The following is a 115,343-nucleotide window of genomic DNA, read 5'->3' as shown; positions in this document are numbered from 1 at the left end:
AGTTCCTTGAGCGCGTCCTCGGCCAGCGGCACGCCAGTGATCGTGGTCACCGTCTTGCCGCCGCGACCTTTGCTTTCACGGCGCACGCGAGCGATACCGTCACCTTCCGGGATGGTGGTCTGTTTGCAGATGCAGGCATCCACCGGCTGGCGGCAATCAGGGCAATGACGACCGGCGTCGGTAGAAAATACCAGGCCGCCCAAGGCGGCGAAGGATGCGGCTTTTTTGGCCACCGGCAATCCTCTTGGGAGGACAAAGACTGGCCGGGCAAAAGTAAGTGCCCCGACCGCGAAGCCCCACTCAGGCAGGGGCAGCGCTACTGGATCGCAGACAGCGATTCAGCTTGAAAAGTCGCGCAGTGTAACGGCAAAAAGCTAACTTGCTAAGGGCCAATCGGCGCCAATTTAGCGCTTCTTTGCGACATCATCGCCATGGGCTCGCAAATAGCGCTCCAGTGCCGCCAGAGAGTCCGGGCAGTAAGGCTTGTGCTGGATTTCATCGAGCACCTGGTCGACCGCCAGGAAACGCGCCTCGAGTACCTCTTCAGGTTGCAGAATCAGCGGCCCGTCCCACACGGCCGAGAACGCCGAGCACCACAGGCGACTGCCGCTGTCTTCGAAATAAAAATGGTCATGGGCCGTCAGTTCGACGCCGCTCACGCCCAACTCTTCCGCCAGCTCTCGAGCCGCCGACTCGGCGTAGGTCTCGTTGGCCTGCACCATCCCGCCGGCCGCCACGTCCCAGAAACCCGGATAGATCGCCTTGCTCAGGGTCCGCCGATGAACGCACAACTCACCGGCCGAGTTGAACAGCATGATGTAGGTGCCGCGTCCGATCAGACCGCGCTCACGCAGGTCCGCACGCACCAGGCTGCCAAGCAGGTTGTCGTTTTTATCGACCCAAGCGATGAGCTCGGCATCCGAGGCCACTCGATGAGCGACCTCCCGCGGACTTTCTTCCATCTGTCAGCCCTGGTTCAGCAGTTGCCGCAAGTCGATCACCGCCGCGTTGGCGCGGGAAATGTAGTTGGCCATCACCAGCGAATGGTTCGCCAATACACCGAAGCCGCTGCCATTGAGGATCATCGGGCTCCAGACCGGCTCCTGGGAGGCTTCGAGTTCACGAATGATCTGCCGCACGCTGACCGTGGCGTTTTTCTTTGCCAGCACATCGGCGAAATCCACTTCGATTGCGCGCAGCAAATGCGACAGCGCCCAGGCCTGGCCGCGAGCTTCGTAGAACACGTTGTCGATTTGCATCCACGGGGTTTCGACCACCTCCTCGTCCACTTGCGGTACCTGGCCCGGGGCCGTGACTTCGGTTTTCAGCGAGGTGTTGAGCTTGACCCGGCCCACGCTGGCCGACAGGCGCTGGGACAGCGAACCCAGACGAGTGCCGACATCGCCCAGCCAATTATTCAGGTTATCGGCGCGGGCATAGAACAGCGCGCTTTTCTGGTTCGGATCGGACAGGCGCGCCTGATAGCGGCTCAGCAGAGTGATGCCTTCCTGGTACTCCGACTCACTGGAGGGCAGCACCCAGCTGCGGTTATCGAAGTTGAAGCGCGGCTCGGCCTTGGCCAGGTCGGCGTCCTCGGCGGACTGGGACTGGGATCGGGCGAAGTCCTTGCGCAGAGCGCGGCTCAGGTCGCGTACCTGCACCAGCACGCCATATTCCCAGCTCGGCATGTTGTCCATCCACAGGCCCGGCGGGAACCGGTCGTTGGAAATGTAGCCACCTGGCTTGGTCAGCAGCGTTTCGGCCACGGTCTTGAGGGTCTCGACGGTGGTGTAGCCGATCACCATTTGCCGGCCTTCCTTCTCCGCGGCCGCCTGGGCGTTCTGCTGCACGGGGAACAGGGCGGGCTCCTGGCTCCAGTACCAGCCGACGGCAATGGTCACCAGCAAGTACAGGCCGACCAGGGTGGCCAGTGCCCGGCTGAAAAAAAGCCCACCCAGGTAGCTGCGGGTGGCCGATTTCGGCTCGGCGGCACGTTCAGGCGCGCTGCCCGCGCGGTTTTTCCAGTCCAGCATGGCGATGTCCCTTCAATCACTTGAGTTCACGGTTCGACCACAACCCTACGCCATCGTGCCTGATTTGAAACGCGATAATGCGGCGCAAATCATGCCGACCACGACAGGGCAATCGAACGGCCACTATAAAGGAAGCGCTGTCACCAGCCTACGAAACTGACCGGTCATAAACTGAATACCCTCCCAAGACAGATTATTGACGTATGACACTCATGCGAATGAAAAGAGGTGCTAGCATAGAGCCACCAGTCGATCTCAGCATGCACCCTAACTAGTAGTCAGGATATGACCGAGCCAGAAGACCCCAGCCGTGAGCGCCTCAAGCACCACTTTGCCCAGCGGGTAATTCACCAGGCTCGTCAGATCCTGGAGATCTGGCAGCGCCTGCAACGCAGTGAATGGTCAGGCGTCGACCTGTCGGAGCTCAGCGAAGCCAACCTGCGTTTGCTGCGCTTTGCCGAGCGCTTCGAGCAACCGGAGCATTGCCAGCTCGCCCAGGGCATCAGTCAATCGCTGCAAGCGGTGGAAGCCAATCGCGGGCGTCTGAGCAGCCACCTGATCACTGAAATCAATCGACTGATGCAGCGCCTGTCCCGCACCGGCCTGCGCCATGGCGATCAGCTCGAACAGACCTTCCTGCCGCCGCTGCGCAAACCCATCTACGTGATGTTGCAGGACCATGACCGCGCCGAGCGGCTGGCCAAGCAGTTGGAGTTCTTCGGCCTCAGCGCCCAGGCGCTCGACAGCGTGGCGGCGTTTCGGGCTTCGATGGTCGAGCGCCTGCCGGCCGCGATTGTCATGGACGTGGACTTCAGCGGCCCCGGCATCGGCCTGAAACTGGCCGCCGAAGCCCAGGAAGGCCTGGAGCAGCCGTTGCCGCTCTTGTTCTTCAGCCTGCTGGAAACCGACACGCCGACACGCCTGGCGGCGGTGCGCGCCGGCGGGCAGGAGTTCCTCACCGGCACCCTGGAAGCTTCGAGCCTGCTGGAAAAGATCGAAGTGCTGACCTGCGTTGCCCAGTACGAACCCTACAAAGTGCTGATCATTGATGACTCCCGTGCCCAGGCCCTGCACACCGAGCGCCTGCTCAACAGCGCCGGTATCGTCACCCGCACGCTGATCGAACCGATCCAGGCCATGGCCGAGCTGGCGGATTTCCAGCCTGATCTGATCATCCTCGACATGTACATGCCCGCCTGCACCGGCACGGAGCTGGCGAAGGTGATCCGCCACAATGACCGCTATGTCAGCGTGCCGATCATTTACCTGTCCGCCGAAGACGACCTGGACAAACAGCTCGACGCCATGAGTGAAGGCGGCGACGACTTCCTGACCAAACCGATCAAACCCCGGCACCTGATCACCACCGTGCGCAATCGCGCGGCCCGGGCGCGCAACCTCAAGGCGCGGATGGTCCGCGACAGCCTCACCGGTCTTTACAACCACACCCATATCCTGCAATTGCTCGAAGACTGCTGCTTCCGCGCTCGCCGCGAAGGCAAGCCGTTGAGCTTTGCCATGCTGGACATCGACCATTTCAAACGGGTCAACGACAGCCACGGCCACCCCATGGGCGACCGGGTGATCAAAAGCCTGGCGCTGTTTCTCAAGCAGCGTCTGCGCAAGACCGACTTCATCGGCCGTTACGGCGGTGAAGAGTTCGCCATCGTCATGCCAGACACGGATATCGATGCGGCCTACAAGGTACTGGATGAAATCCGCCAGCGTTTTGCCGAAATTCACTACCCGGCGCAGCCCCAGGACCTGTGGTGCACCTTCAGCGCGGGCGTGGTGCAGATGAGCGAAGAGTCCGACAGCCTGATGATGGCCAGCCAGGCGGACGAAGCGCTGTACCGCGCCAAGCACGCAGGGCGCAATCGGGTACAAAGCGCGCGGCAATCAAAGCAAAGTGCCACCTTTTCATCGGAATCCACCGATTCAGTCATAAACCTGTAACCCAAACGCAATAACTTCAAGCACTTACGATTCTGCCCTTGGTAGACCCTTGATGCGCCTGAAGCTGCTGACCAATCTCAATACCCTTCTTTTAGTTGCCGTGTGCCTTGGCCTGGCTTGCACCCTGTGGTGGTCGCAAATCGCCCTGGAGCGCCCCTATCTGTTGATGGAGCGCTACCTGAGCCTGTCGCGGCAGTTCCAGGGCGAGGTGGCGCGCAACATCGAAGATTACCTGGCCAGCGGCGACGCCTTGCGCCTCAGCGCAGCGACCCAGTCCATTGATACCTTGCAAAAGGACCTGGACCAATTTCCGCCCGAGTTGGCCAAGAGCTTGCGCCCAAGCCTGTCCAGCCTCGACGGCTTCAGCAAGACCGATCTGCTGGCCGCCGGTAAGCTGGCGGGCGATCCGCAAGCCCTGCTGTTGCAGGCCGAACGGGAACTGAGCGCGAGCCTGGACCGCCTTGCGCAATACGCCAATGGCGCCCCGGCCTACCTGCCGCCGTTGTTCGCCGCTTCGCAACATCTGGGCCGACTGTCCCTCGCCCGGGACAAACTGGTCAGCAGCGGACGCAGCGAATTGGCCGCCGATGTCGAACGGGAACTGCAGAGCATCCGCACACAAGCCGAGAGCCTCGACAGCCTGCCGCTGCTGGGCGTGACAGCCAGCAACGAAGCGCAGGGCGATGATTTCGCTGCGCTGATGGGCTTGCAGACCCAGGAAGAAACCGTCGCCGAAGACGCCGGCATCGCCCTCAAGCGCGAACTCAACAGCCTGCTCGGCCGCTACCCTGCCGAACTGGGGCGCACTCGCGCATTGATCCAGAAGCGCACAGAACTGAGCAGCGCCACGCACTTGAAAATCGCCGATGTGCAACAGGCGATCGATGCCATGGAGTCGGCGGTTCGCGCCCAACATGGCCAGATCCAGGGCGAAGTTCGGCTGATTCAGGGATTGATGATCGGCCTAATCCTGCTGATCGCATTGCTCATCGACACCTTGCAGCGGCGCCTGGCCCGGACTTTGACGAATCTGGCACCCGCCCTGTCGACTTGGGCCGAAGGGGATTTCAGCCGCGACATTCATGTGGGCGCCAGCAACCGCGAGTTACAAGACATCCAGGCCTCGCTCAATCGCTTGCGGGCGTATCTGGTGGATCTGGTCGGCACCATTCGCCTGAATGCCGAGCAGGTCGCTGGCAGCAGCCGGGCACTGGCCGAGCTGAGTGGAGAATTGCACAGCGGCGCCGAGCACCAGGCCGGTGACACGGCGCTGATTCGCGACTCTCTCAGCGAACTGGAAGCGACCATTCAACAAGTAGCCGGTGACGCCAGCCAGGCCGCCGACGCCAGCCGTAGCGCCGGGCATGCTGTGGAGCAAGGGCAGAAAGTCATCGGCCTGAGCCTCACCGGCCTGCATGCGCTGGTGGGCGAAGTGCAAGGCAACGCACAAATGATCGAACAACTGGCCGAGGAATCGGCCACCATCGGCGGCGTGCTGACAGTGATTCGCTCGATTGCCGATCAGACCAACCTGCTGGCCCTCAACGCCGCCATCGAAGCCGCACGCGCCGGAGACATGGGAAGAGGTTTCGCGGTGGTGGCCGAAGAAGTCCGCTCCCTGGCCCAACGCACGGCGGGCGCCACTGCCGAGATCCAGGAACTGATCGCCCGCCTGCAACTGGCCGCGCGCCAGTCGGTGGACGGCATGCGCGCCCAGGTCGAACACGCCGAAGCCACCGCCAACCAGGCACAAGCGGCGGACGGCGCACTGGATAAAATCGTCGGGGCCATCCAGACCATTTCCGAAACCGCAGTGCGCATCGCCGACGTCACCGCCCAACAAAGCGGCGCCGTCAGCGAAATCCGCGATCACAGTGAGCGGATTCATCAACTGGGTGGGGATAATCTGCTGCGCATTGGTCAGGGGCGGGAACAGGGCGACAACCTGCTGGTGCTCGGTGGGCGCTTGCACACGGCAGTTCAGGCATTTCGGGTTTAAGCAGCACAGATCCCCTGTGGGAGCGGGCTCGCTCGCGATTGCAGTGGGTCAGCTTGCAGAAATATTGAATCTATCGCCGCCATCGCGAGCAGGCTCGCTCCCACACGGGTTTCGGGTTATTCCCAACATTGATGTTCACCACAGATCCCTGTGGGAGCGGGCTTGCTCGCGATAGCGGTGGGTCAGCTTGCATCAGTGTTGAATGTGCCGCCGCCATCGCGAGCAAGCTCGCTCCCACGCGGGTTTCGGGTTATTCCCAACCTTGATGTTCACCACAGCCCCCCTGTGGGAGCGAGCTTGCTCGCGATTGCAGTGGGTCAGCTTGCAGAAATGTTGAATCTATCGCCGCCATCGCGAGCAGGCTCGCTCCCACAGGGTTTAGCGCAGGCATCCCAGGGGCCGGTGACCGGATCTTGGAGCATGGTCACAAATTTCGCGCAAACATCGGTCATCGTGCTGGCTATTGCAGAGAACTGGACAGTCATAAAGGCTTTGCGGCATAGTCGCCGGGTTCTGACACCTGCTCACAGATAACAAGGAACAGCAGATGGCGACCCTATTGGTCCTGCACGGACCCAACCTGAACCTGCTGGGCACCCGCGAACCGGGCGTCTACGGGGCCGTGACACTGGCCCAGATCAACCAGGACCTGGAACAGCGGGCCCGCAATGCCGGCCATCATTTGCTCTACCTGCAAAGCAACGCCGAATATGAATTGATCGACCGCATCCATGCCGCGCGTGGCGAAGGTGTGGACTTCATTTTGATCAATCCCGCTGCTTTTACGCACACAAGCGTCGCATTACGTGACGCGCTGCTGGCAGTGAGCATCCCATTCATCGAAGTGCATTTGTCCAACGTGCACAAACGCGAACCTTTCCGCCATCACTCCTACTTCTCCGATGTAGCGGTGGGAGTGATCTGCGGCCTTGGCGCCAGCGGTTACCGACTGGCTCTGGAGGCCGCCCTAGAGCAGCTTGAAAAACAGGCAACAGCTTGAACAACAAGCGTTAAACGCCCCTGACCGACCCTTGGGAGTTGATGATTCATGGATATCCGTAAAGTTAAGAAACTGATCGAATTGCTGGAAGAGTCCGGCATCGACGAGCTCGAGATCAAGGAAGGCGAAGAGTCCGTACGCATCAGCCGTCACAGCAAGACCCCGGCCCAGCAGTTCTACGCGCCAGCACCGATGCAGGCTCCAGCCGCCGCGCCTGCTCCGACAGCAGCGCCAGTTGCCGCCGCTCCAGCAGCACCTGCCGCGCCAACGCTCAACGGCACCGTGGCCCGTTCGCCAATGGTAGGCACGTTCTATCGCAAGTCTTCCCCGTCCTCGCCGTCCTTCGTTGAAGTCGGCCAGACCGTGAAGAAAGGCGACACCCTGTGCATCGTCGAAGCCATGAAGATGATGAACCACATCGAAGCTGAAACCAGCGGTGTGATCGAATCCATCCTCGTTGAAGACGGCCAGCCGGTTGAGTACGACCAACCGCTGTTCACCATCGTTTGAACCGCGGAGAGCCTTTGATGACTGCGAAGTTGGAAAAAGTTCTGATCGCTAACCGCGGTGAGATCGCCCTGCGGATTCTGCGTGCCTGCAAAGAGATGGGCATCAAGACCGTCGCCGTTTACTCCAAGGCCGACAAAGAACTGATGCACCTGGGCCTGGCGGACGAATCCGTCTGCATCGGTCCGGCGTCGGCTGCGCACTCTTACCTGCACATCCCGGCGATCATCGCCGCCGCTGAAGTGACCGGCGCCACCGCCATTCACCCTGGCTACGGTTTCCTGGCGGAAAACGCCGACTTCGCCGAACAGGTCGAAAACTCCGGTTTTGCCTTCATTGGTCCGAAAGCCGACACCATCCGCCTGATGGGCGACAAGGTATCGGCCAAGCACGCCATGATCGCCGCCGGCGTACCTACCGTTCCAGGTTCCGACGGCCCGCTGCCTGAAGACGAAGAAACCGCCCTGCGCATTGGCCGCGAAGTCGGCTATCCGGTGATCATCAAGGCTGCCGGTGGTGGCGGTGGTCGCGGCATGCGTGTGGTACACAAGGAAGAAGACCTGATTTCCTCGGCGAAACTGACCCGCTCCGAAGCGGGCGCGGCGTTCGGCAACCCGATGGTCTATCTGGAAAAGTTCCTGACCAACCCGCGTCACGTCGAAGTCCAGGTGCTGTCCGACGGCCAGGGCCAGGCCATCCATCTGGGCGACCGCGATTGCTCGCTGCAACGTCGTCACCAGAAGGTCCTCGAAGAAGCACCGGCACCGGGCATCGACGAGCAGGCTCGCGCGGAAGTCCTGGCACGCTGCGTCAAGGCCTGTATCGACATCGGCTACCGCGGCGCCGGCACCTTCGAGTTCCTCTACGAGAACGGTCGTTTCTACTTCATCGAAATGAACACCCGTGTTCAGGTGGAGCACCCGGTTTCGGAAATGGTCACTGGTATCGACATCGTCAAGGAGATGCTCAGCATCGCCGCCGGCAACAAACTGTCGTTCACCCAGGATGACGTGGTGATCCGCGGCCACTCGCTGGAATGCCGGATCAACGCCGAAGACCCGAAAACCTTCATGCCAAGCCCAGGCACGGTCAAGCATTTCCATGCTCCGGGCGGCAATGGCGTTCGCGTCGACTCGCACCTGTACAGCGGTTATGCGGTTCCGCCGAACTATGACTCGTTGATCGGCAAGCTGATCACCTACGGCGCAACCCGTGACGAAGCCATGGCGCGCATGCGCAATGCGCTGGACGAAATCGTGGTGGACGGGATCAAGACCAACATCCCGCTGCACCGCGACCTGGTCCGCGACGAAGGCTTCTGCAAAGGTGGCGTCAACATCCATTACCTGGAACACAAGCTGGCTGATCAGGCTTGATGTCCCGAGTGATGTAAAAAAGACCCCGGTCCATTGGCCGGGGTCTTTTTTTGCCTGTCTTTCACAATGGCGGCGAATGACTCAGCTCAGCGCTACCGTAGGGAGTGCCTGTGCTTCGATCTGCGCCCTCGTCGCCGCCCTGCCCTGCTGGGTGCGAACGCTACCGTTGGCATTGGCTACCAACGGCTCACTACGCAAGCGCGTCATGAACCCACGCGCACGCACCGACACCGGGTCGGAACTCTGTTTCGCCCTCGCCAGCACCGGTATGTAGTAGCGCTCAACCTGACTCTGTGATGTCTTGAACACCGACGTCACCCCAGTGCGCAGATCCAGCGACACACCATAGGTATTACCGAAGCAGGAAGAATACGACCAGTGATCCCAGGTTGGCTGCAGCCCCTGGCGCCTCATCACCGATCTGACCGGCTCGCCAATATCAGCGCCTGTCAGCCAATCGCCGCCCACCAGAATGGCGCGAATATCCTTCGCTGCCCCTCCCAAACGCTGCTTCACTTCGCGAACACTGCGCTCGATCAGTGCGCGGATGTTGTGATCAAAATGAATGACCGCCCCGACCTTGGTGGTCGGGTTGTACAAGGAAGCGATCACGCATGTCTGGGCGTTCAGGGAGAACAGATAGTTGTCTGCCGCCGTCTCGCTGAACCTGGCGACCACCGCCTCGCCCTGCAACGCGCCCCGCGCCACGTCCGGGAAGACATGCCCGGGAAACGCTTCGCGAAGATCGCTCACTCGCCCAAGGTTACGCACATCATCATTGCCGCCACTCATTCCAACGGGTTTACGCGCCCACTTGCCATCCGCCATCCTGTACACAGGCGGTTTGTAAAAGGCGCCGGGATAACGGGCATCCACCAGGCACAGACCATCGAAGTAGATATTCCCCCTCACCTGGTAGTACCTGCCCTTGTCGAGTATGTAGAAAGCATTTCGCGGCTGCGTAGCGCTGGACGGGCTGAGATAGGTGCCTTTGAAAGCCCCCTCGGTCACCTGCTGCAAATTCTTCGGCGTTTCCCTGACCGCCTGTTTCGGATCGAAACGGATAGGCTGGATCAGCGGCCCGCTCTCCCTGGCAGCGACTGATGTCACCTGCCTCAGGCGCTGAGCGGCCAAGGACATGGGCCTTACGGCGAGCTTCAGACTCCTGACAGCCTGACCGAGCAGCCGGGTCATGCTCATTGCCCCAAGCATGCCGAACAACGCGCCCCAGGTCGCTTGCAGCCAATGGCCGAGGGCGCGATCGGTATCGCCCTGCCCATGCGCCTCGATCGCCTGCCTGGAACTGAGGGCAATGAAGCCGGCATCCAGCAAAAGGGCAAAGGGCGGGTAAACCATGCACACCGGCGCGGAGGCGAAGAGCAGGCCCTTGAGCACCTGATCCCTGATCACCTCGCCGCGACTTTTCGTGACATCTTCCACGTCCGTGACAGCGCGCTCGATGTAGGCATCGAACTGCGACGAGATATCCATCACCCGATTGAGTTCGCGCAATACATCGAGGCCACGGGGCGTGGTCGCCAAAGCCGTCAGCGAGCGCCTTACCGCGGCACGAGCACCAACGGCCACCCGCTCCAGTACGTAATCACGCAGGCGTGCGGCGACCGCCCCGGGGAAGTCCTGGTATGGGCGAAACGTGACGCCGTCGGGAGCGTCGGGCGTGTACAGCCAATAGGCGCCTTTGGGATCAAAGTAGGCAAAGACATAGACGCCCAATACCACATGACCGCCGACGGTAAACCGGATCAGACCTTCGCGCTGCACCACCGCCTGCGAACTCACTGAGCCGATCACCGGCGTCGACTCACTCAGCAGCGTGATTTGCCGGGTGAGCCACCAGAACTCACGGGCGTTCAACAAGGACTTGCCCGTCGCGATCCGCAGGTCGCGATCCATCCGGGTCAGCAACAGGTTGCGGTAGGCATTACGCCGCTTGGTGTATTCGGCAGCGCTGGCATCGAGGAACCTGGCGCGGATCTGCCGCGCATACTGCTCGCCCACGTAGGCCCGCCGGATGTAGGCCGCCAGCTCCGCACTGCGAACCTGCCCCAGGTCCTGCCCGATCGATGAGCGCACGCCTTTTCTGGGGTTGTCGATGCCCGAGTTGTCGTCATACCCATGGATGGCCAGCTCCAGCAAGCTGGCAACCTGGGTCTTGCCACTCGCCAGACCGGGTGTGTAGTCGATGAGCACCGTGGCAGGATCGACCGGTTCCTGCACCCCCTTGCTACGCATGTACGGTGCGATGGCTTGGGTGACGGTACGTTTGGCGAAGTCCACAAAGACCTCATAGCCGGCGATCTGCTCGTTGAAGACCTGCTGATGAACCTGAAGCTCCTGGCTCAAACTGCTGATGATGCGTCGGGAGTCAAGCGGCAGGGCCGCGTACCACCGGGGCGATTCGTCCTGCTCAACCTGCGCCAGGTTGTTGGCCAGGCCCATTGCAACAGACGCCTCAAGGCAGGCTTTGAAGGCCATCGCAGTGCTCCTGAGGTCTTTGTTCAGATCCCATGCCGTCGGCTTGTCCGCCACGCCGGCAAAGTACTCCCGAGCCACATCACGCCCGGCTGCAGAGAGTTGTTGCAACAGGTATTCGCGACCCGCTTCGCTTTCAATCCAGGCGCCTATCTCTGCATTCACGGACCGAAGCGAGGGCAACTCGATCCACTCCTGCCCATCTGGCTTGCCGGGGGCGTACAACAACAGATCACTGACCTCGCCCGACCGGTCCTCGCGGTAGAACAACAGAAGATCGGAACACTTCAGTGCGTTTGGAAGCGCAAGGCAGGCCACACGCCAGGCACTGGCCGATTGCGCCGACGTCTCGTTTGCCCATAAGGTTTTGAGCGCCTCGTGATGGCTCACCTTCAAATGGCCCGCACAACGTGCCACGAACGCGCTTTGCTCCAGGCGCGCCACGAACCAATCGAGCATGGCGTCCTTCAGGTCTGCCCGGCCATATTGGCTGACCAATGCTGCCCCATACCCAGCGGGGGCATCCACGTCTGCCAGCAGTTGGGTAATGAACGCCGGCGAAAGAGGCTGGTTGCGCAGCATGGCGCCATTTTCCACCAGGAACACCGATATAGCGTCCGATCTTATCGGACCTGCCGCCAGCAATTCGCTCAGGCTATGGGTCTGCACCGGCTGGTCAATGATCCCTCGCCACTGCAACTGCACTCGAATGCCGTCAGGCTCGACTTCCATGTCCAGTTCACGCCTGACATAGTCCCTGGCCAGCCGCCGGGCAAACGCCTGCAGCGAGCCCAGGCCGTCGAGCAGCTCATCCACCAGCGCCTGCGCCTGCGAGGTCCGTGCCTCAAAAGCCTTCAACTGTTTACGCTCGACTTCACTCAGCGCCTTCAGCCAGCCAGGCAATTGCCCCCCAGCGATTGCCTGAAGACTCCGCCGTTCCTGAGCGGTTGCCAACGAGGTGATCTGGTTAGTGAGACGCCAGTGCGCCTGAAGGTTTTCAAGCTTCTCCCTCAGCTCATCGACGTCCACCCCCGCCAGTTGCTCCGGCTGGAAAATCCTATCGATCCGGGCCAGGTATTCAGCGAGCCTGTGCTTGATCACCTCCTCAAGAGAGGCGTCGCTCCCGGCCATGCGCCAGTGACGTTGCAGATAGTCTTTGTAGTGATGGGTAAAGCCCGCAGCGCTTGCTTCCACCACCTGCACGATGACTTCCCGACGCTCAGCCGCAAACCCCGGATCAGTCCCGCCGGGCCAGCGATAAGGAGCATCCTGTTCTTCATCAAAAGCCACCGGCGTCTGGTCGATCATCCGTTGCAGCACCGCATCGAGCAGGGTGCCGATGAAGTATGGATCGATGTTGCCCTGGTAATAATGGGTGCGCAGTTGGACCAGCAGGTACTCTTCCAGCACCTCCAGCAAGGGCATCTGAGCGTGTAATCGCTGGTCGATAGCCGCCTGCCAACGTGCCAACTTCTCCAGAATGACTTGTGCTGTTTCCGCCTGCGGGGAAGAGACCGTCCCCGCGCCGCTCGTGTTGCTGTGCCGTTCGGCAGTGTTGTCCATCACATTCCTCCCTGTTGTGTGGACCCGCACCTTATCCGTCCTGCATTGCCCCCATGTCATACATATATATATCGAAACACCACGCCGGCGGCACGAGACTCGCTTATCCACTTTGATGGCGACCTGGCGTACACTGCGCGCCTTTGCAGCCCTGCGCTGCCTCCTGTAGATTTTTTTCCAAAGGTGCCCGCCATGCCTTGGCTGCAAGTACGTCTGGCCATCAGCCCGGAACAAGCCGAAACCTACGAAGACGCGTTTCTTGAAGTAGGCGCCGTATCGGTAACCTTCATGGACGCCGAAGACCAGCCGATCTTCGAGCCGGAACTCAATACCACGCCGTTATGGTCCCACACTCACCTGCTGGCCCTTTTCGAAGGTGGCACCGAGCCGGCCAGCGTGCTGGCACATCTGGAGCTGCTCACCGGCAGCCCGTTGCCCGAGCATCACAGCGAAGTGATCGAAGACCAGGATTGGGAACGCAGCTGGATGGATAACTTCCAGCCGATGCGCTTCGGTCAGCGCCTGTGGATCGTGCCGAGCTGGCATGCCGCGCCGCAGCCGGATGCGGTGAACCTGCTGCTGGACCCAGGGCTGGCGTTCGGCACTGGCACTCACCCGACCACCGCGCTGTGCCTGGAATGGCTCGACGGCCAGGACCTTAAAGACTGTAACGTGCTCGACTTCGGCTGCGGCTCGGGGATCCTGGCCATTGCCGCGCTGCTGTTGGGCGCCAAGGAAGCGGTCGGCACCGACATCGACGTCCAGGCCCTGGAAGCCTCCCGCGACAACGCCGGGCGCAACAACATTGCCCCAGAGCTGTTCCCCCTGTACTTGCCGCAAGACCTGCCACAGGTTCAGGCCGACGTACTGGTGGCCAACATCCTGGCCGGTCCGCTGGTGTCCCTGGCGCCGCAGTTGTCGAGCCTGGTCAAGCCGGGCGGACGCCTGGCGCTGTCGGGCATCCTGGCCGAACAGGGTGAAGAAGTCGCTGCGGCCTATGCCGCGGACTTTGATCTGGACCCCATTGCCAATCGCGATGGCTGGGTGCGCATCACCGGTCGTCGGCGCTAGAATGGCCGCCTGTATCAACCGGATTGCCGCATGACTGACAGTTTCGTCACCCAGTGCCCGCATTGCCACACCAGTTTTCGCGTCAGCCATACTCAATTGAGCGTGGCCCGCGGGGTGGTTCGCTGTGGCTCGTGCCTGCAAGTGTTCAATGCCGCACGGCAATTGCTGGAACAGCATACTGCCAAGGAAACCGTCACGCCCCTGGCACCGCCAATCAAGACGCCCGCCGCCGAATCCCCGCCCCGTGCGATCAGCCAGAAACAATGGACCGCCGCCGAGCTGGACCTCGATGATCTGGACAAGGAACTGGCTCGACTGGAGCGCCGTGACAAGCGTGCGCCGGATACCTTCGGCCGCCGTCGTGAAGACAACCTGAGCGCGCAACGCGACCCGCTCTCGAACGATCAGGAGCCTTGGTCCGACAGCCTGTACAGCGAATCCGCCAGCGAGCGCGACGAAACGGCCCTACAAACCCCGGTCGAACCGTTCGAGCCCCATGAACCGGCCCGCCCACCGCGCACCGAACCGTCCTTGTCCTTGCCCCTGACCCTGGAACCGCTGGAACCGGACGACGAGCCGGTCACCCCGCTACGCCTGGAGCCGGACGACGAGCCCCACGAACACCTGGAAAGTCTGTCTGCCAGCGATGATCACGACGAAGCACCGTTGCAAGCGGTGCCGACGCGCAAGGCACGCGAGCGCCATGAACCCGGATTACGCGCCGAGGCCCTTCAGGACCTGGATGACGATCCGCTGCAACTGGACTGGCGCAAGCGTCGCTCGCCCTGGGGCCGGCGTTTGCTGTGGGGCCTGTTGATCCTGTTCGCCGCCGCGGCCCTGGCCGGCCAGTACATCGCCTACCACTTCGAAGAACTGGCCCGTCAGGATCAGTATCGCCCGTGGTTCCTGCAGATTTGCCCGACCATCGGCTGCGACGTGCCGTCCAAGGTCGACATCGGCAAAATCAAAAGCAGTAACCTGGTGGTGCGCAGCCATCCGGAGTTCAGCGGCGCCCTGGTGGTGGACGCAATCATCTACAACCGTGCGCCGTTCTCCCAGCCTTTCCCGCTGCTGGAGCTGCGTTTCGCCGACCTCAACGGGCATCTGATCGCCAGTCGCCGTTTCAAGCCCGGTGAATATCTGGGCGGCGATGTCGAAGGCCTGGGGGAAATGCCGCCGCAGACGCCCATTCATATTGCCCTGGATATCCTCGACCCGGGACCTAAAGCGGTGAACTACAGCCTGAGCTTTCATTCACCAGAGTGATGCACACCAGGGCCGGGCGATTGGCGACAGCTTTCTGACTCAGCGCACCCGAACCAAACCGCTGGCGATAACAAAATAGCTGTTCAGATTTTATCCAATTCGACCTTTATCCAGTCATCGAGAGCGGGTATCATGCCAACCCTTTTTCGAAGTCTCATGATCCGGCCCCACTTCAGGGAAGTCCTATGTCGGCGGTACGCATCGGCCCATATACATTACAGAACGGCCTGGTTCTCGCCCCAATGGCGGGCGTCACCGACCAGCCCTTTCGTCAGCTGTGCAAGCGACTGGGCGCCGGGCTTGTAGTTTCGGAAATGGTCAGCAGCGACATGAGTTTGTGGAACACCCGCAAATCGCGTCTGCGCATGATCCACGAAGGCGATCCCGAGCCCCGCTCGGTGCAGATCGCCGGTGGCGATGCCCAGATGCTGGCGCAGGCGGCCCGGGCCAATGTCGAGCTGGGGGCACAGATCATCGACATCAACATGGGCTGTCCGGCGAAGAAGGTCTGCAACAAGGCTGCAGGCTCGGCACTGTTGAAGGATGAAGCACTGGTCACCGAGATCCTGCAGGCGGTCGTCGCCGCAGTCGATGTGCCGGTGACCCTGAAGATCCGCACCGGCTGGGACCGGGAGAACAAGAACGGCCTGACGGTGGCGAAGATCGCCGAACAGGCAGGCATCACGGCGTTGGCGGTGCATGGCCGCACCCGTGCCGACCTGTACACCGGCGAGGCCGAGTACGACACCATTGCCGCGATCAAGCAGGCGGTGTCGATGCCGGTCTTTGCCAACGGCGATGTCGACTCGCCCGAAAAGGCCCGGTACGTGCTGGACGCGACGGGTGCCGACGGGTTGTTGATCGGCCGGGCTGCCCAGGGGCGGCCATGGATTTTTCGTGAAATCGAACACTTCCTGCGCACCAGCGAAAAGCTCGCTGCGCCGCAACTGTCCGAGGTGGAACGTATTCTGCTAGAGCATCTGGCCGCGCTGCATGCCTTCTACGGAGAAGTCATGGGTGTACGCATCGCTCGCAAGCATGTGGGCTGGTATCTCGCAACCCTGCCGGGCGCCAGGGAGTTTCGCGCCCGTTTCAATCGTTTGGATGGTACGCAAGCACAATGCGCCGACGTTCAGGCGTTCTTCGCTGAGCGTTACAAGAGCCTGACAGGGGACGAAGGGGTGGCCGCATGACGATGATGACCGAGACTTTAGTGAGTGGAATAACACCCGTGAGCGACAACGTAAATTTGAAACAGCACCTCAATACGCCCAGCGAAGAAGGTCAGACCCTTCGCGGGAGTGTCGAGAAGGCGCTGCACAATTATTTCGCCCACCTTGAGGGCGCTGCCGTCACGGATGTGTACAACCTGGTGCTTTCGGAAGTCGAGGCACCTCTGCTCGAGAGCGTGATGAACTACGTCAAGGGCAACCAGACCAAGGCCAGTGAGCTGCTGGGCCTGAACCGCGGCACCCTGCGCAAGAAACTCAAGCAGTACGATCTGCTGTAAGCATTCAATCAAACCAGAAAGGCGCCCGCGTAAAAAACGGTCGCCTTTTTTGCTGACTTCCCTTGCTTTTGATGGAAATTGAAATGACCGACCAGACCACCCGCCTGCCGATCCGCCGCGCCTTGATCAGCGTTTCCGACAAGACCGGGATCCTCGAATTCGCCCGCGAACTGCAACAGCTGGGCGTCGAGATCCTCTCCACCGGCGGGACCTTCAAGCTGCTGCAGGACAACGGCGTCGCCGCAGTGGAAGTCGCGGACTACACCGGTTTTGCGGAAATGATGGACGGTCGGGTCAAGACCCTGCACCCGAAGATCCACGGCGGGATCCTGGGTCGTCGCGGCATCGACGACGCCATCATGAACGAGCACGGCATCAAGCCGATCGACCTGGTGGCCGTCAACCTCTACCCGTTCGAAGCCACCATCAGCAAGCCAGGTTGCGACCTGCCGACCGCCATTGAAAACATCGACATCGGCGGCCCGACCATGGTCCGCTCGGCGGCCAAGAACCACAAAGACGTGGCCATCGTGGTCAACGCCAGTGACTACGCCAGCGTGCTGGAAAACCTCAAGGCCGGTGGCCTGACCTACGCCCAGCGTTTCGACCTGATGCTCAAGGCCTTTGAACACACCGCCGCCTACGACGGCATGATCGCCAACTACATGGGCACCGTGAACCAGGCCGCTGAAACCCTGTCGACCGAAGGCCGCAGCGAATTCCCACGCACCTTCAACACCCAGTTCATCAAGGCCCAGGAAATGCGCTACGGCGAGAACCCGCACCAGAGCGCGGCGTTCTACGTGGAAGCCAAGCCGGCCGAAGTCGGTATCGCCACCGCCACCCAGTTGCAAGGCAAGGAACTGTCATTCAACAACGTGGCCGACACCGATGCGGCGCTGGAATGCGTCAAGAGCTTCGTCAAGCCAGCCTGCGTGATCGTCAAGCACGCCAACCCGTGCGGCGTGGCCGTCAGCCCGGACGCCGAGGGCGGCATCCGCCAGGCCTACGAACTGGCCTACGCCACCGACACCGAATCGGCCTTCGGCGGCATCATCGCCTTCAACCGTGAACTGGACGCCGAAACCGCCAAGGCCATCGTCGAGCGTCAGTTCGTCGAAGTGATCATCGCCCCTTCGGTCAGCGAAGAAGCCCGTGCCATCGTCGCCGCCAAGGCCAACGTGCGCCTGCTGGCCTGCGGTCAATGGTCGGCCGACCGCGCGCCGGCCTGGGACTACAAGCGTGTCAACGGCGGCCTGCTGGTACAAAGTCGCGACATCGGCATGATCGGCAGCGAAGATTTGAAAGTGGTGACCAAGCGCGCCCCAAGCGAGCAGGAAATCAACGATTTGATCTTCGCCTGGAAAGTCGCCAAGTACGTCAAGTCCAACGCCATTGTCTACGCCAAGAACCGCCAGACCATCGGCGTCGGCGCCGGCCAGATGAGCCGCGTGAACTCGGCCCGCATCGCCGCGATCAAGGCTGAACACGCCGGTTTGCAGGTACAGGGCGCGGTCATGGCCTCCGATGCGTTCTTCCCGTTCCGCGACGGCATCGACAACGCGGCCAAGGTCGGCATCACTGCGGTGATCCAGCCGGGTGGTTCGATGCGTGACAGCGAAGTGATTGCCGCCGCTGATGAGGCAGGGATTGCGATGGTGTTCACGGGAATGCGTCATTTCAGGCACTGAGTGGCGGCAGCTAAAAGCCTCAAGCTGCAAGCGGCAAGAAAAGAGCAGATAGATGTCGTTCTTTTTACCGGTGCAGCCTTACTAATTCAAAGCCAAAAGCTGCAAACAAGAGCTACGCGTATTCGCTCTTACTTGCAGCTTGTAGCTTGCAGCTTCTCCGAAGGAGTCTTTCTTTGAACATTTTGATCATTGGCAGCGGTGGCCGTGAACACGCCCTGGCCTGGAAAGTGGCTCAGGATCCGCGTGTGCAGAAGGTTTTCGTGGCACCGGGCAATGCCGGTACCGCCATCGAAGCCAAATGCGAAAACGTCGCCATCGACGTGCTGGCCCTGGAACAACTGGCCGACTTCGCCGAGAAGAACGTCTCACTGACCATCGTCGGCCCGGAAGTGCCGCTGGTCGCCGGCGTGGTCGACCTGTTCCGTTCCCGTGGCCTGGACTGCTTCGGCCCGACGTCCGGAGCCGCACAGCTGGAAGGCTCGAAAGCCTTTACCAAGGATTTCCTGGCACGTCACAAGATTCCGACCGCCGACTACCAGAACTTCACCGAGATCGATCCGGCCCTGGCTTACCTGCGCGAAAAAGGCGCGCCGATCGTGATCAAGGCCGACGGCCTGGCCGCCGGTAAAGGCGTGATCGTAGCCATGACCCTGGCCGAAGCCGAAGACGCCGTGCGCGACATGCTGGCCGGCAATGCCTTCGGGGACGCCGGTTCCCGGGTGGTGATCGAAGAGTTCCTCGACGGCGAAGAAGCCAGCTTCATCGTCATGGTCGATGGCAAGAACGTCCTGCCAATGGCCACCAGCCAGGACCACAAACGTGTTGGCGATGGCGACAGCGGCCCGAACACCGGTGGCATGGGTGCCTACTCCCCTGCCCCGGTGGTCACTACCGAGGTCCATCAGCGGGTCATGGACCAGGTCATCTGGCCGACCGTGCGCGGCATGGCCGAGGAAGGCAACGTCTACACCGGCTTCCTGTATGCCGGCCTGATGATCGACAAGGCTGGTAACCCAAAAGTCATCGAATTCAACTGCCGTTTCGGCGATCCTGAGACCCAGCCGGTGATGCTGCGCCTGCAATCGAGCCTGGTGCTGCTGGTCGAAGCGGCCCTGGCCCAGGCTCTGGACAAGGTCGAAGCCCAGTGGGATCCGCGTCCGAGCGTCGGTGTGGTACTGGCAGCCGGGGGTTATCCGGGCGACTACGCTAAAGGTAATGCGATACAAGGCCTGGAGGCTGCAGCCGGGCTTGAAGGCAAGGTTTTCCATGCGGGGACCGCGCTGAAGGATGGCCAGGTGGTCACCGCCGGCGGTCGCGTACTTTGCGCCACCGCCATGGGGTCCAGTGTCGACGCGGCTCAGCAGCAGGCCTACAAGCTTGCCGCCGAGATCGACTGGGAAGGCTGTTTCTACCGCAAGGACATTGGCTACCGTGCCATTGCCCGCGAGCGTGGCGAAAATCTGGAATAACCCGGCCATTCAGACCGGCAAGCGCCCATGGCCCTTGCCTGTCTGCTCCGGCGCCGCGCATAGTTATAATCTGGCATCAACCTACGAAGGGATTTCGCCGTGCGCTGGCTCAGGATTGCCATAGGTTTAACCGTCACCCTGCTGACACTGCTCTGCACGCTCCCGGCTCAGGCCGCGCCAGGCAGTGGCTGGGCGGTATTGCTCGACGAACAGGGCGACCTGAAGCTGAGCGACATCCGTTCTGCCCGCTACACCAATCAATTCAGCCCCATCGACCTGGACCGCCTGAAGGCCGCCGAGCCGGGTGGGGCATTGTGGTTGCGTTTCCGGCTGGCCCCCGACCCACATGAACAAATACTGCGTATCTTTGCACCCGACCTGTCTCGCCTGAACCTCTATGTGCTGGACGGCGATACCCTGGTGGACCAACAGGTCGGCGGCGATGCCCTGCCCCGTATCGAACAACCCCTGCCCAGCAGCGATTACATGCTGGCCCTGCCGCGCAGCGACAAACAGCTGGACGTCTACCTGCGCCTGGCGTCCCGGCACGAACTGCGGCCCTATGTCACCCTGGAAACGGCGATTCAGGCGGCGGCCAACCAGAACCAGACGCTGATCTACGGGTTGCTGTTCGGCTGCATCGCGATGCTGATCCTGCACAACCTGACCCGCTACGCCTATACCCGCTCACGCAGTTGCCTGTGGCTGGCGGCCTGCGAAGGGTTGTTGATGCTCAGCCTGGTGCTGCTGTTGAACCTGGCTGGAGCCTGGCTGCCCGACTGGCCGGCCATTCAGACGCCGGGGGCCTATCTGGCCCTGCTGCTGACCGCGCCCTGCGGCCTGATGTTCGCCTACCGCTTCTTCGCCCCCCTGGGGCCGCACCCGTTGAACCGGCTGCTGCTGGGAGACATCGTGTTCATCACGCTCTGCAGCCTGCTGCTGTTGTTCGTGAACACACTGCCGCTCAATATCATGACCTATGCCCTGGTCGCGCTGGCCGGCCTGAGCATGCTGTTTGTCAGCGCCTGGCACTGGCAAAAGGGCTATCGCCCGGCACGGCTGTTTGTCGCCGCCATGGTGGTTTTCAACCTGGGCACGCTGATCATCCTGCCGGCCCTGCAAGGGCTGACGGAAGTCGCTCCCCAGGGCCTGATCATCACCCTGCTGGGGTTCATCTGCGTCAGCGGACTGCTGATGAGTGTCGCCCTGGGTGAGCGCCAGCGCTCGATCAACGAGAGCCGTTTCAGCATCAGCCGCGACCTGGCGGCGAGCAATGCCGAGATCAATGCCAAGGCCGAGTTCCTGGCCAAGATCAGCCACGAAATCCGTACGCCGATGAACGGCGTACTGGGCATGACCGAACTGCTGCTGGGCACGCCGCTGTCGGTCAAGCAGCGCGATTACGTGCAGACGATCCACAGCGCCGGCAACGAACTGCTGACCCTGATCAACGAGATCCTCGACATTTCCCGGCTGGAGTCCGGGCAGATCGAACTGGACGACGTGCAGTTCGACCTCAATGCGCTGATCGAGGACTGCCTGAGTATCTTCCGCGCCAAGGCCGAACAGCAGAATGTCGAACTGATCAGCTTTATCCAACCCCAGGTGCCGCGAGTGATCAGCGGTGACCCGACACGGTTGCGCCAGGCGCTACTGAGCCTGCTGGAAAACGCCCTGAAAAAAACCGACGAGGGCGAAGTGTTGATCGTCGTTGCGCTGGACGAGCGCAGCAATCAGCCGCGCCTGCGCATCGCGGTGCAGGACAGCGGAACACCCATGGACGCCGAAGAGCGCGACACGCTGATGCATGCCGAATTGCACAGCAAGAACTTCCTCTCGGCCACCCGCCTGGGCGGCAACCTAGGCCTGGTCATCGCCCGTCAATTGATCATGCTGATGCACGGCGAGTTCGGCATCAAAAGCGGCAGCAACCAGGGCAGTACCTTGTGGCTGACCTTGCCCCTGGACCCGGATCGCCTCGAACATCCGACTTCCGACCTCGACAGTCCGCTGCAAGGGGCGCGGGTGTTGATCGTCGACGACAATGACACTTGCCGCAAAGTGCTCGTGCAGCAATGCAGCGCCTGGGGCCTGAACGTCAGCGCCGTACCATCGGGCAAGGAAGCCCTGGCGCTGCTGCGCACCAAGGCGCACCTGCGGGACTACTTCGACGTGGTGCTGCTGGACCAGAACATGCCCGGCATGACCGGCATGCAACTGGCGGCCAAGATCAAGGAAGACCCGAGCCTGAATCACGACATCCTGTTGATCATGCTCACCGGCATCAGCAACGCGCCGAGCAAGGTCGTGGCTCGCAACAGCGGGGTCAAGCGCATCCTCGCCAAACCGGTGGCCGGCTATACCCTCAAGACTACCCTGGCGGACGAACTCAACCAGCGCAACAAAGGCCAGGCGCCGAGCATTCCGATGGGCGCCGGTCCTGTCGTTCCGGTAAAAGTGCCCAGCGACTTCCGCATCCTGGTGGCCGAAGACAACAGCATTTCCACCAAGGTCATCCGTGGCATGCTCGGCAAGCTCAACCTGCAACCCGATACCGCCAGCAACGGCGAGGAAGCCCTCAAGGCCATGAAGGAGCAGCGCTACGACCTGGTCTTGATGGACTGCGAAATGCCTATCCTCGACGGCTTTTCCGCCACCCAGCAACTGCGTGCCTGGGAAATGGGTAACCAGCGAACCCGCACCCCCGTGGTCGCGCTCACCGCGCACATCCTGGCCGAACACAAGGAGCGCGCCCGTCAGGCCGGGATGGACGGCCATATGGCCAAACCGGTGGAACTGTCGCAACTGCGCGAGCTGATCGAACACTGGGTGGCCCAGCGCGACCAGCAGAATCGTACAGCGCAGACGTCCTGACCCGACAGACACCAAAACGCCTGATAGACTCCCCGACGTCTTTCTCCGCCTTGAGCCTCGACCATGCTTCATGTGTTGTTCAGCGTTTATCTGAAGATGCTGGTGCTCTACAGCCCCTTCTTCGTGCTGTCGTGTTTTATCGGCCTGACTCGCGGCTACTCGCGCAAGGAACAACGGCGCCTGGCCTGGAAAGTCGCGATCGCGACGCTGGTGTCCAGCGTATTGCTGTATTTGTTCGGACGGGTGATTTTCAGCGTGTTCGGCATCACCGTGGATGCGTTCCGAATCGGCGCCGGCAGCGTGCTGTTCATTTCGGCGCTGGGCATGGCCCAAGGCAAATCAGCCGTACAGACAGATAATGTTCAGCAGGACGTGACCATTGTCCCGCTGACCATTCCGTTGACGGTCGGCCCCGGCACCATTGGCGCCCTGCTGGTGATGGGCGTGAGCCAGCCGCACTGGGACGACAAACTCATGGCCATCATCAGCATCGCCCTGGCCAGCTTTACCGTCGGCGTGGTGCTTTACCTGTCCAGCCGCATCGAGCGAATTCTCGGTGACCAGGGCTTACAGATTGTCAGCCGCCTGATGGGGTTGTTTGTCTGCGCGTTGGCCGCGCAGATCATCTTTACCGGGGTCAGAGGCTATCTGGTGCCCTGACACAGCAGCGGTCTGCTTGCGACGTAAGACCCCAGCGCGAATATCGGACCGTGGTCAACTCACCAGATTGCTTTCCTCCTCATACGATACGTACAACTCTTTGAGCGCGACACCGTTGCTGGCATTCTGCAAAGCACCCAACTGCTCAATCAGTGTCGAGACGGTGTAATGCCGGTTTCCTCCAAAGCTGAGCACGACTTCTCCGCGCAAGTTGACATCCGCCGCATACACTTCACGAAAAATCACACTGTGCCCACTGTTCGGGTCGATGATCACCAGATGTTCATGGATGGGGCTCAGCAACAACTGGTCAGGCTCATCGTGCTCCCAGATCAACTTACCGGGGATTGTCTGCGCGCTGCCCAGCGAGTGCCGGCAATCGAGAATGACCGACTTGACTCTCAACCAGGCCGCTTTCGACAACCTGTAACTCACCGCGCCTTGTCCCATGCGCAGGACCAGAGTCGTAACATCGTCCGGCATCAGCGCAAGAAGATCATCAACCTTCATCTGGCCCTCAATAGCCAGAACCTCGGCATCACGCCGGATGTAACTGAGTGGCCCAAGATGCTCCATACCCGGCAAGGTCAGCAGCTTTCCGTTCCTGCTTTCATGAAGCAGCACGTTGCTCCGCTGCTGGGTGCCCAATAGTTCAAAGGACTCTGGAATGACCGTCTTGGGAACCCGAATCACACGCTCGGTCTCGGCGACGAACCATTGCAGGTTACCGGGCTCCTCCACTGACAGCAGTGCGCTGCGAAATGGCTGGGCCGCCAGCTGTTTGAGGCCCTCGAGCTTCCGGCCACCTTGTGCGACGACCCATTCGTGAGTGACGCCGGTAATCAACGCCGGCTCCCGGTCTCGCAGCACAACCACCACGCCCTCGAATGTCACGCCACGCAGCCCCACTCCTTCGACCGTCAGTTCGACAAACTGCCAGGGCGCCCATGCACGCTCCGCGGCGGGTAATGCATCAGCCTGCAGCAACTGCGAACCCTGGCCAAAAGCGGACTCCAGTTTCTGCGGATCGATGAATGCCTGGCGATAGACTTCGCCACTCGATACATCGAACAGCCAGGCCGCTTCGCTATCCGGGGTAACGCCGAGCAGGCGCACTTGCTTTGCATGCCCCCATTCAGCCAGCAACAATCGGTTGCCGACGTACCAGGCACACAACCTCGCGTCACCGTTCAAGTGGGTCAAGCCGATCAGGGCAAAGCTGTCGGTTGCGTATTGCCGGGCCAAGGGCTCCAATGCGGACCACCAGTGCGCCCGATCCTTGAGCCACACTTCACTCAAACCGCCCAAGGCCAGTCTGCCCTGGCTCGTCAGGTTGAAGAACAGGCCCTCTGACGTCAGGGCGACGTAGCCGCCGTCAACCGCCATGACGTTTTCCAGCTTCTGCGGGCGCATCCATGTTTCGGACCAGTGTCCCTTTCCCGCCACCTCGGTACGTTGCTTGCGACACAGTTCCTGTCTGAGCCGGTCATAGATGACAAACACATCGCTGTCGCCCGCCGGTGTCAGCAACGTCAGGTCAGTCATGTGCTTGATCGAGTCGGCCCAGCCACGGTGATGGTTGCGGCGGGGTGAGGGACGGATGATCAAGTGATCGCTGCGGCGAACCCAGGCCATGTCCCGCCACTGCGCCTCGGGCTTCCAGCAAACCGAAACAAAGGGGGCAGGCCGCCAGTTGACGGTGATGAAGCTGTCCTTTTCGCTGGCGGATGGGGTAAAGGGGTAGCCGTTACCAAGGATCAGCGACCAGTCGGCCAGTGTTTCGCTGGCACTCAGGACCGACTCCAATGCCAAGTCCAGGTCCCGAGAGATCGAACTGAGCAGCAGTTGCCCCTCATGTATCACATAAACCAGAACATCGCGGGCCTGATCCTTGCGGGTGATTTGCTGAACGACATGAATCACCCCCTGTGCATCCACCTCGACGCGCTTGATGGTGCTTGCGACATTGCTTGCGCCCCACAGCCAATAACGATGGCTCAACAGCCCGGTCACCGCGTCGACTTGCCAGATGATCAGGTTCTGCGGGTCGTAGAAGTAACAGGAAGCACCCGCCACCGCTCCCAACACAGCGGCATCGACACCCGGCATATCGTCACGGATGTACAGGAAGCGGTCCTCCTTCGCGTCGTACCAGGCCGTAACGTAGCGGGGTTCGTCCGGTGCCTCGAACGGAATCAGATAATGGTGCACCGCCGTATACGGCATCACCAGGCGGTGCTTTTGAGCCAGAGTCTTGAGGTGCCCCTGCAACGCCTGTCGACTCATGCCCGGTGGCACATCCTGCTCGACGAGGGTGAGTTTGCATGCCTGCAGCTCAACCTGAAACACTTGATTGTCGGAGATCTTGAGCACAATTTCATGGCTCCCCGTTCCCGTTAGCGTCACCTGGAGCTCACCGATAAACAGTTTCCCTGAACCCTCGAAACGGATGTCGCTCTCGCCGACCCAAGGGGCGTCCAATACCCAACTGGACTTCTGCGCAGGCCCCGACTCAAGGATCAGGCCCACGCCGGGATTGAGTCCCAACGCGCAGCGTTTTCCGGCACCCCGAATCCGATAGGCTACCTTTGCGTGCCAGACGGCAGGGAGAACGGGCACCACCAGCGAGCGATCGACGGAATCGAGCCACACATCGATCACTGTTGGCCGATAGTCAGGCACCATGCGGTAGAGGATGTAGTCGCTGGGAAACGAATAGAACGAAAACAGGAACAGCCAGCCACCATCCGCTTTCCTTTTTTCCAGACGCCGGGCCGTGTCGAAACCGGTGTCATGGCGCAGGCTCGCGAAGGGCAGCGCCTTGTACTCGTAGCGATAACAGGTTTGCGGTGTGCAAGGCAGGACGACGACCTGGTCTGCCGGCGGCGTGAACTTGACCCGACCTGGCAGATTCAGCTCTCGACGGATATCGATTGCCCGGCGGTAATCGTCATCAAAGGTCGGCACGCCGAAATGATCACGTAGCGGATACAGCCTGGGGCTGTCCAGCACGAGCTCGGAGCGGGTCAGGTCCAGCGTCTGAACGATCAACGAAGAACGCGGCAGCCATGCCCCACTGCGGGCATCAAAGTGATAAGGCTGAAGATGAGCTTTTGTAGCCTCATCGAAGAAAAGCCCGACTTGCTTGGCTTCTTCAGCAATGGTGGCGAAACCCTGGGCCAGCGCGGCCACCCCCACCGCCAGCCCGCCCAGCATCACCGCGGCGCCGCCCAAAAACGCTCCGGCGGTGGTGGCACCGGCGGCGTAAGCGCCTACCGACAACGCCAGACCGGCCGAGTCGAACGCCAGTTGGGTGCCGAACTGCGCGCGTTCCACTTCGTTTCGGGCAGTCGACAACTGATAGATGTCGAAGCCGACATTCGCCAGTTGCAGCAGCCCCCCTGTCGCTTCGCTCACGCTGCTTCCCACCGCCGCCTTCACCACTGGCGCGACGGTACGGGCAATCAGTTTTTCTTCAGCCAGTGCCTGACGCACCAGCCCCACCAGGCCCGCGATATCCACCACGTTGCCGTGAACCAATTGCGCGTAATTGACATAGCCATGCAAGCGCACCGCCAGTGTCAGGGAGCGATCAGGCCCTTCCTGCCGTCTCAATGCATTCATCAATGCCTGTATGGCGAAACCGGCGTTCAGGGTATGGACGCTGCCCACTTCGGTGGGATCGCTGGGCACGGACGGTTTATTGGCCAAGGCTGAAAAACGTTCCGAGAGGTAGCTTTTTATACGCAAGAGTCGATGGTCGTCAGTGACGACCCGTACCAGGTGCTCGGGACTCTCAGGATCGATCAGGCTTATGCGGTACGATCCGTTCGACATGACCTCCAGGGTTTCGAACAACGGCACAAGGCCTGATGCCAATTGACCCGCCTGCTGAAGATGGGCCGTTGCCTGCGCGATCTGTTGCCCCCACCACTGGCCATCCAGCGCCAGCAGACAGTTGCCCAGTCGAGGATTACTCTGCAGCGACTGCCCCCGGGCATTGGCCAGGCGCTGCCTGACCGGGCGCAGCGCCTGCCCGGGCAGCGCGCCGGGTTGCAGCAGTTTGGAAACTTCAATTGCACCAGACAATGCCAGGCTCGCCACCTTGGCACCGTCCAGGTCGATGAGATCGAAGGTCGGGCGCGCCGCATCGCCATACGCGGCGTAATAACTGGCCATCTCGTGCTGAAGGAAGAACTGCTCCAAGGCTTGCCTGAAGCGTGTCGCCTGCTGGAACTCGAATACGCCAAAGTTCGGATCGTAGAAGTGATACGTACTGCGCTCCCCCTCTAGGGTCTTGGCCACCAGCATGGCGTGATTGTCGGAGTTGAGCATCAGCGTGCTGGTCGTTGTCCTGGCTTGCAGAATGTCCACCACCGCATTCAGATCCGAGCGCGCCAACCCACGGCCGACGTCGCCGATCTGCACGTCGCGCAACGACTCCACGCAGTTGAGGAACGTCTGCGAATCACTGGCCTGAGGCTCGATCACCCCCAGGTAGAACCGCTCACGCAAGGTGTTGACCGCAACCTTGTCCTGCGACAAGGCAGCTGCCATTGCCAGGGCCAAGGGATAACAACGTCCGCCCACCCTGTCGCCATCGCCCTGGAGCAGCAGATCCTGAGGTACAAGCTTGATTGTGTCGGCATCGAAATCGTCCAGGACAGTACCGAGGCGTTCAACGACCCGGACACGGTATTCAAGCTTCGCCACCTGGCGGATCCGCGCGACGTGCTGGCCCCATTGGCGCAATGTCAAAGGCTGCTCCAGGGCGTTTTTCTTCAGGGCCAGGGCGGTTTCCTCATGCCCTGGCGGATACTCGGCCGCACTGGCAAGCCCGGCCAGAAAAGCCGGCGCCTTACGTTGGTACAACGCATGCTCGATCGTTGCATAGCCGCCGGCGCTTCCCTGGTTCGCGACGTTGTTGGCCAGGTTATCCAACTGCGGGCGTACCGCATCGAAGCTGCGATTATCCAAGGCCGTCGCACCGGTCAAGCCCCCCAGCAGCAGACGTTGCAGGGGACTCAATTGAGCGACTTCAAAATCACCTTTGGCGAGGCGCTCCAGAAGCTCAACGACGGACAACCGGCGCGTTTGCTGATCGCTCAACGATGCTGGCGGCAACGCACTGGCGCTTTGGGCGAGGATCGACTGACGTTCATCAAAACCCAGCGGTATCGCCTTGTCGAAAATCACCGTCCCGTCATGGCCCAGACTCATCATCTGCATGAACGGCTTACCCAGCTCATCGGCAAGATGCTGCAAAAGCTCGGTGGACAACACATGTCGCCCCTCGATCACCGGCCAGCCTTCATCGAACTGGAGCGTACGGTATTTGAGCAGCTCGGCCATATCGCCGGCATAACGAGCCTTGAACCGGCCCTCTTGCCAGCGTTTTTTCTCGTTAACGAGCCATTGCCCGGTGTCACTTTCGTTTTCCTTCCAGGAGTGATCCAGCTCCTCCTCGGTGGCCCCATTGACGCTGCCGACGGCGGCGATGGCCGCCTCCGCGCGCCACTGCTCGGCGGTTCGCGGGGTGAAATGCGCCCGGTGGTAATCGGCCATCCCCTCGCGCATGGCGGCTGGGCCGGTCAGGTAGATCGTCACTTCGCTCTGGGGGCGGATACCGTCGCTGTAGTAAGTGGCGGCCGCCTCCACCAGAAACGCCGCGGCCATTTCCGCTTCCGGCGACAGTTCGTGAAACGCACCGAAAACCTGCGTTGCGGCCTGACGCGCAAGGCCGATCATGCTCTGGGCATCGGTAAGGGCAACGTTTTGCTCATCGGCCAGGCGCGCGGTGGCATCGACGATTTCATAGTTGAGCCTGAAACGCTCGAGCACGGTTTTGAGCATCGCCGCCCCAGGGTGGCCCATCAAAAAAGCGTTGCTCAACGAGTTTCGCGCGGCAACGGCGCGCAGCTCGTACGGACGCGCCAGACGCTCCACCGGCGGGCGAAAAACGCGGTTCAACTCGGGCTGGCTTTTAGCGAACCGCTCCAGCGCATCGCGATGCTGCGACGGGATCGCGTGGAGATAATCCGTGTACTGGCTGCGCAATGCCTGACGGCCGGGCATCCAATCCGGGTTTCGATCAAGCAACAACTGCAACACCCCCAGGCGCGCGTCGGTCTTGAACTCACGAATGTCCACCTCCCCCAGTTTCTCCAGCAAGGGCGGCAGGTGATCGATATCGACATAGCTGCCCCCTTCGGCGAACAGGGCTTCGACACGCACAATGTCGGAGCCCCCGGCAAACATGCCACGCAGACTGATCTCGCGCTCGTAGATATCCCGCAAGTGAAGGGGTGCTTGACCGGCGGCAACGTCGCGCAGGCTCAGGCAACCCTCAGCCAAGGCCGTGAGGCTGAGGCGGTTATCGTTCATCAGGGTATTGAGCCGCGCCTTATCCTGGCCGTAGGCGCGAACCAGCAGATCGATTCGAGCCTCATCGGCACTGCCGCCGTTCTTCACAACCTTGGTGATATGCGCATACATCTGCTGCTTCAGGACGATGGCGCGTTCTTCATAACGGTCGCCCAACTCCAACGGATCGACACTGGCCTGCCCGCCATTGAGCATGGCATCGGCCTTCGCGGCTTCGACAATGATCCGGTTGGTCTCATAGGCCAGCAGCGCGTCGCTGTCATACCAGAGACTGAGGCGATAGCCCTGCGGGCCCATCACCTTTTTCCAGATATTGATGTAATCACGCTGAATCGCCCCGACGCCGCCCCCAAGCCAGACAAAATGCAGGTTTTTCGGCACTTCGGTAGCGGGTAGTTTCAACTGCTCGAAGCTGTTGTGCAGGCGCGCTTCGAAACCCTCGATTTTGTTTTGTATCTGCGCCAGGTTCGCAGGCCCGGCGCCATCGGTGCTCAGCGGCTCCGGCGCACGACGGCGCCGGCTGTTTCCCTGCAAGGTTCCCACCGCCTGCTTGAGCAGCCCCAACGGTTCCAACATGCGCGCAGAATCCAACAGGGCAATACAACCAAAGTAATACCGAAGCACCGAATCATATTGTTCCGAACCCTTGTACGGTATTAAGGCCTGTTCAAGATCCTTTAGTTTCAACAAACTCACAAAATCGACGTAGTCATCCGCCGATGAACGCTCAGGTTCACTCATAAACAATACTTCCATTTATCGTATATAACAGGACAGCCTTGCACGATGACCGCCGACAAGCGCTTCCAAGCACTCGGGCAGCCTCTGCATCAAGTCATCCAAAGAAATACTCTTGTCAGGAGAAGTTGCGTGCTCTCTCCTGCAATAGATAAGTAGCAGCCATCCGCAGTGCGCCCCAACAACAGCGTTCACTCAGGCCGCAAACAGCACTTTACAGTCCCAATCAATTTCAAAGCGGAAGCAAACATAGCCCACACTTCGAACGCTGTTCAACTCACAAGGAATTCAATAAGTTTCCGAACACAATGACTTAGCGCTCGCGCGTCGAATATTTATTTCATTATTCAAACAAACAGGTATTCGCGACGTCTACAGCGTCAAACAGCGGGTCGTCTTGTACCCACGAAGTCTCGAACATGACGAAGTCAGATAGAGGCGGCCCAGGCGGGCCGCCGGGTTTTATCAGAGCGGTTTGCTGCCATACCAACGCGGCGTGTACACCCAGTCGCCCCCTTCGGCGCGCGGGAATACACACGTGGTGGAGGAACCGATCAGCACCATGGTGCGCATGTCCACCTGGTCCGGGGTCAACTGTCCCAATGTCGTGACCCGCAGGGTCTGGCCCGGACGACCGATATCACGCCCCAACACCACCGGCGTGTGCGGCGTGCGATGTTGCGCAACGATCTCCAGCGCTCGCCCCAGCTGCCACGGTCGGGAACGGGAAATCGGGTTGTAGAACGCCAGGGCCAGGTCTGCTTCAGCCGCCAGATCCAGGCGTTTCTCGATGATCGACCACGGTTTGAGATTGTCCGACAGAGACATCACGCAAAAATCATGACCCAGAGGCGCACCGGCCTGGGCGGCGGTGGCGAGGGAAGCCGAGACGCCCGGAAGGATTTGCAGGTCGACGCTATGCCAATGGGCATCCGTCGACTCGTGCAGCGCTTCGAGCACCGCGGCGGCCATGGCGAACACGCCTGGATCGCCGGACGACACCACCACCACGGAACGGCCCTGGGCCGCCAGTTCGAAGGCATGACGGGCACGCTGCATTTCTTCGCGGTTGTCGGTGCAGTGCTGCACCTGATCGGACCGGAAGGGACCGGCCATGCGCACGTAGGTTTCGTAGCCCAGCACATCGGTGGCACGGTCGAGTTCGGCGCGCACGGCCGGCACCATCAACTCGGCAGCGCCGGGGCCAAGGCCGATCACGGCAAGACGCCCGCGCGGGCGGCCGATCTGTTCGGGGTCAAGGGGCTGCTCAGTCACGGCGATGGCATGGCTGCCCATGACCTGTAGCGATGCCGGTTGGCCGAGGGCATCGCTCAACCCTGTTTCGAGGTTGCCATTGATTGCGGCAAAACGCAGCGGCACACCCAAGGCCGATGCCGTTTCGTGCAGCTCAGGACGGGCCATGTCGCTGTCCGCCGCCAACAGGCACGCCAGCGACTGCGGCGCGAGGCCGGCCTGCTCCAGTATCGCGCCGATGTCCGCCGACGCCCCTGCACTCAACGCCACCAGCACATTGCGCGGATAAATACGCAGCTCATCCGCCGCCGGTGTACCCGCAGCACTGTCGATACGGATCGCCAACCGTGCCCGTTCATCCTCGGGTAACTGCGCCTGAACCAGCCACGGCGCGGCGCCTTCGATGCGCACCGATTCACCTGCCAGCAGATCGGAGACAAAACGCTTACCTTGCTCCAGATCGCCGAGGCTGTAGCCACTCGGCGGATTGAGCAGGCAGGTGCCGAAACGCAATTCGCCGCTGGTGGTGATCGCCGGGGTGACTTGCAGTGCTGTGGCGATATCACGGGCCATGACATTGACCCCGCCCAGCCCGCCAAGCAGCGGCACCACCGCGCTGCCGTCCTCGGCCACCGCCAGCACCGGCGGCTCGACGCCTTTTTCCAGCAGCAGCGGCGCCAGCGTGCGGATGACGATGCCGGCCGCGCACAGGGCGATGATCGGCGTGTCCTGTTGATAGAGTTCGCGCAGCGTTGTGCCGAACTCGGTGTATTGACGATCCACACCCTCGACCCGTCCGCTCAGGCCATGAATCAGGGCGTCAGGGTAGCGCTGCTGGATCCGCCGAGCGGTGGCGAGACTGCCCGGGCCGAGGATGACAATGGCCGGCACTTTGGAAGTCATCAACCCTGCCACCGTTCGCCGGGCACGATGATCAGCGAGAAGTACGGCGAGGACATCGGCTCGACTTCATCCAGCGGCACGATCTTCTGGTTCGCCATGGTTGCCCGCTCGACGTACAACGCCCGACCGTCCAGGCCCAGTTCCTGGAGCACCTGCCGGACCTTGGGGAAGTTACGCCCCAGTTTCATGATGACCGCCGCATCGGCGTCGGCCAGGCGGCGCTTGAGTTCCTCAAAGGGCAGTACGCCGGAGAGCACCGACAGGCTCTGATTGCGATAGACCAGCGGCGCACCCAGCACCGAGGCGCCACCGAGCATCGAGCACACGCCAGGAATCACGTCGGCGTCATAGCGCTCGGCCAGGCGATCGTGCAGGTACATGTAAGAGCCGTAGAAGAACGGATCGCCCTCGCAGATCACCGCCACATCACGACCGGCATCCAGATGCACGGCCAACTGCTCGGCAGCGGTGTCGTAGAAGTCGGCGATGACCTGTTCATAGGACAGCGGTGCTGGCAGTGCTTCGGTGGTCACCGGATAAACCAGCGGCAGCAACGTCTGCGCCTCCTGCAAATGCGCCTCGATGATGCCGAAAGCGTTGCCCTTCTTGCCCTTGGCGACGAAGTACGCCACCACCGGCGATTCGCGCAGCAGGCGCAGGGCCTTGACCGTAATCAGTTCCGGGTCACCGGGGCCTACGCCGAGGCCGATCAGACGTCCAGGCTGCTGCATCATTCAATCTCCGTAGCGAGGGCGTTGACGGCGGCGGCGGCCATGGCGCTGCCGCCGAGCCGGCCTTGCATGATCACGAACGGCACGCCACGGCTGTTGGCCGCCAGCATCGCCTTGGACTCGGCGGCCCCGACGAAGCCCACCGGGAAGCCCAGGATCAGTGCCGGTTTCGGCGCGCCGGCATCGAGCATTTCCAACAGGTAGAACAGGGCGGTCGGCGCGTTGCCGATCACCACGACACTGCCTTCCAGATGCGGACGCCAAAGCTCCAGGGCGGCCGCCGAACGGGTGTTGCCCAATTCAAGGGCCAACGCCGGCACGCTCTCGTCGCGCAAGGTACAGATCACCGGATTGTTCGCTGGCAGGCGAGCCCGGGTCACGCCTTCGCTGACCATCCGCGCATCGCACAGGATCGGCGCACCGGCGGCCAGCGCCTGGCGTCCCGCCGTGCCGGCGCCCTCGGAAAACTGCAGGCCATCGACGGCCTCGACCATGCCGCAGGCATGAATCACCCGCACCGCGAGTTTTTCCAGGTCGGCCGGAATGCGCGCCAGGTTGGCTTCGGCGCGAATGATCGCGAAGGAGTTGCGATAGATCTCCTGACCGTCGCGGATGTAATCAAGCATCAAGGGGGCTCCGGGGGCGAGCGTCGAGCCAGTGGCCGAGCGCTTCAATAGTTAGATCGTGCGCCTGCAACGCGCCGAAACCCGGCAGCGTCGCATCGCGAAAATACAGGTCGTAACGACCGGGGGCGACCGCCAGCAAGGTGGCGGGCGCGACATGGGCCGCTGCGCAGGAACGCGGACAGCCCGACAGATGGATCTTCAGGGCACCGCCCTGGCATTGCAGCAGCTCGGCCAATTGACGAGCATCGGCCTTGGTGTCGGCCAGGGCTTTGCCGCAGCCACTGGAGCCGGTACACGCGATGAGTTGCGCCAGGGGTTGCTCGAGCGAGCACAACAGCCCCAGCTCCTCGAGCCGCGCCCGCACACCGGGCGCATCCTCGCGGCGCACGTTGGGCAGCAACAGGCTCTGCCAGGGGCTGAAACGCAGGCTGGCGTCGCCCTTGTCCCGCGCCAATTGCGCCGCTGCGCGCAGCATGACGGCGTCGAGCCGGCCCAGAGGCGCCGCCGCGCCAACGTAGACCCGGTCGTCGTGCTGGGAATGGATGCCGATGTGCAATCCGTCGATGGACTCGCCCCGCCGCCAATCCGGAGGGGGCTGCAACGCCACGCGGCGGGCCAACTGGACGAGGAACTCATCCCTCGGGATTTCGGCCAGCACGTGACGCATGCGCGTCTGGTCGGGACGGGCCAGGTCGAGAAACAACTCCAGCACCGCCACCACCAAATCATGTCCCTGGGCCAGGCGCACAGCGCCGTCCGGCTTATCCAGCGGGGTGCCGGCCAGCCCGAAGGCCAGCCACGGTTCGCCGTTGCGAACCAGCGCCGAGAGCCACAGGTCATGGTGATGTTCAAGCATCGCCAACCCTTCCCCGCCGTCCAATTGCACGGCGAACTTGGCCGACAGCTCATGGAAGCGTTCATGGGTTTGCAGGGTGAAAAGAATCCGCGCGGCCAACGGACGGGTATCGAGCAGCATCTGCCGGTCGATCCCGGCCGTGGGGCTGAGCATCAGGTTGCGCACGTCATCGCCGGCCAGTTTGCGGGGGCCAAGTCCGGCGTTCAGCAAGGGCTCGATCAACGCATCGTGCTGGGGCCCAATCCCACGGATTTGCAGGTTGGCGCGGTTGGTCGCCTCGATGACGCCACCGGCGAACCGCTCGGCCGCCAACGCCACGGCGTCGGCCTGATCCGCCTGGATGGAACCACCGTCGAGCTTGATCCGGCAGATCCCTCCGTCCAGCGCCTGGACGACACGCAGCAACCCCGGACAACCCGAGGGGCGTATGACGCTGGATGATGGACGTTCGTTCAAGGGCAAACCGGTCGATAAGGCACGCCGCAACGGCGAAGGCCCGCCATTATGCCTGCTTTGCCGGGGGGCATGAAAAGCTTGCTGGTCGGATTGCGGGCATCGCGCTGCGCCAGGGAGCCGATCACGGCCACAAAACGGGGGGAGCGAGCCTGTTCGCGATAGCGGTCCACCTGAAAGGGTGATGTTGAATGTGCCAGGGCCTTCGCGAGCAAGCCCGCCAAAGGGGTTCGGTGTCAGGCACGCTGACGTAAGTTTCCGGCGCCTTCCATGTAGGGATTTTTACCTTAAAAAACAGTCACATATCTTGGAACACATGCTCATTTGAACAAGCCGCAAAACCCCGCTTTATTCAAAGGGCAACCACTCACTTCACTTCATGGGAATCTTTGATAAGGACATCAGGATATGCCACACGCATCGAATTACGCCTACACCCCGGAACAGGTCACGACCGCATTCACCGGAATCACCGACACGCTGTTCAATGGCATTACGGTCGAGTCCGTCCCCAAAATGCTGATCGTCGCCGGATCGCAGGGATCGGGTAAAACCTATCTGCTGGAAAAAAGCCTCCTGCCCTCCCAACGCTACGACAATCATGTGCGCCTGTACCTGCCCGAGTACCGGGAAAAACACCCTCACTACGCCGAAATGATCAAACGCGGTGTGCTGCATGCTTATGAGCATACAGAGGCCTTTGTTCGAGAGGTTTGCTCGAAAATCTTCGCAGAGGCGTTCGGGAAAAAATACAACATCATCATGGAATGCGCGTTCGACAGCATCGATTTCGCGGCCTTCCCGGCGATGGCCGCGGCAGCGGGCTATCAGCTGGAAACCCACATCATCGCCTGCAAAAAAGAGTTCGCTCATCTATCGAGTATCAAAAGGGCCCTCAGAAGCCTGGAAAAACAGGAGCTTGAAAGGTTCGTCACGCTATCGGCGCTCAATGCCAGCCTGGGCAACGCCCAGCCGACCCTGCTGGCTATCGAGACGGCGGCCAAAGCAGTCAGCGGCTCGCAGATATACTTGTACGAGCGCGGGTTCGGCCCTTTGAAGGAACGGATCCTGCGCACCCAAAGCACCTATACCCTCGATCCGGACGGGACTTTGCTCATCGCGGGACCGAAGGTGGTTTATGCAAATGCCTTCGAGATCATCACCAATAACCGCCTCCACCTCATCGGCGACCGCGAAGAAATGGTAAAGGAGTGCCACCTGACACTGCTCAAGACCCAGCCCCATGCTGAACACGTACCCGACTCGGTCTACAACGATCTGTATGCCTATATCCTCAAATACGTCTACCGATGAATCGGCTGCCTGCTTGAGAAGGTGATGTTGAATGTGCCGGCGCCATCGCGAGCAAGCTCGCTCCCACAGGGGACCTGTGGCAAACACAGACCTTGTGCCTCCCCCAATCAAAACTGTGGGAGCGAGCCTGCTCGCGATAGCGGTCTGTCTGAATCGGCGCCGCACGCCGGCAGGCTCCCAACGGCCCACGCCATAACCGAAGGCGCACGGTATGATGGCGGCCCGGTTCGCGTGCGCAACAAGCCCGCCGATCAAACCTATCCATTCGAGGAACAGAGATGACCCCCTGGCTGACCGTAGTGGGCATCGGTGAAGACGGCTTCAAGGGCCTGGGCCGAGCGGCTCGCCACGCTTTGCTGCAGGCCTCGCGTATTCTGGGCAGTGAGCGCCAGTTGGCGCTATTGCCGCTGTGCATCCGCGGTGAACGGGAGCTGTGGCCCAGTCCATTTTCCCTCGAACCGCTGCTGGCACGGCGCGGAGACCCCGTGTGCGTGCTGGCCAGCGGCGATCCCATGTTCTATGGCGTAGGCGCCAGCCTCGCCAAACAGTTGCCTGGCGAGCAGATGCGGGTCATTCCAGCGCCATCGTCCTGTTCGCTGGCGGCGGCCCGCATGGGTTGGCCCTTACAGGAGGTGGTCACCCTGTCGCTGGTGGCACGGCCCCTGGCGGCACTCTGCGTTCACTTATCCACAGGCGTCCGGCTGTTGCTGCTGAGCAACGACCGCCACAGTCCTGCCGCCGTGGCGGCGCTACTTCGCGAGCGCGGCTTCGGCCCCAGCCCCATGACCGTGCTCGAACATCTGGGCGGCACCGCCGAACGGCGGATCGAAAGCTGTGCGGCACAATGGTCCGATCCCACCGTCGCGGACCTGAACCTGATCGCCATCGAATGCCGCGCCGAACCCTCGGCGTTGCGCCTGTCGCGCCTGGCCGGTTTGCCGGACACTGCGTTTGAACATGACGGCCAGCTCACCAAACGTGACGTGCGCGCCATTACCCTCGCCCGTCTGGCCCCGATGCCCGGTGAATTGCTCTGGGATGTGGGGGCGGGCAGCGGCTCCATCGGTATCGAATGGATGCGCGCCCACCCCAGTTGCCGAGCCCTGGCCATCGAGGCCGACGAAGGCCGCCAAGGGTTGATCGAACGAAACCGCGACACCCTTGGCGTGCCCGGCCTGCAACTGATCCGCGGGCGGGCACCGCAAGCCCTGGAAGGACTGGAGCCGCCGGACGCGGTATTCATCGGCGGCGGCGTAACCCGCGAGGGCGTGCTCGACGCTTGCTGGGCTCGACTCAAGCCCGGCGGACGGCTGGTGGCCAACGCCGTGACGCTGCAGAGCGAGATGACGCTGATGAACTGGCGCGAACTTCATGGCGGCGAACTGACCCGTATCCACATCGCCCAGGCCCAGCCATTGGGCGAGTTCGACACCTGGCGCCAGGCATTGCCCATCACCTTGCTCGACCTGGTCAAACCCTTCGATGCGTGACGAAACCGCCGAACAACCCGCGCCCCTGCGCAGCGGCCTGACCACCGGCAGTTGCGCCACCGCCACCAGTCTGGCGGCCGCCCGGCTGCTGCTTTGCGGCATCCAGGCCGATGCCGTGGAGATCGTGCTGCCCAAAGGCAAGCACGTGCAGATGCGCCTGGAATTCTGCCGCCTGACCGAGCAAGGCGCCGAAGCCGGGACGATCAAGGACGCCGGCGATGACCCGGACGTGACCCACGGCGCGCTGCTATTTTCCCAAGTGCGGCTGACAGCCGAGCCTGGGGTGCGCTTCATTGCCGGGCGTGGCGTGGGCACCGTGACGCGGCCAGGATTGGTATTGGACGTCGGTGAGCCGGCGATCAATCCGGTACCACGTAAAATGATCGGCGACCACCTGGGACGGCTGGCCGAGCAAGCCGGGTATGCCGGCGGCTTCGAGGTCACGGTCAACATTGAGGGCGGCGAAGCGCTGGCGCTGAAAACCATGAATCCCCGGCTGGGGATCCTCGGCGGCCTGTCGATCCTCGGCACCAGCGGCATCGTCCGACCATTCTCCTGCGCGGCCTACATTGCCTCGATCCACCAGGGCATCGACGTGGCGAAAACCAACGGTTACCTGCACATCGCCGCCTGCACCGGCAACGCCAGCGAAGACACCATGCGCCGGGTCTACAACCTGCCGGAAATCGCCCTGATCGAAATGGGCGATTTTGTCGGGGCGGTGCTCAAGCATGTGCGCAAGGTGCCCGTGGAGAAGCTCAGCCTCTGTGGCGGCTTTGGCAAAATCAGCAAATTGGCCGCCGGTCACATGGACCTGCACAGCCGTCATTCAAGTATCGACCTGCCACAACTGGCGCAATGGGCGGCCGCCATCGGTGCCGATGAGGCATTGCAACAGGGCATTCGCCAGGCCAACACCAGCCAGCAAGCCCTGGCGATGGCCAGCGCCGCTGGCATCGCCCTCGGCGACGCAGTCTGCGAACACGCCTTGGCCTTCGCTCGCGGCATCGTACCGGCCCAGGTCCAGGTCGAAGTCTTCGCCATCGACCGCCAGGGCGCCGTCGTCGGTCACGCCGGAGCTTTCAAATGAAACGCATCCTGCTGCTGGGGGGGGTCACCGAAGCCCTGGCCATCGCCCGCACCCTGGGCCCAACACACCTCTACAGCCTGGCGGGGATCGGCCGCGTTCCCACCGACCTGACCTGTCAGGTGCGCGTCGGCGGCTACGGCGGCGCCGAAGGGCTGACGCAATTCATTCGTGACCAAGGCATCGACCTGTTGCTGGATGCGACCCACCCCTACGCCGCACAAATCAGCCACAACGCCGCCCACGCAGCCCGCGCTTGCGGCATTCCCTGCTGGGCCCTGCGCCGTCCGGCATGGCAACCCCAGGCCGGGGATGACTGGCGCGAAGTGGCCGATTGGGCCGAACTGATCCAGGCCCTGCTGCCGTTCCACCGCCCCCTCTTCACCCTTGGCCGCGAGCCGCTGCAACACCTGCACGAAATCCCGCCCGAGCAATTCTGGACCCTGCGGGCCCTGGAGGTTTACCCCGGTAATGAGCGCTGCGAAGTCATAGGTGCCCGTGGGCCGTTTCATATTGACGGTGAGCGCGAACTGTTCGAACGGCGGCGGATCGATGTGCTGATCAGCAAGAACAGCGGCAGCACGGCCACCGAGCCGAAGCTGGAAGTGGCGCGGGAGCGGGGGCTGCCGGTGCTGGTGTTGAAGCGGCCGGTGTTGCCGGGGGTGGATCGGGAGTTTGGGACGGTGGATGAGGTGTTACAGGAACTGGCGAAGCCTGCGATCCTTTGATCTTTTCATGGTCGAAAATTCACGCGTTTCGACGCTGTCACCTATAGCAATACCAACTGATCAAAATCCAGCCATAAAAACACTCCCTTGAAGATCTGTTGCTACTGTTAACCCAAGCCCTGCGACCCTACACCGCACGTGCTCTTTTTACTTATCAACCCCGATCAGGCTAAATACCGCCACCTGATCGACCATCGAGCGGATTGCCCCATGTCCCGACAACGGCTTGCATTTGCCTGGATCGCCTGCTTCGCAGTGCTGTTCAACATGCTTGCCATGCCGCTTTCCGGCAGCGGTGGGGCGATGGCAAAGGCCCAGTCGCCAGCCGAGCAATTGCTGTGGGGCAGTTTCTGCTCTTCCAGCGGCACGAAACTGGTGGCGATTTCCCTGGGCAAGTTCGAGCAGAGCACGCCGCAGAACGACGATCACTCGACGATGCAGCATTGCTGGTGCTGTGCGGGGTCGCCGCCCTTGGTGGCGCTCACCGGGCACGAGCCGCAGTTGTACCTGAATGCTCAGCCGGCCCATCGCGGCGCGGCCCACCCACTGCTCGACAGCCCCACACCGCGCCAGCAATGGCCGAGCCTCAATCCCCGCGCCTCACCTCTGGCCTGATTCTTCTCGCATGACCCTGCGTCCTGAATCGTTCCGGAGAACTACCCATGCTGAACAGACTTATCCTGCTGGCCGCCCTGCTGCTTCCCGTCGGCTTCGCCCAAGCTCACCAGTACAAAGCGGGCGAGCTTGAAATCGCTCATCCATGGTCCCAGGAGTTGCCGCCCAATGCACCGACCGTGGCCGCGTACTTCGTGATTCACAACAAGGGCACAACCGCCGACAAACTGCTCAGCGTCGATTCGCCGATTGCCGACAAAGCCGAGCTCCACGAACACGTGATGCAAAACGACCTGATGAAAATGCAAGCGGTGCCCGTCGTTGATATCGCCCCCGGTGCGACTGTCACCTTCGCGCCGATGGCTTATCACGTGATGCTGCTGGGGCTGGAGGATCGCAGCCTGCTCAGCGACGGCAAACGCTTCCCTCTGACCCTGCATTTCGAAAAAGCGGGGGATGTCACGGTCGATGTCGCGGTGCAGAAAAAAGCCCCCGACAGCAGCAAAACCCAAACGCACGCCCACTGATCACCTTTGCCCATGCGAACGCCCCGCGCCAGGTCGGTCATGCCCCGCCGTCAGCTGATGAGCCTGACACGCGGCAGCTGGATCAGCCTGTTCGCCATGCTGATGATCTTTATCGGTCCGCTGATTTCTCAGTCGATGCCGATGGATCAGCGCATGTCTTCGTCCATGACCATGGACATGGAAATGGACATGTCGGCGGGCGTTCACGCCGAGCATGAAGCAGCGAAAGCCGAACATTGCCCGCCCCAGAGCGAGCATCACGTACTGTGGGAAAAGTGTGGTTATTGCAGCCTGCTGTTCAATTGCCCTGCGCTGACGGGGGGGCATAGCTTCGCCGTCTTCGATACCCCGCCACCCCACACCTACACCAGCCCCTCGCCACGCCTGGGCCATGCCCGGACGTCATTCTTCCCCGGTGCCCGCACCCGCGCACCGCCCCTCGACGCGTAGACCCCGACACTTACTTCACCCGGTCGCAAAAGACAGCCCCAGGTTGCCCGACCGTGTCGTTTACGTCTGTTCGATGGAATCATCATGTCCAGGTTTTCTGCCGACATCGCATTGGGCGCAGCCCAGGTTCGCTGCTCCCCGAACGAGCCACGGGTTCGTTTTCGCTACACCGCCACCGCACTGTGCGGCCTGCTGCTCACGCCCTGTGCGCTGGCCGACGAGCATGCTCACCACGAAGCTCAGATCGAAGAGCTGAGCCCGACGGTCATTACCGCCGTCGCTCCCAGCTCGCCCCTGACCGTGGTCACCAACCCCAAGGATCCGCGCCAACCGGTGCCGGCCAGCGACGGCGGCGATTATCTCAAGACCATTCCCGGCTTCGCCCTGGTGCGCAACGGCGGCACCAATGGCGACCCGGTACTGCGGGGCATGTTCGGCTCGCGGCTGAACATTCTCACCAATGGCAGCATGCTGCTGGGCGCTTGCCCGGGCCGGATGGACGCGCCGACGTCCTATATTTCGCCGGAAACCTACGACAAACTCACCGTTATCAAGGGCCCGCAAACCGTGCTCTGGGGCCCTGGTGCATCGGCCGGGACCGTGCTGTTCGAACGCGAGCCGGAGCAGTTCGGCGAACTGGGCACCCGGGTCAACGCCAGCGTACTGGCCGGTTCCAACGGGCGCTTCGACAAGGTCGTGGATGCGGCTGCCGGCGGATCTTTGGGTTACGTGCGGGTGATCGGCAACACCGCTCATTCAGACGATTATCGTGACGGCAACAACGACACGGTGCCGTCGCGCTACGACAAGTGGAACGGCGACGTGACGCTGGGCTGGACGCCGGATGCCGATACCCTGCTGGAACTGACCGCTGGCAAGGGCGACGGTGAAGCACGCTACGCCGGACGTGGCATGGATGGCTCGCAGTTCAAGCGTGAAAGCCTGGGCTTGCGTTTCGAGCGTTCGAACATGGGCGATGTGCTGGATACGCTCGAAGCGCAGGTCTACTACAACTACGCCGACCATGTGATGGACAACTACACGCTGCGCACGCCGTCCGGCACCGGGATGATGGCCGGCCCCATGGCGTCCAACGTCGACCGCCGCACCCTCGGCGCACGCATCAAGGCCACCTGGCGCTGGGCCGATGTGCAATTGATCAGTGGCCTGGACGCCCAGACCAACGAGCATCGCCAACGCAGTAGCATGGGCATCGACACCTACAAGGAACGGCCGCGCACCAAGGACGCCGACTTTCATAACTACGGCGTGTTCAGTGAGTTGACCTGGTACGCCGCCGACCGCGACCGGCTGGTCAGCGGCGCCCGCCTCGACCGCGCCTCGGCCAAGGATTACCGCCAAAGCATCGGCTCCGGCATGTCCGCCCGGCCCAATCCCACTGCCGACCAAACCCGCGCCGACACGCTGCCCAGTGGTTTCGTACGCTACGAACACGATCTGGCCGACAGCCCTACTACCCTCTATGCGGGCCTGGGCCACGCGCAACGTTTCCCGGATTACTGGGAGCTGTTTTCGGCCAACGCCGGCCCCGCCGGTTCGCTGAATGCTTTCGACTCGATCAAACCGGAGAAAACCACCCAACTCGACTTCGGCCTGCAGTACAAAACCGAAACCCTCGAAGCCTGGGCGTCGGGTTATGTCGGGCAGGTGCGCGACTACATCCTGTTCGATTACACGCCCGGCATGATGGGCACCACCTCCCGGGCCGAGAACATTGATGCACGGATCATGGGCGGTGAGCTGGGCGCGGCCTACAAGCTGACCGAGCGCTGGAAAGCCGATGCAACATTGGCCTACGCCTGGGGCAAAAACAGCAGCGATGGCAGCGCCCTGGCACAGATGCCGCCGCTCGACGCCCGTCTGGGCCTGACCTACAGCGAAGATCGCTGGAGCGCCGGTGCCCTGTGGCGCGTGGTGGCCGCGCAAAACCGTGTCGACGAAAACAAGGGCAACGTGGTGGGCAAGGACTACGGCAAGAGCTCCGGGTTCGGGGTGTTCTCCCTCAACGGTGCCTACCGCATCAATAAGCACTGGAAGGTCAGCAGCGGCGTCGACAACCTGTTCGGCAAAGCCTACGCCGAACATCTGAACCTGGCCGGCAACGCCGGGTTCGGCTACCCGGCGAGTGACCCGCAAGCCATCAACGAACCGGGGCGCACGCTCTGGACCAAGGTGGATATGAGCTTCTAACAACTGACCTGATTGATCGTTCCCACGCTCTGCGTGGGAATGCAGCACGGGACGCTTCGCGTCCTGCGGTGACGCAGAGCGTCACTGGATGCGTTCCCACGCGGGAGCGTGGGAACGATCAAAAGCGCCAAAAACATAACGATCACATTTGCCCTGCGGAGCGCTTCTAAAATGAGCCAACCGAAACCCAACTTCTACAACCTGGCCTGGCGCTGGCATTTTTATGCCGGGCTGTTCGTGGCGCCGTTCATGGTGATGCTGGCCCTGACCGGCATTATTTACCTGTTCAAGCCGCAACTCGACCCTCTGATGTACGGCAGCCTGCTGAACGTGCCGGCCGGCCATCACACGATGGCGGCGGACGACCTGCTCAAACAGGTCCGCCAGGCCTACCCTCAAGGCCAGGTCAAACAGTACCTGCCGCCGATCAATGCCGAGCGCAGTGCGCAATTCGTGGTGATCGACAAGAGCCGCGAGCTGAACGTGTTCATCGACCCGTACCATGGCGATGTCCTCGGTGAACAGGACGCCAAGGACAACCTGCAAGCCATCGCCCGGGCCATCCACGGTGAGTTGATGATCGGCACCGTGGGCGACCGACTGGTGGAAATGGCCGCCGGCTGGGGCGTGGTCCTGGTGGTGTCGGGCCTGTACCTGTGGTGGCCTCGAGGGCAGTCGTCGGCCGGAGTATTGTGGCCACGCTGGAGCGCTCGCGGTCGTTTGTTCTGGCGCGATCTGCATGGGGTCGTCGGCTTCTGGGGCGCGGCGTTTCTGCTGGTGATGCTACTCAGCGGCATGACCTGGACCGGCTTCTGGGGCAAGCAATATGCTGACCTCTGGAACCGCTTCCCGGCTGCCATGTGGAACGACATGCCCAAGTCCGACGTCGCGGCCGGCAGCCTCAACAATGCGCACCGCCAGACCGTACCCTGGGCCGTGGAAAATACCCCGATGCCGATGTCCGGCGACCATGCCGAACACATGGCCCACGGCGGCGCCCATGAAGGTCCCGCCGCGCCGACCGTAAGCCTGCAAGCAGTGCAGGACATCGCCACCGAACGCAAAGTGGAACCTGGCTACAGCATCACCCTGCCGACCACCGCCACCGGCGTATTCACCATCGCTGTATTCGCCGACGACCCGCGCAACGACGCGACCCTGCATGTGGACCAGTACACCGGCAAGGTCCTGGCGGATGTGCGTTGGGAACATTACGGCGTCGTCGCCCGCGCCACCGAAACCGGCGTGATGCTGCACGAAGGCAAGATGTTCGGCCCGCTGAACCAGATCATCGTGCTGCTGATTTGCCTGATGATCCTGCTCAGCGCCGTCAGCGGCGTGGTGATCTGGTGGAAGCGTCGGCCCCAGGGCAAGTTCGGCGTACCAGCACTGCGTCACGACTTGCCGACCTGGAAGACCGGGGTGTTCATCATGCTGGCCCTGGCAGTGGTGTTTCCGCTGGTGGGGGCGTCGCTGCTGGTGATGGGGTTGCTGGATCGGCTCGTCACCCGTTTCAATCGCCAGCCTGAGGTGGTTTCATCTTCAAGTTGAAGACAGCGCGTTAACGAAAGACGGCGCGAAACCTCTACAATCGCGCCCGCTTTCCAAACGGTGAACACCATCCCTTGTGGGAGCGAGCTTGCTCGCGATAGCGGTGGATCAGCCAACAGAGATGTGACTGACCTACCGCTATCGCGAGCAAGCTCGCTCCCACAGGGGCTTCGGATCGATCCAATCATTTGAGTGTATGCATGACCTCGCTAACCCTCTCCCACCTCGCCTGGACACCCCTGGGCCATGGCCACTGCCATCATCAGTTCCAGCTGCGTGACGCCACGTTGCAGGTGGGTGCCGGGGAGTTTGTCGGGTTGATCGGGCCCAATGGCAGCGGCAAGACCAGTCTGTTGCGCTGCGCCTATCGGTTCAGTCAGCCGGAGGCGGGAGAGGTCAAACTTGACCATCACAACGTCTGGAAACAGTCCTCGCGCTGGTGCGCCCAACGCATCGCTGTGGTGCTGCAAGAGTTTCCCGACGCCTTCGGCCTGACGGTCCAGGAAGTCGTCGCCATGGGGCGCACGCCCCACAAAGGCCTGTTCGATGGCGACAGTCACGAAGACCGCCGTCTGGTCATCGAGGCCCTCGAAGCGGTCGGGTTGCAAGGCTTCGGCGACCATGCTTTCGCCACACTCTCGGGCGGGGAAAAGCAACGGGTGATCCTGGCTCGCGCCCTGGCGCAGCAGCCGCAGGTGCTGATCCTCGATGAGCCGACCAATCACCTCGACCCGCGTTATCAACTCCAACTGCTGCAACTGATCAAACGCCTGGGGATCGGCACCCTCGCCAGCATCCACGACCTGAATCTGGCCGCTGCGTTCTGTGATCGGCTCTACGTCATCGACCACGGACACATCGTCGCCAGCGGCACGCCCAAGGAAGTGCTGACGGTCACGCTATTGCGCGACGTCTTTGGCGTGCAGGCGCTGATTGACGAACACCCCTTGGCCGCCCACCCCCGAATCACCTGGATAACCCAACCATGATCTTGCGTTCCCTGCTGCTTCTGCCGCTGCTGCTCGGCAGTGCACATGCTTTGGCCGAGGCCACCCGCTACCCATTGACGATCCAAAGCTGCAATCGCGAAGTCACCTTCAACCAGGCGCCGAAACACGCCGTCAGCCATGACATCAACATGACCCAGATGATGCTCGCCCTGGGGCTCAAGTCGCGCATGGTGGGCTACAGCGGCATCAGCGGCTGGAAGTCAGTGACGCCCGACATGGAGAAAATCCTCGATGGCCTGCCGGAGCTGGCGGCCAAATACCCGTCGGTGGAAACCCTGCTCAATGCCAACGTGGATTTCTTCTTTGCCGGCTGGGACTACGGCATGCGGGTGGGCGGCGACCTGACGCCGCAAACCCTGCAACCGCTGGGCATTAATGTGTACGAGTTGACCGAATCCTGCGCGTTCGTGATGAAACGCCCGCCGGCCACCCTGGAAGACACCTACAACGACCTGCGCAACCTGGGAAGGATTTTCGATGTGCAGGACCGCGCCAATGAGTTGATCGCCTCGATGCAGGCCCAGGTGGCGCAAGTGCGCAAGCAGTTGCCTGCTGATCAGCCCCGAGTGTTCCTGTACGACAGTGGCGAAGACCGCGCCATGACCTCCGGCCGTCTCGGCATGCCACAGGCCCTGATCGATGCGGCCGGCGGGCGCAACATTCTCGATGACGTGCAGACCAGTTGGACCCGGGTGAGCTGGGAGAACGTGGTCGAGCGCAACCCCGAAGTGATCGTGATTGTCGATTACGGCGAAGTCAGCGCCGAGCAGAAGCAGCAATTCCTGCTGAACAACCCGGCCCTGCAATCAGTGGATGCGATCAAGCACCGGCGCTTCATCGTGATCCCTTACGTTCAGGCCACGCCGGGTATCGATAACGTATTGGCGGTGCAAACCCTGGCAAAGGGTTTTCACCGTCCATGAGCAATCGTCGCTATGGCGCGTTGCTGGTGTGCCTCGGTGCACTGATGCTGGTGTCGTGCGTGGTGTCCCTGGGGTTCGGTCCGGCGCGGGTGCCGGTGGCTGTGGTCTGGGACATCCTGCTGAACAAGGCTTTCGGTGTGGGTGACGTGTATTGGTCGCCCGGCCAGGAACATATCGTTTGGCTGATCCGCGTACCGCGCCTGCTGCTCGGAGCCTTGGTGGGCGCAGGACTGGCGTTGATCGGTGCGGTCCTGCAAGCGGTGACGCGCAACCCCCTGGCCGACCCGCACCTGCTGGGCGTCACGTCCGGCGCGACCCTGGGTGCGGTCATTGTGGTGCTGCATGTCGGTGAGATCATTGGTCTGCTGACCCTGCCGCTGGCCGCATTTATCGGCGCATTGTTGAGCATGTTGCTGGTACTGGCCATCGCCAGCCGCCAAGGCCGTCTGGAAAGCGATCGCTTGTTGCTGTGCGGCGTGGCGGTGTCATTCGTGATGATGGCGGCGGCCAACCTCTTGCTGTTTCTGGGTGACCATCGCGCCAGTTCCGCAGTGATGTTCTGGATGCTCGGCGGCCTGGGCCTGGCGCGCTGGGAATTGCTGGCGGTGCCGGCGGCCAGTGTGTTGCTGGGGCTGGGATTGCTGCTGGGCATGGCCCGGCCGCTGAATGCACTGATGGCGGGCGAACAGACCGCCGTGACCCTGGGCCTGAACGCGGCGAAGGTGAGGTTGTGGATTTTCCTGATCGCCTCGCTGATGACCGGCGTGCTGGTGTCCATCAGCGGCTCGATCGGTTTTGTCGGGCTGATGGTGCCGCACATTGCCAGGCGCCTGGTGGGTGCCGAACACCGTCGGCTGCTGCCTGCGTGTGTTCTGCTGGGCAGCCTGTTCCTGGTGTGGGTGGATGTGGCGGCCCGGACCCTGATCGCACCGGAGGACTTGCCCATTGGCGTCGCCACTGCCGCTATCGGTGGCCTGTTCTTCATCGGCCTGATGCGCCGTCGCTGAATCCACCCCTGTTTCCCTGACTTGCAAATAACAGGGGAACTGCAAGCCTTCGCCCCAATGTGGCGCATCTGATCGCACCAGCGCCTAGGCCGCGGTCGCTAGTGGTGCATTCGCACTTTTACCCCAGCGCGCCAACCCCGCATTCTCAATGCCTTTGCTCAACCGGGCACACCCCTTGCAAAAGCCCCTTCAGCGTCCGCATCTGCCATCGAAAAAAACTCATAATTGCACGGAGATCGCACAATGAAGCGTCGTAGCTTGATCAAGGCTTTTACACTCTCGGCAAGCATTGCCGCGATGGGCATGGCCTGGACCGTCCAGGCCGCCGAAACCATCAAGGTCGGCATCTTGCATTCATTGTCCGGCACCATGGCGATCTCCGAGACGTCCCTCAAGGACATGGCGCTGATGACCATCGACGAGATCAACGCCAAAGGTGGTGTCAACGGCAAGCAGCTCGAAGCGGTGGTCGTGGACCCGGCCTCGAACTGGCCGCTGTTCGCCGAAAAAGGCCGTCAATTGCTGACCCAGGACAAGGTCGCGGTGGTGTTCGGCTGCTGGACGTCGGTGTCGCGCAAATCCGTGTTGCCGGTGTTCGAAGAGCTCAACGGCCTGCTGTTCTACCCGGTGCAATACGAAGGCGAAGAGATGTCGCCGAACGTCTTCTACACCGGCGCGGCGCCGAACCAGCAGGCCATTCCGGCGGTGGAATACCTGATGAGCGAAGAAGGCGGCAGTGCCAAGCGCTACTTCCTGCTGGGCACCGACTACGTCTACCCGCGCACCACCAACAAGATCCTGCGTTCGTTCCTGCATTCCAAAGGTGTGGCAGACAAGGACATCGAAGAGGTCTACACCCCGTTCGGCCACAGCGACTACCAGACCATCGTGGCCAACATCAAAAAGTTCTCGGCCGGCGGCAAGACCGCGGTCATCTCCACGGTCAACGGCGACTCCAACGTGCCGTTCTATAAAGAACTGGCGAACCAGGGCCTGAAAGCCACCGACGTACCAGTGGTGGCGTTCTCGGTGGGCGAAGAAGAGCTGCGCGGCATCGACACCAAGCCGCTGGTGGGTAACCTGGCGGCGTGGAACTACTTCGAGTCCGTGGATAACCCGGCGAACAAGAAATTCGTCGATTCCTGGAAGGCCTATGCCAAGGCCAAGAACCTGCCAGGCGCCGACAAAGCCGTGACCAACGACCCGATGGAAGCCACCTACGTCGGCATCCATATGTGGGCGCAAGCGGTTGAAAAAGCCAAGTCCACCGACGTCGACAAAGTCCGCGAAGCCCTGGCCGGCCAGACGTTCGACGCACCGTCGGGCTACACCCTGACCATGGACAAGACCAACCACCACCTGCACAAGCCGGTGATGATCGGCGAGATCCAGGCCGACGGTCAGTTCAACGTGGTCTGGCAGACCGAGGGCCCGATCCGCGCCCAGCCATGGAGCCCGTTCATCGAAGGCAACGACAAGAAGCCTGACTATGCGGTGAAGAGCAACTGAGCCCATGGGGGGTCGACCCGAGCACGACGCTCGGGCCGACACAAATCCCTGTGGGAGCGAGCTTGCTCGCGATAGCGGCCCCCTGTTCAACACTGATGTGACTGACCCACCGCCATCGCGAGCAAGCTCGCTCCCACATTGTCCGTGCAAGGCGACTCTCTATGCCCACCGCCCTCTACCGCCTCATCCTCGCCCTGGTGCTGCTATTGCCACTGGAGGCCCACGCCGGTGATGCCGAAGATTTCCTCGCCGCCAAGCCGCCCCAGCAAGCCACGCTGCTGGAAACCTGGGCCGCGCAACCGGAACCTGAGCGTGTCGAACTGATCAACGCCTTGCAACAAGGCCAGTTGACCGTCGACGGCCAGCCCAAGACCCTGCGCCTGAACAACCGCTTGCGAGGGTTGATTGAAACCGCCCTGGCCAGCCATCAACTATTGGCCGCTGACGCCAGCGTGCGCCTGAGCGCTGCCCAACAACTGCAAAAAAGCGCCCGCCCAGCCCAACTGGCGTTTCTCGATCGGCAACTGGCCGGCGAGCAGGACGAAGACGTGCATGCAGCCCTGAGCCTGGCGTTGGCGAACCTGCAACTGGTGGACCCCAACCCGTCGGTTCGCCTGGCTGCCGTGCGGCTATTGGGGGAAACCGGCGATCCGTTGGCTCGCACCCGCCTCGAAGGCCTGCTCGAACCCGGCGTTGAAACCGACGCCACGGTACGCACCGCCGCCGAAACCAGCCTCGGCCAGGTCAAACGCAAGCTGCTGATCGGTGAATTGCTGGGCCAGGCCTTCAGCGGCATGTCCCTGGGCTCGATCCTGCTCCTGGCCGCCCTGGGCCTGGCAATCACCTTCGGCCTGCTGGGGGTGATCAACATGGCCCACGGCGAGATGCTCATGTTGGGGGCCTATTCCACCTACGTGGTGCAGATGCTGTTCCAGCGCTTCGCCCCGAATGCCATCGAGTTCTACCCGTTGATCGCCCTGCCGGTGGCGTTTTTCATCACCGCCGCCATCGGTATGGCTTTGGAGCGCACGGTGATCCGTCACCTCTATGGGCGCCCCCTGGAGACTCTGCTCGCCACCTGGGGCATCAGCCTGATGCTGATCCAACTGGTGCGCCTGGTGTTCGGCGCGCAGAACGTTGAAGTCGCCAACCCGTCCTGGCTGTCCGGCGGCATCCAGGTGCTGCCGAATCTCGTACTGCCCTACAACCGCATCGTGATCATCGCCTTCGCCCTGTTCGTGGTGGCGCTGACCTGGCTGTTGCTGAACAAGACCCGCCTGGGCCTGAACGTGCGCGCGGTGACCCAGAACCGCAACATGGCCGCTTGCTGCGGCGTGCCCACCGGCCGCGTGGACATGCTCGCCTTCGGCCTCGGCTCGGGCATCGCCGGGCTCGGTGGCGTGGCCCTGAGCCAGATCGGCAACGTCGGCCCGGACCTGGGCCAGAGCTACATCATCGACTCGTTCCTGGTGGTGGTGCTCGGTGGCGTCGGTCAGTTGGCCGGCAGTGTGTTCGCCGCGTTCGGGCTGGGCATCGCCAACAAGATTCTTGAACCGCAGATCGGCGCCGTGCTCGGCAAGATCCTGATCCTCGCGCTGATCATTCTGTTCATCCAGAAGCGTCCGCAAGGCCTCTTCGCGCTCAAAGGACGGGTAATCGACTGATGAACCAGCCCCTGATGCTCACGGCCGCGCAAAAGGCCGGCCCGAAAGTCACCCTCGCCGTCGGCGTGGTGATCCTGGCAGTGCTGTTGAGCCTGCCGCTGCTGTCGCTGTTGGCAGTGGATAACCCGCTGCATGTCTCGGCTTACACCCTGACCCTGGTGGGCAAGATTCTCTGCTACGCCATCGTCGCCCTCGCCCTGGACCTGGTCTGGGGCTACGCCGGCCTGCTCTCCCTGGGCCACGGTCTGTTCTTCGCCCTCGGCGGCTATGCCATGGGCATGTACCTGATGCGCCAGGCCGCCGGTGACGGCTTGCCGGCGTTCATGACCTTTCTGTCGTGGAGCGAATTGCCCTGGTACTGGAGCGGCACCGACAGCTTTGTCTGGGCCATGTGCCTGGTGGTGCTGGCACCGGGGTTGCTGGCGCTGGTGTTCGGCTTCTTCGCCTTCCGCTCGCGGATCAAGGGCGTGTATTTCTCGATCATGACCCAGGCCCTGACGTTTGCCGGGATGCTGCTGTTTTTCCGCAACGAAACCGGGTTTGGCGGCAACAACGGCTTCACCAACTTTCGCTCGATCCTGGGCTTTGGCATCACCGAGCCGGGCACCCGAGCGGTGCTGTTCCTGGCCACGGTGCTGCTCTTGGTGGCGAGCCTGTTCATCGGCTGGCGCCTGGCCCGCAGCAAGTTCGGCCGAGTGCTGACCGCCCTGCGCGACGCGGAAAACCGCCTGATGTTCTGCGGCTACGATCCCCGTGGCTTCAAGCTGTTCGTCTGGGTATTGAGCGCGGTGTTGTGCGGCCTGGCCGGGGCGTTGTATGTGCCGCAGGTGGGCATTATCAACCCCAGCGAAATGTCGCCGACCAACTCCATCGAGGCCGCCGTGTGGGTGGCCCTCGGCGGGCGCGGCACGCTGATCGGGCCGCTGCTGGGGGCCGGTGTGGTCAACGGCATGAAGAGCTGGTTCACCGTGGCCTTTCCCGAGTACTGGCTGTTCTTCCTCGGCGCGCTGTTCATCGTTGTGACCCTGTATCTGCCCAAGGGTGTGATCGGGCTACTCAAGAAAAGGGGCGAATGATGCGAATCCCACCCACAGCCGATTTCATGCTCGAACCCATACTGGATCCCAACAAAGACCAAGGCAGCAGTCGCGACGCCATCGGCCTCGGTCAGGCCGCCGGCAAGGGCCTGAACACCCGTCACGGCACCATCCTGACCCTGGAGGACATCAGCGTCAGTTTCGACGGTTTCAAGGCCCTGAACGCTCTGAACCTGTACATCGGCGTCGGCGAATTGCGCTGCATCATCGGCCCCAACGGCGCGGGCAAGACCACGCTGATGGACGTGATCACCGGCAAGACCCGGCCCAGCCACGGCAAGGCCTGGTTCGGTGAAACCCTGGACCTGACGAGCATGAGCGAAGTGCAGATCGCCCAGGCCGGCATCGGTCGCAAATTCCAGAAACCCACGGTGTTCGAAGCCTTGAGCGTGTTCGAGAACCTGGAGCTGGCGCTGAAAACCGACAAATCGGTGTGGGCCAGCCTGCGGGCCAAACTCACTGGCGAGCAACACGAGCGCATCAGCGAAGTGCTGGAGACCATCCGCCTCACGACGTCGGTCAATCGCGCCGCTGGGTTGCTGTCCCACGGGCAGAAACAGTTTCTGGAGATCGGCATGCTGCTGGTGCAGGACCCACAACTCTTGCTGCTCGACGAACCCGTGGCGGGCATGACCGACGCCGAAACCGAGTTCACTGCCGAGCTGTTCAAATCACTGGCGGGCAAGCATTCGCTGATGGTGGTGGAACACGACATGGGCTTCGTCGGCGCGATTGCCGACCACGTCACCGTGCTGCACCAGGGCAGCGTGCTGGCCGAAGGGTCGCTGGCGCAGGTGCAGGACAATGAGCGGGTGATCGAGGTGTATCTCGGGCGCTGAGGCGCAAAATTGCTTTTTATGTGGGAGCGAGCCTGCTCGCGATGGCGGTGTGTCAGTCAGCATCCATTCTGAATGTTCTGACGCTATCGCGAGCAGGCTCGCTCCCACAGGGGTTCGAGGAGAATCTGGAAAATGCTGCAAGTCGACAAGCTGCACCAATACTACGGCGGTAGCCACATCCTGCGCGGCCTGTCATTCGACGTGAAGGTCGGCGAGGTGACGTGCCTGCTGGGCCGCAACGGCGTGGGCAAGACCACCCTGCTCAAATGCCTGATGGGCCTGTTGCCGGCCAAGGAAGGGGCGGTGAGCTGGGAAGGCAAACCCATCACCACCTTCAAACCGCACCAACGGGTGCACGCCGGTATTGCCTACGTGCCTCAGGGCCGGGAGATTTTCGGACGGCTGACGGTGGAAGAAAACCTGCTGATGGGCCTGTCGCGTTTTCCCGCCGCCGAGGCCAAGGAGGTGCCGACGTTCATTTACGAATTGTTCCCGGTGCTGCTGCAAATGAAACAACGCCGTGGCGGTGACCTGTCCGGTGGCCAGCAACAGCAACTTGCCATTGGCCGGGCCCTGGCCAGCCGTCCGCGCCTGCTGATTCTCGACGAGCCCACCGAAGGCATTCAACCGTCGGTGATCAAGGAGATCGGCGTGGTCATCAAGAAACTGGCGGCCCGGGGCGACATGGCGATTTTGCTGGTGGAGCAGTTCTACGACTTCGCCGCCGAACTGGCCGATCAATACCTGGTGATGTCCCGGGGCGAGATCGTGCAGCAGGGGCGCGGAGAAAATATGGAAGCCGAGGGTGTGCGCGGGCTGGTTACGATCTAGTCTGTAGCGCTCTAACGATAATCGGAAATCATGAACCTACCTGTCTCCTTACTGGCGCCTTCGGCCCTGTTCACCCCCAGCTGGCATGCCGAGCTGGAACTGGGTTATGCCCGGTTCGGTGACTGCACGCGTCCGGTGCAGCGCCGCCACAAAGGTCCGCTGCGGGTGCAAAAACACCTGTACGCCGAGGGCCCCGAAGTGTGCCAACACATCATCGTCCACCCGCCCGGCGGGATTGCCGGCGGTGATCGGTTGGACATCGCGGCCCACGTCGGCCCCGCTGCCTGGGCGCAGTTGACCAGTCCCGGCGCGGCCAAGTGGTATCGCGCCGCCAGCCCGGCCTATCAGCAACTGAACCTGAGCGTGGCCGCGGGGGCGACCCTGGAATGGCTGCCCCAGGAAACCATCGTCTTCAGCGCCGCCCAGGCCGAACTCAACACCAGCATCGACCTGCAAGGTGACGGGCGCTTGTTCTACTGGGACATGGTGGCCCTCGGCCGGCCGGCCAGCGGTGAACGATTTGACCTGGGGCACTTCCAGTCGCGGCTGGACATCCGCCGCGACGGGCAGTTGCTCTGGCATGAACGCCAGCGCATTGTGGGCGGTGACGGATTGCTCGACTCGCCCATCGGACTGGGCGGCGATCCGGTGTTTGCCACTCTGCTGGTGACGGGCGAGATTGATAGCGAGTTGCTGGAACGGTGCCGATCCCTGGGCCATGACGTGCGTGGCGACTTGACGCAATTACCCGGCCTGATCGTGGCCCGGTGCCTGGCGAGCGAGGCGCTGCTGGCGCGGGGTTGGCTGATTGAATTGTGGCGTTTGCTCAGGCCTGCATTGCTTGGAAGAGAGGCCATGCCGCCCAGAATCTGGAGTACATGAATCTGCTTTCCTGTGGGAGCGAGCTTGCTCGCGATGGCGATGGAACATTCAACATTAATGTCGACTGACACACCGCTATCGCGAGCAAGCTCGCTCCCACAAAGGATCTCCCACAAGGAGATCTGTGTTTACAGCAAGAATTTTTTATCTGCCCTTATGGATTGCACATGGACCTGACCCCACGCGAAAAAGACAAGCTGCTGATCTTCACCGCCGGCCTCGTCGCCGAGCGACGGTTGGCTCGCGGCTTGAAGCTCAACTACCCGGAGGCGATGGCCTATATTTCCGCCGCCCTGCTCGAAGGCGCCCGCGATGGCCAGACCGTGGCCGAGCTGATGCATTACGGCACCACGCTGTTGACCCGCGAACAGGTAATGGAGGGCATCCCGGAAATGATCCCGGAGATCCAGGTCGAGGCGACGTTTCCCGACGGCACCAAACTGGTCACTGTCCACCAGCCGATCGCGTGAGGCCGCACCATGACCTATGACATTCGAGACGCCCGCCACGCCGACTTGCCAGCGATCCGTGACATCTACAACGACGCGGTGCTGAACACCACGGCGATCTGGAACGAACAGGCCGTGGACCTGGGCAATCGCCAGGCATGGTTCAGCGCCCGGCAATCGCAAGGCTATCCGGTGCTGGTGGTGGTCGATGACGAAGATAACGTCCTCGGCTATGCCTCGTTCGGCGACTGGCGACCCTTCGATGGTTTCCGGCACACCGTGGAGCATTCGGTGTACGTACGTGATGACCAACGCGGCAACGGCTTGGGCTCACTGTTGATGACGGCCCTGATCGAGCGCGCCAGGGCGTGCGGCAAACACGTCATGGTCGCGGCCATCGAAAGCGGCAACGCCGCCTCGATTCGCCTGCACGAGCGGGCTGGCTTCATCACCACCGGGCAGATGCCCCAGGTGGGCACCAAGTTCGGCCGTTGGCTGGACCTGACTTTCATGCAGTTGATCCTCAACCCAGGGGCGCTACCGCCTGCCGTCGACAAGGAGTGATGCCTATGAACCCCGCCCAGTTGCGCCGAGTCCACGCCGAGAGCTTTGCGCACTACCGCCAGGGCCTGATCGATCTGTTGCTCGACGCCGTCGGCTATGGCGCCAGCGTGGGGTTCATGGCCGATCTCGATGCGGTCCAGGCACGCGCCTATTTCGATGAGGTTCAGGCCAGTCTCAACCAGGGCCACTTGCTGCTGTGGGTGGTGGTCAAGGATGAACAGGTGCAGGCCAGCGTCCAACTTGCCCTGTGCCAGAAACCCAACGGCCTCAACCGTGCCGAAGTGCAAAAGCTGCTGGTGCGCGGCGAGGCTCGCCGCCGCGGCCTGGGCCAGCAATTGATGAGCGCCCTGGAACTCGGCGCCCGCCAGCACAAGCGCGGCCTGTTGTACCTCGACACGGAGGCTGGTTCCGAGGCCGAGGCATTCTACCGCGCCATGGGCTACACCCGCGTCGGTGAACTGCCCGACTACTGCCAGAGCCCGGACGGGACGTACACCCCGACCGCCATTTACTACAAGACTTTGGGGCAACCGCAATGATTCCAGGCCAATACCAGGTCCAGCCCGGCGACATCGAACTCAACGTCGGTCGCCGCACCCTCACCCTGAACGTCGCCAACAGCGGCGACCGGCCGATCCAGGTCGGCTCGCACTATCACTTTTTCGAAACCAACGACGCCCTGACCTTCGACCGCGCCGCCAGCCGTGGCATGCGCCTGAACATTCCGGCCGGCACCGCGGTGCGCTTCGAACCGGGCCAGAGCCGCGAGGTGGAACTGGTGGATTTGGCGGGGCATCGCCGGGTGTTCGGGTTTGCCGGGCGGGTGATGGGCGACCTTTAAGCCATGGAGGCCTGTACTGGCCTCATCGCGAGCAAGCTCGCTCCCACATTTGATCGCGTATCCCTGTGGGAGCGAGCTTGCTCGCGATAAGTGAGCGCAGCGAACGGTTTCAACATTCAATTGAATCTCAAGGCAAGCACATGAAAATCTCCCGCCAAGCCTACGCCGACATGTTCGGCCCCACCGTCGGCGACAAGGTCCGCCTGGCCGACACCGAACTGTGGATCGAGGTGGAAAAGGACTTCACCACCTATGGCGAAGAAGTGAAATTCGGCGGCGGCAAAGTGATTCGCGACGGCATGGGCCAGAGCCAGCTGCTGGCCGCCGAGGTCGTCGACACGCTGATCACCAACGCGCTGATCATCGATCACTGGGGCATCGTCAAGGCCGATGTCGGTCTCAAGGACGGGCGCATCAAAGCCATCGGCAAGGCCGGTAACCCGGACATCCAGCCCGATGTGACCATCGCCATTGGCGCCAGCACCGAAGTGATCGCCGGTGAAGGCATGATCCTCACGGCTGGCGGCATCGACACTCATATCCATTTCATCTGCCCGCAGCAGATCGAAGAAGCGCTGATGAGCGGTGTCACCACCATGATCGGCGGCGGTACGGGCCCGGCCACCGGGACCAATGCCACCACCTGCACCTCCGGGCCGTGGCACCTGGCGCGCATGCTCCAGGCCGCCGACGCTTTCCCAATGAACATCGGCTTCACCGGCAAGGGCAACGCCAGCCTGCCAGAGCCGTTGATCGAGCAAGTCAAGGCCGGTGCCATCGGCCTGAAGCTGCACGAAGACTGGGGCACCACCCCGGCGGCCATCGACAACTGCCTGAGCGTGGCCGACCAGTACGACGTGCAGGTGGCGATCCATACCGACACCCTCAACGAATCGGGTTTCGTGGAAACCACCCTGGCCGCGTTCAAGGGCCGCACCATCCACACCTATCACACCGAAGGCGCCGGTGGCGGCCATGCGCCAGACATCATCAAGGCCTGCGGTTTTGCCAATGTGTTGCCCAGCTCCACCAACCCGACCCGGCCGTTCACCCGCAACACCATCGACGAACACCTGGACATGCTGATGGTCTGCCATCACCTGGACCCGAGCATCGCCGAAGACGTGGCCTTCGCTGAAAGCCGCATCCGTCGTGAAACCATCGCCGCCGAAGACATCCTCCACGACCTGGGCGCGTTCTCGATGATCAGTTCCGACAGCCAGGCCATGGGCCGCGTCGGTGAAGTCATCACCCGCACCTGGCAGACCGCCGACAAGATGAAAAAGCAACGCGGCGCCCTGCCCGGCGATGGCGAAGGCAACGACAATTTCCGCATCAAGCGCTACATCGCCAAGTACACCATCAACCCGGCGATCACCCATGGCATCAGCCATGAAGTGGGCTCCATCGAAGTGGGCAAGTGGGCCGACCTGGTGCTGTGGCGCCCGGCGTTCTTCGGCGTCAAGCCGACCCTGATCCTCAAGGGCGGGGCGATTGCCGCCAGCCTGATGGGCGACGCCAACGCCTCGATACCGACACCGCAACCGGTGCACTACCGACCGATGTTCGCAAGCTTCGGCGGCTCGCGGCACGCCACCAGCCTGACGTTCATCAGTCAGGCCGCCGCCGAGGCGGGGCTGCCCGAACAGCTTGGACTAAAGAAGAGAATTGCCGTGGTCAAAGGCTGCCGGAATGTGCAGAAAACCGACCTGATCCACAACGACTACCTGCCGAACATCGATGTCGATCCACAGACCTACCAGGTCAAGGCCGATGGGGTGTTGTTGTGGTGTGAACCGGCTGATGTGCTGCCGATGGCGCAGCGCTATTTTCTGTTTTGAGGTGAATCAGGCCAGACACATACCCCTGTGGCGAGGGAGCTTGCTCCCGCTCGGTTGCGCAGCAACCGCCAAAGGAGGGGCTGCTACGCAGCCCAGCGGGAGCAAGCTCCCTCGCCACAGAATGAGGAAATTATGTGCCTGGCCCTGGTCTCGGGCAGGCTTAATCAACCTACTCCACCAACCGCCCCAACCGCTGCTTGAGCATGCGGTTTTCGCTGCGCAGTTGCTGCACTTCTTCCAGCAGGTCCAGCGCCAGGGCGACACCTTCCCATTCCAGTTCCAGCTCGCGGCGCAGCTTGGCCGCACGCCGGGCCAAGACCAGTTCGTAATCGGTGAAGCGCCAATCCGCCGGGGCCGCGCCATGGGGTTCGAGAATGCCATGCTCGACGATTTCGATCACATGGACATCCGCCAACGCAGCGGCCTCGCAAAATTCCATCAGGTTCAGTTCAATGATCGGGTTGTTCATGGTCTGCTTCTCCCAATGCTTTAACTGTCGAGTCTAGCGCCTCAAAACAGTCAGAAATTCTCCCGCGGATCGAACGCAGCCTTCTTCGCCAGCTCCGCCCACAACGCCTTGACTGCCTCGTCGCTGGCCTTGGGCATCACGGCCTTGAGCTGTACGAACAGGTAACCGCGCTCGCCGGCCTTGTTGCGCAGGCCGTGGCCCTTGGCGCGCATGCGCTGGCCATTCTGGCTGCCGGCCGGAACCTTGAGGTTGATCTTGCCCGTGAGGGTCGGCACCGCCACTTCAGTGCCCAGCGCCAATTCCCACGGCGCCAGGGGCAACGTGATGATCAGATCCTGGCCTTCGACGTCGAACTTGGGGTGCGGGGCAAAACGAATGGTCAGGTACAAATCGCCATTGGCACCGCCGCCAATACCCGGCGCACCCTGGCCCTTGAGGCGGATGCGTTCGCCGTCGGTCACACCCAGGGGAATCTTCACGTTCAGGCTTTTGCTGGTATTGCTGACGTGCTGGCCGGCGGCGTTGTACTGCGGCACCTGGAAGCTGACCTTTTTCGATTCGCTCGACAGGGTCTCTTCCAGGAAAATCGGTAGTTCCATTTCCACGTCTTGCCCTCGACGGCCGGTGCTGCGGCCTGACTGTCCGCCACCGAAACCCGGCCCGCGATTACCAAAAATCGAGCTGAAGAAATCCGAAAAATCGCCGGTGTCCTGTCCACCGCCAAAACCGCCCCGGCTTTGCCAGCCCGGCGGTCCCTGGAAAGGCTGGCCGTGCTGGCCATAGCGACGCAGGTCATCGTACTCGGCGCGTTTGTCGGCACTCTTCAGCGCTTCATAGGCTTCGGAGACGTCCTTGAATTTGGTCTCGGCATCCTTTTCCTTACTCACATCCGGGTGGTATTTGCGGGCCAGTTTGCGATAAGCAGCCTTGATCGTGGCGTCATCAGCCGTCGGCTCCACACCCAGAATCTTGTAATAGTCTTTGAAGTCCATCGAAGGATCACCATCCGTTATCGATATCGCACCGCCACCCGCAGCATGCTCGTGATACAAGTCCTGGGGTTTGACCGATCTCAAGGTTTGTGACCGGGCGGCGCTTCAGAAGTTTATCGGCAGCCGGTGGCGGTTCTTGTACTCGCCTTGTGGCTGCCAGGCCCATGCCAGCAAGTTTGGGGGTGCGACGCTGTCTTTCAAGGCCAGAGTTTACGAATTAGCAGATAACCGGCCTTCGAATCCGTGCCGCACTGACATACACTGCGCGGCCGTTTTTTCAACTGGAATCCGAAAGACATGAAAAACGCATCTCCGGCCCGTGCCTGCGGCATCGACTTTGGCACGTCCAACTCCACTGTCGGCTGGCTGCGCCCCGGCATGGAAACGCTGATTGCGCTGGAGGACGACAAGATCACCCTGCCCTCGGTGGTCTTTTTCAATCTCGAGGAACGCCGCCCGGTGTATGGCCGCCTGGCCCTGCACGAGTACCTGGAAGGCTACGAAGGCCGGCTGATGCGCTCGCTCAAGAGCCTGCTGGGGTCCAAGCTGATCAAGCACGACACCAGCGTGCTGGGCACGGCCATGCCGTTCAAGGATCTTTTGGGACTGTTCATCGGCCAGTTGAAGAAGCGCGCTGAGGCCACCGCCGGTCGGGAATTCGAAGAAGTGGTACTGGGTCGCCCGGTATTTTTCGTCGACGACGATGAAATGGCCGATCAGGAAGCGGAGAACACCCTGGTGGACGTGGCCCGCGCCATCGGCTTCAAGGAAGTCTCGTTCCAGTATGAGCCCATCGCGGCGGCCTTCGACTATGAGTCGACCATCGAGAGGGAAGAGCTGGTACTGATCGTCGACATCGGTGGCGGTACTTCGGACTTCTCCCTGGTACGCCTGTCGCCCGAGCGGCGCACCCATGACAACCGTCACGCCGACATCCTCGCCACCGGTGGCGTGCACATCGGCGGCACCGACTTCGACAAGCAGCTCTCGCTGGCCGGCCTGATGCCGCTGTTCGGCTACGGCAGCCGCATGAAAAGCGGCGCCTACATGCCCACCAGCCACCACATGAACCTGGCGACCTGGCACACCATCAACGCGGTGTACTCGCAGAAATCCACCCTGGCCCTGGGCAGCATGCGCTACGACATCGAAGACACCGGCGGCATCGACCGGTTGTTCAAGTTGATCGAACAGCGCGCGGGGCACTGGCTGGCGATGGAAGTGGAAGAAACCAAGATCCAGCTGACTCACAGCGACCAGCGCCATTTGCTCCTGGACCGAATCGAGGCAGGCCTGAGTGTGGACCTGAGCCGGGAACTGTTCGAATCGGCCATCGACGGCCTGCTGGAGCGGGTGCGCGGCAGCGTCACGCAATTGCTCAACGATGCCAACGTACGCGTCGATCAGGTGGATACGGTGTTCTTTACCGGCGGCTCCAGCGGCATCCCGGCACTGCGCAACAGCGTCTCGGCGATGCTGCCCCAAGCGCGGCATGTGGAAGGCAATATCTTCGGCAGTATCGGTAGCGGGCTGGCGATCGAGGCGATGAAGCGCTACGGCACGCAGGTCTGACCTGACACCGAGGCGCCTGCATCGCGAGCAAGCTCGCTCCCACAGTCAACCGCGTTCCTTCTGAAGAAATCCGGTCCACTGTGGGAGCGAGCTTGCTCGCGATGGCGCCAGATCAGACGCCACACCCACCGGATCAAACCATCCCCACCTGCTTCAACTCACTCTTCAAGTAAGCATAATAAATCGGCCCCGCCACCACGCCCGGCAGACCGAACGCCGCTTCGAACACCAGCATCGCCATGAGCAATTCCCAGGACTTGGCGCTGATCTGCCCACCGACGATGCGGGCATTGAGGAAGTATTCGAGCTTGTGGATCACGATCAGGTAACCCAGCGCCGCCATTGCCACCCAGATCGACAGCGACAAGGCGACGATGGTGATCAGGGTGTTGGACATCAGGTTGCCAATGACCGGCAGCAGCCCCAACAGGAACGTCATGACGATCAGGGTCTTGGTCAGCGGCAGGTGGATGCCGAACAGCGGCAGCACCACCGCCAGGAAAATCCCGGTGAAAAAGGTGTTGAGCAGGGAAATCTTGATCTGGGCGAACACAATGTTGCGGAACGCCTTGACCAACAGGCTCAGACGGTCGAACAGCGCCGCCGCCAGGGGCTTGCGCTTGGTCAGGTCGGGGATGCGCTGCAGGGCGACGATAGCCCCCAGGACCATGCCGATCAACAACGTCACGAACATGTGGGCCGCATCCTTGCCCACCAACTGCAGCTCGCTCAGGTGCTTGCTCATCCAGTCGCCAATGGCCACCCGAAACTCGGCCGCGCTGGCCGGCAGGTAGGCGTCGATGAACGGTGGCAACTGCCCCCGGGCGCGGTCGACCACCGTCATGAACATGTCCAGGGATGCGCCAGGGTTTTCCGCCTCATGGAGCAGGAAACTGAAGGCCCCGGCGAAAATCAACGACAGCACACTGACCACCAGCGTGCCCAGCAGCGCCACCGCCAACCAGCGGGCCCGCCGGCCCTCGATCAGCCGTTGCAACTGCGGGGTGAGCATGTTGACCAGCTCGAACACCAGCAAACCGGCCAAAAGGCTCGGCAACAGGCGCAGTGGCAGCACCAGCAACAACCCACCAAAAATGATCACCCAACTGATCACCAACAAGACATGACGCTGAGAAAACGTTGGCATACAGCCTCAGAACAAAACGGCGTGAAAGGATCGGCAGTCTGCCAGCGTTCCACCAACAGCACTAGGGATTGTATCGGCTGACCTCGATCACAGTGCAGGTGTTTTTTTGTAGCGCCTTTGCCGGCCCCATCGCGAGCAGGCTCGCTCCCACAATGGACCGGGCAGTGCAAATCAACTGTGGGAGCGAGCCTGCTCGCGATGAGGCCTTCACCGTCTGAAAAAATCCCGGCGGTTATTTTTTCTTCAGACACTCACTCATGAACGCTTTACGCGCATCGCCTTTCAGTGCCTGGGTCGTGGCCGTGGCGTTGCAGGTTTTCATGCGTTCCTGCGGGGTGCTGGCATCGACGGGGGTGGCCTTGAGGCAGTTGCTCATGAAGGCTTTGCGCTCGTCGCCCTTGAGGGCCTTGGCGGTAGCGTCGGCATTGCAGGTGGTCATCTTGTTCTGTTGGGCCGTGGCGGCGAAACCCTGGGAAGACAGCAGCAACCCGATCACCAACAAAGGAACACGCAGCATCTTCATGATGTTTTCTCCTGGCTGCCGCACGATGGGTACGGCGATGAGGTGCAGTGTAGACAACGCCTGTTACACCTTCATCTGCGCGAATTTCCGTGCCTGATTGACCGTCATCGCGAGCAGGCTCGCTCCCACAGTTGACCGCACTCCGCCAGAAGAAACCCGATCCGAATGTGGGAGCGAGCCTGCTCGCGATGACGGACAACCCGACCTGAAGCCCTACACGCCAGCAGCCTTCAACCGCTGCGCATGCTCGACGAACAAGCGAACCGGCTCGGCGCCCTTGCCCACCAGCCCCAACGACTGGTTGACGATATCGAAGTGATCCAGCGGATAGTCATCGCCGATCACCGTGCCCAAATGCGAGCTGTAACGCCCGACCATGCCGTCGCATTGCCCGGCCTCACGCACGAAAGTGCGGGCGAACAGCCGGCAACTCCGGTGGGTGCCATCAAACAGGTTACGCCCCCTGTTGGTCTTGCCTGGCTGCAAGGTTCCGGACCAGGAGTAATAACGCACGCCATTGACCACTTCCGGTCCGTTCCCGCCCCACGTTTCTGGCAGGCCTTGGGGATATTGCTCGTTGAACAGGGCCACGCCCGCGGTAGTGAGAGAGGCGTGGGACGCCTGGATATCCACCGGCAACCGGGGCCCGCGATAACCGGTTTCCAGCAGGCTCATCAGGGCGCTGATCAACCGCAGCAAAGCACTGAGCAGGCGACCCTTGGCGCTGTTGGCCGGGTAATGGGCCTGCAGGTAATCAGCCAGCTCGGACCCATGGTTGGTGCCGGCCACCGAAGTGACCGATGCCACCAGGTCCGGGCGCTTGGCCGCCGCGTAGCGTGCCGTGAGGGCGCCCTGGCTGTGGCCGATCAGGTTGACCTTCTGCGCACCGGTTTGTGTGAGGATCTCCTCGATCCGCGCGAGCAACTGCTCGCCGCGCACCTCGGATGAGTGCAGCGGTGACACCTGCACAGCAACCACCACTGCCCCACCCCGGCGCAACGCCGAGACGATCCCGTACCAATACGGATACAGCACCAGACGAATGAACCCGAGCATTCCGGGGACCAGCACCAGCGGGTAACGAGTGGCGCACTGTTGTGACATGGCGACATCCTTGATCAATAGGTGGTCAGCATCGGTATCGATGATGACCAGTCTATGACACCCGCGCCATCAGAACGTCTGCGCCAACCCCAGCAAGCGTTGCTCGGCCTCGGCACAGGATTGGGCGAAACTGCGCTCAGCCGACTCCTCACCTTCGGCGGCAACCACCGTCACATCGGTGATACCGATAAAACCCAGCACGGTGCGCAGCAGCGTGTCGGCGTGGTTCATCCCTTCAAGCTGACCACCCGGCCCGAAACCGAAGTCGCCACGACTGGTCACGATCAGCGCTTTCTTGCCCAGTACCAGCGGTTCGTACTGCGACACGCCGTTATCCAGGCTGTGGTTGAACGTCAGCCCGATTCGCACGATCTGGTCGATCCAGGCTTTTACACCGCTGGGCACGCTGAAGTTGTGCATGGGCGCGGAGATCACCAACCGATCATGGGCCTGCAACTCCGTCACCAATGCATCACTGAGTGCCAGATCCGCCTGCATGGTCAGCGGTCGGGCTTGCGGTTCGGGGTAGAACGCCGCCGCGATGAACGCTTCGTTGACCGGAGGAATCACGGTGCGCCCCACTTCGCGCCGGCTCAGCTGGGAGTGCGGATGGGCCGCCTGCCAGGCCGAGACAAAGCTTTCGGTCAGGCGTCGGGAGTGAGAACGCTCGCCACGAGGGCTGCCATGCACGACAAGAATTTTGCTCATCTGAATCTCCTTGGGTTGCGACTACAATCAATAGAACTTTTCGGCTTAAAGCTTGATGTCCAACGCGGTAGCCGGGCAAATGAGGGCTCGTCACGCAAGATGAGTTAATTTCACCCATGGCACTTCAGGAGATCAGTAATGTTTGCCACGCTGCCCCTCAACGCACTGCGGGCCTTTGAGTCTGCCGCACGGCTGCTCAGCTTCAAGGCTGCGGCGGCGGAGCTGTCGGTGACACCCACAGCGGTTTCCCATCAGATCCGCGCCCTGGAAACCTGGCTAGGTGTGCAGCTGTTCGAACGCCAGCCGCGCCAGGTGCGGCTCACCGACGGCGGCCAACGCTTGTTCCACAGCCTGCACGGGGCCCTGCTGGAAGTGGCGCAAAGCGTCGACACCCTGCGCCCGCAACGCACCAACACTCACCTGACACTGTCCACCACCGCAGCGTTTGCCACCCTGTGGCTGGTGCCGCGCCTGGGCCGGTTTTATGCGCGTCATCCGAATATCAACGTGCGCCTGGACACCCACTGCGAAGTGGTCGATCTGCATCAGGACGCCAGCGTCGATCTGGTGGTGCGCTACAGCCTGGACAGCTACCCGAACCTGTACGGCCTGTGCCTTTTCGATGAACACTTCGGCGTGTACGGCTCGCCGGAACAAGTGGCCCTGGCCGCGCAGAGGCAGCCCACGCTGATCAGCGTGCGCTGGCACAATTCCAAACTGTATGCCCATGGCTGGGAAGCCTGGTGCGCTCAGGCCGGCGAAACCTGGCTGACCCGGCAACCTTGCATGCGCGAGTACGATGAGGAGCATTACGCCCTGCAAGCGGCGATAGCCGGGCAAGGCCTGGTACTGGCGAGCAACATCCTCGCTTCCGAAAGCCTCGCCAGTGGCCTGTTGGTGGCTTATCGGCCGCAGATTCAGGTCAACGGCGCTGGCTACAGTGCCCTGTGCGTTCCAGGCCGTGAACGCCATCCACCGGTGCGGGCATTCTTCCAGTGGCTGGAGGAAGAGGCGCGGCAGTCCGCTCATGCACTGATAAATTCGGTAAAACTTTTCGAGGATCGCGTCACTCAGATTTAGAGCGATCACGCCAACAGAGCGTGACGCCCTACCGGATCAGCCTCCAGGAGAATGCTATGAGTGACATGCACCTATCCGATGTAACCACCCTGCGCGAACGGGCACGGCAGAACGTGCAGAACGGCGCGGTGACCGAGGGCTACAGCGCCGATCGACCGGAAGTCATTCGCCTGCTCAATGAAGCGCTGGCCACGGAGCTGGTGTGCGTGCTGCGCTACAAGCGCCACTACTTCATGGCCACCGGCCTCAAGGCCAGCGTGGCGGCCAGCGAGTTTCTCGAACACGCCAACCAGGAAGCCGAACACGCCGACAAGCTCGCTGAGCGCATTGTGCAGTTGGGCGGCGAGCCGGAGTTCAACCCCGACCTGTTGACCCGTAACTCCCACGCCCAGTACGTGGCGGGGAACACCCTCAAGGAAATGGTCTACGAAGACCTGGTCGCCGAACGGATCGCCATCGACAGCTACCGGGAAATCATCCAGTACATCGGCGAAAAGGACCCGACCACCCGGCGAATCTTCGAAGACATCCTGGCTCAGGAAGAAGAGCATGCCGATGACATGGCCGACATTCTGGCCGATTTGTAATACCGCTATCGCGAGCAGGCTCGCTCCCCCATTGAATCGTGTCCTGTCGCGGTCGATGTGGGAGCGAGCCTGCTCGCGATGGGGCCAGTAACCTCACCGCAAAGCCTGGCTAGCGGGTTGGCTTGACCGTCACCGGCGCCCTGCCGGCCTTCATCTGCTCCAGCAACGGCGCACACTGGTTCGGCTCGCCACCGCTGGGCGCAACCAGGGCCAACAACCCGGCCGCCGGCGCGGCAATGACGCCCAGCGCTACCATCCCGGCCCCACGCAGCATCAACGGCACGGCCTTGACGCCCGCCGCCGGCTTGGCGAAGGTGCCTCGCACGTACAAGGGCGAGCGCAGGGAAATCAAGCGCCAGCCCTTGGACTCCGGAGTGATGGTCAGGTCCAGTTGTTCGGTGGCCATGTTCGCCGTGCCATCGACATAAATAATCGCGTTCGCCGTGTCGAACACGAACAGGCGAGTGGTCGCCAGGCCGGTCTTGATGTCGAAGTCCGCTGCTGCGCAGTTGATCTTCACTTCCTCGTCGCCAAAGATTTTACCCATCACATAGTTGCCGACGTTCAGCCCCGCCAGTTCCATCAGTTCCCGACTGATGGCGCCGTCATTGATGAGCATTTTCAACGTGCCGTTGGAGGTGCCCAGCAACGCCGCCACCGAATTGCCACGGCCGGCGATATCGGCATCGCCGTTCAGCTCACCGAAGCTGGTTTTCATCGGCGCGAAACCGGGGAACAACTCCTTGAGCTTGAAACCCCGCGCCGTCAGCTTCGCCTGTCCCTCAAGGGGCCGGGTGCGGCCGTTGAGGCGGATCTGCGCGTCGAGCCGGCCACCGGCCACACCGAAGCGCAGGGGCTCGAGGCTTAGTTGGCCGTCGTTGAGCACCAGATGCGTGTAAAGGTCGGTGAACGGTAACTGCTCACTGTGGACGATTCGTTTGCCAGTGAACTCCACATCGGCATCCATCACGCCCCAGCGCTCGGTACGAAACTCTTCCACGGGCAGTACTTTGTCGGACGGCTGTTTGCTCGCGCCGCCTCGGGCCTTTTGTTCGGCGTTGGAATCGGCGCCGATCAGGGGGGCCAGGTCGCTGAACAACAGTTGATTGGACACCAGCGCGCCACTGAGTTTTGGCCGCGGCTGGCTGGCAACGTAGGCCAGGTCACCGTGAATATCGCTATCGCCGATCTTGCCGTTGAAGGCCTCATAACGAAACAGTGCCCCGCCGGGCTCGTGGAGTTTGGCGATCAGGCGGCCATCGGTGGAATAGGGCGGCGAATCCGGCAGGGTCACGCCGGTCAGCGGATAAAGATTGGCCAGGCTGTTCCCGGCCAGCTTCAAGCGCAGATCCAGCGCCCCCAGGTTCATCGGGTCGGTCAGCGTGCCGGCCAGCTCGACACGGGTATCACCGATCTTCGCCTGAGCGTGCAACGGAAAAGGTTGCGAGGCATCCTGCAGAGCCAACAGGCCACCGACCTTGCCGGAGCCTGCCAGGTTCTGCCCGTGGTACTGGCCGTTGACCTTGAAGGCAAACGCATAATCCTGGGGAGCCGCACCTGCGTCCCGGGCTTTTTTCGCAGCTTTGTCGCCGACGATATCGCTGAACGGGATGGGTTTGCCCAACGGGTCGATCAACAGGTCCAGGCGGGTTTTCAGCGTCTGGTCATCAACAGTGACATGGCCTTTGTCAAAGCCGATGGTGCCAATGTCCACGACCCATCTGGACGGCTCGGCGTCGGGGTCTTTCGGATCGAACTCGAACGTCCAGTTGGCGCGACCATCGGCCAGGCGTTGCAGGTTGGCGTCGGGCTCGGTCAGGTCGATGCGGGGAATTGCCACTCGCCGGGCCAGCAAGGCCAGGGGCGAAATGCGTAATTCGACGCGCTTGAGCGTGACCATTTGCGCAGTTTTCGACCAGTCCGGGTTGCCCAAGCTCAAGTCTTCGGCCACCACATGGGGCCACGGCACCCAGGCCCGCCAGCCGCCTTCCAGCGGTTCGCGCTGCCAGACCACCGCCAGGTTGCCATTGATGGCGAACGGGCGATGCAACTCTTCGGAAACCTTGGCATTGAGCGGCGGCTTTATCCGGTTCCAATCGAAGAACGCGATGACCAGCACCAATACGGCCAGCAGGAAAACAAGGCTGGCGAAGGTCCAGGCGAAGATTTTTGAGGTGCGCGTCATGCACAAGGCTCCTGATGACAAATCTGCGTCCGGACGGCGACGCCTTGGAAACACGAGCCTGTAATCGGCTCGTTGTGAAGAGTAGGACTGGCGATACGGCCAACTGGTTTAACACTTTGGGCGACGGGCGGTACAAAAAACTGAAAAAATCCTGACCAAACCGCCAACTACCTGTTACCGCCCCCGCACTTTTGCGTGGCATCAATGGGTACAAAATACCCACTGCAAAACCACGCCTCGCAAAGGCCCGTTCTAGAGCCTTTCCACAGAACAATCAATTCCGTTGATTATTACCATTGTCTTTATGAACTTTTATATCGACTTATCGAGAGTAGCATTGCCTCCGTACCCACTTTATCGCCCTCCCAAGGAGCAATGATCATGAAACGCCAATTACTGATGAGCCTCACCCTTTCAATGCTGGCCTCCACTGCTTTCGCACTGCCAGCCTCCGAACAAGCCACGCCGCAGGTTAAAGACAGCCGTTCGGTCTATAGCCAGACCGTTGCTGAAGATGGCTTCGACCAGACCCGTCAAGGTCAGGAAGTGGCTGAAGGCGGCTACGAACGTACCCCTCAAGGTCAAGAAGTAGCCGAAGGCGGCTACGAACGTACCCCTCAGGGCCAGGAAGTGGCTGAAGGTGGCTACGAACGTACCCCTCAGGGTCAGGAAGTCGCTGAAGGTGGCCGTGACCGCCTGGAAGAAAAAGGCCTGGTTGAAGGTGGCTACGAGCGCACCCCACAGGGCGCCATTGCCGAAGGTGGTGGTGACCGTGTGATCGAACGCAACAGCGCAGTGAGCTGAGCCCATGGTGGCCTGGAAAAAAGCCCGATTCCTGCAATCGGGCTTTTGACTTTCCGAGAACCTCGTTTCCCGCTATATCCCCCCTCTACCGTTCGACGTCGGCAAAGCCGATTTGCTAGAGTGCGTCGCTTCCGTGAATCAGAAGTCAGCCCTGCGATGCTGCCCCGCGCCGAACAGAAACAACAGACCCGAAATGCCTTGATGGATGCAGCCCGTCATTTGATGGAGTGCGGCCGAGGGTTCGGCAGCCTGAGCCTGCGCGAAGTCGCCAGGACCGCCGGCATCGTCCCCACCGGGTTCTACCGGCATTTCGACGACATGGACCAACTGGGCCTGGCTCTGGTCAGCGAAGTCGGTCAGACCTTTCGCGAAACGATCCGGCTGGTACGCCACAACGAATTCGTCATGGGCGGCATCATTGATGCCTCCGTGCGTATTTTCCTCGACGTGGTCCAAGCCAACCGTTCGCAATTCCTGTTTTTGGCCCGTGAGCAATACGGCGGCTCGCTGCCCGTGCGCAAGGCCATCGCCTGTCTGCGTGAAGGCATCAGCTCGGACCTGGCCGCCGACCTGGCATTGATGCCCAAGTTGCAGCACCTGGACCTTGCCGCTTTGAGCGTAATGGCCGATCTGATCGTCAAAAGCGTGTTCGCCACCCTGCCTGACATCATCGACCCACCCGCTCACGCTCTCCCCGAACACCTCACGCCCCAGGCGAAGATTACCCAGCAACTGCGGTTCATCTTTATTGGCCTCAAACATTGGCAAGGGCTGGGCAGTACCGAGTAGCCACCGAGACGTTTCCTTTGTGGGAGCGAGCCTGCTCGCGATAGCGGTGGGTCAGTCAGCGTTGATTTTCTGATGCACTGATATCGCGAGCAGGCTCGCTCCCACAGTGTTTCGCGCAAGCTGCAAAATGGTGCGCGACATCGACAAGCGCACCATAACGGCACGCAATCCGCCCCATCCTGAAACGCCATCCCAGCTATTTCCTACACCTTCTTCGATTGGCAAGCCCCTTGCTCTAAACACAGCACCGTTCATTGCTGGAAGCACTCCGATGCTGGTGATTCATCGCAGAATCGACACTCAACCCCGCTGGGACGCCGAGCTGCACCTGACCTTCGACGCCCGCAGCAAAAGCCGCCTGCGCTGTTTCAGTGCCGAGGGTGAAGATGTGGGGTTGTTCCTTGAGCGAGGTCAGCCGCCGTTATACGACGGCGAATGCCTGCAAGCTGAAGACGGACGCATCGTGCGCGTCTGCGCCCGCCCCGAACAATTGCTGCATGTCACCTGCGCCAATGCATTTGAACTGACCCGCGCGGCCTATCACCTGGGCAATCGCCATGTCGCCCTGCAAGTGGGCGATGGCTGGCTGCGCCTGCTGGACGATTACGTGCTCAAGGCGATGCTCGAGCAACTGGGTGCCAGTGCCGAAAACATAGAGGCGCCGTTCCAACCGGAACACGGCGCGTATGGCGGCGGCCATCATCATTCCCGACACGGCGACGAAGATTTCAACTACGCGCCACGCCTGCATCAGTTCGGCGTACGCACATGAACCCGGCGTGGGCGCTGCTGCGTCTGGCCAGCCCGCAATTGCCGATCGGCGGCTACAGCTATTCCCAGGGATTGGAGATGGCAGTGGATAACGGCCAGGTCAAAACCGGCGACGACGCCCGTCGCTGGATCAGCGATCAGTTGCTGTTGAACCTGGCACGCTTCGAGGCGCCTTTGCTACTGGCCCACTGCACCGCCGCCGCCGCCGACGACTGGGACGCCTTGCTGCAACACTGCGAGGAACACCGCGCCAGCCGGGAAACCCGCGAGCTGCATCAGGAAAGTCGGCAGATGGGTTATTCGTTGCAGCAGTTGCTGGGCGGCCTGCTGGAACTCGATGCCGCGGCACGGCGCTTTCTTGAACAACGTACTGAACCGCACCTGGCCCTGGGCTGGGCTTTGGCCGCCCGCGCCTGGAACATCAGCCCCCAGGACGCCCTGGCCGCCTGGTTATGGAGCTGGCTGGAAAACCAGTTGGCCGTCCTGATGAAGACCCTGCCCCTGGGCCAGCAAGCCGCCCAGCGCCTGACCAGCGAACTGCTGCCACTGCTGCAACAGGCTCAACACAACGCCTCGAACATTGATCCCGACCATTACGGCAGCGCCACGTTTGGCCTGTCCCTGGCGTGTATGGCCCATGAGCGCCAGTACAGCCGCCTGTTCCGTTCCTAGGAGACCCTCATGAATACACAACCTCTGCGCGTCGGTATCGGCGGCCCGGTAGGCTCCGGCAAAACCGCCCTGACCCTGGCCCTGTGCCTGGCCCTGCGTGAACGCTACAACCTGGCGGTGGTCACCAACGACATCTACACCCGTGAAGATGCCGACTTTCTGGTGCGCAACGAAGCCTTGGCGCCGGAGCGGATCATCGGCGTGGAAACCGGTGGTTGCCCGCACACGGCGATCCGCGAAGACGCCTCGATCAACCTTGAGGCCGTGGATCAATTGAACCGACGGTTTCCAGGGCTGGATCTGATCCTGGTGGAATCGGGCGGCGATAACCTTTCGGCGACCTTCAGCCCAGAGCTGTCGGACCTGACCATTTATGTGATCGATGTCTCGGCCGGCGACAAGCTGCCGCGCAAAGGCGGGCCGGGCATCTGTAAATCCGACTTGCTGGTGATCAACAAGATCGACCTGGCGCCACTGGTGGGTGCGTCCCTGGAAATGATGGACAGCGACACCCGTCGGATGCGCAACGGCAAGCCGTTCGTGTTCAGCAACCAGAAAACCGGCCAGGGCCTGGAGCAGATCATCGCCTTCATCGAACGCCAGGGCCTGCTGACCGCCGCCTGATTTTTCAACTTCAACTGTTCACACGTTCAACAAGGAAGCTTATCCATGACATTCAAACGCCTGCTTGGCGCCCTCGCCCTGTTGCTGACCCCGGCCTTGGCCTTTGCTCACCCTGGCCATGGCGATAACGGCCTGATGGCCGGCCTCGGTCACCCCATCGGCGGGCTGGATCATCTGCTGGCCATGCTGGCGGTCGGCTTGTGGGCCGCCCAACAACAAGGCGCGGCGCGCTGGGCGCTGCCGTGCACCTTCGTCGTCAGCATGCTGATCGGCGGTTTGCTTGGCTTTGAAGGCCTGGACCTGCCTGCGCTGGAAAGCGGGATTGCCGCCTCGGTGCTGGCCTTAGGCCTGGCGGTGGCACTGGCGGTGCGCCCGCCGCTGAGCCTGGCGATTGGCGCGACGGCGGTGTTCGCGCTGTTCCATGGCGTGGCCCATGGTCTGGAACTGCCGGACATGACAAGCCCTTGGGCTTATGCGGCCGGTTTTGTCGCGGCGACGGCGGCGTTGCATGGCGCAGGCTACGCCGTGGTTCGCGTCTTGCCGCAAGCGGCCGCCCCTCTGGTGCGTCTGGCCGGAGCGGGTTCGGCGGCGGCTGGAGTGTGGTTGTTGGCGGGTTGATTTTCAGCACCCATCAAGGCTAATCGCGAGCAGGCTCGCTCCCACAGGGTATGGCGTACGCCAATAAATGTGGGAGCGAGCCTGCTCGCGATGACGGACTGGAAGGCCTCGCCTCTCTCGAACTTGCCACTCTGCTACCATGTCGCGCAATCACCCCTCCAGCCGTGACGACGTCCACCAATGCCCGATGCTTCCCGCCCCGCTCCTGCACCTGAACTGACTGCCCTGTTCGCCACGGTACGTCAGCACTTTCACGACGTGATCGTGCCGATGTGGCAAGGCCCGGGATGGAATGCCGAGCTGGCGCTGCCCTATGAATCCCTCGATACCCGGCACACGCCGCTCGAGCCCCAGCGCTACCGGGCGATGGCCTGTGCGCGACAGCTATACGTGTTCGCCAGCCTGATCGGCGAAGCGCCACAGGCCGAAGAACGGGCTGGCGCACTGTTCCGCTCGCTGCAGCGGCACTTCCATGATGGCGAACATGGTGGCTGGTTCTACAGCATTGACCCCCAAGGCGTACCGCTGGACACCGGCAAAGACCTCTACACCCATGCTTTCATCCTGTTTGCCTGTGCCCATTACTGGAGCAAGGTCCGCGAGCCGCTGGTGGAGTCGGTACTCAACGCGGCCCTGGAAGTCATCGCCCGGCGCTTTGCGACCGGAGACGGCCTTTACGAGGCCAGCCTGGGACGCGATTGGTCGACCCGCGCATCCGGCCCGCTGCAAAACCCGTTGATGCACCTGGCCGAAGCCTTCCTCGCCACCCTCTCGGTTCGCGACGACATCAACGTGCGCCAGGCATTGCTGGCCCTGTGCGATGCCATGTTCAAGCACTTCATCGACCCGCAGCAGCGCGTCATGATGGAGAAACCGGTCAAGGCTGTGGATAACTGGTTTGAGCCAGGCCATCAGTTCGAGTGGTATTACTTGCTGGCCTCATCGCCCCTGTTGCGCGGCGGCAAGTTGCACACAGCCCTTGAGAGCAGCTTCAGCCGTACCGAACAGCAAGGCGTGAGCCCGCAGTCCGGCGCGGTGTGCGCCATGCTGAGCCTGGGATCACAGGTACCGCGGGACGCCACCCAGCGCATCTGGGCTCAGGCGGAATATTTGCGGGCACTGACATTACGCCCGGGCAATCAGGGCGCATTGCTGCATCAACTACAGGCGTTGCAGCAGCACTTCCTGCATGCCAACGGCTGGAACGAATGCCTGGACGCCGACGGCACTGTCAGCCGCCAGGACATGCCATCGACCACGCCGTATCACCTGCTGACCTGCTATCGCGGGCTGGCTGATTATCTGGTCTGACCGGTAAATCGCTATCGCGGGCAAGCCTTGCTCCCACAGGCATTTGGCCGACCTTGCCCCCATAGATGAGCCCACTCTGTGGGAGCAAGGCTTGCCCGCGATGAACGATAACGCGGTCTTACGCCTTGTTGCGCTCAATGGCAAACCCGGCCCAGGTCTGGCTCACAGGCATCAATTCCAGGCTGTTGATGTTGATGTGGGCCGGTGTGTTGAGCACCCAGAAAATGGTGTCGGCGATATCCTGCGGCTGGATCGGCTCGGCCCCGGCATAGGTCGCGTTGTAGCGTTCCTGATCACCCGCAAAGCGCACCAGGGAAAACTCGCTCTCGCACAGACCCGGCTCGATGTTGCTTACCCGCACGCCAGTGCCTTGCAGATCGCAACGCAGGTTCAGGGAGAACTGTTTGACGAACGCCTTGCTCGCCCCGTACACGTGGCTGCCTGGGTACGGATAGTTGCCGGCGATGGACCCCAGGTTGACGATCCCGGCACCACGGCCATGAGCGATCAGCCGCGGCAACAGCAGGCGGGTGCTGTAGATCAAACCTTTCACGTTGGTATCGACCATCGTGTCCCAGTCATCGAGGTCGCACTTGGGCGCGGGATCAACGCCCAGCGCCAGACCGGCGTTGTTGATCAAGCCCCGCAACTTGGCGAAGGACGGTGGCAGGTTGGCGATCGCCTCCTCCATGGCTGTGCGGTCACGCACGTCAAGCACCAGACCATGGACTTCAGTCTGCTTCGACAACTCGGCGCACAGGGCAGTGAGGCGTTCTTCACGACGACCGGTCAGCACCAGTTTCCAGCCTGCTTCGGCAAAACGACGGGCACAGGCTTCACCGAAACCGGACGTTGCGCCGGTAATAAACAGGGTGTTGGACATCGTGTTCTCCTTGGGGCTCAAAACAGCCAATGAATGGAAATCGGCCCACAGCATGCCCGGCCTGGCACAGCATGGGCAAGACTTCTGGAAGCGAGGTTTCATTCGAGCATTGCTCATAAAACAACCAATCGGCGCCAGGCCTTATGAAACAAGGGCCACAGGCGGTTGCCCGCACCTTATCCACAGGCGGGTCCACAGCAATCGGGGGCAAGTGCAAACTCCCCAAGCCGCTGTGCATAAGGCTTTGCGAGGGATTTGGAAAATTTTTTCCCTTGACCCTGCAATGCAGGTTGTGCAGATCGACTTATCTGCTATAAGCCGACGGTAAAAAGAACGATGGCTTCAAGCCAGCAAATTCGGCCCTCAGCGCGGTCTTTCCAGAGTTTAATCACAGACTTATCCACAGGCTTGCGCACAGATTTTCAAGCCTTTGGCGACCCTCATAAAAGTGTTGACAACCCTCGTACCCGCCTGACCGAAAACCTCTGATCAAAAAACAACCACACGCCTGAAAGCCACGTATTCAGAGGCTTACAGCCAGCTACTCCCACCTTACCCACAGCCGGTTCCACAGCAAACGGGGACAAGTCAAAACCGTGACAAAACAACTGTTTGCGGCGACTTTATGTCGCGGTTTCGCAGAGGCTCAGGATTGTTGTCCACAATTCTCGGGCACAGCACCAAACCCTGTGGGAGCGAGCCTGCTCGCGATGGGGGGCATGTCCGATACAGAGAGGTTGGATGGTCCGGCGCCATCGCGAGCAGGCTCGCTCCCACAGGGGGAATGGTGGTGGATTTGAAAGATAAAAAACCGGCGATTCAATCGCCGGTTTTTTCATGGCTGGCCTTGTGTCAATGGCCGCCCAGATACGCATTGCGCACCTCTTCGTTGACCAGCAGTTCCTTGCCGGTGCCGGTCAGGCGGATTTCACCGTTGACCATCACATAGGCCCGGTCCGACAGCCTGAGGGCGTGGTTGGCGTTCTGCTCCACCAGAAAGATCGTCATGCCGGTGGACGCCAGTTCCCGCAAGGTGGCGAAGATCTGTTTGACCACGATCGGCGCCAGTCCCAGGCTGGGTTCATCGAGCAGCAACAACTTGGGCCGGCTCATCAGCGCCCGGGCGATGGCGAGCATCTGCTGCTCGCCGCCGGACATGGTCATGGCCCGCTGGTTGCGCCGCTCCTTGAGCCGCGGGAACAGCTCGAACATGCGCTGCATGTCTTCGCTGGCGTGCTTGTCACCGATGGGAATGGTGCCCATCAACAGGTTTTCCTCAACAGTCATGTCAGGGAATACCCGCCGTCCTTCCGGCGATTGCGCGATGCCGTTGGAGGCGATGTAGTGGGACGACTTGTGCGTGATGTCCACGCCCTGGTAGATAATCTGCCCACTCGCCGCCCGCGGCTGGCCGAAAATCGACATCAGCAACGTGGACTTGCCGGCACCGTTGGAGCCAATCAGGCTGACGGTTTCACCTTCCCCAATGTGCATCGAGACTTTTTTCAGGGCCTGGATCGGCCCGTAGAATACGTCCAGCTCCTTGAGTTCGAGGATAGGTCCACTCATACCAACTCCTCTTCATCGGCACCCAGGTAGGCTGCGATCACCTTCGGATCGTTGCGAATCGCCTCGGGACCGCCCTCGGCGATCACGTTGCCGTGGTCCAGCACCACGATGTGGTCGGAAATGCTCATTACCATGCCCATGTCGTGTTCGATCAGCACCACGGTCAGATCGTGCTCGTCGCGCAGCAGCCGGATCATCGCGCTCAGCGCTTCGGTTTCCTGAGGGTTTAGGCCGGCGGCCGGTTCGTCGAGACAGATGATCTGCGGGCGGGTGCACATGGCCCGGGCAATTTCCAAGCGCCGTTGCTGGCCATAGGAAAGTTCGCCCGCCAGCCGGTTGGCGCAATCCACCAGGTCCACCACTTCCAGCCAGTAGAAGGCGTGGTCCAGGGCATCGCTTTCTGCCTGGCGGTAACCCTTGGTGTTGAGCACGCCCGCCACCAGACTGCGATTGACCCACATGTGCTGAGCCACCAACAGGTTCTCCAGCACGGACATTTCCTTGAACAGGCGAATGTTCTGGAAGGTCCGCGCCAGGCCTGCACGGTTCACCAGGTGGGTGCCGCCGAACATCTTGTAGAACACCCGGCTGGCGAAGGATTTGGGGGACACGAAGTCAGTGGGACGAAACGGTTCGCCCAACAGCTTGATGACATCGGTCCGCTCGCCGCGCACATTGAGCTCGATTTTGCCGCCCGTGGCCTTGTAGAAACCGGTCAGGCAGTTGAACACCGTGGTCTTGCCCGCACCGTTGGGGCCGATCAGGGCGAAGATCGAGTTGCGCTTGACTTGCAGGCTGACGTCGCTGAGGGCCTTGATCCCACCGAATTGCATCATCAGGTTTTCAACGGTAAGCACGACTTCGCTCATGGCGCTACTCCCTTACGCGGCGTCACCCCGGTACGACTGATGCGAATCAGGCCGCGCGGGCGCCAGATCATCATCAACACCATCAGCACGCCGAACAGCAGCACCCGGTATTCCGAGAAGCTGCGCAGCAACTCCGGCGCCACGGTGAGGACAAATGCAGCGATGACCACGCCCACTGTCGACCCCATGCCGCCCAGTACCACGATCGCCAGAATCAGCGCCGACTCGAAGAAGGTGAACGACGAGGGGTTGACGAAGCCCTGGTAACTGGCAAAGAACACGCCTGCCAGGCCCGCCGTGGAAGCACCAATGGTGAACGCCGAGAGCTTGACCAGCACATGGTTCAGGCCCATGGAGCGGCAGGCGATCTCGTCTTCGCGCAAGGCTTCCCAGGCGCGACCGACCGGCATGCGGGTCAGGCGATGCTTGACGTAGAGCACCAGCAGCACGGTGATGAACAGGACGATGTAGATGAACAGGAATTTGACGTTGGGGTTGTAGGCCATGCCGAAGAACTCGTGGAACGGCACCCCGCCCTCCTTCGCTCGCCGGCCGAACTCCAGGCCGAAGAAGGTCGGCGACGGCACCGGCATGCCATTCGGCCCGCCGGTAAACGACAGCCAGTTGTTGAGCACCAGCCGGATGATCTCGCCAAAACCCAGGGTCACGATGGCCAGGTAGTCACCGTGCATTCGCAACACCGGGAATCCCAATATGCACCCGGCCATCGCCGCCGCAATCGCCGCCAGCGGCAGCACCGTCCAGAACCCCAGCCCCAGGTATTGGTAACCCAGCGCCAGGCCATAAGCGCCGATGGCATAGAACGCCACGTAACCCAGGTCAAGCAGCCCGGCCAGGCCGACCACGATGTTCAGGCCCAGGCCCAGCAATACATAAATCAGCCCGAGGATGACCACCGTGAGCACGTATTTGTTGGCAAAAAACGGGAACACGATGGCAATCACGATCAACGCCGGGATGATCCAGCGCAGGCGCGACTTGTAGTCTGGCGGCAGCACATGCACGCCGGAGCTGGTGCTTTCGAACCCCTGGAGAATCTTCAGACCCTTGGGGGTTTGCAGAAACAGGCTCAAGGCAAAGCGCCCGACCATCACGATCGCCACCAGCCAGCCCACGCGGGCCGGTTGCAGGTTGAAGCTGTAGCCGTCGAGCACCACGCCGACAATCGGCCCGAACACGATCAGCGAGATCAGGCCGGCCAGGATCGCGTCGATGACGCTCTTTTTGATATCAATCGGTTTATTGGCAGCAGACATACTTATACCTTCGCCACGTGTGGGCGACCCAACAGGCCTTGGGGACGGAAAATCAGAATCAGCACCAGCAGCGAGAAACTGAACACGTCTTTGTAGTCAGAGTTGATCAGACCGGCGAACAGCGACTCGGAGATGCCGAGGATGATCCCGCCCAGCATCGCCCCAGGCAGGGAACCGATGCCGCCGAGTACCGCCGCGGTGAACGCCTTGATGCCGATGATGAAGCCGGCATAGAAGTCGAAGGTGCCGTAGTTCATGGTGATCAGCACACCGGCCAGGGCCGCCATGGCCGCACCGATGACGAACACATAGGAAATCACCCGGTCGGTGTTGATCCCGAGGATGGAGGCCATCTTGCGGTCTTGCTGGGTCGCGCGGCACATACGGCCGAGCTTGGTGTACTTGATGATGTAGGTCAGCAAGGCCATCCCGGCGAATGCGGCGACCAGGATGAAGATCTTGGTGTAGGTCAGCTGGACGAAGCCGCTGCCGATGTCCACGCGCATGGCGCCTTCGAGCAACGTGGGCACGCCCTGTTGGCGAGCGCCCTGGCTGATCTGGGCATAGTTCTGCAGGATCAGCGAAATGCCGATGGCACTGATCAGCGGTGCCAGGCGAGTGGAGTTACGCAGGGGTTTGTAGGCGACGCGCTCGATCACCCAGCCGTAGACGCCGGTCACCACCACAGTGAACACCAGCGTGCCGAGAATCATGAGGGGGAAGGATTCGATACCGAACCAGGCCAGCAGAGCCAGACTGATCGCCGCGAGGTACGCAGAGATCATGTAAACCTCGCCATGGGCGAAGTTGATCATGCCGATGATGCCGTAGACCATTGTGTAGCCGATGGCGATCAGACCATAGACCGACCCGAGGGTCAGGCCATTGATCAGTTGCTGCAGGAAAATACCATCCATAACGCAATCTCACGCATTTGAGAGACTGCACGCACACCGCTGCGACGGACCGGGGTTCAGCCGCCGACGCTGCACGATGTGCGCGCAGCTCTCGGGAGAAAAGACAGGTACTGCATGAACACGGGTAAACCGCCCGGCACCAGGGGCGCCGGGCGATTCAGCCGTTCATGTCACTTCTGTTTTTCCAGCTGATGGTATTTGCCGTCCTTGTCCCACTGGTAAACCACGTAGTCGGAGACTTTCAGGTCACCCTTGGAGTCCCACTCCTTCTTGCCCATCACGGTCTGGACCGGATTGGCCTTGAGCCATTCGGCCGCGGCTTCGCCGTCATTTTTCTTGGCGCCGTTGAAACCGGCCGCCAAGGCCTGGACCGAGGCGTAGGCGTACAGGGTGTAGCCTTCAGGCTCGGTGCCCTTGGCACGGAACGCGTCCACCACGGCCTTGCTGTCTGGCAGCAGGCGTGGGTCGGCGCCGAAGGTCATGTACACACCATCCACGTATTGCGGGCCGCCGGCGGTGGTGACCAGTTCGTCGGTGACGATGCCGTCGTCGGACATGAATTTCACGTCCTTGAGGCCTTGCTCACGCAACTGGCGGACCAGTGGGCCGGCTTCCGGGTGCAGACCGCCGAAGTAGACCACGTCGGCACCGGCCGCACGGATCTTGGTGACCACGGCGCTGAAGTCTTTCTCGCCACGGGTCAGGCCTTCGTACAGCACCGGCTCCACGCCACGCTTGGCCAACTGCGCCTTGGTAGCATCCGCCAGGCCCTGACCGTAGGTGTCCTTGTCGTGCAGGACAACGACTTTCTTGCCCTTGAGCACGTCAACGATGTAGTCGCCGGCGACGATGCCCTGCTGGTCGTCACGACCGCACATACGGAACATCGCGCTCAGGCCGCGCTCGGTGACCTGCGGGTTGGTGGAACCCGGAGTGATGGAGATGATGCCGGCATCGCCGTAGACCTCGGACGCCGGGATGGTGGACGAGGAACAGAAGTGACCGACCACGCCAAGAACCTTGTCCTGATCGACAAAGCGGTTGGCCACGGCCACGGCCTGCTTCGGTTCGCAGGCGTCGTCGCCCTGTACCAGAACGATTTTCTCGCCGTTCACGCCACCCTTGGCATTGATCTCGTCTGCCGCCGCTTGTGCGCCTTTCATGTACTGCTCGCCGAATGCCGCGTTGGCACCGGTCATCGGACCCGCTACGCCGATCTTGACGTCGGCCTGAGCAAACGCAGAAACACCCAGCGCAGCTGCCACTGCGAGGGCCAGAAAGCCTTTCTTGTAAAACGTCTGGGACATGAGGTGGTGCTCCAAGGTTTTTTTTAGTTGGCACTGCGACTTCACTGAAAAGCTCAGAGCAAGCGCCGTGCCATCGGTTTTTTATTCTTAAAAAAGTCGCTGCTTTATTGTTATTTCGACTGTTTCGAGCCCTTTTTTATTGGGCGTGCAACCGTCTAAACCGCACAAGGTACAACCATAGAACCAAATGGGTACAACCCTCCCTGAGCCATCATTGCAACCATCACACGAAACGACGTGCAACCCACCTGTAACAACCCGCGTCACCGAACTGCACACTGGCGGTGCACAACTGCTACAACCCGCACCATAACAGGCTAGACGTTGTGGTGGAAAACGAGCGCTGCGGCAACATTTTTCAACATTCAGATCACAATTCGCAGGCACTGGCCGGCGTGATACAGCGAAAAACCCGCTTCATACAAGCAGCTGCGCAAGCCTGTCCCGGCCAGTGGCCGCATGGCGGCGAAGGGAATCGGCAGCGTGCTGGCGTCGCCGTGACACAGATAGTCGGCAAAGGCTTTGCCCACTACTGTGCCAGTCGTCACGCCGCGGCCGTTGTAACCCGTCACGGCCACCAGACCGGGGGCCGGCTCGAACAGGCGCATCAGGTGATCGGGGGTGAAGGCGATACATCCGGTCCAGGTGCATTCCCATTCCACCGGCTTGAGGTAAGGGAAATAGTGCTGTTGCACCCGGTCGGCCCACGCCTTGAGGAACCAGGTGGGTTTGCGATTGCCATTACCCAGGCTGCCCAGCAACAGACGCCCGTCCTTGTCCCGACGAATGCTGCTCAGTACCTGGCGGGTGTCCCACGAGCCCTGGCCGCCTGGCAGGATGCGCTGCGCCGCTTCGTCGGTCAGCGGAGCGGAAGCAACCTGATAGTAGTAACCGGGAAAGAAATTGCGCCGCAGCTCGGTCCAGTCACCTTCGGTGTAGGCATTGGACGCGATCACCACTTGCTCGGCCAGTACCGAACCCTGGGCAGTTTGCACCGACCAGCGCTGGCCCTGGCGTTCCAGGCGCGTGACGGGGGAATGATCAAACAACTGGCCACCAAGGTCGCTGGCAGCCTTGGCCAGCCCACTGGTGTAGGCCATCGGATTGAGCGTGCCGGCACGCCGGTCGAGCAATGCCGCTGCGATTTTCGAGGTGCCCGTGGCCTGGGCACACGCCTGGCCGGTGAGCAACTCCACCGGGGCGCCACGGCGCTTCCATTGTTCTTCACGACTGCGCAGGTCCGCTTCGCCCCTGGCGTTGTGAGCCATGTGCAGCGTGCCTTCGCGTCGCAGCTGGCAATCAATGTTGTATTTATCGACGAGGCTGAACACCAGCGCCGGCGCCGCCCCGAGCATACGATTGAGCTGGCTGCCCACCGCTTCGCCGAAGCCGGCTTCTATCTCATCCGGCGGGATCCACAAGCCGGCGTTGACCAATCCGACATTGCGCCCCGACCCACCATGCCCGGCCCGATGGGCCTCCAGCACAGCCACGCGCTTGCCTTGTTCGAGCAAATGCACCGCCGCCGACAAACCGGTAAAACCTGCGCCGATCACGCAGACATCCACCGTGATTTCGCCGGTGAGGGCGGTATTTTCAGGTCTTTGCGGCGTCAGTTTTTCCCACAGACATTCTTCGCGTAACGGCATTGCCAGACTCCGGAAATGAAACCCAACCACTACACAGTTCAATTGTGGGAGCGAGCTTGCTCGCGAAGGTGGCAGACCAGTCGACATTGATGTTGAATGACAGTCCGCTTTCGCGAGCAAGCTCGCTCCCACAGGGGATCTTCATCGGTCGAAGATCCAGTTTCTCAGTCGAAGGTAATCCCCTGCGCCAACGGCAGCTCCAGCGAGTAGTTCACGGTGTTGGTCTGGCGACGCATGTAGCCGCGCCATGCATCGGAGCCTGACTCACGTCCGCCGCCGGTCTCTTTCTCGCCGCCGAACGCGCCGCCGATTTCCGCGCCGCTCGGGCCGATGTTGACGTTGGCGATGCCGCAGTCGCTGCCCACTGCTGACATGAATTGCTCGGCTTCACGCACGTCCGTGGTGAAGATGCAGGACGACAGGCCTTGAGGCACCGCGTTATTGAGTTGCAGGGCCTGGGCAAAATCCTTGTAGCCGACCACATAAAGGATCGGGGCGAAGGTTTCGTGGCACACCACATCGCTCTGCTCCGGCATCTCGACGATGGCCGGCGAGACGTAATAGGCATTCGGGAACTGGTCTTCAAGCTGGCGTTTGCCACCAAATACTCGCCCGCCTTCGCTCAAGGCCTGCTCCAGTGCATCCTGCATGTTTTCGAAGCTCTGCTTGTCGATCAGCGGCCCGACCAGGTTGCCTTCCAGCGGATGGCCGATGCGCACTTTCGAATAAGCGGCCTTGAGCCGGGTGACGATCTCTTCTTTCACCGACTCATGGGCGATCAGGCGGCGCAGCGTGGTGCAACGTTGGCCGGCGGTGCCGACGGCGCTGAACAGGATGGCGCGCACGGCCATGTCCAGATCGGCGCTGGGGGCCAGGATCATCGCATTGTTGCCACCCAGCTCGAGGATGGTGCGGGCAAAGCGCGCGGCGACTTTCGGCGCCACTTCACGGCCCATGCGGGTGCTGCCGGTGGCGCTGATCAACGCGACGCGCGGATCGTCCACCAACGCTTCGCCAGCATCGCGACCACCGATGATCACTTGACTGAGGTACGGTGGCGCATCGCTGAAGTTCTTCAGCACACGTTCGAACAACGCTTGGCAGGCCAGGGCGGTGAGCGGGGTCTTTTCCGAGGGTTTCCAGATCACCGCATTGCCGCACACCAGGGCCAGCGTGGTGTTCCAGGCCCAGACCGCCACGGGGAAGTTGAAAGCGCTGATCACGCCGACCACGCCCAGCGGATGCCAGGATTCACGCATGTGGTGGCCCGGACGCTCGGAGGCGATGGTCAGGCCGTACAACTGACGGGACAGACCGACCGCGAAGTCGCAGATGTCGATCATCTCTTGCACTTCACCCAAACCTTCCTGGGTGATCTTGCCGGCTTCCCAGGACACCAGCTCGCCGAGGTCGGCCTTGTACTCGCGCAGCAGATCACCAAATTGACGTACCAGCTCGCCGCGGCGAGGGGCCGGCACCTGGCGCCACAGGTCGAACGCATGCTCGGCGCGGCTGACCTGCTGCTCAACCTCTGCGGCGCCCTCCCAGTTCACGGCGCCGATGCGACTGCCGTCGATGGGCGAATGCACCGGTTGTGTGCCGCTCTGGTACAAGGCCGGTTCGACACCCAGACGATCAAGCAATGCAGCAACCATGGTTAATTCCTCAAACAAAAGACAAAGAATTGGCAGCCGGACGATCACGGCTGATCAGACCTGTAGTTGTAGCTGGCCCGAGACTTGCCAACAAACGACCTTTAAGCGAGATATCATTCCGTTTATTCATGCTGGCCATGACCGGATAAGCAGCGCCACAAGAAATAAGGCCTCATCATGATCAATAAACGCTATTTGCCGTCGATCACGGCGCTACAGTGCTTCGAAGCGGTGACCCGACACCTGAGCTTCACTCGCGCCGCCGAAGAGCTGAACCTGACTCAGAGCGCCGTCAGCAAACAGGTCGCACAGTTGGAGGAACTGCTACAGCATTTGCTGTTTCGCCGCGTACGTCGACGCTTGCAGCTGACACCGGCCGGGGATTTGTACCTGGGGGAGGTACGAAAAATCCTTACGCAGGTGGAGATGTCGACCCACTACTTGCGCTCCTACGGCGGCGATACCGAAGTCCTACGGGTTTCCACACCGCCAACCTTCGGAGCTCGCTGGCTGGTCCCACGGCTCAAAGGCTGGCGCCTGCGGCACCCGAAAATTCATCTGGACCTGTGCAGCGAGCAGGAGGCCGACGACTTGCTTCAGGGGCGCAGCGACCTGGCGTTCTATTTCGGCCAGGGCTCACGGCCCGGCGCCGAATCCCTGAAACTGTTCGGCGAAGAGCTGGTGCCGGTCTGCGCGCCTGGCAATCTGCCGGCCCAGCCCTTCAGCGACCCGACGCAACTGACCGATCTGGTGCTGCTGCAAAACGCCTCACGCCCCCAGGCCTGGCACGACTGGTTCGCCAGCCAGGGCTATCACACCGAACACAGCTACCACGGGCCGCGCTTCGAAACGTTCTACATGTGCATCCGGGCCGCCCAGGTTGGCTGTGGCGTCGCCCTGCTGCCGCGGTTTCTGGTGGAAGAAGAACTGGCTGACGGCAAGCTGGTGATCCCCTGGCACTATGCGATGCCCAGTACCGATGCCTATTACCTGGCCTATCCTGAGCATTCGGCGGAAGTGCCCAAGGTCCGGCTTTTTGTGGAGTGGATGCTGGAGCAGAACGAGGTTTCGATGGCACCTTGAGCTTGCCCGCGATGAGGCCCGTTGGCATATCCAGACACTCCAACGGGGTATCCGCCGTTAAAAAATCGCTGGCAATACTCACCAGGGTTATGCGCCACTAGCCCCTTCACCACCAACCGCTGCACCCCGCTGCCCGCCGCAGCGGCCTGTCTGGAGATTCCCGCCATGAGCGAGAGTGTATTTGCCGATCGCATCGTGCAGAACCTGCTCGACACCGACTTCTACAAACTGACGATGATGCAGGCGGTGCTGCACAACTACCCCAACGTCGAAGTCGAATGGGAATTTCGCTGCCGCAACAGCGAAGACCTGCGCCCCTATCTGGCGGAGATCCGCTTTCAGATCGAACGCCTGGCCGAGCTGAGTCTGAGCGTCGATCAGTTGGGCTTCCTGGAGCGCATCAGCTTCCTCAAACCCGATTTCCTGCGTTTTCTGGGCCTGTTCCGTTTCAATCTGCGCTATGTGCACACCGGCATCGAGAACGGCGAGCTGTTTATCCGCCTGCGTGGGCCATGGTTGCATGTGATTCTGTTCGAAGTGCCGCTGCTGGCCATCGTCAGCGAGGTACGTAATCGCTATCGCTACCGCGAGATCGTTCTGGAGCAGGCGCGCGAACAGCTGTATCGCAAGTTCGACTGGCTGACCGCCAACGCCAGCGCCGACGAGTTATCCGAACTGCAGGTCGCGGACTTCGGCACCCGCCGGCGGTTTTCCTATCGCGTCCAGGAAGAAGTCGTCAACGTGCTCAAGCACGATTTCCCTGGACGCTTCGTCGGTACCAGCAACGTGCACCTGTCCCGCGAGCTGGACATGAAACCCCTGGGCACCATGGCCCACGAATGGATCATGGCCCATCAGCAACTGGGCCCGCGGCTGATCGACAGTCAGATCGCCGCCCTCGATTGCTGGGTGCGTGAGTACCGGGGCCTGCTGGGAATCGCACTGACCGATTGCATCACCATGGACGCTTTCCTCAAGGACTTCGATCTGTTCTTCGCCAAGCTGTTCGACGGCTTGCGCCATGACTCCGGGGACCCGGTCATCTGGGCCGAAAAAGCCATTGCTCACTACCACAAGCTCGGTATCGACCCGATGAGCAAGACACTGGTGTTCTCCGATAGCCTGACACTGCCCAAATGCCTGGAGATTTTTCGGGCATTGCGTGGTCGCATTAATGTCAGCTTCGGTATCGGCACCAACCTGACGTGTGACATCCCGGGTGTGGAGCCGATGAGCATCGTGCTTAAAATGATCAGCTGTGACGGGCAACCCGTGGCCAAGATTTCAGACGAGCCCGGCAAGACCCACTGCAAAGACCCGAATTTCGTCGCCTACATGCGACACGTTTTCCAAGTACCTGCCGCCCTTTGACACACCAAGCAAGGAGTGAATTCATGCAAGCCGTACAGCGTGAGATTGCTGAACAGCTCAAGGTTCAGCCACCGTTCGCCGATGACGCTGCCCTCAAGGCCGAAGTCGCTCGTCGGGTGGGCTTTATCCAGGATTGTCTGGTCAACTCCGGACTCAAGACCCTCGTACTGGGCATCAGCGGCGGGGTCGATTCGCTGACCGCCGGCCTGCTGGCCCAACGCGCAGCGCGTGAACTGCGGGAGAAAACCGGCAACGCCGCCTACAAGTTCATTGCCGTGCGTCTGCCGTACGAAACCCAGTTCGACGAACATGAAGCCCAGGCCTGCGTGGACTTCATCGAGCCGGACGAGCGCCATACCGTCAACATCGGTCCGGCAGTCAAGGCACTGGCCAAGGAAGTGCTGGCGTTCGAAGGCAAAGGGCCGGGCTCCCGGGATTTCGTGCTGGGCAATACCAAGGCGCGGATGCGCATGGTGGCGCAGTACACCATCGCCGGTGCCGAGCAAGGCCTGGTCATCGGCACCGATCATGCGGCCGAAGCCGTGATGGGTTTCTTCACCAAGTTCGGTGACGGCGCCTGTGACCTGGCGCCGTTGAGCGGTCTGGTGAAAAACCAGGTCCGGGCTATTGCCCGAGACTTCGGCGCGCCGGAATCGCTGGTGGAAAAAGTCCCCACTGCCGACCTTGAGGACCTGTCGCCCGGCAAGCCCGACGAAGCCGCCCACGGCGTGACCTATGGCGAGATCGATGCGTTCCTGCATGGGCTGCCGGTGCGCGAAGAAGCCGCTCGAATCATTTGCGAGACCTATCGCAAGACCGAGCACAAGCGGGTGATGCCGTACGCGCCGTGACCGGCAATCCCTGTGGGAGCGAGCCTGCTCGCGATAGCGGTGGGTCAGTTTGCATTGATGTTGAATGTGCTGCCGTCATCGCGAGCAGGCTCGCTCCCACAGGATGTGCGGTTATTGGCGAGGCACAAAAAAGCGCCCTGAAACGGGCGCTTTTTTTATGCCTGATGTGATTACTTCAGGGTAACCGTGCCTTTCATCATCGAGATGTGGCCCGGGAACGAGCAGAAGAAGCCGTATTTCTCATCGGCGCTCAGTTTCGATACATCGAAAGTCACCGAGTCCTTCTCCTTGGCCCCAATGAGCTTGGTGTGAGCGATGATGCGCGCATCGCCTTCTTTCAGGTAGTTCTTGTCGATGCCGGCTGCCAGGCCATCGGTAGCAATCGGCTGCATGTCAGCCTCTTTGCTCAGTACCCAGTTATGGCCCATGACGTTCTTCGGCAAGCTGCCTGAGTGAGTCAGTTCAACGGTGAAGGTCTTGCAGCTCTTGTCGATCTCGATGGCCTTGGTGCTGAAGGACATCTGGTCGGTCGAGTCGATGGTGGTCTTGCACTCGGCTGCCATCAGCTGGCTGCTGGCCAGCGTCAACAGGGATACTGCAGCAAGTTTGGCAAACATGGTGAATCTCCAAGGCATGGTTAGAAAAATTCCGTCAATGGGGAAGACTGCCTGAATTTCAGACAAGTTCCTATGACCTGAGTCAAAGATTGTATACAACTTAAGGCTATCAGCCTGATGAGCATAATCAACCAGCCAAAGGTATGAGGTGGCCATATGATCAGCTCCATCACCTCTCTGGAGTACCGCATCATGAACCTCAACAGCCTGCTGTGCAGCTTGCTTGCCGCCTACGCCTGCGGTGCCAGTGGCACCTACGAAAAACCCCGGCGCGAGGTTTAATTGCTTTGCGCAGCCAAAGCCAGGCTTTACTCTGGTCCAGTTACTGACCACGGAGTAAGGCATGTCTTTAGCGTCTGTTTGTGTATTTTGCGGCGCCAGCACCGGTAGCCACCCAGCCTATCGTGAAGCGGCGCAGGCCTTGGGGCGTGCGTTGGCAGAACGAAAACTGACCCTGGTCTATGGCGGCGGCGCGGTCGGCTTGATGGGCATCGTCGCCGATGCGGCCCTGGCGGCCGGCGGCGAAGTGATCGGTATCATCCCGCAGAGCCTCAAAGACAAGGAAATCGGCCACAGCGGCCTGACCCGCCTGGAAGTGGTGGACGGCATGCACGCCCGCAAGGCACGCATGGCTCAGCTCAGCGATGCCTTCATCGCCCTGCCCGGCGGCCTTGGCACGCTGGAGGAGTTGTTCGAAGTCTGGACCTGGGGCCAGCTCGGCTATCACAGCAAACCGCTGGGGCTGCTGGAAGTGAACGGTTTCTACAGCAAACTCACCGGTTTTCTTGATCATATCGTCGGCGAAGGCTTCGTCCGTGGGCCCCACCGTGACATGCTGCAAGTGAGCGAATCACCCCACCACCTGCTCGATGCGCTGGACGAATGGCAACCGTCGGTGCAGCCAAAGTGGGCCGAACAAAAACCCAGCTAACGGCTCGACCCCGATACAGGGCAGAATACGCGCCGCTCAACCTCACCTTCGACCCCAGAGGATCGCCCATGGCCAAACCCAATTATTCCTTCGCCAAACGTCAGAGAGACTTGGCCAAGGAGCAGAAGAAAGAGGAAAAGCTTCAGCGCAAGAAAGCTACCGCTGAAGAAGAAGCAGCAGCACTGACCCCGGATACCGAAGGCGACGTGGCAGCAGACGTAGATGTTGATGCACCGAAAGATCAGACGCCCGACGCCTGATACCCTCAGGGCCCGATGATCTGATCCGGCCCCCCGGTTCTGTGTCCAGGGTCGGCAGCCTCGCTGCCGGCCCTCACAGCCCAGTCCGTTCCCACACTGGGATCTGTTTACGATTCAAGCGGCATCACCGTCACCCGCACTTCGGGGTCATGATCACCGCCGCCCAGAATGACTCCCCGCAACGGCGACACATCGGAAAAATCCCGGCCCCAGGCCAATGTGATGTGTTCCAGCGCCGGCTGAACGTTGTTGGTCGGGTCGAAGTCCACCCAGCCCAGCACCGGGCAAAACACCGAGATCCAGGCGTGCGAGGCATCGGCACCGATCAACCGTGGCTGACCCGGCGGCGGTTGAGTCAACAGGTAGCCGCTGACGTAACGCGCCGCCAACCCGCGGGAGCGCACGCAGGCCAGCATCAGGTGAGCAAAGTCCTGGCAAACGCCCCGCCGCCGTTCCAGCACCTCCACCAGCGGCGTTGCCACCTGGGTGGCTTCGGCATCGAAGGTGAACTCCTCGAATATCTTCTCCATCAGCGCCCGCACGCCGAGCATCAATGGGCGCCCCGGCGCGAAACAGCTTTCGGAAAACTCGACAAAGCTGCGCTTGAGGTGCACATAGGGTGACTCGAAACGATAGCGGCACGCATCCAGCAATGGAGCAGCCAGTGGCCGGCCGCTGTAGGTCAACGCATGGCAGGTTGACTCCCAGGCAGGGGACAAACTGAAGTCCAGCACAGGACGCGCCAACACTTCCACGCTCAGACGCGCGTTGACCAGCAACTCGTCATGGGGCCGTTCGAACGCCAAGCGGGTCAGTGGGTTGCCGAACACATCCAGCTCATCGCGGCGGGTCGTCGGCTCCGGGCTGATCAACAACTGCTGCTCGGTGCACCGCTGCCACTCACAGGGGCGCGGCCACAGGTGAGCAAGCTGCTGGGCCAGGGATACCGGGCTGTCGTAATGGTAGTGGGTGTCGTGGAATATCTGGTAACGAGCGCTCATCAGACGGACACCGTACGCTGGCTGACGTCATCGACGTGAGCGAAATGACGCAAGGCCAGGCGATCGGACACCTGGCCGCTGACGTCGGCCACTTCCTGCAACAGATCGGCCAAGCCATCGAGGGCTGCGCGCAGGCTGGCCTCGCCGAACAGCGGACTCTCCAGGCAACGCAGGTCAAAGCATGACAGGCGAGCGACCAGCTCTGGCAAGGCGGTTTCCCTGGGCGCGCCGAAGTCATCGTTCAAGCGCTTGAGGGTACGGGCCACCAGTTTCAACTGGAAGAGCACCGCGTGAGGGTTTTGTTCGTCCAGCAACAGCAGGTCGAGCACCGGAATCAACTGGGCCACCGCCAGGTAACGCGAACGATAGGTGATGCTGCTGTTGCCCAGTTCCAGCAACCAGTCCAGCCCCGCCTGATCGAACACCGCCTCGCCTCGCAGGAACGCCGCCAGGCTGCTGCTGAGAAATTGCAGGCGCTCCAGGCGACGACCAATCATCAGGAAACGCCAGCCCTCGTCGCGGGTCATGTCGTCCAAAGCGAATCCGGACAACGCCGCCAGGGACATCACCAAACGGTTGAGAAAATCCAGCAACTCACCGAAATCCGGCTCCGCGGTTTCCAGCTCCATGGCTTCGCGCTGCAACTCCACCAGTGCCTGCCAGTTCTCCCGGGACAGCTTGCCGCGAACCTGGGAGGCCGCCCACTGCAATCGCTGCAGGTTGGAACGCAGGCTGAACGACCAATCGTCCCCCAACAACGCCGCCAGCAGTCGCTCGGGCAGCTCGCCCTCCTCCGGCAACAGCATCAGGCTTTCCCCCAGGGACACCGCCGACTGCAGCGCTTGCGGGTCGTCGCCATCGACATAGCGCGCCAGCATGATCCGCAGCAGCCGCGCACTGTCGTCACAGCGCTCGCAGTAGCGACCGAACCAGAACAGATTTTCCACGACGCGGGACGGCAGATAGGGATCACGTCGCACCAGATCGTGGACGCCCACGGTTCGCTGGGCCTTCCATTGTTCGCCACTGGGCGCCTGTTCGCCCAGGACCCAAGTGTCCTTACTGGCGCCGCCTCGCTGCATCGACACCACTTCAGCGTCGGCCTCGGCCGCCACGCGGGTCAGGCCGCCCGGCAGCACCCGATAGTCATCCTCCCCGGAAACGGCATACACGCGCATGCCGATGGCCCGCGGCTGAAGCTGACCGTCTTCGGCCTGCCAGACCGGTGCCTGGGACAGCTGCGCCAGTTCCTGGGCGACATAGGCGTAGGGACGCGCCTGCATGCGCGCGGCCAGAAGTGCACGCTGTTGTTCGTTCAGGTCGCGCCCCAATACCGGGCTGAAACTTTGGGAAGGAAACGCCGGTTTGATCAGCAAATGCGGCAGTTTTTCCAAGGCCTGGGCCAGTACCGGCGGCTCACCGCACCACCAGGTGGCGATGGACGGCAGTATCAGTTCCTCACCGAACAGAAACTGGCTGATCTTTGGCAAAAAGCCCAACAAGCCCGGTGATTCCAGCACGCCGCTGCCCAAGGCATTGGCCACCAGAACCCGGCCCTGGCGCACCGCCTCCAACAATCCCGGTACACCCAAGGCCGAATCGGTGCGCAGCTCCAACGGGTCGCAGAAATCATCGTCGAGCCGGCGCATGATGGCGTGAACCCGTCGTAGCCCGCTCAGGGTCTTGAGGTACACCGTGGCGTCGCGAACGGTCAGGTCGCTCCCTTCCACCAGCGGATAGCCCAGCTGGCGCGCCAGGTAAAGGTGTTCGAAATAGCTTTCGTTGAACCGTCCAGGCGTCAACAGCACCACCAGCGGCGACTCGCCATCACTGGGGGCCTGACGCGCAAGGGTCTGCTGCAAGGTGCGGAAGAAACCGGCCAGGTGCTTGACCTTCAGGTCACGATACAAGTCGGGAAAGGCCCGGGAGACGATCATGCGATTTTCCAGCGCATACCCGGCCCCCGAAGGCGCCTGGGTCCGATCCGCCGTGACCCACCAGCGACCGTCGGGCGTACGGGCCAGATCCACGGCATACAGGTGCAGGAAAATGCCGTCCGGTGGCGTGATGCCCTGGCACGGCCAGAGAAAATTGTTGTGCCCGAACACCAGCTCCGCCGGCAGCAGCCCCTCACTGATCAGCCGTTGCGGCCCGTACAAGTCGGCCAGTACTGCGTTGAGCAAGCGTGCACGCTGGGCGATGCCCGCCGACAGGTGCTTCCACTCCTGCGCATCGATCACGTGGGGCAGCAGGTCCAGCTCCCACGGCCGGTCGGCGCCCTTCGGGTCCGCATAGACGTTGTAAGTGACACCGTTTTCCTGGATCTGCCGGGCCAACAGTGCCTGACGCTGGAGCAGTTGGGCCGGCGTACTGCGCTGCAAATGGTCGAGCAGGCGGCGCCAGTGCCCGCGCACCGCGCCACTGTCGTCCATCAATTCGTGATAGGTGCCCGTCGTCAGCGGGTAACGGTCAAGCAGGTCAGGCATGGAAAGCTCGGCAGACAGCAATGAAACGTGAGACTAGCGCAAGCGCATGACACCCGGATAGTTGAAATATCCGGGTGTCGTGTACGACTTAGGGAGCGCTCTCAAAAACGTCGCAGATCGAGCGTGAGGGGAAACTCGTCGTCCACTGTCAGGTGAGGTATCGGAAGTTTCCCAGGCGTGTGTCCGAGACGGAAAAAACGCGCCATTCGCCGGCTCTCCGCCTCATTGGCATTCACCGGCAGGCTGTCGTAATTACGTCCCCCCGGATGGGCCACATGATACTGGCACCCCCCCACCGAACGTTGCGTCCAGGTGTCGAGTAAATCGAAGACCAACGGCGCATGGACCGCAATGGTCGGCTGCAGGCAGTTGGCCGGTTGCCAGGCGCGAAAACGCACCCCGGCGACAAATTCGCCGACCCGGCCGGTGGCTTGAAGCGGCACCGGAACACCGTTGCAGGTCAGCAGATACCGTTGCGGCGCCAGGCCGCTAAGCTTGACCTGCAAACGTTCAAGAGAAGAGTCCACATACCGCACGGTGCCGCCCGCTGCCCCCTCTTCTCCCAGTACATGCCAGGGTTCAAGGGCCTGGCGCAATTGCAGTTCGATGCCGCTGACCGCGTAATCACCCACCTTGGGAAAACGAAACTCCAGGTGCGCGGCGAACCATTCGGCCCGCAGCGGGTAACCGGCGGCGTTCAGTTCATTGATGACGTCGGCAAAATCCTGTTCGATAAAATGCGGCAACAGGAAGCGGTCATGCAGTTCGGTCCCCCACCGCGCCAGCTTCGCAGGCAGGTAGGGCTCACGCCAGAACCGCGCCACCAGCGCCCGCAGCAATAGCTGCTGGGCCAGGCTCATCCGGGCGTGGGGCGGCATTTCAAAAGCCCGCAGCTCCAATAGACCGAGACGCCCGGTGGCGCCGTCCGGCGAATAGAGCTTGTCGATGCAAAATTCGGCACGATGGGTGTTGCCGGTCACGTCGATCAACAGATTGCGCAACAGCCGATCAACCAGCCAGGGCGGGCACTCTTCGCCAGGTTGCGGCATTTGTGCGAAGGCAATTTCCAGCTCATACAACGCATCGTTGCGCGCTTCGTCCACCCGGGGCGCCTGGGACGTCGGTCCGATGAACAAGCCGGAAAACAGGTAGGACAACGACGGGTGGTTATGCCAGTAGCTGATGAGACTGCGCAGCAGGTCAGGGCGCCGTAGAAAGGGAGAGTCGGCCGGGGTTGCGCCCCCTAGTACGAAATGGTTGCCACCACCGGTGCCGGTGTGCCGACCGTCGATCATGAATTTCTCGGTGGTCAGCCGGGTCTGTCGCGCCTCTTCGTAAAGAAACTCGGTGCGCTCGACCAGTTCATCCCAGGTCGCGGACGGCTGCACGTTAACCTCGATCACACCCGGATCGGGGGTGATGCGAAAGTTACTCAGGCGCGGGTCGCTCGGCGGCTCGTAGCCTTCCAACAGTACCGGGCAATGCAGCTCCTCGGCTGTCGCTTCGATGGCGCTGACCAGTTCCAGATAATCCTCGACCCGCTCCAGGGGCGGCATGAACAGGTACAAACGCCCCTCGCGAGCCTCGGCACAAAACGCCGTGCGGGTCAGCCAGTCGGCGGATTCGTCAATCTGCGGGGCACGATCCTGCTCGGTTGCCGGCTCACCATGACGGGCCAGGCGTTCGGCATCGGGCAGCACCGGCAGGTCCTGGTTCGGGTCGGTGGGATGAATGAAGGGGTATTCGGCCGCTGTCACCCAGGGCTGGGAAGCCAATGGCAGGCGATAGCCCAGGGGCGAATCCCCCGGTACCAACCGGCAGTGACTATCGCGCAGGTACCATCGACCGCTTTGCCATTGATCGCCCTTGGCGGTACGCGCCAGCGGCAGGACCTGCCCGATCACTTTGTCCAGGCCCTGACTGAAGACCTTGCGCAACCGTTCCCGCTCCAAAGCATCTTCCAGGCGGGGGTCCTGGGCCGTGACGTTCGATGGCAATGCACCTTCGCGCCAGAGGTAATAGAAATTGTCCTCGTAGGCTGGGAACACGAATCGCGCAGGAATTTTCAAACGCTCGGCAACGCTTGTCAGAAAGCGCCCGGCCATTTCGCCGTCGGCGCCGTAGTCCTGCTGCTCGTCAGCGATCAACGCGCTGTTGTGCCAGATCGGCACTCCGTCACGCCGCCAATAGCAGTTGAGCGACCAGCGCGGCAACTGCTCACCGGGGTACCACTTGCCCTGGCCAAAATGCACAAGCCCCTGGGGCGCATAATGCTTGCGCATGCGCTGGAACAGCTCGGCGGAGAGGCGACGTTTGTCCGGCCCCAGCGCGGCGGTGTTCCATTCGGCGCCGTCCGGGTCATCAATCGAGACGAAGGTCGGCTCGCCCCCCATGGTCAGGCGCACATCGCCTTCCAGCAGGTCGGCATCAATTTTCCGGCCCAACGCCTGAATCGCCAGCCACTGCTCTTCGGTGTAGGGCTTGGTGACCCGTGGCGCTTCCCAGATCCGCTCGACGGACATTTCGTGGCTGAATTCGCACTCGCACGGTTCCACCAAGCCACTGATGGGCGCCGCCGAGGACGGATCGGGACTACAGGCCAACGGGATATGCCCTTCACCGGCGAACAACCCGGACGTCGCATCCAGGCCGATCCAGCCGGCACCGGGCAGGTAGACCTCGCACCAGGCATGCAAGTCGGTGAAATCCACCTCGGTACCGGACGGGCCGTCGAGGCTTTTCACGTCGGCGGTCAACTGGATCAGGTAACCGGAAACGAACCGCGCGGCCAGGCCAAGGTTGCGCAACAACTGCACCAGCAACCAGGCCGAGTCGCGGCAGGATCCGGACGCATGCTCCAGGGTGTGCTCCGGGGTCTGGACGCCCGGTTCCATACGGATCAGGTAGTTGATGTCTTCGCTCAGGCGCTGGTTGAGCGCCACCAGGAAATCCACCGCCGGCAACGGCGTGCGGTCGATGCCGTCCAGATAGGCCTGGAATCTCGGCGTCAACGGCAGGGTTTCAAGGTAAGGCGCCAACTCCTTGCGCTCGTCGGCGGCATAGGTGAACGGGATTTTTTCCGCGTAGGGTTCCAGGAAAAAGTCGAACGGATTGAACACCGCCATTTCAGCCAGCAGATCGACTTCAATGCGCAGCTCCCGGGTTCTCTCGGGAAACACCAACCGCGCCAGGTAATTGCCCTGGGGATCCTGCTGCCAGTTGATGAAGTGCTGATCGGGCGCGACCTTCAGCGCATAAGAAAGAATCCGCGTGCGGCTGTGGGCCGCCGGGCGCAGGCGAACGATCTGCGGACCGAGCTCGACAGCGCGGTCGTACCGGTAATGCGTGACATGGTGCAATGCGACGTGAATCGACACGACGTACCTCCTGCGAGCCTGGGCGTTATCGAAAGCGGCGCAAGACTTATGCCATGCAGGCAAGCCGGACACTTTCTTCGTCTACTCAAGGCAGTAGAGCACTAAAAGCGCGCGATGCTCGCATTCGGGTGCAAAGCTAAGCACATAAATGTGGCAGCGGCGGTAGCGAATCGACTCAACGCCGTGAGCGGGAGGCTTTGGCGGCCTGGATGAAGAGTTCGCGTTGGCGGCGGACTTCTACCAGCTTGCTGCGCATTTCGCGGTGACGTTTGCTGTTGAGCAGTAGCAGCCCGAGCAATGGAAAAAACAGACCCGCCGCATAAACGAATCGATTCGGGCGATAACCAATAGTCGGCAAGACACACAACAGACAGACCACAAAAAGCCCGGCAAACACCCAGACCCAACCCGCTCTGCCGCGCACGACCATAAAGTTGCTATGGACCAGAACCAACGTACAAATAGCAATGCATACAGCGGAAATTTTCGCTTGGCTCGACAACGTAGCGCGCACAAAAAAACTGTCGAGAAGAGCAAAGAGCGCCAGTAAACACGATATTTTCGCCACGAATATCGTTGCGATGAAGGTCGGAAAGTAGCGCTTCATAAAATGGATGAAAGTCGGATAGTTTTCCATCTAGCGTCCTTTCCTTTTCTTCTGTAAACGGACGGCAGACCTTATCGCCATACGCTCCTCGCGCAACTCCGACAATTTCTGGCGCATCTCTCGATGGCGCTTACTGTTGAGCAATAGCAGCCCCAGCAACGGGAACAACCACCCCGTCACATAGGCAAAAGGATGCGGCTTGTAGCCGTAGGTGGGGAGGACCGTGAAGAGACACGCCAGATAGAACACAACGATGGCACGAACACCCCATGACCGCCCCCTGATCATGACGAAATGGCTCAACGCCAAGAGCAAAGAGAGGATCAACGCAACCAGAAAAGAATACTTGGCCCGTTCAGGATCGCCTCGAAAGTAAGTGCTAGAGACTAATGAAATTGAAGCGGAAACCGCGAAACAGGCTAGAAAAAAAGCGCAGATGAAGGTTGGAAAATAATGAGCGAGGAAAGCGTTCAATGAATGCTTGCGGTCCATTATTCAACTTCCTCATACAGCCCCACGGCAATTGTCTTCAGGTTCCCAGACAAGCTACTGCCCGTTAAGCCGATGGCGGCCCCCAGAGAGTCGCGAATCTGGGTCACGGTCGCGTGATTGATCTGGGTAGCCGTGAAACGCTTTGCAAGCGTCCCCGAACGCTGGCGAAGCTTCAATAGTTTGTTAGTCAGGCTTGGGTCCTTCAGTGTTAACAACTCTTTGGTCAATGCCTTTCTTTGCTGACGAGTCAAACCTTTGGAAAGCTCGTACCAACTCCTGCCAGTCGAGACCTTCCTCGCTTGCAAGAGTTTGAGCGTTGTTAAAGTGGATGCCCCGGCTCCCAGCAATGACGCGGCATCCAACACTGGCATTGCGTAGCGATACCAGTCCTCACTGTCCATATCATCATTAGCTGCTGGATCGTTGAGTTCGTTGTAGGTACGCATGCTCCCAACCACGCACTGCGCAGTACTGGCAGCGGCGGCGGTTGCCCCCACGGCTGTGACAACCAGGCTTGCACCCGCTGTAAATGGAACTGCGATCGTGCCACTGAAAACCACAATCCAGCCCAGAATGGCGCCAGCGCAGGATAACGTCGTATTGACAGCCTCTCCCACTAAACGAGACTCACGCGGGTTGTTCTTTACCTGATCAGCAAACTGAGCCGGCGCAATGTACTTCTGCGCCTCGCGCAAGATGATCCGCTTGGGCTTGATACTGCAAATCGGCTTGAACTCGCGCAGGGTCACCACGTTGAATTCGGCATCGATGTACACCACGCCAGCGCCGACGATACTGGGATCGGCGTCGATGGCCGCGAACAGGCGCGGCAGGTTGATCTGGCTTTCGATGCGTTGGCGGGCCATGAACTGGGAGGGGCTGTAGTCCATGCCGATACCCGGTAAAGGGGTACTCATATGAATCGTCCTTGAAAATCCGAGGGTGAGAACTTTATTGCCTGTGTGGCCGTGATTGCGGGCAAGCCGGGCTCTGCCAGGGCCAACACTGACATCTGTGGCGAGGGAGCAAGCTCCCTCGCCACAAGAGCGGTGTTTGGCTTTATTGCACGGAACTGACTGGCATTGGCGGTCGCCACGATAGCAAACGAGTAGCACAGCCGCTAGAAAGCAAAACGCCAGCTTTTAAGCTGGCGTTTGCAATGTGGCTTGGCGATCAGCGCGGTACGACTGGCTTGCGCGCCGGTTTCGGCCCTTTGCCCTTGGCGGCGTCCTTGCGCTCCTTGGCGGCCTGCTGGTTGCGGGCGAATGCCGCGGCCTTGGCCTGCTCGCGCTTGTCCCACGGGTTGCCGCCGTCGCTGGCGCGCGGTGGCAGACCGGTGTGCTGGGTCAGGATCTTGGTGGTTTCCTTGCCTACCTTGTGGCTGCCAGCCGGCGTCGAGTTCTTGCGACGGGCGCTCTGGTAGCTGTCGGTGGCTGGCTGGTGCAACGGAATCAATTGATTCTTGCCCGGCCCGATCAGGTCGGCGCGGCCCATGCGGGTCAGCGCTTCGCGCAGCATCGGCCAGCCCTTGGGGTCGTGATACCGCAAGAAGGCCTTGTGCAGGCGGCGCTGCTCCTCGCTCTTGACGATGGTCACCGCGTCGCTCTTGTAGGTGACCTTACGCAGCGGGTTCTTGCCCGAATGGTACATGGCCGTGGCGGTGGCCATCGGCGACGGATAGAACGCCTGCACCTGGTCAGCGCGGAAACCGTTGCCCTTGAGCCACAGCGCCAGGTTCATCATGTCTTCGTCGGTGGTGCCCGGGTGGGCGGCGATGAAGTATGGAATCAGGTACTGCTCTTTGCCGGCTTCCTTGGTGTACTTCTCGAACATCCGCTTGAATTTGTCATAGCTGCCGATGCCCGGTTTCATCATCTGGTTGAGCGGACCTTCCTCGGTATGTTCCGGGGCGATCTTCAGGTAACCACCCACGTGGTGGGTCACCAGTTCCTTGACGTATTCCGGCGACTCGACCGCCAGGTCGTAACGCAGGCCGGAGGCAATCAGGATCTTCTTCACCCCAGGCAATGCCCGGGCGCTGCGGTACAGCTGGATGAGCGAAGAATGGTCGGTATTGAGGTTCGGGCAGATACCGGGGAACACACAGGATGGCTTGCGGCACGCGGATTCGATTTCCGGGCTCTTGCAGGCAATGCGGTACATGTTCGCGGTCGGGCCGCCGAGGTCGGAAATGACGCCGGTGAAGCCCGGGACCTTGTCGCGGATCTCTTCAATCTCGCGAATGATCGATTCTTCAGAGCGGTTCTGGATGATCCGGCCTTCGTGCTCGGTGATCGAGCAGAAGGTGCAGCCGCCAAAGCAGCCACGCATGATGTTCACCGAGAAACGGATCATCTCGTAGGCCGGGATCTTTTCCTTGCCGTACGCCGGGTGCGGAACACGCGCGTAAGGCATGCCAAACACGTAGTCCATTTCCTCAGTGGTCATCGGAATGGGTGGTGGGTTGAACCAGACATCGACTTCACCATGCTTCTGCACCAGAGCACGGGCGTTGCCCGGGTTGGTTTCCAGGTGCAGCACGCGGTTGGCGTGAGCGTAGAGCACCGCATCGCCACGAACCTTTTCCACCGACGGCAGACGAATCACGGTCTTGTCGCGAGTCATGCGCGGGCTCGCCAGAATCTGCACGACCTTGGCTTCGCTCGGGTCTTCAACCGGACCTTTCTCTTGCTCGATGGCGCAGGCAGCGGTGTCCTGGGTGTTCACATACGGGTTGATGATCTTGTCGATCTTGCCCGGGCGGTCGATGCGGGTGGAATCAACCTCGTACCAGCCTTGCGGGGTGTCGCGGCGGATGAACGCGGTGCCACGGACATCGGTGATGTCTTCAATCTTGTGGCCATAGGACAGGCGCTGGGCGACTTCGACAATCGCCCGCTCGGCGTTGCCGTAGAGCAGGATGTCGGCGCAGGCGTCGATCAGGATCGAGTTGCGCACCCGGTCCTGCCAGTAATCGTAATGGGCGATGCGGCGCAGGGAGGCTTCGATACCGCCGAGCACGATCGGCACATGCTTGTAGGCTTCCTTGCAGCGCTGGCTGTAGACCAGGCTCGCACGGTCCGGCCGCTTGCCCGCCATGCCACCCGGGGTGTAGGCGTCGTCGGAACGGATTTTCTTGTCGGCGGTGTAGCGGTTGATCATCGAGTCCATGTTGCCGGCCGCGACGCCAAAAAACAGGTTCGGCTCGCCGAGCTTCATGAAGTCGTCTTTGGACTGCCAGTTTGGCTGGGCAATGATCCCGACGCGAAAGCCCTGGGCTTCCAGCAGCCGACCGATGATCGCCATGCCGAACGACGGGTGATCGACGTAGGCATCACCGGTCACGATGATGATGTCGCACGAATCCCAGCCGAGCTGATCCATCTCCTCCCTGCTCATGGGCAGGAACGGCGCGGGGCCGAAACATTCGGCCCAGTACTTGGGATAGTCAAATAACGGCTTGGCTGCTTGCATGTCGATGACCGGTATGAAAGATGAAAAATCGCGGGCGCGGAATATAGCACAAAAATTAACCAATTCCGACGGCTATGGTCGGAAATCGGTGGCGCACCGCACATCAAATGTGGGAGCGAGCTTGCTCGCGAAAGGGCCAGCACATTCAATGCATGTGCTGACGGTTACACCGCTATCGCGAGCAAGCTCGCTCCCACAGGGGAAGTGCAACCTTCTGGAGAAGGGGCTCGCTCCCACAGGAGCCAAACAGGTTACTCGTCGTCATCAAAATTGTAGCTACCCGGCGCCAGGTTCTCGAATCGGGTGTATTTACCGATAAAGGCCAGGCGAATGAAGCCGATCGGGCCGTTACGCTGCTTGCCGATGATGATTTCGGCGATGCCCTTGTGCTCCGTCTCCGGGTGGTACACCTCGTCACGGTAGACGAACATGATCACGTCGGCGTCCTGCTCGATCGCTCCGGATTCACGCAAGTCGGAGTTCACCGGGCGTTTGTTGGGGCGCTGTTCCAGGGAACGGTTCAACTGAGAGAGCGCCACCACCGGGCAGTTGAATTCCTTGGCCAGGGCCTTGAGGGAACGGGAGATTTCGGAAATCTCGTTGGTCCGGTTGTCGCCACTGGAGCCCGGAATCTGCATCAACTGCAGGTAGTCGATCATGATCAGCGCGATATCACCGTGCTCACGCACCAGGCGACGGGTCCGGGCGCGCATTTCCGAAGGGCTGATACCGGCAGTATCGTCGATGAACAGCTTGCGGTCGTTGAGCAGGTTGACCGCCGAAGTCAGGCGCGGCCAGTCGTCATCTTCCAGTTGGCCGGAACGGACCTTGGTCTGGTCGATACGCCCCAGGGACGAGAGCATACGCATGATCAGCGATTCACCTGGCATCTCCAGGGAGTACACCAGAACGGCCTTGTCACTGCGCAGCACGGCGTTTTCCACCAGGTTCATCGCAAAGGTGGTTTTACCCATGGACGGACGGCCAGCGACGATGATCAGGTCCGATGGCTGCAGGCCGCTGGTCTTCTCATCGAGGTCGGTGTAGCCGGTGGACAGGCCGGTGATGGCGTTGTCGGTGTTGAACAGGGTGTCGATGCGGTCGATGGCCTTGGTCAGCAGATCGTTGACGCTCACCGGGCCACCGGTTTTTGGCCGGGCCTCGGCGATCTGGAAGATTTGCCGTTCCGCTTCATCGAGGATCTCGGCAGCGGTTCGGCCTTCCGGGTTGAAGGCGCTGTCCGCGATTTCGGTGCTGATACCGATCAATTGGCGCAAGGTCGCCCGTTCGCGCACGATCTGGGCATAGGCCTTGATGTTGGCGACAGACGGCGTGTTTTTTGCCAACTCACCCAGGTAACCGAGGCCGCCAACCTGAGACGTCTGGCCTTCCTTGTCCAATTGCTCGGCCAGGGTCACCACGTCGATCGGCATGTTCTGATCGGCCAATCTTGCGATGGCACGGAAAATCAGACGGTGGTCATGTCGGTAGAAATCGCCGTCGGATACTTGATCGAGCACGCGTTCCCAGGCGTTGTTGTCCAGCATCAGACCACCGAGCACGGCCTGTTCGGCCTCGATGGAGTGCGGAGGCACCTTCAGGGCTGCGGTTTGCAGATCGTATTGCTCGGGAGCGGTGATTTCGTTCATGGCCACTTGATTCTTTTGGAAACGCAGGGGGTTTTGAAAATCAGCAATTGCAGAAAGACAAAGGGCACGACCTGTAAACAGGATCGTGCCCGATGTTACCGACTAGTACCCGAGGGTGCCAGCCGACAGGTATTGCTTAAGCTGCTACCACGACAACGCGTACGGTGGCTTCAACTTCGGCGTGCAGGTGCACGGCTACGTCGAATTCGCCTACGTTGCGGATGGTGCCGTTCGGCAGACGAACTTCGCTCTTCGACACTTCAACGCCAGAGGCGGTCAGTGCGTCAGCGATGTCGTGAGTACCGATCGAACCGAACAGCTTGCCTTCGTCGCCAGCGGTGGCAGTGATGGTCACTTCCAGCTCGGCCAGTTGGGCAGCACGGCTTTCAGCCGAGGTCTTACGGTCTGCTGCGGCTTTTTCCAGCTCAGCGCGACGCTCTTCGAACGCGGCCAGGTTGGCAGCGGTCGCAGCGGTGGCTTTGCCGTAAGGCAGCAGGTAGTTACGACCGTAACCGGCCTTAACGTTTACTTTGTCACCCAGGTTGCCCAGGTTGGTGACTTTTTCCAGAAGGATCAGTTGCATGTGAAAATCCTCTAACTTTTAACCTTCACCGTTCGCGTTGTCGGCGTCTTTCGGCGCCATACGACCGCGAAAATCAATCAGGCTGTCGACGATGGCCAGGACCACCAGCAACGGATAGATCAGCTGCATGAACAGCAACAACGTGACGTACAACCCCACCAGCCAGAACCTGGCCAGTCGCTTTTGCGCCACCAGCCCGTGAATCAGGGCCAGAGCGGCAAATACCAGCGGTACACTGCACAACGGCGTGAGCATGGCCATCTGCGGACCGAAGTTCGGCCCCAGAAGCATGCCCGCCAGCAGCAACATCGCCAGCCCAAGCGGGAAACGGATGGCGCGAAATTCGCGACCAAAACCACCCGGGTTGTACAACAACGCCTGCCAGTAGCGCCCGATAATCAGGCTCAGCACACTGACGATTTGTAACAAGGCCGCAATCAGGCCGGTCAGGACCGGTGCGATCAGGGACGCGAAACGCGCTTGCTCCTCTACCGACATCTGCTGGTAGAGATCACCGAGGGCCTCGGGCAGGATTTTTATCAAAGCCTGCGACAGCATCTCGATCTGGGGCGCGAAAGCCACCCCGAGCACCACTGAAAACACCACTCCCATCGCTATGCTGACCAGCAGCACGCGGTTCCAGGATTCGCTTGCGCGCAACACCAACGCCAGCGCCGAAGACCCCAGCAGCACCATCAGTGCCCGCGGGTCAGCGGAATACAACCACCAGAGCAAAGCCGGCAGCAGTCCCAGAGCAAGAACGCCAAGGGCGTCCTTCAATCCGCGCCGCAGGAGTACAAGACTCACCGCGGCAGCACCCAACCAATACAACAACGGCAATGCCGCGCATCCAGCCACTACCAGAGTGGCCTGCATACGACCGCGCATGATGAACTCAGCTAAGGCGCGCATGCATTCAATCCTTTGCTACGTGTCGACTGCCCGGTCTCAGCGGCCGTGGCTGTCGGTGTAGGCCAGCAGGGCCAGGAAGCGGGCGCGCTTGATAGCGGTGGCCAGCTGACGCTGATAACGAGCTTTGGTACCGGTGATACGGCTTGGAACGATTTTGCCGGTCTCGGATACGTAGGCTTTCAGAGTGTTGAGATCTTTGTAATCGATCTCTTTCACGTCTTCAGCGGTGAAGCGGCAGAATTTACGACGACGGAAGAAACGTGCCATGTGATTGGCTCCTTAAAAGGTCCGTGGATTACTCGTCAGCGTTATCGCTGTTGTCGCTGTCGCTATCGCTGTCATCGCCATCGGCGCTGTCAGAGTGCTCAGGACGGTCGCGACGCTCACGGCGCTCACTGCGGTTTTCTTCAGCCTTGAGCATCTCGGATTGGCCGGTGACGGCTTCTTCGCGACGGATGACCAGGTTACGGATCACTGCATCGTTGTAGCGGAAGTTGTCTTCCAGCTCGGCCAGGGCCTTGCCGGTGCATTCAACGTTCAGCATCACGTAGTGAGCCTTGTGAACATTGTTGATTGCATAGGCCAGTTGACGACGGCCCCAATCTTCCAGACGGTGGATTTTGCCGCCGTCTTCTTCGATCAGCTTGGTGTAACGCTCAACCATGCCGCCGACTTGCTCGCTTTGATCCGGGTGGACCAAAAAGATGATTTCGTAATGACGCATGAATGCTCCTTACGGGTTGTAGCCTGCCGCTCAAAAACGGTCAGACAAGGAGTGAATGACACTTATGGACTTGTGGACGCTAGACACATAAGTGCCTGCCATCACAGCAAGGGGCGCAATTGTAGAGAAGGGCCGAGGGCGGCGCAAGGTGATTGGTGATTATTTGAACAACCACCAATCCTTACCCACACAAACCAATGTGGGAGCGAGCCTGCTCGCGATGAGGGCGCTCCATTCAACATTTGCGTTGAACGGCACTCCGCTATCGCGAGCAGGCTCGCTCCCAAAGGAATACAACTGGATCAGGACTTCTTGGCGGCCGCAGCAGCCTTGACGCTACGCTGGCGCTGAGCCTCGAACAGACACACGCCGGTCGCGACCGAAACGTTGAGGCTGCTGACACTGCCGGCCATCGGCAGCTTGACCAGGTAGTCGCAATGCTCGCGGGTCAGGCGCCGCATGCCCTTGCCTTCGGCCCCCATGATCAGGATCGTCGGGCCCGTCAGGTCCTGGTCATAAATGCTGACCTCGGCCTCGCCCGCCGTGCCGACCACCCACAGGCCACGCTGCTGGAGTTTCTCCAGGGTACGCGCCAGATTGGTCACGGCCACCAACGGGATAACTTCCGCCGCGCCACAGGCGACTTTACGCACCACCGGCGTCAACGTCGCCGACTTGTCTTTAGGTACGATCACCGCCAATGCACCCGCCGCATCGGCCGAGCGCAGGCAAGCGCCAAGGTTGTGAGGATCGGTCACGCCATCCAGTACCAGCAACAATGGCGCGCCTTCGGTGCGATCGAGCAACTCGTCGAGCATCGCCTCGCCCCAGACCTGGCTCGGGCTGACCTCAGCCACCACCCCCTGGTGCACACCTTCGACCCAGGCGTCCATTTCCCGCCGTTCGGCCTGGCCGACCGCTACGCGATTCTCGCCAGCCAGCTCGATCAGGGTCTGGACCCGCGGATCACTGCGGCCTTCCGCCAGCCAGATCTGCTTGACCCGCTTGGGATGGTGACGCAGCAATGCTTCCACGGCATGCACACCGTAGATTTTTTCCAACTGACTCATGACTTGGCCTTGGGTTTACGCGCCCCGCCGCTCTTGGCTGGGGCCGAGCCCGCTTTCGGCGGGCCTTTACGGTGTTTGCTCGGCTTGCCGGTCGCCTTGTCCGGCGCCGACCGTCCGGTCTTTCCCCCAGACGCCGCTTTACCGCCGCTCTTGGCTTCGGCGAGCAACGCCTGTTTCATCTCACGACTTTTGCGCAGCTCGGCGTTTTTTGCCGCCGCATCGCTTGGGCGATAGGCTTCGACGGCCTTTTCCTTGGCCGGACCGCGACGCCCGGACTTGGCCGCAGCAGGCTCGGCGGCGGTCTTGGCCGCAGGCGCAGAAGTTTCAGTGCCGCGCTTCTTGCGGCCAATCGGCGCGCTGATGGTTTTTTCCGCCATCTCGAAGTCGATCTTGCGCTCGTCGAGATCAACGCGCATGACCCGCACTTCGACCGTATCGCCAAGACGGAAGCTGCGACCGGTGCGCTCACCCGCCAAGCGGTGATGCACGGGGTCGAAGTGGTAGTAATCGCCCGGCAGCGCGGTGACGTGCACCAGGCCTTCGACGTAGATGTCGGTCAGTTCGACGAACAGGCCAAAACCGGTCACGGCAGTGATCACGCCCGGGAACGACTCACCCACGCGATCCTTCATGAACTCGCACTTGAGCCAGTTCACTACGTCGCGAGTCGCTTCATCGGCACGGCGCTCGCTCATCGAGCATTGCTCGCCGAGTTGTTCCAGGGCCGCCTCGTCGTAGGGGTAGATGCGCGCCTTGGGAATGGTCATCGCACCGGCACGTTTGACGTGCGGGGTGTCCATCTTCGAGTGGATCACGCTGCGGATCGCCCGATGCGTGAGCAAGTCAGGGTAACGACGGATCGGCGACGTAAAGTGGGTATAAGCTTCGTAATTCAGGCCGAAGTGGCCCTGGTTATCGGCGCTGTATACCGCCTGGCTCAACGAGCGCAGCATCACGGTCTGGATCAGGTGGAAATCCGGACGATCCTTGATACTGGCCAGCAGGGCCTGGTAATCCTTGGGCGACGGACCGTCCTTGCCTTTGTGCAAGGACAGGCCGAGCTCACCGAGGAAGGCCCGCAGTTTTTCCAGGCGCTCCGGCGGCGGGCCATCGTGGACCCGGTACAGCGCAGGAATCTCGTGCTTCTTCAGGAACTCAGCAGTGGCGACGTTGGCGGCCAGCATGCATTCCTCGATCAGCTTGTGGGCATCGTTGCGCACCGTCGGACGAATCTCGGCGATCTTGCGCTCGGAGCCGAAGATGATCCGGGTTTCCTGAGTTTCGAAATCGATCGCGCCACGCACGTGACGGGCCGCCAGCAGCACTTTGTAGAGCGAGTACAGCTCTTTGAGATGCGGCACGACATCGGTGTATTCGCCACGAAGCTTGCGCGATTCGGCAAGTTTCGGGGTTTCCAGCATCGCGCTGACCTTGTTGTAGGTCAGGCGGGCGTGGGAATGGATCACCGCCTCGTAGAAGCAGTAGTCGGTCATCTCGCCGGATTTGGAGATGGTCATCTCGCAAACCATGGCCAGGCGATCGACGTGAGGATTGAGCGAGCACAAACCGTTGGACAGTTGCTCTGGCAGCATCGGTACGACGCGCTCGGGGAAGTACACCGAGTTGCCGCGTACCTGGGCTTCGGCGTCCAGCGCCGAACCGAGTTTCACGTAGCTGGAAACATCGGCAATCGCCACGTACAACTTCCAGCCGCCGGAGAACAGGCGCAGCTTGCCAGGCTTGGCTTCGCAGTAGACCGCGTCGTCGAAGTCCCGGGCGTCTTCGCCATCAATGGTGACGAATGGCAGGTGACGCAGGTCGATGCGCTTCTCTTTGTCTTTCTCTTCGACTTCCGGCTTGAGCTTGGCGGCTTCTTTCAGGACCGCTTCGGGCCAGACGTGGGGAATGTCGTAGGTGCGCAAGGCAACATCGATTTCCATGCCCGGCGCCATGTAGTTGCCGACCACTTCCACCACATCGCCCTGGGGCTGGAAGCGCGGGGTTGGCCAGTGGGTGATTTTCACCTCGACGAACTGACCGACCTTGGCGTTGGCATTGCGGCCCGGGGTGACCAGCACTTCCTGCTGGATCTTCGGGTTGTCGGCGACGACAAAGCCGATGCCACCTTCTTCAAAGTAACGGCCGACGATGCTTTCGTGGGCACGGGACACCACTTCGACGATCACGCCTTCACGGCGGCCGCGGCGGTCCAGGCCGGAAACCCGGGCCAAAGCCCGGTCACCGTCGAACACCAGACGCATCTGCGCCGGGCTCATGAACAGGTCGTCGCTGCCGTCGTCCGGGATCAGGAAGCCGAAACCGTCACGGTGACCGGCGATGCGGCCCAGGATCAGGTCAAGCTTGTCCACGGGCGCATAGGTGCCGCGCCGGGTGTAGATCAACTGCGCATCGCGCTCCATGGCGCGCAGACGGCGGCGCAGGGCTTCGAGCTGGTCTTCGGTGGTCAGACCGAACTCTTCGACCAGTTGCTCGCGGCTAGCAGGCGAACCCCGATCGGCGAGATGCGCCAGGATCAGTTCGCGGCTAGGAATAGGGTTTTCGTATTTTTCCGCTTCACGAGCGGCCTCGGGATCGAGGGACTGCCAATCGGCCATTAGAGAGTTTTCACCTTGTCTATATGCGGGTTAGTTTGGCATAGGCGTAATGAAACGGGAAATTTCAAGCATCCAATGCCTTTTTCTGAAGCCTTTTGACCCCTCTTGAAGCCCGGAAATGCACCGCTCGTGAAATTTAGCGGTTTTTTTCTCGTGAGGGGTTTACAGTTAAAAACACGCTCCGTATAGTGCGCGCCATCGACGACGCACACGCGTTGCCGATACTGCCCAGATGGTGAAATTGGTAGACACGCCAGCTTCAGGTGCTGGTGACCGCAAGGTCGTGGAAGTTCGAGTCTTCTTCTGGGCACCAATTTCGAGCGACAGATCAATGATCTGCCAGCTCCCCAAAAACCCGCGAAAGCGGGTTTTTGCATTTTCGGCCCCTGGAATCCGACTGGTAATTACTAAAACAAAAACAGGGGTTTACAGATCAAAACTCGCTCCGTATAGTGCGCCACATCGACAGCGGCAACGCTGAAGATGCTGCCCAGATGGTGAAATTGGTAGACACGCCAGCTTCAGGTGCTGGTGACCGCAAGGTCGTGGAAGTTCGAGTCTTCTTCTGGGCACCAATTCAAGCTTCAAGGTTACGGCCTTGAACTCACAAAAACCCGCGAAAGCGGGTTTTTGCGTTTCTGGGGTTGGCGATTTATTCGCTCACGACAAGATGCCTCTGAGCCACTGAAACCGCTATCGCGAGCAGGCTCGCTCCCACACGGGATCTCCAGCGCTCACAGATACTCTGTTCACAGTGGATCAATGTGGGAGCGAGCCTGCTCGCGATGAGGCCAGCCCATCAAGCCCGGAACTGCCCCAGGCTCGCCTTCAACTGCGCCGCCAGACTATCCAATACCTTGCCACTGGCCGTGGTCTCGACCACAGCCTGAGCCGCTTTCTCGGCCTGGGCGTGAATGGTTTCCACCCGCCCACGCACCGCTTGCGCACCTTGCGCCTGGTGAGCCGCCGCTTGCGTGGCCAGACCGATGGCCGCATGCACCTGCTCTACAGAGGTCTGTACCGACTGCTGCAAGCGCGCGCTGTCACGCAACACCAACAACCCCTCACTGGCCTGACGCCCGGCCTGGCCGATGGCAGCCACCGCCTCGCGAGCGCCCTGCTGCAGCGCGACGATATGCGCCTGGATGTCGCCGGTCGAACTCTGGGTCTTGCTTGCCAGCGCCCGCACCTCGTCGGCAACCACTGCGAACCCACGCCCGGTTTCCCCGGCCCGCGCCGCTTCGATGGCCGCGTTCAAAGCCAGCAGGTTGGTTTGCTCGGCAATGCCGTGAATGACCGTGAGCACCACTTCGATCTGCTCGCTCTGTTGCGCCAGCCGCTCGATGACTTTTGCCCCCGTATCGACCTGCCCTGCCAGCGCTTCGATCAAACCACCGACCTTGGCCGAGGTTCGGGTGTTTTCGTCGGTAGCCTTGCGAATCTCCACCACCTGCTGCAAGGCAGCCTGCATCGCCTGGCTTTCCGATTGCGCTTCATCGGCCATCTGCGACAGCGCCCGCAAGCTCTCGGCCACTTCATCACGCTGCATTCCGGCCGCCGCATCGGCACCGGAGTTACGCAAGGTCATTGCACCGATTTCCACACCGGTGCGCTGGGCCACATCCCCCGCCTCTCGCACGATGGGCTGCAACTTATCCACAAAACGATTGACCGCCGAGGCCATCTCGCCGATTTCGTCCTTGCTGCTGATTTGCACGCGCTTGGTCAGGTCGCCCTCACCCGCCGCCAGATCGTTCATCGCGGCAATCAACAGTTTCAAACGATTGACCACTCGCCGCCCCAACACCACCGCCAGCAGCACCAGCACGCCAAACCCCACCAGCGCTAGACCCAGGCCGATCCGCCAGCGCAAAGTGCCCGCAGCGTCCTGTACGGTGGTGGCGGTGTTGGCCTGCATTTGCGTCGCGGTGGACTGAGCCGACTCCAGGCGCCCGCGCATTGCCGTGGCGCTGTCGGCTGCCGCCCCCTTGAGGCTATCACCCACCAACTGGTCACCACTGGCGATCAAGGCCGAGAAGCGCTGGTCCAACGCCTCCAGGTCAGCTTCAACGGAGGCCGTGGAAACGCCCATCAACACCTTGCCGATCTCTACGCCGTTGGGGTTGATCGAGGCCTCAAGGTAATACACCGAAGGGTCGTTCTTCGCCGCGTCCAACACCTTGTCCAGCGCCCGGTCGCCCTGGCCTTTCTCCAACAAAGCCTTGTTGATCGGGTTCTCCCGATTCAGGTAGCGAGTCAGGTGCTGGCCGGTGGCGTCGTCATAAATGACGAAGAGTACGTTGGGATTGCGCTGGGCCCGACGGGCAAACTCAGAGAGGGCCGGCACGTCGCTGTCCCACATGGCGCGGGGCGCAACCGAAGCCAGGAGTTGCGCCATATCATTGGCAGAGTCCTTGAGCGATTTTTCCAGCGTCGCCCGCAACTGTGCCTGCTCATCCTTCAGCCGCGCAGATAAACCGGCGGTGAGGCGCTGACGAGTGCTGGCAGACAAGCTGTCCAGGCTCGACGTCACTTCACGCCCGGCCTGCTCCAGCTCGCCAGACAACTTCTGGCTGTCGCCGCCGAGCCGCGCCTCCAGATCTGCCTCCAGCGCAGTGACCGTGCTTCGCGTCAGCGCGACAGCGACCAGCACCTGCACCAAAAGGGCGACACCAAGAGTAACGAACACAGGCCGCAACAGGCGGCTTTGTAACAATGAGAGAACGGCCGACACAGGGAATCCCTCTACTAACGCCATTAATTTGATGGCACTTCACAAGAAGCACTTATTATTCATGGTGTATAGCAAGTGTCGTGCCGTCCGGCAGGCAGAAACGACAAAGGACCCAAACGAGGGTCCTTTGTATTTTACATCAACGACTTATCAGGCAAACGGGTGACGCAGAACGATGGTTTCGTTGCGGTCCGGCCCCGTCGAAATAATGTCGATCGGTGCACCGACCAACTCTTCGACGCGCTTGATGTAATTGCGAGCCGCTACTGGCAGCTCTTCCAGGGTCTTGGCACCCACGGTCGACTCAGTCCAGCCTGGCATCTGCTCGTATACCGGCTCCAGACCGATGTAGCTGTCAGCGTCAGTCGGTGCGTCGATGACCGCGCCGTCCTGATTCTTGTAGCCCACGCAGATGTTGATGGTTTCCAGGCCGTCCAGTACGTCCAGCTTGGTCAGGCACAGGCCCGAGATACTGTTGACGTCGATGGCGCGACGCAGGATGACGGCATCGAACCAGCCGCAACGACGGGCACGGCCAGTGGTGGCGCCGAACTCATGGCCGCGCTTGGCCAGGAACGCACCAACATCATCGAACAGCTCGGTCGGGAACGGACCCGAACCGACGCGAGTGGTGTATGCCTTGGTGATGCCCAGGATGTAATCCAGGTACATCGGGCCGAAACCCGAACCCGTGGCGATGCCGCCGGCAGTGGTGTTGGAACTGGTGACGTACGGATAGGTACCGTGGTCGATGTCCAGCAGCGACCCTTGGGCGCCTTCGAACATGATGTCCTTGCCCGCGCGACGCAACTCGTGCAGCTCGGCAGTGACGTCGAGCATCATCGGCTTGAGCAGCTCGGCGTACTCCATGCACTCATCCAGGGTCTTCTGGAAGTCGATGGCCGGCTCTTTGTAGTAATTGACCAGAACGAAGTTGTGGTAGTCCAGCAACTCGCCCAGCTTGGCGGCGAAGCGCTCACGGTGAAACAGGTCACCGATGCGCAGGCCACGACGGGCCACCTTGTCTTCGTAGGCCGGGCCGATGCCGCGACCGGTGGTGCCGATCTTCAGCTCGCCACGGGCCTTTTCGCGGGCCTGGTCCAGCGCAACGTGATAGGACAGGATCAGCGGGCAGGACGGGCTGATACGCAGGCGCTCGCGCACCGGTACGCCTTTCTCTTCCAGCTTGATGATTTCCCGCAACAAGGCGTCAGGGGCAACCACCACCCCGTTGCCGATCAGGCACTGCACGCCTTCGCGCAACACGCCCGACGGAATCAGGTGCAGTACGGTTTTCTCACCGTCGATCACCAAGGTGTGACCTGCGTTGTGGCCACCCTGGTAGCGCACTACGGCGGCAGCATGTTCGGTCAGCAGATCAACGATCTTGCCTTTGCCCTCATCACCCCACTGGGTGCCCAGGACTACGACATTCTTACCCATAACACTTGTCCTCATTCGCGCAAACTTGGTGCCGGCCGCAGCCGGCAGGAAAACTCAAGAAGCCAGCGGCAATACTTGCCAAAGCCCGTTCTGCTGAATCAATTGCCGGTCGCAGTCCGCTTCACGGGCGGCGGCCAAAGGCTGCCCAGGCAAGGCCTGGACGACACGCTGACCCTCACTGCGCAACTGGCAGACCGTCTGCCAGAGTGCTGCATCCGTACTGTCAGGCATCCAGATACCGCCAGACGGTAGCTCGACTTCAGCACGCCCCAGGGTCACCAGGGTTTTCAAATCGGTAGAGAAGCCGGTCGCCGGACGGGCACGACCGAAGTCGGCGCCAATATCATCGTATCGACCGCCCTGAGCGATGGACTGGCCAACCCCCGGCACGAACACCGCGAACACCACACCGGTGTGGTAGTGATAACCGCGTAGTTCACCCAGGTCGAAATACAGCGGCAGCTCGGGGAAACGCACGGACAGCCGCTCGGCAATCGCCAGCAAATCGTCCAGTGCCGCGAGCACCGGTGCCGGCGCATGGGCCAGCCGCTCGCGGGCAGCGGCCAGCACTTCGCGACCGCCGCACAGATCCACCAGCGCCCGCAACATGCCGGACAGATCGGCCGGCAGGCCTTCGGTCAGACTGATCACTTCATCGATGGCCTTGCGCTGCAAGGCATCGAACAACTGCTGCTCCACTTCGCCGGACAAACCGGCCGCACGCGCCAGGCCACGATAGATGCCGACGTGGCCCAGGTCCATGTGGACATCTGGTACGTCGGCCAGTTGCAGCATGGCAAGCATCAGGCTGATGACTTCCACGTCGCTGCTCGGGCTGGCGTCGCCATACAACTCGGCACCCAGCTGGATCGGACTGCGCGAAGACGACAGGGCGCGCGGCTGGGCGTGCAGCACACTGCCGGCGTAGCACAGACGACTCGGACCTTCACGACGCAGGGTGTGGGCGTCGATACGTGCCACTTGCGGCGTGATGTCGGCACGAAAGCCCATCTGCCGGCCCGACTGCGGGTCGATAACCTTGAAAGTGCGCAGATCCAGGTCCTGGCCCGCGCCGGTCAGCAGGGATTCCAGGTACTCGATATGCGGGGTAACGACGAATTCGTAACCCCAGCTCTGGAACAGATCCAACACCTGCCGACGCGCTACTTCAATACGCGCAGCTTCCGGTGGCAGTACTTCTTCGATGCCATCTGGCAGCAGCCAGCGGTCTACCGTTGCCATTACGCCATTCCCCTATGGTCCGGGCGGCCAGCCCTCGGGCAAGCCTTGAGTGAAGCAGAAAATGCCCGCCCCATGCGCAAACCCCGCGCATGAGCAACGTGACGAATGGCCTGTAGTCGGCCTCGCCAAGCACTTTCCTCGAAAAACCTGTCGAGCCGTTCAACCCGACGCCTGCAACAAAAACCGCAATCGAACGTGCAGACGCAAAAAAGCCGGGAATTTCCCGGCTGCCGCATCATACACACGTTTTCCCAAAGGATCACCCCGCCCGACGCTTTAGCCGCCGGGCGGAGTGCTTCAGGTCAACGTCGCATCAAGGCTTGGACTTTTCCAGGTACTGGAAGAAGTCGCTGCTTGGGTCAAGGACCAGGACGTCGGATTTGTCCGCAAAGCTTTCACGGTAGGCACGCAGGCTACGGTAGAACGCGTAGAACTCCTGATCCTGACCATAGGCTTTGGCGTAGATCGCAGCGGCCTGGGCATCACCGTCACCGCGCAGCTCTTCCGATTCACGGTAGGCTTCGGCCAGCAATACGCGGCGCTGACGATCGGCGTCGGCACGGATGCCTTCAGCCAGCTCGTTACCCTTGGCGCGGTGCTCGCGAGCTTCACGCTCACGCTCGGTGCTCATCCGCTCGAACACACTGCGGTTCACTTCCTTGGGCAGGTCGATGGCCTTGACCCGGACATCGACAACTTCGATACCCAGCTCTTTTTCCGCCATCGCGTTCAGTGAACGAGTGATGTCGGCCATGAGCGCATCACGCTCACCAGACACGACTTCATGCAGCGTACGCTTACCGAACTGGTCACGCAGGCCCGACTCAAGACGACGGGACAGACGCTCGTCGGCAATCTGCTTGAGACCGGAAGTCGCGGTGTAGAAGCGCTCGGCA

Annotated in this window: 94 protein-coding genes, 2 tRNA genes and 1 pseudogene (2 of these 97 only partly in view); 54 read left to right on the top strand and 43 right to left on the bottom strand. The window is 61.4% G+C overall.

All coding sequences use genetic code 11. The annotated features are described in order from the left end of the window. The 3 genes from GKKCFE_RS01690 to GKKCFE_RS01680 form a co-directional block, all read right to left on the bottom strand. Window positions 1–233, bottom strand: partial view of a translation initiation factor Sui1 gene (locus GKKCFE_RS01690; RefSeq protein ID WP_047227396.1) — the 5' portion only. 139 nt of this gene lie to the left of the window's left edge; 233 of the gene's 372 nt are visible here — the first part of the coding sequence; it begins with the start codon at window positions 231–233; the stop codon falls past the left edge of the window. Window positions 234–404: 171 nt separating this feature from the next. Further along, window positions 405–962 carry an NUDIX hydrolase gene (locus tag GKKCFE_RS01685; RefSeq protein WP_281459577.1) on the bottom strand — a complete coding sequence of 186 codons (558 nt, stop codon included), beginning with the start codon at window positions 960–962 and terminating at the stop codon, window positions 405–407. 3 nt (window positions 963–965) lie between these two features. Continuing rightward, the gene (locus GKKCFE_RS01680) at window positions 966–2,033 is read right to left on the bottom strand and encodes a DUF2333 family protein (RefSeq protein ID WP_047227394.1); all 1,068 of its coding nucleotides are present in this window, start codon (window positions 2,031–2,033) and stop codon (window positions 966–968) included. Between the two features lie 285 nt (window positions 2,034–2,318). Here GKKCFE_RS01680 and GKKCFE_RS01675 point away from each other — a divergent pair, with 285 nt between their 5' ends. From GKKCFE_RS01675 to accC, 5 genes and pseudogenes are all read left to right on the top strand, one after another. Then, window positions 2,319–3,989 carry a GGDEF domain-containing response regulator gene (locus GKKCFE_RS01675; RefSeq protein WP_047227393.1) on the top strand — a complete coding sequence of 557 codons (1,671 nt, stop codon included), beginning with the start codon at window positions 2,319–2,321 and terminating at the stop codon, window positions 3,987–3,989. Window positions 3,990–5,481: 1,492 nt separating this feature from the next. Next, window positions 5,482–5,988 (top strand): annotated as a pseudogene (locus tag GKKCFE_RS01670) (methyl-accepting chemotaxis protein); the annotation flags it as partial. A 547-nt stretch (window positions 5,989–6,535) separates the two neighbouring features. Next, complete coding sequence (aroQ, locus tag GKKCFE_RS01665) at window positions 6,536–6,988, top strand: type II 3-dehydroquinate dehydratase (RefSeq protein ID WP_018605716.1); 453 nt, start codon at window positions 6,536–6,538, stop codon at window positions 6,986–6,988. A 48-nt stretch (window positions 6,989–7,036) separates the two neighbouring features. Then, window positions 7,037–7,498, top strand: coding sequence for an acetyl-CoA carboxylase biotin carboxyl carrier protein (gene accB, locus GKKCFE_RS01660; RefSeq protein WP_445577418.1), 462 nt, complete (start codon window positions 7,037–7,039; stop codon window positions 7,496–7,498). A 17-nt stretch (window positions 7,499–7,515) separates the two neighbouring features. Further along, the gene (gene accC, locus GKKCFE_RS01655; protein ID WP_047227390.1) at window positions 7,516–8,871 is read left to right on the top strand and encodes an acetyl-CoA carboxylase biotin carboxylase subunit; all 1,356 of its coding nucleotides are present in this window, start codon (window positions 7,516–7,518) and stop codon (window positions 8,869–8,871) included. Window positions 8,872–8,952: 81 nt separating this feature from the next. Here the strand turns inward: accC and GKKCFE_RS01650 are convergent, their stop codons facing one another. Next, window positions 8,953–13,134, bottom strand: coding sequence for a dermonecrotic toxin domain-containing protein (locus tag GKKCFE_RS01650; RefSeq protein WP_445577417.1), 4,182 nt, complete (start codon window positions 13,132–13,134; stop codon window positions 8,953–8,955). Between GKKCFE_RS01650 and prmA the strand changes: the two genes are divergently transcribed. From prmA to GKKCFE_RS01610, 8 genes are all read left to right on the top strand, one after another. Then, window positions 13,120–13,998, top strand: coding sequence for a 50S ribosomal protein L11 methyltransferase (gene prmA / locus GKKCFE_RS01645; protein WP_047227388.1), 879 nt, complete (start codon window positions 13,120–13,122; stop codon window positions 13,996–13,998). The genes GKKCFE_RS01650 and prmA overlap by 15 nt on opposite strands. Before the next feature lie 30 nt (window positions 13,999–14,028). Further along, complete coding sequence (locus tag GKKCFE_RS01640) at window positions 14,029–15,264, top strand: DUF3426 domain-containing protein (RefSeq protein ID WP_288911130.1); 1,236 nt, start codon at window positions 14,029–14,031, stop codon at window positions 15,262–15,264. A gap of 185 nt (window positions 15,265–15,449) precedes the next feature. Beyond that, window positions 15,450–16,457 (top strand): tRNA dihydrouridine synthase DusB, encoded by a 1,008-nt coding sequence (gene dusB, locus GKKCFE_RS01635; protein WP_445577416.1) that lies wholly within the window; start codon window positions 15,450–15,452, stop codon window positions 16,455–16,457. Further along, the gene (fis, locus tag GKKCFE_RS01630; protein ID WP_025211617.1) at window positions 16,454–16,774 is read left to right on the top strand and encodes a DNA-binding transcriptional regulator Fis; all 321 of its coding nucleotides are present in this window, start codon (window positions 16,454–16,456) and stop codon (window positions 16,772–16,774) included. Before dusB ends, fis begins: the two co-directional genes overlap by 4 nt. An 83-nt stretch (window positions 16,775–16,857) precedes the next feature. Then, window positions 16,858–18,465 carry a bifunctional phosphoribosylaminoimidazolecarboxamide formyltransferase/IMP cyclohydrolase gene (purH, locus tag GKKCFE_RS01625; RefSeq protein WP_339491699.1) on the top strand — a complete coding sequence of 536 codons (1,608 nt, stop codon included), beginning with the start codon at window positions 16,858–16,860 and terminating at the stop codon, window positions 18,463–18,465. 173 nt (window positions 18,466–18,638) lie between these two features. Continuing rightward, window positions 18,639–19,934 carry a phosphoribosylamine--glycine ligase gene (purD, locus tag GKKCFE_RS01620; RefSeq protein WP_339491698.1) on the top strand — a complete coding sequence of 432 codons (1,296 nt, stop codon included), beginning with the start codon at window positions 18,639–18,641 and terminating at the stop codon, window positions 19,932–19,934. Window positions 19,935–20,033: 99 nt separating this feature from the next. Then, window positions 20,034–22,808, top strand: coding sequence for a hybrid sensor histidine kinase/response regulator (locus GKKCFE_RS01615; RefSeq protein ID WP_076382840.1), 2,775 nt, complete (start codon window positions 20,034–20,036; stop codon window positions 22,806–22,808). A gap of 63 nt (window positions 22,809–22,871) precedes the next feature. Continuing rightward, complete coding sequence (locus tag GKKCFE_RS01610) at window positions 22,872–23,468, top strand: MarC family protein (protein ID WP_047227382.1); 597 nt, start codon at window positions 22,872–22,874, stop codon at window positions 23,466–23,468. A 54-nt stretch (window positions 23,469–23,522) separates the two neighbouring features. Here the strand turns inward: GKKCFE_RS01610 and GKKCFE_RS01605 are convergent, their stop codons facing one another. The 5 genes from GKKCFE_RS01605 to cobG all read right to left on the bottom strand — a co-directional run bounded on the left by GKKCFE_RS01605 (window position 23,523) and on the right by cobG (window position 35,416). Further along, window positions 23,523–30,593, bottom strand: a complete 7,071-nt coding sequence (locus GKKCFE_RS01605) for a TcdA/TcdB pore-forming domain-containing protein (protein ID WP_445577415.1) — start codon at window positions 30,591–30,593, stop codon at window positions 23,523–23,525. Between the two features lie 462 nt (window positions 30,594–31,055). After that, on the bottom strand, window positions 31,056–32,747 hold the full coding sequence (gene cobJ / locus GKKCFE_RS01600; protein WP_445577414.1) for a precorrin-3B C(17)-methyltransferase: 1,692 nt from the start codon (window positions 32,745–32,747) through the stop codon (window positions 31,056–31,058). Continuing rightward, window positions 32,747–33,481: a precorrin-2 C(20)-methyltransferase gene (locus GKKCFE_RS01595; RefSeq protein ID WP_188252134.1), complete on the bottom strand. Its 735-nt coding sequence runs from the start codon at window positions 33,479–33,481 to the stop codon at window positions 32,747–32,749. Before GKKCFE_RS01595 ends, cobJ begins: the two co-directional genes overlap by 1 nt. Continuing rightward, window positions 33,478–34,104 carry a precorrin-8X methylmutase gene (locus GKKCFE_RS01590; protein ID WP_047227378.1) on the bottom strand — a complete coding sequence of 209 codons (627 nt, stop codon included), beginning with the start codon at window positions 34,102–34,104 and terminating at the stop codon, window positions 33,478–33,480. The genes GKKCFE_RS01595 and GKKCFE_RS01590 overlap by 4 nt, the downstream gene beginning before the upstream one ends. Next, window positions 34,097–35,416 carry a precorrin-3B synthase gene (cobG, locus tag GKKCFE_RS01585; protein WP_445577413.1) on the bottom strand — a complete coding sequence of 440 codons (1,320 nt, stop codon included), beginning with the start codon at window positions 35,414–35,416 and terminating at the stop codon, window positions 34,097–34,099. The genes GKKCFE_RS01590 and cobG overlap by 8 nt, the downstream gene beginning before the upstream one ends. A 405-nt stretch (window positions 35,417–35,821) precedes the next feature. Here cobG and GKKCFE_RS01580 point away from each other — a divergent pair, with 405 nt between their 5' ends. The 23 genes from GKKCFE_RS01580 to ureC all read left to right on the top strand — a co-directional run bounded on the left by GKKCFE_RS01580 (window position 35,822) and on the right by ureC (window position 58,843). After that, a complete protein-coding gene (locus GKKCFE_RS01580; protein WP_445577412.1) occupies window positions 35,822–36,727 on the top strand; it encodes a zeta toxin family protein in 906 nt (301 codons plus the stop codon). 278 nt (window positions 36,728–37,005) lie between these two features. Continuing rightward, window positions 37,006–38,217: a precorrin-6y C5,15-methyltransferase (decarboxylating) subunit CbiE gene (gene cbiE / locus GKKCFE_RS01575; protein ID WP_445577411.1), complete on the top strand. Its 1,212-nt coding sequence runs from the start codon at window positions 37,006–37,008 to the stop codon at window positions 38,215–38,217. Continuing rightward, window positions 38,210–39,307 carry a cobalt-precorrin-5B (C(1))-methyltransferase gene (locus GKKCFE_RS01570; RefSeq protein ID WP_445577410.1) on the top strand — a complete coding sequence of 366 codons (1,098 nt, stop codon included), beginning with the start codon at window positions 38,210–38,212 and terminating at the stop codon, window positions 39,305–39,307. The genes cbiE and GKKCFE_RS01570 overlap by 8 nt, the downstream gene beginning before the upstream one ends. Beyond that, complete coding sequence (locus tag GKKCFE_RS01565; protein WP_139048488.1) at window positions 39,304–40,032, top strand: cobalt-precorrin-6A reductase; 729 nt, start codon at window positions 39,304–39,306, stop codon at window positions 40,030–40,032. The genes GKKCFE_RS01570 and GKKCFE_RS01565 overlap by 4 nt, the downstream gene beginning before the upstream one ends. Window positions 40,033–40,242: 210 nt before the next feature. After that, the gene (locus GKKCFE_RS01560) at window positions 40,243–40,647 is read left to right on the top strand and encodes a DUF2946 domain-containing protein (RefSeq protein WP_188252140.1); all 405 of its coding nucleotides are present in this window, start codon (window positions 40,243–40,245) and stop codon (window positions 40,645–40,647) included. Window positions 40,648–40,694: 47 nt separating this feature from the next. Then, window positions 40,695–41,174 carry a copper chaperone PCu(A)C gene (locus GKKCFE_RS01555; protein WP_047227371.1) on the top strand — a complete coding sequence of 160 codons (480 nt, stop codon included), beginning with the start codon at window positions 40,695–40,697 and terminating at the stop codon, window positions 41,172–41,174. A gap of 57 nt (window positions 41,175–41,231) precedes the next feature. Continuing rightward, window positions 41,232–41,624, top strand: a complete 393-nt coding sequence (locus tag GKKCFE_RS01550) for a DUF2946 domain-containing protein (RefSeq protein ID WP_445578021.1) — start codon at window positions 41,232–41,234, stop codon at window positions 41,622–41,624. Window positions 41,625–41,708: 84 nt separating this feature from the next. Continuing rightward, window positions 41,709–43,835, top strand: a complete 2,127-nt coding sequence (locus tag GKKCFE_RS01545; protein ID WP_076382858.1) for a TonB-dependent copper receptor — start codon at window positions 41,709–41,711, stop codon at window positions 43,833–43,835. A gap of 171 nt (window positions 43,836–44,006) precedes the next feature. Next, window positions 44,007–45,386 (top strand): PepSY-associated TM helix domain-containing protein, encoded by a 1,380-nt coding sequence (locus GKKCFE_RS01540; protein WP_445577409.1) that lies wholly within the window; start codon window positions 44,007–44,009, stop codon window positions 45,384–45,386. 200 nt (window positions 45,387–45,586) lie between these two features. Further along, complete coding sequence (locus tag GKKCFE_RS01535) at window positions 45,587–46,375, top strand: ABC transporter ATP-binding protein (RefSeq protein ID WP_445577408.1); 789 nt, start codon at window positions 45,587–45,589, stop codon at window positions 46,373–46,375. Then, entirely contained in the window at window positions 46,372–47,319 is a 948-nt protein-coding gene (locus tag GKKCFE_RS01530) for an ABC transporter substrate-binding protein (protein ID WP_160893714.1), read from the top strand. Before GKKCFE_RS01535 ends, GKKCFE_RS01530 begins: the two co-directional genes overlap by 4 nt. Continuing rightward, window positions 47,316–48,326 (top strand): FecCD family ABC transporter permease, encoded by a 1,011-nt coding sequence (locus tag GKKCFE_RS01525; protein WP_092395852.1) that lies wholly within the window; start codon window positions 47,316–47,318, stop codon window positions 48,324–48,326. Before GKKCFE_RS01530 ends, GKKCFE_RS01525 begins: the two co-directional genes overlap by 4 nt. A gap of 243 nt (window positions 48,327–48,569) precedes the next feature. Next, window positions 48,570–49,835, top strand: a complete 1,266-nt coding sequence (urtA, locus tag GKKCFE_RS01520; RefSeq protein ID WP_058545695.1) for an urea ABC transporter substrate-binding protein — start codon at window positions 48,570–48,572, stop codon at window positions 49,833–49,835. A gap of 161 nt (window positions 49,836–49,996) precedes the next feature. Next, window positions 49,997–51,499, top strand: a complete 1,503-nt coding sequence (gene urtB / locus GKKCFE_RS01515; RefSeq protein WP_139048494.1) for an urea ABC transporter permease subunit UrtB — start codon at window positions 49,997–49,999, stop codon at window positions 51,497–51,499. Next, on the top strand, window positions 51,499–52,575 hold the full coding sequence (urtC, locus tag GKKCFE_RS01510; RefSeq protein ID WP_047227363.1) for an urea ABC transporter permease subunit UrtC: 1,077 nt from the start codon (window positions 51,499–51,501) through the stop codon (window positions 52,573–52,575). Before urtB ends, urtC begins: the two co-directional genes overlap by 1 nt. Continuing rightward, window positions 52,575–53,435: an urea ABC transporter ATP-binding protein UrtD gene (gene urtD, locus GKKCFE_RS01505; protein WP_445577407.1), complete on the top strand. Its 861-nt coding sequence runs from the start codon at window positions 52,575–52,577 to the stop codon at window positions 53,433–53,435. Before urtC ends, urtD begins: the two co-directional genes overlap by 1 nt. 132 nt (window positions 53,436–53,567) lie before the next feature. Further along, window positions 53,568–54,266, top strand: a complete 699-nt coding sequence (urtE, locus tag GKKCFE_RS01500) for an urea ABC transporter ATP-binding subunit UrtE (RefSeq protein ID WP_274090540.1) — start codon at window positions 53,568–53,570, stop codon at window positions 54,264–54,266. A gap of 30 nt (window positions 54,267–54,296) precedes the next feature. Next, window positions 54,297–55,148: an urease accessory protein UreD gene (locus GKKCFE_RS01495; protein ID WP_445577406.1), complete on the top strand. Its 852-nt coding sequence runs from the start codon at window positions 54,297–54,299 to the stop codon at window positions 55,146–55,148. A 167-nt stretch (window positions 55,149–55,315) separates the two neighbouring features. Beyond that, a complete protein-coding gene (gene ureA / locus GKKCFE_RS01490; RefSeq protein ID WP_047227360.1) occupies window positions 55,316–55,618 on the top strand; it encodes an urease subunit gamma in 303 nt (100 codons plus the stop codon). A gap of 9 nt (window positions 55,619–55,627) precedes the next feature. Then, window positions 55,628–56,161 (top strand): GNAT family N-acetyltransferase, encoded by a 534-nt coding sequence (locus GKKCFE_RS01485; protein ID WP_047227359.1) that lies wholly within the window; start codon window positions 55,628–55,630, stop codon window positions 56,159–56,161. Window positions 56,162–56,166: 5 nt separating this feature from the next. Then, window positions 56,167–56,700: a GNAT family N-acetyltransferase gene (locus GKKCFE_RS01480; RefSeq protein WP_003197345.1), complete on the top strand. Its 534-nt coding sequence runs from the start codon at window positions 56,167–56,169 to the stop codon at window positions 56,698–56,700. Continuing rightward, a complete protein-coding gene (locus tag GKKCFE_RS01475) occupies window positions 56,697–57,002 on the top strand; it encodes an urease subunit beta (RefSeq protein WP_014336352.1) in 306 nt (101 codons plus the stop codon). Before GKKCFE_RS01480 ends, GKKCFE_RS01475 begins: the two co-directional genes overlap by 4 nt. A gap of 140 nt (window positions 57,003–57,142) precedes the next feature. Further along, window positions 57,143–58,843, top strand: a complete 1,701-nt coding sequence (gene ureC / locus GKKCFE_RS01470) for an urease subunit alpha (protein WP_047227358.1) — start codon at window positions 57,143–57,145, stop codon at window positions 58,841–58,843. A 169-nt stretch (window positions 58,844–59,012) separates the two neighbouring features. On the opposite strand, the gene GKKCFE_RS01465 is transcribed toward ureC, so the two are convergent. Together GKKCFE_RS01465 and GKKCFE_RS01460 are read right to left on the bottom strand one after the other, a co-directional pair. Then, window positions 59,013–59,312 (bottom strand): chaperone modulator CbpM, encoded by a 300-nt coding sequence (locus GKKCFE_RS01465; protein WP_047227357.1) that lies wholly within the window; start codon window positions 59,310–59,312, stop codon window positions 59,013–59,015. Window positions 59,313–59,362: 50 nt separating this feature from the next. Next, a complete protein-coding gene (locus GKKCFE_RS01460) occupies window positions 59,363–60,304 on the bottom strand; it encodes a DnaJ C-terminal domain-containing protein (protein ID WP_047227356.1) in 942 nt (313 codons plus the stop codon). 297 nt (window positions 60,305–60,601) lie between these two features. Between GKKCFE_RS01460 and GKKCFE_RS01455 the strand changes: the two genes are divergently transcribed. Further along, window positions 60,602–61,876 (top strand): Hsp70 family protein, encoded by a 1,275-nt coding sequence (locus tag GKKCFE_RS01455; protein WP_047227355.1) that lies wholly within the window; start codon window positions 60,602–60,604, stop codon window positions 61,874–61,876. Between the two features lie 133 nt (window positions 61,877–62,009). Here GKKCFE_RS01455 and GKKCFE_RS01450 read toward each other — a convergent pair whose 3' ends face one another. From GKKCFE_RS01450 to GKKCFE_RS01435, 4 genes are all read right to left on the bottom strand, one after another. Further along, window positions 62,010–63,023 carry an AI-2E family transporter gene (locus tag GKKCFE_RS01450; RefSeq protein WP_047227354.1) on the bottom strand — a complete coding sequence of 338 codons (1,014 nt, stop codon included), beginning with the start codon at window positions 63,021–63,023 and terminating at the stop codon, window positions 62,010–62,012. A gap of 232 nt (window positions 63,024–63,255) precedes the next feature. Then, on the bottom strand, window positions 63,256–63,546 hold the full coding sequence (locus tag GKKCFE_RS01445; RefSeq protein ID WP_047227353.1) for a PsiF family protein: 291 nt from the start codon (window positions 63,544–63,546) through the stop codon (window positions 63,256–63,258). Between the two features lie 213 nt (window positions 63,547–63,759). Next, window positions 63,760–64,650, bottom strand: coding sequence for an alpha/beta fold hydrolase (locus GKKCFE_RS01440; RefSeq protein WP_445577405.1), 891 nt, complete (start codon window positions 64,648–64,650; stop codon window positions 63,760–63,762). Window positions 64,651–64,719: 69 nt separating this feature from the next. Continuing rightward, window positions 64,720–65,358, bottom strand: coding sequence for an FMN-dependent NADH-azoreductase (locus GKKCFE_RS01435; RefSeq protein WP_047227351.1), 639 nt, complete (start codon window positions 65,356–65,358; stop codon window positions 64,720–64,722). A 138-nt stretch (window positions 65,359–65,496) separates the two neighbouring features. Between GKKCFE_RS01435 and GKKCFE_RS01430 the strand changes: the two genes are divergently transcribed. Together GKKCFE_RS01430 and GKKCFE_RS01425 are read left to right on the top strand one after the other, a co-directional pair. Next, window positions 65,497–66,438 (top strand): LysR substrate-binding domain-containing protein, encoded by a 942-nt coding sequence (locus GKKCFE_RS01430; protein WP_445577404.1) that lies wholly within the window; start codon window positions 65,497–65,499, stop codon window positions 66,436–66,438. A gap of 56 nt (window positions 66,439–66,494) precedes the next feature. Further along, window positions 66,495–67,025: a ferritin-like domain-containing protein gene (locus GKKCFE_RS01425; RefSeq protein WP_047227349.1), complete on the top strand. Its 531-nt coding sequence runs from the start codon at window positions 66,495–66,497 to the stop codon at window positions 67,023–67,025. A 109-nt stretch (window positions 67,026–67,134) separates the two neighbouring features. On the opposite strand, the gene GKKCFE_RS01420 is transcribed toward GKKCFE_RS01425, so the two are convergent. Continuing rightward, window positions 67,135–69,210: an AsmA family protein gene (locus tag GKKCFE_RS01420; protein ID WP_445577403.1), complete on the bottom strand. Its 2,076-nt coding sequence runs from the start codon at window positions 69,208–69,210 to the stop codon at window positions 67,135–67,137. A 381-nt stretch (window positions 69,211–69,591) separates the two neighbouring features. Here GKKCFE_RS01420 and GKKCFE_RS01415 point away from each other — a divergent pair, with 381 nt between their 5' ends. The 7 genes from GKKCFE_RS01415 to GKKCFE_RS01385 all read left to right on the top strand — a co-directional run bounded on the left by GKKCFE_RS01415 (window position 69,592) and on the right by GKKCFE_RS01385 (window position 74,799). Beyond that, window positions 69,592–70,014, top strand: a complete 423-nt coding sequence (locus tag GKKCFE_RS01415; protein ID WP_139048501.1) for a hypothetical protein — start codon at window positions 69,592–69,594, stop codon at window positions 70,012–70,014. A 156-nt stretch (window positions 70,015–70,170) separates the two neighbouring features. Beyond that, window positions 70,171–70,803, top strand: a complete 633-nt coding sequence (locus tag GKKCFE_RS01410) for a TetR family transcriptional regulator (RefSeq protein ID WP_047227346.1) — start codon at window positions 70,171–70,173, stop codon at window positions 70,801–70,803. Between the two features lie 271 nt (window positions 70,804–71,074). Continuing rightward, window positions 71,075–71,575: an urease accessory protein UreE gene (gene ureE / locus GKKCFE_RS01405; RefSeq protein ID WP_047227345.1), complete on the top strand. Its 501-nt coding sequence runs from the start codon at window positions 71,075–71,077 to the stop codon at window positions 71,573–71,575. Continuing rightward, window positions 71,572–72,246: an urease accessory protein UreF gene (locus GKKCFE_RS01400; protein WP_445577402.1), complete on the top strand. Its 675-nt coding sequence runs from the start codon at window positions 71,572–71,574 to the stop codon at window positions 72,244–72,246. The genes ureE and GKKCFE_RS01400 overlap by 4 nt, the downstream gene beginning before the upstream one ends. Before the next feature lie 9 nt (window positions 72,247–72,255). Continuing rightward, complete coding sequence (ureG, locus tag GKKCFE_RS01395) at window positions 72,256–72,870, top strand: urease accessory protein UreG (protein WP_047227343.1); 615 nt, start codon at window positions 72,256–72,258, stop codon at window positions 72,868–72,870. 45 nt (window positions 72,871–72,915) lie between these two features. Continuing rightward, window positions 72,916–73,488, top strand: a complete 573-nt coding sequence (locus GKKCFE_RS01390; RefSeq protein WP_047227342.1) for a HupE/UreJ family protein — start codon at window positions 72,916–72,918, stop codon at window positions 73,486–73,488. 180 nt (window positions 73,489–73,668) lie between these two features. Next, a complete protein-coding gene (locus GKKCFE_RS01385) occupies window positions 73,669–74,799 on the top strand; it encodes an AGE family epimerase/isomerase (RefSeq protein WP_445577401.1) in 1,131 nt (376 codons plus the stop codon). Between the two features lie 118 nt (window positions 74,800–74,917). Here GKKCFE_RS01385 and GKKCFE_RS01380 read toward each other — a convergent pair whose 3' ends face one another. The 8 genes from GKKCFE_RS01380 to amaB form a co-directional block, all read right to left on the bottom strand. Then, window positions 74,918–75,682: an SDR family oxidoreductase gene (locus tag GKKCFE_RS01380; protein WP_047227340.1), complete on the bottom strand. Its 765-nt coding sequence runs from the start codon at window positions 75,680–75,682 to the stop codon at window positions 74,918–74,920. An 852-nt stretch (window positions 75,683–76,534) separates the two neighbouring features. Continuing rightward, window positions 76,535–77,251, bottom strand: a complete 717-nt coding sequence (locus tag GKKCFE_RS01375) for an ABC transporter ATP-binding protein (RefSeq protein WP_076382886.1) — start codon at window positions 77,249–77,251, stop codon at window positions 76,535–76,537. Further along, window positions 77,248–78,120 carry an ABC transporter ATP-binding protein gene (locus GKKCFE_RS01370; protein WP_047227338.1) on the bottom strand — a complete coding sequence of 291 codons (873 nt, stop codon included), beginning with the start codon at window positions 78,118–78,120 and terminating at the stop codon, window positions 77,248–77,250. The genes GKKCFE_RS01375 and GKKCFE_RS01370 overlap by 4 nt, the downstream gene beginning before the upstream one ends. Further along, window positions 78,117–79,397 carry a high-affinity branched-chain amino acid ABC transporter permease LivM gene (gene livM / locus GKKCFE_RS01365; protein ID WP_076382888.1) on the bottom strand — a complete coding sequence of 427 codons (1,281 nt, stop codon included), beginning with the start codon at window positions 79,395–79,397 and terminating at the stop codon, window positions 78,117–78,119. Before livM ends, GKKCFE_RS01370 begins: the two co-directional genes overlap by 4 nt. A 2-nt stretch (window positions 79,398–79,399) precedes the next feature. Beyond that, window positions 79,400–80,314: an ABC transporter permease subunit gene (locus GKKCFE_RS01360; protein WP_047227336.1), complete on the bottom strand. Its 915-nt coding sequence runs from the start codon at window positions 80,312–80,314 to the stop codon at window positions 79,400–79,402. A gap of 170 nt (window positions 80,315–80,484) precedes the next feature. After that, a complete protein-coding gene (locus GKKCFE_RS01355; protein WP_139048504.1) occupies window positions 80,485–81,621 on the bottom strand; it encodes a branched-chain amino acid ABC transporter substrate-binding protein in 1,137 nt (378 codons plus the stop codon). A 365-nt stretch (window positions 81,622–81,986) separates the two neighbouring features. Next, window positions 81,987–83,270, bottom strand: coding sequence for an L-pipecolate oxidase (gene amaA / locus GKKCFE_RS01350; RefSeq protein WP_139048505.1), 1,284 nt, complete (start codon window positions 83,268–83,270; stop codon window positions 81,987–81,989). A 164-nt stretch (window positions 83,271–83,434) separates the two neighbouring features. Further along, entirely contained in the window at window positions 83,435–84,925 is a 1,491-nt protein-coding gene (amaB, locus tag GKKCFE_RS01345; RefSeq protein ID WP_445577400.1) for an L-piperidine-6-carboxylate dehydrogenase, read from the bottom strand. Window positions 84,926–85,102: 177 nt separating this feature from the next. On the opposite strand from amaB, the gene GKKCFE_RS01340 reads away from it, so the two are divergent. From GKKCFE_RS01340 to nadE, 3 genes are all read left to right on the top strand, one after another. After that, complete coding sequence (locus tag GKKCFE_RS01340; RefSeq protein WP_107321470.1) at window positions 85,103–86,008, top strand: LysR family transcriptional regulator; 906 nt, start codon at window positions 85,103–85,105, stop codon at window positions 86,006–86,008. 165 nt (window positions 86,009–86,173) lie between these two features. Further along, window positions 86,174–87,379: a nicotinate phosphoribosyltransferase gene (gene pncB / locus GKKCFE_RS01335; protein ID WP_047227331.1), complete on the top strand. Its 1,206-nt coding sequence runs from the start codon at window positions 86,174–86,176 to the stop codon at window positions 87,377–87,379. Between the two features lie 23 nt (window positions 87,380–87,402). Further along, window positions 87,403–88,230, top strand: coding sequence for an ammonia-dependent NAD(+) synthetase (gene nadE / locus GKKCFE_RS01330; protein WP_047227330.1), 828 nt, complete (start codon window positions 87,403–87,405; stop codon window positions 88,228–88,230). Between the two features lie 170 nt (window positions 88,231–88,400). On the opposite strand, the gene azu is transcribed toward nadE, so the two are convergent. Next, complete coding sequence (azu, locus tag GKKCFE_RS01325; protein WP_107321469.1) at window positions 88,401–88,847, bottom strand: azurin; 447 nt, start codon at window positions 88,845–88,847, stop codon at window positions 88,401–88,403. A gap of 156 nt (window positions 88,848–89,003) precedes the next feature. On the opposite strand from azu, the gene GKKCFE_RS01320 reads away from it, so the two are divergent. The 3 genes from GKKCFE_RS01320 to GKKCFE_RS01310 all read left to right on the top strand — a co-directional run bounded on the left by GKKCFE_RS01320 (window position 89,004) and on the right by GKKCFE_RS01310 (window position 90,038). Beyond that, complete coding sequence (locus GKKCFE_RS01320; protein WP_262927085.1) at window positions 89,004–89,129, top strand: hypothetical protein; 126 nt, start codon at window positions 89,004–89,006, stop codon at window positions 89,127–89,129. Window positions 89,130–89,190: 61 nt separating this feature from the next. Continuing rightward, the gene (locus GKKCFE_RS01315; protein ID WP_107321468.1) at window positions 89,191–89,778 is read left to right on the top strand and encodes an LOG family protein; all 588 of its coding nucleotides are present in this window, start codon (window positions 89,191–89,193) and stop codon (window positions 89,776–89,778) included. 68 nt (window positions 89,779–89,846) lie between these two features. Then, complete coding sequence (locus GKKCFE_RS01310) at window positions 89,847–90,038, top strand: hypothetical protein (protein WP_047227327.1); 192 nt, start codon at window positions 89,847–89,849, stop codon at window positions 90,036–90,038. A 107-nt stretch (window positions 90,039–90,145) separates the two neighbouring features. Here the strand turns inward: GKKCFE_RS01310 and GKKCFE_RS01305 are convergent, their stop codons facing one another. The 14 genes from GKKCFE_RS01305 to rnr all read right to left on the bottom strand — a co-directional run bounded on the left by GKKCFE_RS01305 (window position 90,146) and on the right by rnr (window position 109,028). Further along, the gene (locus GKKCFE_RS01305) at window positions 90,146–91,039 is read right to left on the bottom strand and encodes a transglutaminase family protein (RefSeq protein ID WP_092395774.1); all 894 of its coding nucleotides are present in this window, start codon (window positions 91,037–91,039) and stop codon (window positions 90,146–90,148) included. Continuing rightward, window positions 91,039–93,525: a circularly permuted type 2 ATP-grasp protein gene (locus tag GKKCFE_RS01300; protein WP_445577399.1), complete on the bottom strand. Its 2,487-nt coding sequence runs from the start codon at window positions 93,523–93,525 to the stop codon at window positions 91,039–91,041. The genes GKKCFE_RS01305 and GKKCFE_RS01300 overlap by 1 nt, the downstream gene beginning before the upstream one ends. A 101-nt stretch (window positions 93,526–93,626) precedes the next feature. Beyond that, complete coding sequence (locus GKKCFE_RS01295) at window positions 93,627–96,902, bottom strand: transglutaminase family protein (protein ID WP_188252151.1); 3,276 nt, start codon at window positions 96,900–96,902, stop codon at window positions 93,627–93,629. A 175-nt stretch (window positions 96,903–97,077) separates the two neighbouring features. Continuing rightward, window positions 97,078–97,539 carry a hypothetical protein gene (locus GKKCFE_RS01290; protein ID WP_076382894.1) on the bottom strand — a complete coding sequence of 154 codons (462 nt, stop codon included), beginning with the start codon at window positions 97,537–97,539 and terminating at the stop codon, window positions 97,078–97,080. After that, entirely contained in the window at window positions 97,540–98,001 is a 462-nt protein-coding gene (locus GKKCFE_RS01285; protein WP_445577398.1) for a hypothetical protein, read from the bottom strand. Beyond that, on the bottom strand, window positions 98,001–98,918 hold the full coding sequence (locus tag GKKCFE_RS01280) for a hypothetical protein (RefSeq protein WP_047227321.1): 918 nt from the start codon (window positions 98,916–98,918) through the stop codon (window positions 98,001–98,003). Before GKKCFE_RS01280 ends, GKKCFE_RS01285 begins: the two co-directional genes overlap by 1 nt. A 256-nt stretch (window positions 98,919–99,174) precedes the next feature. Then, window positions 99,175–101,475 carry a YgiQ family radical SAM protein gene (locus tag GKKCFE_RS01275; protein WP_047227320.1) on the bottom strand — a complete coding sequence of 767 codons (2,301 nt, stop codon included), beginning with the start codon at window positions 101,473–101,475 and terminating at the stop codon, window positions 99,175–99,177. A gap of 251 nt (window positions 101,476–101,726) precedes the next feature. After that, window positions 101,727–103,124 (bottom strand): replicative DNA helicase, encoded by a 1,398-nt coding sequence (dnaB, locus tag GKKCFE_RS01270; RefSeq protein WP_027911801.1) that lies wholly within the window; start codon window positions 103,122–103,124, stop codon window positions 101,727–101,729. A 136-nt stretch (window positions 103,125–103,260) separates the two neighbouring features. Further along, window positions 103,261–103,707, bottom strand: a complete 447-nt coding sequence (rplI, locus tag GKKCFE_RS01265) for a 50S ribosomal protein L9 (RefSeq protein ID WP_047227319.1) — start codon at window positions 103,705–103,707, stop codon at window positions 103,261–103,263. 18 nt (window positions 103,708–103,725) lie between these two features. Next, entirely contained in the window at window positions 103,726–104,619 is an 894-nt protein-coding gene (locus GKKCFE_RS01260; RefSeq protein ID WP_047227318.1) for a hypothetical protein, read from the bottom strand. 36 nt (window positions 104,620–104,655) lie between these two features. Further along, window positions 104,656–104,886: a 30S ribosomal protein S18 gene (rpsR, locus tag GKKCFE_RS01255; protein ID WP_002551829.1), complete on the bottom strand. Its 231-nt coding sequence runs from the start codon at window positions 104,884–104,886 to the stop codon at window positions 104,656–104,658. A gap of 28 nt (window positions 104,887–104,914) precedes the next feature. Continuing rightward, window positions 104,915–105,343, bottom strand: coding sequence for a 30S ribosomal protein S6 (rpsF, locus tag GKKCFE_RS01250; RefSeq protein ID WP_003186395.1), 429 nt, complete (start codon window positions 105,341–105,343; stop codon window positions 104,915–104,917). A 302-nt stretch (window positions 105,344–105,645) separates the two neighbouring features. Continuing rightward, a complete protein-coding gene (rlmB, locus tag GKKCFE_RS01245; RefSeq protein ID WP_047227317.1) occupies window positions 105,646–106,413 on the bottom strand; it encodes a 23S rRNA (guanosine(2251)-2'-O)-methyltransferase RlmB in 768 nt (255 codons plus the stop codon). After that, a complete protein-coding gene (rnr, locus tag GKKCFE_RS01240; protein ID WP_047227316.1) occupies window positions 106,410–109,028 on the bottom strand; it encodes a ribonuclease R in 2,619 nt (872 codons plus the stop codon). Before rnr ends, rlmB begins: the two co-directional genes overlap by 4 nt. A 226-nt stretch (window positions 109,029–109,254) precedes the next feature. On the opposite strand from rnr, the gene GKKCFE_RS01235 reads away from it, so the two are divergent. Both GKKCFE_RS01235 and GKKCFE_RS01230 read left to right on the top strand, forming a co-directional pair. Continuing rightward, a tRNA-Leu gene (locus GKKCFE_RS01235) sits at window positions 109,255–109,341 on the top strand. Window positions 109,342–109,516: 175 nt separating this feature from the next. Continuing rightward, window positions 109,517–109,603, top strand: a tRNA-Leu gene (locus tag GKKCFE_RS01230). A 224-nt stretch (window positions 109,604–109,827) separates the two neighbouring features. On the opposite strand, the gene GKKCFE_RS01225 is transcribed toward GKKCFE_RS01230, so the two are convergent. From GKKCFE_RS01225 to hflC, 4 genes are all read right to left on the bottom strand, one after another. Next, window positions 109,828–111,762, bottom strand: a complete 1,935-nt coding sequence (locus tag GKKCFE_RS01225; RefSeq protein ID WP_047227315.1) for a methyl-accepting chemotaxis protein — start codon at window positions 111,760–111,762, stop codon at window positions 109,828–109,830. Between the two features lie 150 nt (window positions 111,763–111,912). After that, the gene (locus tag GKKCFE_RS01220) at window positions 111,913–113,205 is read right to left on the bottom strand and encodes an adenylosuccinate synthase (RefSeq protein ID WP_003186407.1); all 1,293 of its coding nucleotides are present in this window, start codon (window positions 113,203–113,205) and stop codon (window positions 111,913–111,915) included. Between the two features lie 54 nt (window positions 113,206–113,259). Continuing rightward, window positions 113,260–114,447: an ATP phosphoribosyltransferase regulatory subunit gene (locus GKKCFE_RS01215; RefSeq protein WP_047227314.1), complete on the bottom strand. Its 1,188-nt coding sequence runs from the start codon at window positions 114,445–114,447 to the stop codon at window positions 113,260–113,262. 313 nt (window positions 114,448–114,760) lie between these two features. Beyond that, window positions 114,761–115,343 carry the 3' portion of a protease modulator HflC gene (gene hflC / locus GKKCFE_RS01210; protein ID WP_047227313.1) on the bottom strand. Its footprint extends 287 nt past the window's final position, so only the last 583 of its 870 coding nucleotides appear in the window; the start codon falls outside the window, past its right edge — the gene reads right to left on this strand; it ends in the stop codon at window positions 114,761–114,763.

The sequence above is a fragment of the Pseudomonas sp. E141 genome (genome assembly GCF_052659885.1).
This window is presented reverse-complemented; position numbering and strand designations above follow the sequence as displayed.

Excerpts from the sequence above, each read along its gene's own strand:
- GKKCFE_RS01685 (WP_281459577.1), bottom strand. The coding sequence starts at position 962 with ATGGAAGAAAGTCCGCGGGAGGTCGCTCATCGAGTGGCCTCGGATGCC.
- GKKCFE_RS01680 (WP_047227394.1), bottom strand. The coding sequence starts at position 2,033 with ATGCTGGACTGGAAAAACCGCGCGGGCAGCGCGCCTGAACGTGCCGCC.
- GKKCFE_RS01675 (WP_047227393.1), top strand. The coding sequence starts at position 2,319 with ATGACCGAGCCAGAAGACCCCAGCCGTGAGCGCCTCAAGCACCACTTT.
- aroQ (WP_018605716.1), top strand. The coding sequence starts at position 6,536 with ATGGCGACCCTATTGGTCCTGCACGGACCCAACCTGAACCTGCTGGGC.
- accB (WP_445577418.1), top strand. The coding sequence starts at position 7,037 with ATGGATATCCGTAAAGTTAAGAAACTGATCGAATTGCTGGAAGAGTCC.
- accC (WP_047227390.1), top strand. The coding sequence starts at position 7,516 with ATGACTGCGAAGTTGGAAAAAGTTCTGATCGCTAACCGCGGTGAGATC.
- prmA (WP_047227388.1), top strand. The coding sequence starts at position 13,120 with ATGCCTTGGCTGCAAGTACGTCTGGCCATCAGCCCGGAACAAGCCGAA.
- GKKCFE_RS01640 (WP_288911130.1), top strand. The coding sequence starts at position 14,029 with ATGACTGACAGTTTCGTCACCCAGTGCCCGCATTGCCACACCAGTTTT.
- dusB (WP_445577416.1), top strand. The coding sequence starts at position 15,450 with ATGTCGGCGGTACGCATCGGCCCATATACATTACAGAACGGCCTGGTT.
- fis (WP_025211617.1), top strand. The coding sequence starts at position 16,454 with ATGACGATGATGACCGAGACTTTAGTGAGTGGAATAACACCCGTGAGC.
- purH (WP_339491699.1), top strand. The coding sequence starts at position 16,858 with ATGACCGACCAGACCACCCGCCTGCCGATCCGCCGCGCCTTGATCAGC.
- GKKCFE_RS01610 (WP_047227382.1), top strand. The coding sequence starts at position 22,872 with ATGCTTCATGTGTTGTTCAGCGTTTATCTGAAGATGCTGGTGCTCTAC.
- GKKCFE_RS01605 (WP_445577415.1), bottom strand. The coding sequence starts at position 30,593 with ATGAGTGAACCTGAGCGTTCATCGGCGGATGACTACGTCGATTTTGTG.
- cobJ (WP_445577414.1), bottom strand. The coding sequence starts at position 32,747 with ATGACTTCCAAAGTGCCGGCCATTGTCATCCTCGGCCCGGGCAGTCTC.
- GKKCFE_RS01595 (WP_188252134.1), bottom strand. The coding sequence starts at position 33,481 with ATGATGCAGCAGCCTGGACGTCTGATCGGCCTCGGCGTAGGCCCCGGT.
- GKKCFE_RS01590 (WP_047227378.1), bottom strand. The coding sequence starts at position 34,104 with ATGCTTGATTACATCCGCGACGGTCAGGAGATCTATCGCAACTCCTTC.
- GKKCFE_RS01580 (WP_445577412.1), top strand. The coding sequence starts at position 35,822 with ATGCCACACGCATCGAATTACGCCTACACCCCGGAACAGGTCACGACC.
- cbiE (WP_445577411.1), top strand. The coding sequence starts at position 37,006 with ATGACCCCCTGGCTGACCGTAGTGGGCATCGGTGAAGACGGCTTCAAG.
- GKKCFE_RS01570 (WP_445577410.1), top strand. The coding sequence starts at position 38,210 with ATGCGTGACGAAACCGCCGAACAACCCGCGCCCCTGCGCAGCGGCCTG.
- GKKCFE_RS01565 (WP_139048488.1), top strand. The coding sequence starts at position 39,304 with ATGAAACGCATCCTGCTGCTGGGGGGGGTCACCGAAGCCCTGGCCATC.
- GKKCFE_RS01560 (WP_188252140.1), top strand. The coding sequence starts at position 40,243 with ATGTCCCGACAACGGCTTGCATTTGCCTGGATCGCCTGCTTCGCAGTG.
- GKKCFE_RS01555 (WP_047227371.1), top strand. The coding sequence starts at position 40,695 with ATGCTGAACAGACTTATCCTGCTGGCCGCCCTGCTGCTTCCCGTCGGC.
- GKKCFE_RS01550 (WP_445578021.1), top strand. The coding sequence starts at position 41,232 with ATGAGCCTGACACGCGGCAGCTGGATCAGCCTGTTCGCCATGCTGATG.
- GKKCFE_RS01545 (WP_076382858.1), top strand. The coding sequence starts at position 41,709 with ATGTCCAGGTTTTCTGCCGACATCGCATTGGGCGCAGCCCAGGTTCGC.
- GKKCFE_RS01540 (WP_445577409.1), top strand. The coding sequence starts at position 44,007 with ATGAGCCAACCGAAACCCAACTTCTACAACCTGGCCTGGCGCTGGCAT.
- GKKCFE_RS01535 (WP_445577408.1), top strand. The coding sequence starts at position 45,587 with ATGACCTCGCTAACCCTCTCCCACCTCGCCTGGACACCCCTGGGCCAT.
- GKKCFE_RS01530 (WP_160893714.1), top strand. The coding sequence starts at position 46,372 with ATGATCTTGCGTTCCCTGCTGCTTCTGCCGCTGCTGCTCGGCAGTGCA.
- GKKCFE_RS01525 (WP_092395852.1), top strand. The coding sequence starts at position 47,316 with ATGAGCAATCGTCGCTATGGCGCGTTGCTGGTGTGCCTCGGTGCACTG.
- urtA (WP_058545695.1), top strand. The coding sequence starts at position 48,570 with ATGAAGCGTCGTAGCTTGATCAAGGCTTTTACACTCTCGGCAAGCATT.
- urtB (WP_139048494.1), top strand. The coding sequence starts at position 49,997 with ATGCCCACCGCCCTCTACCGCCTCATCCTCGCCCTGGTGCTGCTATTG.
- urtC (WP_047227363.1), top strand. The coding sequence starts at position 51,499 with ATGAACCAGCCCCTGATGCTCACGGCCGCGCAAAAGGCCGGCCCGAAA.
- urtD (WP_445577407.1), top strand. The coding sequence starts at position 52,575 with ATGCGAATCCCACCCACAGCCGATTTCATGCTCGAACCCATACTGGAT.
- urtE (WP_274090540.1), top strand. The coding sequence starts at position 53,568 with ATGCTGCAAGTCGACAAGCTGCACCAATACTACGGCGGTAGCCACATC.
- GKKCFE_RS01495 (WP_445577406.1), top strand. The coding sequence starts at position 54,297 with ATGAACCTACCTGTCTCCTTACTGGCGCCTTCGGCCCTGTTCACCCCC.
- ureA (WP_047227360.1), top strand. The coding sequence starts at position 55,316 with ATGGACCTGACCCCACGCGAAAAAGACAAGCTGCTGATCTTCACCGCC.
- GKKCFE_RS01485 (WP_047227359.1), top strand. The coding sequence starts at position 55,628 with ATGACCTATGACATTCGAGACGCCCGCCACGCCGACTTGCCAGCGATC.
- GKKCFE_RS01480 (WP_003197345.1), top strand. The coding sequence starts at position 56,167 with ATGAACCCCGCCCAGTTGCGCCGAGTCCACGCCGAGAGCTTTGCGCAC.
- GKKCFE_RS01475 (WP_014336352.1), top strand. The coding sequence starts at position 56,697 with ATGATTCCAGGCCAATACCAGGTCCAGCCCGGCGACATCGAACTCAAC.
- ureC (WP_047227358.1), top strand. The coding sequence starts at position 57,143 with ATGAAAATCTCCCGCCAAGCCTACGCCGACATGTTCGGCCCCACCGTC.
- GKKCFE_RS01465 (WP_047227357.1), bottom strand. The coding sequence starts at position 59,312 with ATGAACAACCCGATCATTGAACTGAACCTGATGGAATTTTGCGAGGCC.
- GKKCFE_RS01460 (WP_047227356.1), bottom strand. The coding sequence starts at position 60,304 with ATGGACTTCAAAGACTATTACAAGATTCTGGGTGTGGAGCCGACGGCT.
- GKKCFE_RS01455 (WP_047227355.1), top strand. The coding sequence starts at position 60,602 with ATGAAAAACGCATCTCCGGCCCGTGCCTGCGGCATCGACTTTGGCACG.
- GKKCFE_RS01450 (WP_047227354.1), bottom strand. The coding sequence starts at position 63,023 with ATGCCAACGTTTTCTCAGCGTCATGTCTTGTTGGTGATCAGTTGGGTG.
- GKKCFE_RS01445 (WP_047227353.1), bottom strand. The coding sequence starts at position 63,546 with ATGAAGATGCTGCGTGTTCCTTTGTTGGTGATCGGGTTGCTGCTGTCT.
- GKKCFE_RS01440 (WP_445577405.1), bottom strand. The coding sequence starts at position 64,650 with ATGTCACAACAGTGCGCCACTCGTTACCCGCTGGTGCTGGTCCCCGGA.
- GKKCFE_RS01435 (WP_047227351.1), bottom strand. The coding sequence starts at position 65,358 with ATGAGCAAAATTCTTGTCGTGCATGGCAGCCCTCGTGGCGAGCGTTCT.
- GKKCFE_RS01430 (WP_445577404.1), top strand. The coding sequence starts at position 65,497 with ATGTTTGCCACGCTGCCCCTCAACGCACTGCGGGCCTTTGAGTCTGCC.
- GKKCFE_RS01425 (WP_047227349.1), top strand. The coding sequence starts at position 66,495 with ATGAGTGACATGCACCTATCCGATGTAACCACCCTGCGCGAACGGGCA.
- GKKCFE_RS01420 (WP_445577403.1), bottom strand. The coding sequence starts at position 69,210 with ATGACGCGCACCTCAAAAATCTTCGCCTGGACCTTCGCCAGCCTTGTT.
- GKKCFE_RS01415 (WP_139048501.1), top strand. The coding sequence starts at position 69,592 with ATGAAACGCCAATTACTGATGAGCCTCACCCTTTCAATGCTGGCCTCC.
- GKKCFE_RS01410 (WP_047227346.1), top strand. The coding sequence starts at position 70,171 with ATGCTGCCCCGCGCCGAACAGAAACAACAGACCCGAAATGCCTTGATG.
- ureE (WP_047227345.1), top strand. The coding sequence starts at position 71,075 with ATGCTGGTGATTCATCGCAGAATCGACACTCAACCCCGCTGGGACGCC.
- GKKCFE_RS01400 (WP_445577402.1), top strand. The coding sequence starts at position 71,572 with ATGAACCCGGCGTGGGCGCTGCTGCGTCTGGCCAGCCCGCAATTGCCG.
- ureG (WP_047227343.1), top strand. The coding sequence starts at position 72,256 with ATGAATACACAACCTCTGCGCGTCGGTATCGGCGGCCCGGTAGGCTCC.
- GKKCFE_RS01390 (WP_047227342.1), top strand. The coding sequence starts at position 72,916 with ATGACATTCAAACGCCTGCTTGGCGCCCTCGCCCTGTTGCTGACCCCG.
- GKKCFE_RS01385 (WP_445577401.1), top strand. The coding sequence starts at position 73,669 with ATGCCCGATGCTTCCCGCCCCGCTCCTGCACCTGAACTGACTGCCCTG.
- GKKCFE_RS01380 (WP_047227340.1), bottom strand. The coding sequence starts at position 75,682 with ATGTCCAACACCCTGTTTATTACCGGCGCAACGTCCGGTTTCGGTGAA.
- GKKCFE_RS01375 (WP_076382886.1), bottom strand. The coding sequence starts at position 77,251 with ATGAGTGGACCTATCCTCGAACTCAAGGAGCTGGACGTATTCTACGGG.
- GKKCFE_RS01370 (WP_047227338.1), bottom strand. The coding sequence starts at position 78,120 with ATGAGCGAAGTCGTGCTTACCGTTGAAAACCTGATGATGCAATTCGGT.
- livM (WP_076382888.1), bottom strand. The coding sequence starts at position 79,397 with ATGTCTGCTGCCAATAAACCGATTGATATCAAAAAGAGCGTCATCGAC.
- GKKCFE_RS01360 (WP_047227336.1), bottom strand. The coding sequence starts at position 80,314 with ATGGATGGTATTTTCCTGCAGCAACTGATCAATGGCCTGACCCTCGGG.
- GKKCFE_RS01355 (WP_139048504.1), bottom strand. The coding sequence starts at position 81,621 with ATGTCCCAGACGTTTTACAAGAAAGGCTTTCTGGCCCTCGCAGTGGCA.
- amaA (WP_139048505.1), bottom strand. The coding sequence starts at position 83,270 with ATGCCGTTACGCGAAGAATGTCTGTGGGAAAAACTGACGCCGCAAAGA.
- amaB (WP_445577400.1), bottom strand. The coding sequence starts at position 84,925 with ATGGTTGCTGCATTGCTTGATCGTCTGGGTGTCGAACCGGCCTTGTAC.
- GKKCFE_RS01340 (WP_107321470.1), top strand. The coding sequence starts at position 85,103 with ATGATCAATAAACGCTATTTGCCGTCGATCACGGCGCTACAGTGCTTC.
- pncB (WP_047227331.1), top strand. The coding sequence starts at position 86,174 with ATGAGCGAGAGTGTATTTGCCGATCGCATCGTGCAGAACCTGCTCGAC.
- nadE (WP_047227330.1), top strand. The coding sequence starts at position 87,403 with ATGCAAGCCGTACAGCGTGAGATTGCTGAACAGCTCAAGGTTCAGCCA.
- azu (WP_107321469.1), bottom strand. The coding sequence starts at position 88,847 with ATGTTTGCCAAACTTGCTGCAGTATCCCTGTTGACGCTGGCCAGCAGC.
- GKKCFE_RS01320 (WP_262927085.1), top strand. The coding sequence starts at position 89,004 with ATGATCAGCTCCATCACCTCTCTGGAGTACCGCATCATGAACCTCAAC.
- GKKCFE_RS01315 (WP_107321468.1), top strand. The coding sequence starts at position 89,191 with ATGTCTTTAGCGTCTGTTTGTGTATTTTGCGGCGCCAGCACCGGTAGC.
- GKKCFE_RS01310 (WP_047227327.1), top strand. The coding sequence starts at position 89,847 with ATGGCCAAACCCAATTATTCCTTCGCCAAACGTCAGAGAGACTTGGCC.
- GKKCFE_RS01305 (WP_092395774.1), bottom strand. The coding sequence starts at position 91,039 with ATGAGCGCTCGTTACCAGATATTCCACGACACCCACTACCATTACGAC.
- GKKCFE_RS01300 (WP_445577399.1), bottom strand. The coding sequence starts at position 93,525 with ATGCCTGACCTGCTTGACCGTTACCCGCTGACGACGGGCACCTATCAC.
- GKKCFE_RS01290 (WP_076382894.1), bottom strand. The coding sequence starts at position 97,539 with ATGGAAAACTATCCGACTTTCATCCATTTTATGAAGCGCTACTTTCCG.
- GKKCFE_RS01285 (WP_445577398.1), bottom strand. The coding sequence starts at position 98,001 with ATGGACCGCAAGCATTCATTGAACGCTTTCCTCGCTCATTATTTTCCA.
- GKKCFE_RS01280 (WP_047227321.1), bottom strand. The coding sequence starts at position 98,918 with ATGAGTACCCCTTTACCGGGTATCGGCATGGACTACAGCCCCTCCCAG.
- GKKCFE_RS01275 (WP_047227320.1), bottom strand. The coding sequence starts at position 101,475 with ATGCAAGCAGCCAAGCCGTTATTTGACTATCCCAAGTACTGGGCCGAA.
- dnaB (WP_027911801.1), bottom strand. The coding sequence starts at position 103,124 with ATGAACGAAATCACCGCTCCCGAGCAATACGATCTGCAAACCGCAGCC.
- rplI (WP_047227319.1), bottom strand. The coding sequence starts at position 103,707 with ATGCAACTGATCCTTCTGGAAAAAGTCACCAACCTGGGCAACCTGGGT.
- GKKCFE_RS01260 (WP_047227318.1), bottom strand. The coding sequence starts at position 104,619 with ATGCGCGCCTTAGCTGAGTTCATCATGCGCGGTCGTATGCAGGCCACT.
- rpsR (WP_002551829.1), bottom strand. The coding sequence starts at position 104,886 with ATGGCACGTTTCTTCCGTCGTCGTAAATTCTGCCGCTTCACCGCTGAA.
- rpsF (WP_003186395.1), bottom strand. The coding sequence starts at position 105,343 with ATGCGTCATTACGAAATCATCTTTTTGGTCCACCCGGATCAAAGCGAG.
- rlmB (WP_047227317.1), bottom strand. The coding sequence starts at position 106,413 with ATGAGTCAGTTGGAAAAAATCTACGGTGTGCATGCCGTGGAAGCATTG.
- rnr (WP_047227316.1), bottom strand. The coding sequence starts at position 109,028 with ATGGCCGATTGGCAGTCCCTCGATCCCGAGGCCGCTCGTGAAGCGGAA.
- GKKCFE_RS01220 (WP_003186407.1), bottom strand. The coding sequence starts at position 113,205 with ATGGGTAAGAATGTCGTAGTCCTGGGCACCCAGTGGGGTGATGAGGGC.
- GKKCFE_RS01215 (WP_047227314.1), bottom strand. The coding sequence starts at position 114,447 with ATGGCAACGGTAGACCGCTGGCTGCTGCCAGATGGCATCGAAGAAGTA.